Source organism: Elioraea sp. Yellowstone, assembly GCF_006704265.1.
Classification (GTDB): Bacteria; Pseudomonadota; Alphaproteobacteria; order Acetobacterales; family Acetobacteraceae; genus Elioraea.
On the sequence record NZ_VIKA01000001.1, the window covers coordinates 1 to 102,200 of the forward strand.

Annotated in this window: 92 protein-coding genes and 3 tRNA genes; 60 read left to right on the forward strand and 35 right to left on the reverse strand. The window is 70.4% G+C overall.

Annotated elements, in window-relative coordinates:
* From FK498_RS00005 to FK498_RS00030, 6 genes are all read right to left on the reverse strand, one after another.
* The coding region (locus tag FK498_RS00005) for a hypothetical protein (protein ID WP_141850768.1) at window positions 1-1,761 on the reverse strand (1,761 nt) is incomplete at its 3' end.
* A gap of 67 nt (window positions 1,762-1,828) precedes the next feature.
* Window positions 1,829-3,118: an adenylosuccinate synthase gene (locus FK498_RS00010; RefSeq protein WP_141850769.1), complete on the reverse strand. Its 1,290-nt coding sequence runs from the start codon at window positions 3,116-3,118 to the stop codon at window positions 1,829-1,831.
* A 4-nt stretch (window positions 3,119-3,122) separates the two neighbouring features.
* Window positions 3,123-4,262, reverse strand: a complete 1,140-nt coding sequence (locus FK498_RS00015; protein WP_141850770.1) for an ATP phosphoribosyltransferase regulatory subunit — start codon at window positions 4,260-4,262, stop codon at window positions 3,123-3,125.
* Between the two features lie 225 nt (window positions 4,263-4,487).
* Window positions 4,488-6,002: a DHA2 family efflux MFS transporter permease subunit gene (locus FK498_RS00020; RefSeq protein ID WP_141850771.1), complete on the reverse strand. Its 1,515-nt coding sequence runs from the start codon at window positions 6,000-6,002 to the stop codon at window positions 4,488-4,490.
* Between the two features lie 99 nt (window positions 6,003-6,101).
* Window positions 6,102-7,286, reverse strand: a complete 1,185-nt coding sequence (locus FK498_RS00025; RefSeq protein WP_141850772.1) for an HlyD family secretion protein — start codon at window positions 7,284-7,286, stop codon at window positions 6,102-6,104.
* Complete coding sequence (locus tag FK498_RS00030; RefSeq protein ID WP_141850773.1) at window positions 7,279-7,746, reverse strand: MarR family winged helix-turn-helix transcriptional regulator; 468 nt, start codon at window positions 7,744-7,746, stop codon at window positions 7,279-7,281. Before FK498_RS00030 ends, FK498_RS00025 begins: the two co-directional genes overlap by 8 nt.
* Window positions 7,747-7,887: 141 nt before the next feature.
* Between FK498_RS00030 and rpe the strand changes: the two genes are divergently transcribed.
* Window positions 7,888-8,541 (forward strand): ribulose-phosphate 3-epimerase, encoded by a 654-nt coding sequence (rpe, locus tag FK498_RS00035; RefSeq protein ID WP_141850774.1) that lies wholly within the window; start codon window positions 7,888-7,890, stop codon window positions 8,539-8,541.
* Here the strand turns inward: rpe and gph are convergent.
* Complete coding sequence (gene gph / locus FK498_RS00040; RefSeq protein WP_141850775.1) at window positions 8,531-9,196, reverse strand: phosphoglycolate phosphatase; 666 nt, start codon at window positions 9,194-9,196, stop codon at window positions 8,531-8,533. The two genes, rpe and gph, sit on opposite strands and share 11 nt — an antisense overlap.
* Window positions 9,197-9,319: 123 nt before the next feature.
* Between gph and FK498_RS00045 the strand changes: the two genes are divergently transcribed.
* The 10 genes from FK498_RS00045 to FK498_RS00090 all read left to right on the forward strand — a co-directional run bounded on the left by FK498_RS00045 (window position 9,320) and on the right by FK498_RS00090 (window position 16,802).
* Window positions 9,320-9,772, forward strand: coding sequence for an SUF system Fe-S cluster assembly regulator (locus FK498_RS00045; RefSeq protein WP_141850776.1), 453 nt, complete (start codon window positions 9,320-9,322; stop codon window positions 9,770-9,772).
* A 19-nt stretch (window positions 9,773-9,791) separates the two neighbouring features.
* A complete protein-coding gene (gene sufB / locus FK498_RS00050) occupies window positions 9,792-11,249 on the forward strand; it encodes a Fe-S cluster assembly protein SufB (RefSeq protein ID WP_141850777.1) in 1,458 nt (485 codons plus the stop codon).
* 16 nt (window positions 11,250-11,265) lie between these two features.
* On the forward strand, window positions 11,266-12,012 hold the full coding sequence (gene sufC / locus FK498_RS00055; RefSeq protein ID WP_141850778.1) for a Fe-S cluster assembly ATPase SufC: 747 nt from the start codon (window positions 11,266-11,268) through the stop codon (window positions 12,010-12,012).
* Between the two features lie 7 nt (window positions 12,013-12,019).
* Window positions 12,020-13,357, forward strand: coding sequence for a Fe-S cluster assembly protein SufD (sufD, locus tag FK498_RS00060; RefSeq protein ID WP_237560781.1), 1,338 nt, complete (start codon window positions 12,020-12,022; stop codon window positions 13,355-13,357).
* A complete protein-coding gene (locus FK498_RS00065) occupies window positions 13,354-14,601 on the forward strand; it encodes an aminotransferase class V-fold PLP-dependent enzyme (protein WP_141850780.1) in 1,248 nt (415 codons plus the stop codon). The genes sufD and FK498_RS00065 overlap by 4 nt, the downstream gene beginning before the upstream one ends.
* Window positions 14,598-15,068, forward strand: coding sequence for a Fe-S cluster assembly sulfur transfer protein SufU (gene sufU, locus FK498_RS00070; RefSeq protein WP_141850781.1), 471 nt, complete (start codon window positions 14,598-14,600; stop codon window positions 15,066-15,068). The genes FK498_RS00065 and sufU overlap by 4 nt, the downstream gene beginning before the upstream one ends.
* A complete protein-coding gene (locus FK498_RS00075; protein ID WP_141850782.1) occupies window positions 15,065-15,436 on the forward strand; it encodes an SUF system Fe-S cluster assembly protein in 372 nt (123 codons plus the stop codon). Before sufU ends, FK498_RS00075 begins: the two co-directional genes overlap by 4 nt.
* Window positions 15,437-15,453: 17 nt before the next feature.
* Window positions 15,454-15,822, forward strand: coding sequence for an iron-sulfur cluster assembly accessory protein (locus FK498_RS00080; protein ID WP_141850783.1), 369 nt, complete (start codon window positions 15,454-15,456; stop codon window positions 15,820-15,822).
* A 76-nt stretch (window positions 15,823-15,898) separates the two neighbouring features.
* The gene (locus FK498_RS00085; protein WP_141850784.1) at window positions 15,899-16,543 is read left to right on the forward strand and encodes a Crp/Fnr family transcriptional regulator; all 645 of its coding nucleotides are present in this window, start codon (window positions 15,899-15,901) and stop codon (window positions 16,541-16,543) included.
* Between the two features lie 67 nt (window positions 16,544-16,610).
* Entirely contained in the window at window positions 16,611-16,802 is a 192-nt protein-coding gene (locus tag FK498_RS00090) for a DUF2892 domain-containing protein (protein ID WP_141850785.1), read from the forward strand.
* A 36-nt stretch (window positions 16,803-16,838) separates the two neighbouring features.
* Here the strand turns inward: FK498_RS00090 and FK498_RS00095 are convergent, their stop codons facing one another.
* Window positions 16,839-18,395 carry an ABC transporter substrate-binding protein gene (locus tag FK498_RS00095; protein ID WP_161988257.1) on the reverse strand — a complete coding sequence of 519 codons (1,557 nt, stop codon included), beginning with the start codon at window positions 18,393-18,395 and terminating at the stop codon, window positions 16,839-16,841.
* A gap of 85 nt (window positions 18,396-18,480) precedes the next feature.
* On the opposite strand from FK498_RS00095, the gene FK498_RS00100 reads away from it, so the two are divergent.
* Window positions 18,481-20,010, forward strand: a complete 1,530-nt coding sequence (locus tag FK498_RS00100) for a M81 family metallopeptidase (protein ID WP_141850787.1) — start codon at window positions 18,481-18,483, stop codon at window positions 20,008-20,010.
* A complete protein-coding gene (locus FK498_RS00105; protein ID WP_141850788.1) occupies window positions 20,003-22,372 on the forward strand; it encodes a xanthine dehydrogenase family protein molybdopterin-binding subunit in 2,370 nt (789 codons plus the stop codon). The genes FK498_RS00100 and FK498_RS00105 overlap by 8 nt, the downstream gene beginning before the upstream one ends.
* Window position 22,373: 1 nt before the next feature.
* On the opposite strand, the gene FK498_RS00110 is transcribed toward FK498_RS00105, so the two are convergent.
* Window positions 22,374-23,336 carry a tripartite tricarboxylate transporter substrate binding protein gene (locus FK498_RS00110; protein WP_141850789.1) on the reverse strand — a complete coding sequence of 321 codons (963 nt, stop codon included), beginning with the start codon at window positions 23,334-23,336 and terminating at the stop codon, window positions 22,374-22,376.
* A 134-nt stretch (window positions 23,337-23,470) separates the two neighbouring features.
* Between FK498_RS00110 and FK498_RS00115 the strand changes: the two genes are divergently transcribed.
* From FK498_RS00115 to FK498_RS00125, 3 genes are read left to right on the forward strand one after another with little or no spacing between them, the layout of a single operon-like run.
* Window positions 23,471-25,537, forward strand: a complete 2,067-nt coding sequence (locus FK498_RS00115) for a 3-hydroxyacyl-CoA dehydrogenase NAD-binding domain-containing protein (RefSeq protein ID WP_141850790.1) — start codon at window positions 23,471-23,473, stop codon at window positions 25,535-25,537.
* A 15-nt stretch (window positions 25,538-25,552) separates the two neighbouring features.
* Window positions 25,553-26,761 (forward strand): acyl-CoA dehydrogenase family protein, encoded by a 1,209-nt coding sequence (locus FK498_RS00120; RefSeq protein WP_141850791.1) that lies wholly within the window; start codon window positions 25,553-25,555, stop codon window positions 26,759-26,761.
* Window positions 26,762-26,771: 10 nt separating this feature from the next.
* On the forward strand, window positions 26,772-27,920 hold the full coding sequence (locus FK498_RS00125) for an acyl-CoA dehydrogenase family protein (protein ID WP_141850792.1): 1,149 nt from the start codon (window positions 26,772-26,774) through the stop codon (window positions 27,918-27,920).
* Between the two features lie 96 nt (window positions 27,921-28,016).
* Here FK498_RS00125 and FK498_RS00130 read toward each other — a convergent pair whose 3' ends face one another.
* Window positions 28,017-29,012, reverse strand: coding sequence for a succinylglutamate desuccinylase/aspartoacylase family protein (locus FK498_RS00130; RefSeq protein ID WP_141850793.1), 996 nt, complete (start codon window positions 29,010-29,012; stop codon window positions 28,017-28,019).
* A gap of 128 nt (window positions 29,013-29,140) precedes the next feature.
* Between FK498_RS00130 and FK498_RS00135 the strand changes: the two genes are divergently transcribed.
* From FK498_RS00135 to FK498_RS00165, 7 genes are all read left to right on the forward strand, one after another.
* A complete protein-coding gene (locus FK498_RS00135; RefSeq protein ID WP_141850794.1) occupies window positions 29,141-30,610 on the forward strand; it encodes a M81 family metallopeptidase in 1,470 nt (489 codons plus the stop codon).
* Between the two features lie 29 nt (window positions 30,611-30,639).
* Window positions 30,640-32,244 (forward strand): ABC transporter substrate-binding protein, encoded by a 1,605-nt coding sequence (locus FK498_RS00140; protein ID WP_141850795.1) that lies wholly within the window; start codon window positions 30,640-30,642, stop codon window positions 32,242-32,244.
* A gap of 169 nt (window positions 32,245-32,413) precedes the next feature.
* Window positions 32,414-33,355: an ABC transporter permease gene (locus tag FK498_RS00145; protein WP_141850796.1), complete on the forward strand. Its 942-nt coding sequence runs from the start codon at window positions 32,414-32,416 to the stop codon at window positions 33,353-33,355.
* Complete coding sequence (locus FK498_RS00150) at window positions 33,355-34,251, forward strand: ABC transporter permease (protein WP_141850797.1); 897 nt, start codon at window positions 33,355-33,357, stop codon at window positions 34,249-34,251. Before FK498_RS00145 ends, FK498_RS00150 begins: the two co-directional genes overlap by 1 nt.
* Complete coding sequence (locus tag FK498_RS00155; RefSeq protein WP_141850798.1) at window positions 34,252-35,235, forward strand: ABC transporter ATP-binding protein; 984 nt, start codon at window positions 34,252-34,254, stop codon at window positions 35,233-35,235. It abuts the gene before it with no gap.
* A complete protein-coding gene (locus FK498_RS00160) occupies window positions 35,232-36,200 on the forward strand; it encodes an ABC transporter ATP-binding protein (protein ID WP_141850799.1) in 969 nt (322 codons plus the stop codon). Before FK498_RS00155 ends, FK498_RS00160 begins: the two co-directional genes overlap by 4 nt.
* Window positions 36,200-37,360: an aminotransferase class V-fold PLP-dependent enzyme gene (locus FK498_RS00165; protein WP_141850800.1), complete on the forward strand. Its 1,161-nt coding sequence runs from the start codon at window positions 36,200-36,202 to the stop codon at window positions 37,358-37,360. The genes FK498_RS00160 and FK498_RS00165 overlap by 1 nt, the downstream gene beginning before the upstream one ends.
* Here FK498_RS00165 and FK498_RS00170 read toward each other — a convergent pair.
* The 4 genes from FK498_RS00170 to FK498_RS00185 are packed head-to-tail and all read right to left on the reverse strand — an operon-like array spanning window position 37,357 to window position 40,761.
* On the reverse strand, window positions 37,357-38,646 hold the full coding sequence (locus tag FK498_RS00170; RefSeq protein WP_141850801.1) for an ArgE/DapE family deacylase: 1,290 nt from the start codon (window positions 38,644-38,646) through the stop codon (window positions 37,357-37,359). The two genes, FK498_RS00165 and FK498_RS00170, sit on opposite strands and share 4 nt — an antisense overlap.
* 31 nt (window positions 38,647-38,677) lie before the next feature.
* Window positions 38,678-39,013 (reverse strand): multidrug efflux SMR transporter, encoded by a 336-nt coding sequence (locus FK498_RS00175; RefSeq protein WP_141850802.1) that lies wholly within the window; start codon window positions 39,011-39,013, stop codon window positions 38,678-38,680.
* Window positions 39,010-39,993, reverse strand: a complete 984-nt coding sequence (locus FK498_RS00180; protein ID WP_141850803.1) for a glycosyltransferase family 2 protein — start codon at window positions 39,991-39,993, stop codon at window positions 39,010-39,012. Before FK498_RS00180 ends, FK498_RS00175 begins: the two co-directional genes overlap by 4 nt.
* A 24-nt stretch (window positions 39,994-40,017) precedes the next feature.
* Window positions 40,018-40,761 carry a class I SAM-dependent methyltransferase gene (locus FK498_RS00185; RefSeq protein WP_141850804.1) on the reverse strand — a complete coding sequence of 248 codons (744 nt, stop codon included), beginning with the start codon at window positions 40,759-40,761 and terminating at the stop codon, window positions 40,018-40,020.
* Window positions 40,762-40,839: 78 nt separating this feature from the next.
* Here FK498_RS00185 and FK498_RS00190 point away from each other — a divergent pair, with 78 nt between their 5' ends.
* The 3 genes from FK498_RS00190 (at window position 40,840) to FK498_RS00200 (ending at window position 44,588) form a co-directional block, all read left to right on the forward strand.
* Window positions 40,840-41,685 carry a MaoC family dehydratase N-terminal domain-containing protein gene (locus tag FK498_RS00190; RefSeq protein ID WP_141850805.1) on the forward strand — a complete coding sequence of 282 codons (846 nt, stop codon included), beginning with the start codon at window positions 40,840-40,842 and terminating at the stop codon, window positions 41,683-41,685.
* A 76-nt stretch (window positions 41,686-41,761) separates the two neighbouring features.
* Window positions 41,762-42,703: a TAXI family TRAP transporter solute-binding subunit gene (locus tag FK498_RS00195; protein WP_141850806.1), complete on the forward strand. Its 942-nt coding sequence runs from the start codon at window positions 41,762-41,764 to the stop codon at window positions 42,701-42,703.
* Window positions 42,704-42,719: 16 nt separating this feature from the next.
* A complete protein-coding gene (locus FK498_RS00200; RefSeq protein WP_237560782.1) occupies window positions 42,720-44,588 on the forward strand; it encodes a TRAP transporter permease in 1,869 nt (622 codons plus the stop codon).
* 36 nt (window positions 44,589-44,624) lie between these two features.
* On the opposite strand, the gene FK498_RS00205 is transcribed toward FK498_RS00200, so the two are convergent.
* On the reverse strand, window positions 44,625-45,056 hold the full coding sequence (locus FK498_RS00205; protein WP_141850807.1) for a glyoxalase/bleomycin resistance/extradiol dioxygenase family protein: 432 nt from the start codon (window positions 45,054-45,056) through the stop codon (window positions 44,625-44,627).
* 261 nt (window positions 45,057-45,317) lie between these two features.
* Between FK498_RS00205 and FK498_RS00210 the strand changes: the two genes are divergently transcribed.
* From FK498_RS00210 to FK498_RS00220, 3 genes are all read left to right on the forward strand, one after another.
* On the forward strand, window positions 45,318-45,764 hold the full coding sequence (locus tag FK498_RS00210; RefSeq protein ID WP_141850808.1) for a MarR family winged helix-turn-helix transcriptional regulator: 447 nt from the start codon (window positions 45,318-45,320) through the stop codon (window positions 45,762-45,764).
* A gap of 385 nt (window positions 45,765-46,149) precedes the next feature.
* Window positions 46,150-46,626: a preprotein translocase subunit YajC gene (yajC, locus tag FK498_RS20160; RefSeq protein ID WP_141850809.1), complete on the forward strand. Its 477-nt coding sequence runs from the start codon at window positions 46,150-46,152 to the stop codon at window positions 46,624-46,626.
* Between the two features lie 4 nt (window positions 46,627-46,630).
* On the forward strand, window positions 46,631-46,981 hold the full coding sequence (locus tag FK498_RS00220) for an Mth938-like domain-containing protein (protein ID WP_141850810.1): 351 nt from the start codon (window positions 46,631-46,633) through the stop codon (window positions 46,979-46,981).
* A gap of 146 nt (window positions 46,982-47,127) precedes the next feature.
* Here FK498_RS00220 and FK498_RS00225 read toward each other — a convergent pair whose 3' ends face one another.
* Window positions 47,128-47,598, reverse strand: coding sequence for a copper chaperone PCu(A)C (locus FK498_RS00225; protein ID WP_141850811.1), 471 nt, complete (start codon window positions 47,596-47,598; stop codon window positions 47,128-47,130).
* Window positions 47,599-47,646: 48 nt separating this feature from the next.
* Window positions 47,647-48,258 carry a superoxide dismutase gene (locus FK498_RS00230; RefSeq protein ID WP_141850812.1) on the reverse strand — a complete coding sequence of 204 codons (612 nt, stop codon included), beginning with the start codon at window positions 48,256-48,258 and terminating at the stop codon, window positions 47,647-47,649.
* A gap of 149 nt (window positions 48,259-48,407) precedes the next feature.
* Between FK498_RS00230 and FK498_RS00235 the strand changes: the two genes are divergently transcribed.
* The gene (locus tag FK498_RS00235; RefSeq protein ID WP_161988258.1) at window positions 48,408-49,217 is read left to right on the forward strand and encodes a squalene/phytoene synthase family protein; all 810 of its coding nucleotides are present in this window, start codon (window positions 48,408-48,410) and stop codon (window positions 49,215-49,217) included.
* Between the two features lie 384 nt (window positions 49,218-49,601).
* Here the strand turns inward: FK498_RS00235 and FK498_RS00240 are convergent, their stop codons facing one another.
* Window positions 49,602-50,537 carry a RimK family alpha-L-glutamate ligase gene (locus FK498_RS00240; RefSeq protein WP_141850814.1) on the reverse strand — a complete coding sequence of 312 codons (936 nt, stop codon included), beginning with the start codon at window positions 50,535-50,537 and terminating at the stop codon, window positions 49,602-49,604.
* 296 nt (window positions 50,538-50,833) lie between these two features.
* On the opposite strand from FK498_RS00240, the gene FK498_RS00245 reads away from it, so the two are divergent.
* Window positions 50,834-51,307, forward strand: coding sequence for an Lrp/AsnC family transcriptional regulator (locus FK498_RS00245; RefSeq protein ID WP_141850815.1), 474 nt, complete (start codon window positions 50,834-50,836; stop codon window positions 51,305-51,307).
* Window positions 51,308-51,343: 36 nt separating this feature from the next.
* Here FK498_RS00245 and FK498_RS00250 read toward each other — a convergent pair whose 3' ends face one another.
* From FK498_RS00250 to FK498_RS00265, 4 genes are all read right to left on the reverse strand, one after another.
* Complete coding sequence (locus tag FK498_RS00250) at window positions 51,344-53,062, reverse strand: tetratricopeptide repeat protein (RefSeq protein ID WP_141850816.1); 1,719 nt, start codon at window positions 53,060-53,062, stop codon at window positions 51,344-51,346.
* 41 nt (window positions 53,063-53,103) lie between these two features.
* Entirely contained in the window at window positions 53,104-53,928 is an 825-nt protein-coding gene (locus FK498_RS00255; protein WP_141850817.1) for an alpha/beta fold hydrolase, read from the reverse strand.
* Window positions 53,929-53,995: 67 nt separating this feature from the next.
* A complete protein-coding gene (locus FK498_RS00260) occupies window positions 53,996-54,412 on the reverse strand; it encodes a DsrE family protein (RefSeq protein ID WP_141850818.1) in 417 nt (138 codons plus the stop codon).
* 10 nt (window positions 54,413-54,422) lie between these two features.
* The gene (locus tag FK498_RS00265) at window positions 54,423-55,751 is read right to left on the reverse strand and encodes a tetratricopeptide repeat protein (protein ID WP_141850819.1); all 1,329 of its coding nucleotides are present in this window, start codon (window positions 55,749-55,751) and stop codon (window positions 54,423-54,425) included.
* A 172-nt stretch (window positions 55,752-55,923) separates the two neighbouring features.
* Between FK498_RS00265 and FK498_RS00270 the strand changes: the two genes are divergently transcribed.
* Window positions 55,924-57,771 carry a hypothetical protein gene (locus FK498_RS00270; RefSeq protein ID WP_141850820.1) on the forward strand — a complete coding sequence of 616 codons (1,848 nt, stop codon included), beginning with the start codon at window positions 55,924-55,926 and terminating at the stop codon, window positions 57,769-57,771.
* Between the two features lie 67 nt (window positions 57,772-57,838).
* On the opposite strand, the gene FK498_RS00275 is transcribed toward FK498_RS00270, so the two are convergent.
* Genes FK498_RS00275 through FK498_RS00315 form a run of 9 tightly spaced genes read right to left on the reverse strand, consistent with a single transcriptional unit; the run spans window position 57,839 to window position 70,068 of the window.
* Entirely contained in the window at window positions 57,839-59,044 is a 1,206-nt protein-coding gene (locus tag FK498_RS00275) for an NnrS family protein (protein ID WP_161988259.1), read from the reverse strand.
* The gene (locus FK498_RS00280; protein ID WP_141850822.1) at window positions 59,031-59,726 is read right to left on the reverse strand and encodes a carbonic anhydrase; all 696 of its coding nucleotides are present in this window, start codon (window positions 59,724-59,726) and stop codon (window positions 59,031-59,033) included. Before FK498_RS00280 ends, FK498_RS00275 begins: the two co-directional genes overlap by 14 nt.
* Window positions 59,723-60,499, reverse strand: a complete 777-nt coding sequence (locus FK498_RS00285; RefSeq protein WP_141850823.1) for a peptidylprolyl isomerase — start codon at window positions 60,497-60,499, stop codon at window positions 59,723-59,725. The genes FK498_RS00280 and FK498_RS00285 overlap by 4 nt, the downstream gene beginning before the upstream one ends.
* A gap of 5 nt (window positions 60,500-60,504) precedes the next feature.
* Window positions 60,505-61,257: a respiratory nitrate reductase subunit gamma gene (narI, locus tag FK498_RS00290; protein ID WP_141850824.1), complete on the reverse strand. Its 753-nt coding sequence runs from the start codon at window positions 61,255-61,257 to the stop codon at window positions 60,505-60,507.
* Window positions 61,258-61,273: 16 nt separating this feature from the next.
* The gene (gene narJ, locus FK498_RS00295) at window positions 61,274-61,963 is read right to left on the reverse strand and encodes a nitrate reductase molybdenum cofactor assembly chaperone (protein WP_141850825.1); all 690 of its coding nucleotides are present in this window, start codon (window positions 61,961-61,963) and stop codon (window positions 61,274-61,276) included.
* Window positions 61,960-63,516 (reverse strand): nitrate reductase subunit beta, encoded by a 1,557-nt coding sequence (narH, locus tag FK498_RS00300; protein ID WP_141850826.1) that lies wholly within the window; start codon window positions 63,514-63,516, stop codon window positions 61,960-61,962. Before narH ends, narJ begins: the two co-directional genes overlap by 4 nt.
* A 23-nt stretch (window positions 63,517-63,539) precedes the next feature.
* Window positions 63,540-67,286, reverse strand: a complete 3,747-nt coding sequence (locus FK498_RS00305) for a nitrate reductase subunit alpha (RefSeq protein WP_141850827.1) — start codon at window positions 67,284-67,286, stop codon at window positions 63,540-63,542.
* Window positions 67,287-67,311: 25 nt separating this feature from the next.
* On the reverse strand, window positions 67,312-68,670 hold the full coding sequence (locus FK498_RS00310; RefSeq protein WP_141850828.1) for a nitrate/nitrite transporter: 1,359 nt from the start codon (window positions 68,668-68,670) through the stop codon (window positions 67,312-67,314).
* 30 nt (window positions 68,671-68,700) lie between these two features.
* Window positions 68,701-70,068, reverse strand: coding sequence for a nitrate/nitrite transporter (locus FK498_RS00315; protein WP_141850829.1), 1,368 nt, complete (start codon window positions 70,066-70,068; stop codon window positions 68,701-68,703).
* Between the two features lie 188 nt (window positions 70,069-70,256).
* Here FK498_RS00315 and FK498_RS00320 point away from each other — a divergent pair, with 188 nt between their 5' ends.
* Window positions 70,257-70,952, forward strand: a complete 696-nt coding sequence (locus FK498_RS00320) for a helix-turn-helix domain-containing protein (protein ID WP_141850830.1) — start codon at window positions 70,257-70,259, stop codon at window positions 70,950-70,952.
* 3 nt (window positions 70,953-70,955) lie between these two features.
* Window positions 70,956-71,204 carry a transglutaminase family protein gene (locus FK498_RS00325; protein ID WP_255581432.1) on the forward strand — a complete coding sequence of 83 codons (249 nt, stop codon included), beginning with the start codon at window positions 70,956-70,958 and terminating at the stop codon, window positions 71,202-71,204.
* Between the two features lie 61 nt (window positions 71,205-71,265).
* On the opposite strand, the gene FK498_RS00330 is transcribed toward FK498_RS00325, so the two are convergent.
* From FK498_RS00330 to FK498_RS00345, 4 genes are read right to left on the reverse strand one after another with little or no spacing between them, the layout of a single operon-like run.
* Entirely contained in the window at window positions 71,266-72,156 is an 891-nt protein-coding gene (locus FK498_RS00330) for a pyridoxamine 5'-phosphate oxidase family protein (RefSeq protein WP_237560783.1), read from the reverse strand.
* Window positions 72,157-72,166: 10 nt separating this feature from the next.
* A complete protein-coding gene (locus FK498_RS00335; protein WP_141850832.1) occupies window positions 72,167-73,561 on the reverse strand; it encodes an NAD(P)(+) transhydrogenase (Re/Si-specific) subunit beta in 1,395 nt (464 codons plus the stop codon).
* Between the two features lie 5 nt (window positions 73,562-73,566).
* Window positions 73,567-73,968, reverse strand: a complete 402-nt coding sequence (locus FK498_RS00340) for a proton-translocating transhydrogenase family protein (RefSeq protein ID WP_141850833.1) — start codon at window positions 73,966-73,968, stop codon at window positions 73,567-73,569.
* Between the two features lie 16 nt (window positions 73,969-73,984).
* Window positions 73,985-75,154 (reverse strand): Re/Si-specific NAD(P)(+) transhydrogenase subunit alpha, encoded by a 1,170-nt coding sequence (locus FK498_RS00345; RefSeq protein ID WP_141850834.1) that lies wholly within the window; start codon window positions 75,152-75,154, stop codon window positions 73,985-73,987.
* A gap of 160 nt (window positions 75,155-75,314) precedes the next feature.
* Between FK498_RS00345 and FK498_RS00350 the strand changes: the two genes are divergently transcribed.
* From FK498_RS00350 to FK498_RS00475, 26 genes are all read left to right on the forward strand, one after another.
* Window positions 75,315-77,477, forward strand: a complete 2,163-nt coding sequence (locus tag FK498_RS00350) for a malate synthase G (protein WP_141850835.1) — start codon at window positions 75,315-75,317, stop codon at window positions 77,475-77,477.
* Between the two features lie 109 nt (window positions 77,478-77,586).
* Window positions 77,587-77,671 (forward strand) — tRNA-Leu (locus FK498_RS00355).
* Between the two features lie 46 nt (window positions 77,672-77,717).
* Window positions 77,718-79,046 (forward strand): trigger factor, encoded by a 1,329-nt coding sequence (gene tig / locus FK498_RS00360; RefSeq protein ID WP_141850836.1) that lies wholly within the window; start codon window positions 77,718-77,720, stop codon window positions 79,044-79,046.
* A 137-nt stretch (window positions 79,047-79,183) separates the two neighbouring features.
* Window positions 79,184-79,816 carry an ATP-dependent Clp endopeptidase proteolytic subunit ClpP gene (gene clpP / locus FK498_RS00365; RefSeq protein ID WP_141850837.1) on the forward strand — a complete coding sequence of 211 codons (633 nt, stop codon included), beginning with the start codon at window positions 79,184-79,186 and terminating at the stop codon, window positions 79,814-79,816.
* Window positions 79,817-80,087: 271 nt separating this feature from the next.
* Complete coding sequence (gene clpX / locus FK498_RS00370; RefSeq protein WP_141850838.1) at window positions 80,088-81,344, forward strand: ATP-dependent Clp protease ATP-binding subunit ClpX; 1,257 nt, start codon at window positions 80,088-80,090, stop codon at window positions 81,342-81,344.
* Between the two features lie 154 nt (window positions 81,345-81,498).
* Window positions 81,499-83,925: an endopeptidase La gene (gene lon, locus FK498_RS00375; RefSeq protein ID WP_237560784.1), complete on the forward strand. Its 2,427-nt coding sequence runs from the start codon at window positions 81,499-81,501 to the stop codon at window positions 83,923-83,925.
* A gap of 274 nt (window positions 83,926-84,199) precedes the next feature.
* Window positions 84,200-84,472: an HU family DNA-binding protein gene (locus FK498_RS00380; RefSeq protein ID WP_141850839.1), complete on the forward strand. Its 273-nt coding sequence runs from the start codon at window positions 84,200-84,202 to the stop codon at window positions 84,470-84,472.
* Window positions 84,473-84,581: 109 nt separating this feature from the next.
* Window positions 84,582-84,656, forward strand: a tRNA-Val gene (locus tag FK498_RS00385).
* A 63-nt stretch (window positions 84,657-84,719) separates the two neighbouring features.
* Window positions 84,720-84,796, forward strand: a tRNA-Asp gene (locus FK498_RS00390).
* Window positions 84,797-84,939: 143 nt separating this feature from the next.
* The gene (locus FK498_RS00395) at window positions 84,940-85,305 is read left to right on the forward strand and encodes an NADH-quinone oxidoreductase subunit A (RefSeq protein ID WP_141850840.1); all 366 of its coding nucleotides are present in this window, start codon (window positions 84,940-84,942) and stop codon (window positions 85,303-85,305) included.
* Window positions 85,306-85,327: 22 nt separating this feature from the next.
* Window positions 85,328-85,876 (forward strand): NADH-quinone oxidoreductase subunit B family protein, encoded by a 549-nt coding sequence (locus FK498_RS00400; protein ID WP_141850841.1) that lies wholly within the window; start codon window positions 85,328-85,330, stop codon window positions 85,874-85,876.
* 13 nt (window positions 85,877-85,889) lie between these two features.
* Window positions 85,890-86,492 carry an NADH-quinone oxidoreductase subunit C gene (locus FK498_RS00405; RefSeq protein ID WP_141850842.1) on the forward strand — a complete coding sequence of 201 codons (603 nt, stop codon included), beginning with the start codon at window positions 85,890-85,892 and terminating at the stop codon, window positions 86,490-86,492.
* 34 nt (window positions 86,493-86,526) lie between these two features.
* On the forward strand, window positions 86,527-87,675 hold the full coding sequence (locus tag FK498_RS00410; RefSeq protein ID WP_237560785.1) for an NADH-quinone oxidoreductase subunit D: 1,149 nt from the start codon (window positions 86,527-86,529) through the stop codon (window positions 87,673-87,675).
* Window positions 87,672-88,337 (forward strand): NAD(P)H-dependent oxidoreductase subunit E, encoded by a 666-nt coding sequence (locus FK498_RS00415; protein ID WP_141850843.1) that lies wholly within the window; start codon window positions 87,672-87,674, stop codon window positions 88,335-88,337. The genes FK498_RS00410 and FK498_RS00415 overlap by 4 nt, the downstream gene beginning before the upstream one ends.
* A 5-nt stretch (window positions 88,338-88,342) precedes the next feature.
* The gene (gene nuoF, locus FK498_RS00420; protein WP_141850844.1) at window positions 88,343-89,644 is read left to right on the forward strand and encodes an NADH-quinone oxidoreductase subunit NuoF; all 1,302 of its coding nucleotides are present in this window, start codon (window positions 88,343-88,345) and stop codon (window positions 89,642-89,644) included.
* A gap of 4 nt (window positions 89,645-89,648) precedes the next feature.
* A complete protein-coding gene (gene nuoG, locus FK498_RS00425; RefSeq protein WP_141850845.1) occupies window positions 89,649-91,700 on the forward strand; it encodes an NADH-quinone oxidoreductase subunit NuoG in 2,052 nt (683 codons plus the stop codon).
* Window positions 91,701-91,705: 5 nt separating this feature from the next.
* Complete coding sequence (gene nuoH, locus FK498_RS00430) at window positions 91,706-92,725, forward strand: NADH-quinone oxidoreductase subunit NuoH (protein ID WP_141850846.1); 1,020 nt, start codon at window positions 91,706-91,708, stop codon at window positions 92,723-92,725.
* A 95-nt stretch (window positions 92,726-92,820) separates the two neighbouring features.
* The gene (gene nuoI, locus FK498_RS00435) at window positions 92,821-93,309 is read left to right on the forward strand and encodes an NADH-quinone oxidoreductase subunit NuoI (protein ID WP_141850847.1); all 489 of its coding nucleotides are present in this window, start codon (window positions 92,821-92,823) and stop codon (window positions 93,307-93,309) included.
* Between the two features lie 11 nt (window positions 93,310-93,320).
* On the forward strand, window positions 93,321-94,007 hold the full coding sequence (locus FK498_RS00440; RefSeq protein ID WP_141850848.1) for an NADH-quinone oxidoreductase subunit J: 687 nt from the start codon (window positions 93,321-93,323) through the stop codon (window positions 94,005-94,007).
* A 3-nt stretch (window positions 94,008-94,010) separates the two neighbouring features.
* Window positions 94,011-94,319 carry an NADH-quinone oxidoreductase subunit NuoK gene (nuoK, locus tag FK498_RS00445; RefSeq protein WP_141850849.1) on the forward strand — a complete coding sequence of 103 codons (309 nt, stop codon included), beginning with the start codon at window positions 94,011-94,013 and terminating at the stop codon, window positions 94,317-94,319.
* 7 nt (window positions 94,320-94,326) lie between these two features.
* A complete protein-coding gene (gene nuoL / locus FK498_RS00450) occupies window positions 94,327-96,258 on the forward strand; it encodes an NADH-quinone oxidoreductase subunit L (RefSeq protein WP_141850850.1) in 1,932 nt (643 codons plus the stop codon).
* 1 nt (window position 96,259) lies between these two features.
* Window positions 96,260-97,774 (forward strand): NADH-quinone oxidoreductase subunit M, encoded by a 1,515-nt coding sequence (locus FK498_RS00455; RefSeq protein ID WP_141850851.1) that lies wholly within the window; start codon window positions 96,260-96,262, stop codon window positions 97,772-97,774.
* 5 nt (window positions 97,775-97,779) lie between these two features.
* Entirely contained in the window at window positions 97,780-99,216 is a 1,437-nt protein-coding gene (nuoN, locus tag FK498_RS00460; protein ID WP_141850852.1) for an NADH-quinone oxidoreductase subunit NuoN, read from the forward strand.
* Entirely contained in the window at window positions 99,213-99,947 is a 735-nt protein-coding gene (locus tag FK498_RS00465; RefSeq protein ID WP_141850853.1) for a biotin--[acetyl-CoA-carboxylase] ligase, read from the forward strand. Before nuoN ends, FK498_RS00465 begins: the two co-directional genes overlap by 4 nt.
* Window positions 99,948-99,951: 4 nt before the next feature.
* Window positions 99,952-100,728 (forward strand): type III pantothenate kinase, encoded by a 777-nt coding sequence (locus FK498_RS00470; RefSeq protein ID WP_141850854.1) that lies wholly within the window; start codon window positions 99,952-99,954, stop codon window positions 100,726-100,728.
* Window positions 100,725-102,200, forward strand: a 1,476-nt coding sequence (locus FK498_RS00475; protein ID WP_141850855.1) for a ribonuclease J, incomplete at its 3' end; no start/stop codon positions are given. The genes FK498_RS00470 and FK498_RS00475, both read left to right, overlap by 4 nt.

Consider the following 102,200-nt stretch of genomic DNA (forward strand, 5'->3'; position numbering starts at 1 on the left):
GTCGCCCGCCGCCGCCACGCGCGAGAGCTCCGCGACGGCGCGCTCGCGCCGCGCCTTCTCGCGCCAGCTGCGCGCCGCTGGTGCGGCGAGATCGCCGAGCACCCGCCCGAGCGCAGGCATGGCCTCGCCGCGGTGCATCCGTTGCAGCGCCGCATAGACCGCGATCGTCGCGACCGCGGCGTCGGCGGGACTGGCCGCCTCGCCCACCGCGGCGAGTTCGCTGTCGAGCCGACCATCCACCTGCACCGCGATGAAGGCGGCGATGTGCCGGTCGAAGGGCAGGATCCCGGCCGGCAGGCTGCCCGCCGCGGCCTCGAGCGCACGCAGGAGTGCCGGCAGCGTCGAGACATGGCGCTGGCCGAGCAGCGGCGAGAGGCAGGGCAGGGCCGGGTTCAACTGGTAGAGCAGCCGCTCCGTGCCCGCCCCCATCGCCGTCGAGCGGCGGATCAGCCGGTACTGGCGCGCCTTCCGCTCGAGCGCGACCGGATCGGCATGGCGGTCGCCGCAGGCGGCCGCCCAGCGGGCGATCGCCAAGCTGTCCACCAGGTCCTCGAGCGCTCCGACATCGAGCGCATGCGGTCCGGGCCCCAGAGCGGCCTCCGCCAGCACCGGTCCGAGCGCGTCCGGCATCAGCGCGGCACCACGCCAGAACAGCGGCGCGCGTGGATCGATCAGCGCGATCGTGCGGCAGAGCATGGTATCGAGCACCAAGGGATCGACCGCGCTCGCGTCGTCCTCGGTCGCCTCGCGCAGCCGGGCGGCGAGCTGCCCATCGCCCAGCGCGCGCTCGGTCCAGACCGCGATCGCGCCGGTGCGCGCGGCCGCGATGCCCTCGTTCCAGTGCGTGCCAAGCGTGGCGGCCAGGCTGCGGGTGTCGCGCGGCTGGGCCGGGCCGATCGCCAGCGGTCGCGTCGCCTTGCGGATCGGCCGCGCGCTGATGGAACGGGCACGCGCGGAGCCCGGCCAGCCGGCGAGCTCGCCGGGACCCGGGCGATGGTCGGGATCCTCGGCGAGCAGGCCGCGCACCAGGGTGACAAGCCCGCCCGGCAGGCGATGTTCGCCCAGCACCGCGATCAGGCTGCCGCGCTCGAGCTTCGCCCGTGTCGCTGCGGCGTCATCGAGCCCGGCCATAGGCCACTGTCCCGTGGCAAGAGCGACGAGCGTCACCCCCAGCGCATAGAGATCGTCCGCGATCGTGCCCTCGCCGCGCCCGGCCGGCAGACAGAGGGCGGAGGGGGCCGGCTCCACCACCGCGGGCTGGGCGAAGCCGGCCGGCAGGGCGAACCCCTCCCCCAGCATGGCCGGTCCGCCGGCGGGCGGGCGGAACAGGTTGTCCGGCCGGATCCCGCGATGGGGGATGCCGAGATCGGCGAGCGCCAGCAGCACCAGCCCGACCGGGCGGACGATGTTCTGGATCAGGTCGCCCTCGCGCAGCGGCGCGCGCTTCTCGCCGCGTGGCAGGAGCGCCGGGCCGGGCGGCTGGGGATACACGATCAGGCGCGCCTCGCGCCCCTCCCACGGCACCACGTCGTGGGCGAGCGGGCGCATCAGATGGGGGATGTCCTCCTCCATCGTGAGGCGCTCGATCGCGCGCAGGCGCGCCGGATGATGGGTGCGGCAGACCACGGCCAAGCCGGGCGGCGCGGCGGCCGCGAGCGGCCGGGCGGCGAAGGCCGGGAGCCCACCGCCGATCACGCCCCGGACGGGGCTCAGCGGATCGACGACGTGATCGCCGATCCGCGTCTGCCCTCCGCTCGCCATGTCGCCCTCCATCCGCGCCGGCCCACACACTGGCGCATGAGGGGTTGAGAGGCGGTTAAGTCCCGATTCAGTCCGCGTAAGGATCGCGCATCACGATCGTGTCGTCCCGCTCCGGGCTGGTGGAGAGCAGCATCACCGGCGCCTCGACCAGCTCCTCGATGCGGCGCACGTACTTGATCGCCGCCGCCGGCAGTTCGGCCCAGGAGCGCGCGCCGCGGGTCGAGCCGGACCAGCCCTCGAGGGTCTCGTAGACCGGCCGTACCGCCGCCTGCGCGGCCGGCGCAGCCGGCAGGCGGGCGAGCCGCTGGCCATCCAGGGTATAGCCGACGCCGATCTTGAGCTCCGGCAGTCCGTCCAGCACGTCGAGCTTGGTCAGAACCAGCGCCTCGATGCCGCCGACCTTCACCGCCTGGCGCACCAGGGCTGCGTCGAACCAGCCGCAGCGGCGACGCCGTCCGGTGACGGTGCCGAACTCGTGGCCGCGATCGCCGAGGAGCCGCCCGGTCTCGTCGCTGAGTTCGGTCGGGAAGGGGCCGGAGCCGACCCGCGTGGTGTAGGCCTTGGCGATGCCGAGCACGCGGCCGATCGCGCCCGGTCCGATCCCGGCGCCGCCGGCGGCGCTCCCCGCCACCGTGTTGGACGACGTCACAAACGGGTAGGTGCCGTGATCGACGTCCAGCATCACCGCCTGCGCGCCCTCGAACAGGATGCGCCTGCCCTCGGCACGGGCGCGATCAAGCCGTTCCCAGACAGGCTCGGCGAAGGGCAGGAGGCGGGGCGCGAGGGCAAGCAGATCCGCGAGCAGCGCATCCTTCGCGAACGTTTCCGCCCCGAGGCCCTGCAGCAGGGTGTTGTGGTGCAGGAGGAGGTCATCGAGCTTCGCCGACAAAGTCTCCGGCTCGGCCAGGTCGCAGAGCCGGATGGCGCGCCGTCCGACCTTGTCCTCGTAGGCGGGCCCGATCCCGCGCCCCGTCGTGCCGATCTTCGCTGCGCCGCGGGCGGCCTCGCGCGCGCGGTCGAGCGCGGGGTGCAGGGGCAGGATCAGCGGCACGGTCTCGGCGATGCGCAGGTTGGCCGGGGTCACGGACAGCCCCTGTGCCGCCACCTTGGCGATCTCCTCCAGGAGCGCATGCGGATCGAGCACGACGCCGTTGCCGATCACGCCGAGCTTGCCGCGCACGATGCCAGAGGGAAGAAGGGAGAGCTTGTAGGTCTGGTTGCCGACCACCAGCGTGTGACCGGCGTTGTGCCCGCCCTGGAAGCGGACGACGATGTCGGCGCGGCTGGCGAGCCAGTCGACGACCTTGCCCTTGCCCTCGTCGCCCCACTGGGCGCCGATCACCGTGACATTCGCCATCAGCTCAACCTTCCAGAGGGATCGCCTCGCCGTCCCGGGCGAGATGGGTGCAGCCGAGCCGGCGCGCCTCGGCGAGCGGATCGTCCACCGCGGCGAGCGCGGCAACGGTGGCGAAGCCCGCCTCGCGCAGCCGCGCCGCCTGGCGGGCCGGCGTGCCGGCGGGCACGAAGACGCGCGGCCGGGGCGGGCGCGGTCGGGCCACGGTGAGGGCGGCATCCGGGTAGAGGGTGACCCCGGTGGCGTACTCCTCGCCGGCGCGATAGCCGCCGCCGCGACCGAGCTCGTCGGCGAGCGAGGCGGAGAAGATCGTGAAGGCGACGCCGCGGTGGTAGCGCAGACCGCGGAACTCCAGGGGATCCGCCGTAAGCCGGATCGCCGGGTCGCGCGCGCGCACCGCCGCCACGGTCGCCGCGAGCCGGCAGGCCAAGTCGCGCGCGGGTGGCGGCAGCGTGGCGGCGGCGAGCGCCTCGAGAGCGCGGTCGGCCGCCCCCGCGGCGTGCAGGAGCTCGTCCAGCGTGTCCGCGATCGGTCCGGCCAGCGCCGCCACCTCGGCCGCATCCTTGCGGTCGAGGGCGTGGCGCAGGCTGGCCTCGCGCTCGGGCGGCAGGGCGAGGGGGGCGAGCAGCTCGTCCGCGAGCGTCGGCAGCGTCAGGTCGAAGCTCACCCCCGGCACGCCGAGCGCGGCGAGCGCCTCGGCTGCGACCGCGATCACCTCGGCATCCGCCTCGGCGCAGTCGGCGCCGATCAGCTCGATCCCCGCCTGGGCGAACTGGCGTGCCGCGCGCAGCTCGGAGCCGCGCACGCGCAGCACCTGGCCCGCGTAGGAGAGGCGCAGCGGCCGCGGCGACCGGCCGAGCCGCACCGCGGCGATGCGCGCCACCTGAGGCGTGATGTCGGCGCGCAGCCCCATCATGCGCTGGCTCACCGGGTCCATCAGCCGGAAGGTGACCTCGGCGGTCGCGGCACCCATGCCGCCCAGCAGCCCCTCCTCGAACTCGAGCAGCGGCGGCTTGACCCGCTCGTAGCCGTGTGCGGCGAACACCGCGCCCATGGCCTCGATGGCGGCGGCCTCGGTCTCGGCCTCGGGCGGCAGGAGGTCGCGCAGGCCCGGCGGCAGCAGCGCGATGGCGGCGGGTTCGGTCATCGGCGCCGCCTCTAGCAGGGTTTGGCGCCGCTGGTGAGGGGGCAGGCTGCGGCGGCGCTGGTGCTCGTCGTGCATCCGCGGCGGCACGGGCTGGCGGTCAAGCTGATCCGGCGCCCTCAGGTGGTCGTGATCGGCGGGTCCTGCACCGCGGCCTCCCACACGCCCGCCCTCTGGGCGATGACGCAGGCTCCGATCGCCGCAGCGGCCGCACCGGCCAGCGGTGCGTCAGGCCGGCGCCGGGGTGCGCGGGGCCGGCCGGCGGAGCAGCAGGGTGCACGGCATGGCGAGGAGCGCGAGCCAGGCGAGCCGGCTGAAGTCGTGCATGTAGGCGATCGCGCGCGCCTCGCGGAACACCATCTCGGCCAGCGCGAGCCGGCCGGCCGGCGTCTCGAGGCTCCAGAGTTCGGCCACGCCCGGCATCCTGAGCGCCGGGTTGAAGGCCGTGACGTGCCGCATCAACCCGGCATGGATCGCCTGCGTGTCGCGCACCAGCAGGAAGATCACCACGGCGATGCCGATCGAGGCGCCGAGATTGCGCATCAGGCTGTAGATCGCCGTTCCCTGGTTGCGCAGCTCCGGCGGCAGCGTCGAGAAGGTCATGGTCGTCAGCGGCACGAACAGGAAGCCGAGACCGAAGCCCTGGACCATCCCCGTGCGGATCAGTGCCGCCTGCGATACCTGGGGCGTGAAGCCCGACATCTCCCAGAGCGAGACCGCGGCGCAGCCGAAGCCGAAGGAGAGCAGCAGCCGCGGATCGATGCGCGTGATCAGCCGCCCGACCAGAAGCATCGCCGCCATCGTGCCGAGGCCGCGCGGCGAGGTGATCAGCCCCGCCGCGAGCACGGGGTAGCCGAGCATGGTCTGCAGGAAGGGCGAGAGCAGGGCGACGGTCGCGAGCAGCAGGATGCCGACGACGAAGATGAAGCAGATGCCGACGGCGAAGTTCCTGTCCCGGAACAGGCGCGGGTCGATGAACGGACGCCTCGCCGTCGCGGTGTGCACAACGAACAGGTAGAGACCGAGCGCGGCCGCCGCGGCGAGACCGATGATCAGGGAGGAGTCGAACCAGTCCAGCCGCTCGCCGCGGTCGAGCATGAGTTGGAACGCGCCGACGGCGAGCGCGAGCGTCGCGAAGCCGAACCAGTCGAATCCGACCCGCACCGGTGCGGCGCGCGGCATCATGATCGAAAGCCCGATGAAGGCGACGATGCCGACCGGCACATTGATGGTGAACACCCAGCGCCAGTGCAGGTACTCGGTCAGGACGCCCCCGAGCGTCGGCCCGAGCACCGGCCCCACCATCACGCCGACACCGAACAGCGCCATCGCCTGGCCGTGCTGCTCGCGCGGATAGGTGTCGAGCATGGTCGCCTGCGCGAGCGGCACGAGAGGCGCGCCGAAGGCGCCCTGCATCAGCCGGAACACCACCATCTGCTCGATCGAGACGGCCATGCCCGAGAGCATGGAGGCGGTGGTGAAGCCGATGATCGTGACCATGTAGACGGTGCGCCGGCCGAACCGGTTGGCGAACCAGCCGCTGAGCGGGGTCGAGATCGCGGCGGCGACGATGTAGGAGGTCAGCACCCAGTTGACCTCCTCGAGCGTCGCCGAGAGCGAGCCCATCATGTAGGGCAGCGCGATCGTCGCCATGGTCGTGTCGAGGATCTGCATGATCACGCCGAGCATCACGCAGAGGGACAGGACCCCGCGCCGCCGCCGCTCCAGCGCCGCCTGCGTCATCGCCGGCCGGGCAGGCCGCCCGCTTCGGGAAGCGGCCGTGATCGCGACGCGGCGCGCAAGGCGTGTCCGGAGCGGCTGCCGCCCATCCGGGGACGGCTCCTAGAGCCCGGCCCAGCGCCGCAGATCGGCGAGCAGGCCACCGAGGCTGCGCCGCCGGCCGGTGTCGATCTCGACCGTCGCGCTCATCCCCGCGCGCAAGGCCGGCGCATCCTCCGGCAGGTCGAGCGCGAGCCGGACGGGGATGCGCTGCACCACCTTGACCCAGTTGCCGGAGGCGTTCTGCGGCGGCAGTACCGCGAACTCCGCCCCCGCGGCGGGTGCGATGCTGGCCACGCGGCCGCGGAACACCCGGCCGGGATAGGCGTCGACGCGGATCGTCGCCGGATCGCCGACCTTGACGTGGGTGAGGTCGGTCTCCTTCGGATTGGCCTCGACCCAGACAGGTCGCGTGGCGACCAGCGCGAAGGCTGCCCGCCCGGCGGGCAGGTAGGCCCCGAGCGGCAGATGATCCAGGTTCGTCACGACCCCGGCGAGCGGGGCATGCACGCGCGTGCGCCGCAGATCGCGCTCGGCGCGATCGACGGAAGCGCGCGCCTCCTGGAAGCGCGCATGCGTCTCGGGAGCCGCGTCCGGCGTGCCGCCGAGGGCGGCGAGTGTCGCCTCGGCCTGGCGCTCGGTGATGACCAGGCGGGCGCGCGCCGCGTCGAGGTCGCGGCGGGCCTGATCGAACGCCGCCTGGGCGGCGACCCCGCGCGCGGCGAGGTCCTGCTGGCGGCGGAACTGGGCCTGGTGGAAGGCGAGGTCGGTGCGCGCCTGGTCGAGCTCGGCGAGCTTCTCGCGATAGGTCGCCCGGAGCGTGGTGAGCTCGTTGCGCACCCCCTCGAGCCGGGCGAGTGCCGCGGCGAGCGCGATCCGGTAGGGCTCGTCGTCGAGCCGGAACAGGATCTGTCCGCGCTCGACCCGCTGGTTCTCCTCCACCATCACCTCGGCGACGAAGCCCGCGACGTCGGTCGTGATCTCGATCTTGTCCGCGCGCACATAGGCGTTGTCGGTCGAGACGTAGCGGCCACCGGCGAGATAGAGCGCGAGTGCCAGCCCGAGCAGGGCAAGCGGCCCGAGGGCGAGCAGCAACGCGCGGCGGCGCCGGCGCTCGGCAACGGTCGGGCGTGGCGGCGGGGCAGCCTCGCGCGAAGGCGCCTCGGCCTCGCGCAGCCGCGCCACCGTCTGGTCGGTGCGCGCCTCCGCCTCCTCGGGCAGCCGGCCGCGTGCGCGGGCGTCAGCCATGATGTGCGAGCCGCTCGCCGTTGGAGCCCGAAGCGGCGGCGATCAGGTTCTCCTTCATGGTCGTCAGGATGCGGATGAGCTGCTCGCGCTCGGCCTCGGGCACACCGGCGAGCGCCTCCGCGCGCGTCGCCGCGCCGATCGCGCGCATCCGGTCCAGCACCGGGTGCGCCTTCGGGCGCAGGAACAGCAGCCAGACGCGCCGGTCCTTCGGATGCGGCCGGCGCTCGACCAGGCCGGCCGCCTGCAGCCGGTCGAGGATGCGCCCCAGGGAGATGGGTTCGAGCTCCAGGATCTCGGCGAGCCCGCCCTGGTGGATGCCCTCGTTGCGCGCGAGATGCGCCAGCACCTGCCACTGGGCCCGCGTCAGGCCGAGCTCGCGCGCATTCTGATCGAAGCGCTTGCGCAGCAGCCTCGCGACGTCGTGCAGCAGGAAGCCGAGGGTGCGTTCGGGGGCGTCCACCTGTGCCGTCCCGTGCGGGGGCGGGACAATAAGCACGGCTATGATAGATGCGATCAGGGACTTGTCGAGACCCCGACCGGCCGCTTGCGCCGGCGCGGCCGGCGGGCCAGAACGGCGCCGCTCTCACGGAGGGACCGGCCGATGACCGATGTGCTGATCGCGCCCTCGATCCTCGCCGCCGACTTCGCGCGGCTCGGCGAGGAGGTGCGCGCGGTCGACGCGGCCGGCGCGGACTGGATCCATCTCGACGTGATGGACGGGCATTTCGTGCCGAACATCAGCTTCGGCCCTGCGGTGGTGAAGGCACTCCGGGCGCATTCGGCGAAGTGCTTCGATGTGCATCTGATGATCGAACCGGTCGATCCGTATCTCGAGGCCTTCGCCTGGGCGGGCGCTGACCGGATCATCGTGCATGTCGAGGCCACGAGGCATCTCGACCGCACGCTCCAGGCGATCGCGGGACTGGGCAAGAAGGCGGGGGTGTCGCTCAACCCGGCGACTCCCGCCTGCATGGTCGCGCATGTGCTCGATCGGGTCGATCTCGTGCTGGCGATGACGGTGAACCCGGGCTTCGGCGGCCAGCGCTTCCTGCCTTCCCAGCTTGCGAAGATCCGCGAGCTCCGGCGCATGATCGGCGACCGGCCGATCCGCATCGAGGTGGACGGCGGCATCACGCCCGAAACCGCACCGGCCGTGATCGAGGCCGGTGCCTCCGTGCTGGTCGCGGGCTCGGCGGTGTTCGGTGCGGCGGACTACGCCGCGGCGATCGCCGCGCTGCGCCCCGTCACGCCGTAGCCGGCGCGGCGAGCAGGCGCCCGCAGAGCACGGGCACCTCCCCGGGGTGCACCGCGACCGCGGCGGCGCCTTCGGCCATCGCGGCGGTGCCGTAGCCCCAGGCGGCGAAGATGCAGGGGATGCCGGCGCCGACGGCCGCGACCACGTCGTTGCGGTGGTCGCCGATCATCACCGCGCGCGCGGCCTCGCCCCCTGCGGCTTCGAGGGTCGCGCGCAGATGCGCCGGATCGGGCTTGCGGACGGGGAAGGTGTCGCCCGCGCCGATCGCGGCGAAGCGGTCGGCAAGCCCGATCGCGGCGAGCAGGGCCCGCGTCGCGCCTTCGGGCTTGTTGGTGCAGATCGCGAGCCGCCAGCCGGAGGCGGCGAGCGCATCGAGAGCGGCCGGGATGCCGGGGAAGGGGGCGGTCTCGACGGCCGCGTTGGCGGCGTAGTCGGCGAGGAATGCCTGGTATGCCATCTCGTCGAAGGCCCGGCCGCGCGCCACCAATGCCCGCTCGACCAGGGCACGCACGCCGTCGCCGATCATGCCGACGATCTCGGCGCGGGCATAGCGGCGCAGCCCGAGCCTGGCCGCCATGCGGTCGGCCGCGGCATGGATGTCGGGCGCGCTGTCCACCAGCGTGCCGTCGAGGTCGAACAGGGCTGTCGGAGGCATCCGCCGTGCTGTACGGAAGCGCCGCGCCGCGCGCAACTCCCAGCCCTCCCGCCTTGACATCCGCGACTCGTGGGCGCATCTCGCAATCAGGACCGGAGGCGTCCTGATTGTGCGGAGAACGCCGTGTTCAGGCTGTCCAAGCTCAGCGACTACGCCGTGGTGCTGCTCAGCGAGCTCGGCCGCGCCAACGAGGGCGCGGTGCGCAACGCCTCGGGCCTCGCGGCCGCCACCGGCATCGCCGAACCCACCGTCGCCAAGGTGCTCAAGCTGCTGGCCGGCGGGGGCTTGGTCACCAGCCAGCGCGGCGCGCATGGCGGCTATCGCCTGGCGCGGCCACTGGCGGCGATCCCCATCGCCGACGTGATCGCCGCGATCGAGGGGCCGATCGCGCTCACCGCCTGCGTTGACGGACACGTCGGCGCCTGCGAGGTCGAGTGCTCCTGTCCGGTGCGCGGACGGTGGGACCCGGTGAACGCCGCGATCCGCCACGCGCTCTCCGAGATCACGCTCGCCGACATGGCCTGCCCGGCCTGGACGCTGACCGGGGCGGCGCGCCTCGCCGAGCCGGTCGTTTGACACAGAGGGAATACGAACCATGCCTGCGGTAGCCGAGACGCTGGAGACGGTCCGCGACGTCACCCAGGGCACCTACAAGTGGGGCTTCGAGACCGAGATCGAGCAGGAGGTCATCCCCAAGGGCCTGGACGAGGACGTGGTCCGGCTGATCAGCGCGAAGAAGCGCGAGCCGGAGTGGCTGCTGGAGTGGCGGCTGAAGGCGTTCCGCGCCTGGCAGTCCATGCAGGAGCCCACCTGGGCGGCGGTGAGGTATCCGCCGATCGACTACCAGGATGCGCACTACTACGCCGCACCGAAGGCGAAGGCCGATGGGCCGAAGTCGCTCGAGGAGGTCGATCCCGAACTGCTCCGCACCTACGAGAAGCTCGGCATCCCGCTGAAGGAGCAGGAGCGGCTCGCCGGCGTGGCGGTGGACGCGGTGTTCGACTCCGTCTCGGTCGCGACCACCTTCAAGGAGAAGCTCGCCGAGGTCGGCGTGATCTTCTGCTCGTTCTCGGAAGCCGTGCGCGAGCACCCCGACCTCGTGCGGCGCTGGCTCGGCACCGTGGTGCCCTACGGCGACAACTTCTTCGCCGCGCTCAACTCGGCGGTCTTCTCGGACGGCAGCTTCGTCTACATCCCCAAGGGCGTGCGCTGCCCGATGGAGCTCTCGACCTATTTCCGCATCAACGCGAAGAACACCGGCCAGTTCGAGCGCACGCTGATCGTCGCCGAGGAAGGCTCCTACGTGTCCTATCTCGAGGGCTGCACCGCGCCGATGCGCGACGAGAACCAGCTCCATGCCGCGGTGGTGGAGCTGATCGCGTTGGACGAGGCGCAGATCAAGTACTCGACCGTGCAGAACTGGTACCCGGGCGACGCCGAGGGGAGGGGCGGGATCTACAACTTCGTCACCAAGCGCGGCGCCTGCCGCGGTCGCAACAGCAAGATCTCCTGGACCCAGGTCGAGACCGGCAGCGCGATCACCTGGAAGTACCCCTCCTGCATCCTCCAGGGCGAGGGCTCGGTCGGCGAGTTCTACTCGGTCGCGATCACCAACAACTTCCAGCAGGCCGATACCGGCACGAAGATGATCCATCTCGCGCCGAACACGCGCTCGACGATCGTCTCCAAGGGGATCAGCGCCGGCCACGGCCAGAACACCTATCGCGGCCTGGTGCGGATCATGCCGCGGGCGAGGAACGCGCGGAACTTCACCCAGTGCGACTCCCTGCTGATCGGCGATCGCTGCGGGGCGCACACCGTGCCCTATATCGAGAGCCGCAACCCGACAGCGAAGGTCGAGCACGAGGCGACGACGAGCCGCATCGCCGAGGACCAGCTCTTCTATTGCCGCCAGCGTGGGCTTTCGGAGGAGGAGGCGGTCGGGCTGATCGTCAACGGCTTCGCCCGCGAGGTGCTGAAGGAGCTGCCGATGGAGTTCGCGGTCGAGGCGCAGAAGCTGCTCGCGATCAGCCTCGAAGGCAGCGTGGGTTGAGGACGGGATACGAGCGATGCTGAAGATCGAAGGGCTGACCGCATCCGTCGAGGGCAAGGAGGTGCTGAAGGGCATCGACCTCGAGGTGCCGGCCGGCGAGGTGCACGCCATCATGGGCCCGAACGGGTCGGGCAAGTCCACGCTCGGCTACGTGCTCGCCGGGCGCGAGGGCTACGAGGTCACGGGCGGAACCGTGACCTTCCGCGGCGAGGACCTGCTCGGCAAGGAGCCCGAGGAGCGCGCGATCGCCGGGCTGTTCCTCGCCTTCCAGTACCCGGTGGAACTGCCCGGCGTCGGCAACGCCAACTTCCTGCGCCAGGCGCTGAACAGCGTCCGCCGCGCGCGCGGCGAGCCCGAGGTGGACGCGATGCAGTTCCTCAAGCTGGTGCGCGCCAAGGTGAAGGCGCTCGGCATGAGCGACGAGATGCTGAAGCGCTATGTCAATGTCGGCTTCTCGGGCGGCGAGAAGAAGCGCAACGAGATCCTGCAGATGGCGGTGCTGGAGCCCGCGTTCTGCATCCTCGACGAGACCGACAGCGGGCTCGACATCGATGCGCTGCGCATCGTCGCCGACGGGGTGAACGCGCTGCGGTCACCCGAGCGTGGCATGCTGGTGATCACGCACTACCAGCGCCTGCTCGACTACATCGTGCCGGACCGCGTCCACGTCCTGCTGAACGGACGGATCGTCCGCTCCGGCGGTCCGGACCTTGCCCTGGAGCTCGAGGAGAAGGGCTATGGCGAGTTCCAGGAAGCGGCCTGAGGCGCCGATGAACGCCCCCGTCGTCGTGCCGGCGGTCGCGCCGGCAGTGGCTGCGCTGCTCGACCGCCACGCCGGGCTGAAGGACCGGCTGCCCGGCGCGCGCGTGGCGTGGGTGGAAGCGTGGCGGCACCGCGGGGCGGAGGCGTTCCGCGCCGGCGGGTTCCCGACGAAGCGCGTCGAGGCGTGGAAGTACACCGACCTCTCCCCCTTGCGCGAGACGCGCTTCGAGGAGGCGCTGGTCGCGACCGACGCGCATCCGGCCCTGCCCGCGGAGGCGGGCGGCGAGGAGGCGCGCATCGTGCTGCTGGACGGCCGCTTCCGCGCCGACCTGTCGCAGCTCGACACGCTGCCCGACGGCGTGCGGATCGACAGCCTCGCGGCGCTGCTCGGCGTCGGGGACGCCGCGCTGCGTGACATTCTGGGGGCGATCGCGCCGGCCGACCTGCCGCTCGCCGGGTTGAACGCGGCGCTCGCCGAGGACGGGGTGGTCATCCGCGTCGCCCCGGGCGTGGCGGCCGGGCGCGTCCGCATCGTCTCGCTCGGCACTGCGCCTGACGGCCATGCGGTCGCCTTCCATCCGCGCAACCTCGTCGTGCTCGGCGCCGGCGCGTCGCTGACCCTGCTCGACGGCGCGCATGGCGCGGGCAAGGGTGTCTACTGGCACAATGCGGTCACCGAGATCGCACTCGGCGAAGGGGCGCGGCTGACGCATGTGCGCCTGCAGGACGAGGCGCGGGATGCGTTCCACACCGCGCTGGTCGCCGTGCGCGTCGCGGCGAAGGCCGAGTACGACAGCTTCACCCTGGTGCGCGGCGCCCGCCTCGCGCGCAACGAGGTGCATGCGGTGCTGGCCGGGCCGAAGGCGGCGCTGCACCTCAACGGCGCGCAGCTCGTCGACGGCGACCGCCATGCCGACACGACCACGGTGATCGACCATGCCGCCCCCGAGTGCGAGAGCAACCAGACGGTCAAGACCGTGCTGGCGGGGCGCGCGCGAGGCGTGTTCCAGGGCAAGATCCACGTCCGGCAGGTGGCGCAGAAGACCGACGGCTACCAGATGAACCAGGCGCTGCTGCTGAGCCCGGAGGCGGAGATCAACGCCAAGCCGCAGCTCGAGATCTATGCCGACGACGTGAAGTGCAGCCACGGCGCCACCGTCGGCGAGCTGGACCACGACCAGCTCTTCTACCTCCGCAGCCGCGGCATCCCCGAGGTCGAGGCCAAGTCGATGCTGGTGCAGGCGTTCCTGACCGACGCCGTCTCTCTCGTCTCCGATGAGGCGCTGCGCGAGACCCTGCTCGCCGCGACGGACGCATGGTGGGATGGGGTGGAGCATCCCGCATGAACGACGCGCCGCCCGTCACCGCCGCCTTCGACGTCCAGGCGATCCGTGCCCAGTTCCCGATCCTGACCGAGACGGTGCGCGGCAGACCGCTGGTGTTCCTGGACAGCGCGGCATCCGCGCAGAAGCCGCGCGCGGTGATCGAGGCGATGGTGCACGCGATGGAGCGCCAGTACGCGAATGTCCATCGCGGCCTGCACTGGATGAGCGAGCGCACCACCGAGGCCTACGAGGCCTGCCGCGACGCGGCCGCGCGGTTCCTGAATGCGGGCTCGCGCGACGAGATCGTTCTGACGCGCAACTCCACCGAGGGGATCAATCTGGTCGCGCACAGCTACGGCCGCGGCGTGATGCGCGCCGGGCAGGCGGTGCTGATCAGCGAGATGGAGCACCACAGCAACATCGTGCCCTGGCAGATGCTGCGCGACGCGCACGGGGTCGAACTGCGCGTGGCCAGGGTGACGGAGGCGGGCGAGCTCGACATGGACTCCGTCGCCGCGCACCTCGCCGACGGCAAGGTCGGGCTGGTCGCGATCACGCACATGTCCAACGTGCTCGGCAGCTACACGCCGGCGGAGCGGATCGTGCGGCTCGCGCACGAGGCCGGGGCGAGGGTGCTGCTCGACGGCAGCCAGGCCGCCGTGCACCGCAAGGTGGACGTGCAGGCATTGGATGCCGATTTCTACGTCTTCACCGGCCACAAGCTCTACGGCCCGACCGGCATCGGTGTGCTCTACGGCAAGGCGGAACTCCTCGACCGCATGCCGCCCTTCCTGGGCGGTGGCGACATGATCTCGACCGTGTCGTTCGAGAGGTCCGAGTGGGCGCGCGTGCCGCACAAGTTCGAGGCCGGCACGCCGCCCATCCTGGAGGGAATCGGCCTCAAGGCCGCGATCGAGTGGGTCGAGCGGATCGGTTTCCCGGCGATGGAGGCGCATGAGCGCGCGCTGACCGACCACGCGCTCGCGCGGCTTTCGGCGATCGAAGGTGTGACGGTGATCGGCCGGGCGCAGGATCGCGGTGGCGTGATCTCCTTCACGCTCGATCGGGCGCATGCGCACGATGTCGCCACCCTGCTCGACCGGCAGGGGATCGCGGTGCGCGCCGGGCATCACTGCGCCGAGCCGCTGATGCGCCGCTTCGGCCTCGACAGCACTGCGCGCGCCTCGTTCGCCGCATACACCACCAGGACCGAGATCGACGCGCTGGCCGAGGCGCTGACGCGCGTCAGGACCTTCTTCGCATGAGCGAAGCGTTCGAGGAGCTGCGCGACCTCTACCAGGAGGTGATCCTGGACCACGGCCGGCATCCGCGGAACTTCCGCCGGCTGGACGGGGCCTTGCACGCGAAGGGCGAGAATCCGATGTGCGGCGACAAGGTGGAGGTCTGGCTGAAGCTCGGCGCCGGCGAGCGGATCGAGGATGCCGCGTTCCAGGGTCGCGGCTGCGCGATCTCGATCGCTTCGGCCTCGCTGATGACCGAGGTGCTGCGCGGCAAGACGAGGGATCAGGCGCGCAGCCTCGCGGATGCCTTCCGCACCCTCGCGCGCACCGGCGCCTGCCCGGTCTGCGACGCGGTGCACGAGGAGGACATCGAGCGCTTGCAGCCGCTCGCCGGCGTGGCGGAGTATCCGTCGCGCGTGAAATGCGCGACACTCGCGTGGCATGCGATGGAGGCGGCGCTGAAGGGCGAAGGGAGCGCGACGACGGAATGAACGAACGGGCGCATGTTCCGGCGGGCACCGTCTGGACGCCCGAGGGCGAGGTGCCGGCCGCGCCGGGTGTCAGCGAACAGGCGGTGATCGACGCGGTCTCGACGGTCTATGACCCTGAGATCCCGGTGAACATCTACGAGCTGGGCCTGATCTACGCGATCGACATCGAGGACGACGGCGCGATCAAGGTGGAGATGACACTGACCGCGCCCGGCTGCCCCTCGGCGCAGGAACTACCCGAGCAGGTGCGCCAGGCGATCCTGTCGGTGCCGGGGGTGACGCGCTGCGATGTCGAGGTGGTGTGGGATCCCCCCTGGGATCCGAGTCGGATGAGCGAGGAAGCCCGGCTCGCGGTCAACATGTTCTGACCTGCTGGGGTGATGCGATGGGCACGGCAAGCACTGGAACGACGCAAGCGCGCAGTCTGCCGCCGCTGATGCGTCTGACGGATGCGGCGGCCGAGCGGGTGCGCGCGCTCTATGCCCGCCCGGGGGCGAAGAGGTACCTGCGCATCGGCGTGAGGACGAAGGGCTGCTCCGGCTTGTCCTACGAGATGAGCTACGTGGACGAGCCGGGCCCGACCGACGAGGTGGTCACGGACCACGGCCTGACGATCCTGGTGGATCGGCGTGCGTCGCTGTTCCTGATCGGCACGGTGATGGACTACCAGACCAACGCGCTCTCCTCGGGCTTCACCTTCGTGAATCCCAACGAGAAGGGTCGCTGCGGTTGCGGCGAGAGCTTCCACGTCTGACGCCGTCCCCGGGAGTGGGGGTGTGGGGGGGAGGGCCTTGTGGCCCTCTCCCCCAGTCTTTCTTCGTGTGATCTGAATGGATCCGCTCGCCCCGCTCGACCCGCCGGCCCGCGAGGCGGTGCGCGCGGCCTCGCGGCGCGTGCGCCTGCCGGCCGGCTCGGCCGCCTTCCGCCCAGGCGAGTCCTGTGCGCACTGGCTGATCGTCTGCGCCGGCCAGGTTCGGGTCTCGCGCGTGTCGGAGGACGGGCGCGAGATCGTCCTCTACCGCGTCCGTCCCGGCGAGAGCTGCGTGTTGACCACCGCGGGCCTCCTCGAGGGCGCGGCCTACGACGCCGAGGCGATCTGCGAGACGGAGGTCGAGGCGCTGCTGCTGCCGGCGGCCGCGTTCCTGAGCCTGGTGGCCGAGCAGCCGTCGTTCCGCCGCTTCGCCTTCGCGGCCTATGCGGCGCGGATCGCGGCGCTGATGGAGCTCGCGGAGGAACTCGCCTTCGACGAGGTCGGCACGCGGCTCGCACGCCGGCTTCTGGCCCTGCGCGCGCCCGACGGCACGGTGCCGGCGACGCACGAGGCGCTGGCGGCCGAGCTCGGCACGGCGCGCGAGGTGGTGAGCCGCCGGCTCAAGGCGTTCGAGCGCGCGGGGCATGTCGCGCTCGCGCGCGGGCGGATCGTGCTCGCCGATCCCGAGGGGCTCGCGGCGGCCGTCCGCGGCTCGGTGACCTAGGTCACGGACGTCGCGGCGGGTCATCGGCTCCGCTGTGCTCGAAACCACAGGCAACGGAGTGCGGACGATGACGAGGAACATGGGCATGGTGGATCGCGCGCTGCGTGCGGTGGTCGGCGTGGCGCTGGTCGCGCTGGCCGCGACGGGCACGATCGGCGCATGGGGCTGGATCGGCGTCGTGCCGCTGGCCACCGCGGCGATCGGCTGGTGCCCGGCCTACGCGCCCTTCGGCATCAGCACCTGCCCGTCCAGGGCGTGAGGCGAGGGGGCCGGTCGGGCGCCGGCCCCGTGCCCGTCACCCTGCCGGGCGGATCATCAGCGCGTTGAAGCGCCGTTCCGGCCGCGGGGTGATCGTCAGCGTGCGCCGCGAGGCGTAGTCCCAGGTCGGGTGGAAGACCGGGATCAGCGCCTGGTCCTCCATTGCCGCCTCGATCGCGGCGGCGACCTTGGCGATGCGCTTCTCGGGGTCCATCTCGCCCAGCGCATCGACGATCAGCGCATCGACGCGCGGGTTCGAGTAGCGCACGCGGTTCGCCGCGCCGAGCCCGCGCTGCGCGTCGTTGGTGTGCAGGACGGCGCGCGGACCCTCGGAGGCCTCGATCGTGCCGTACTGGGCGATGAAGGCCGAGAACTCCTGCCGCGTCGCCGCGCCGAAGAACACCTGGCCCGGCACGCCCTCGACCGACACCTGCAGCCCGAGCCGCGTCCACATCTGGCCGATCGCCTGGGCGATCTGGCTGTCCTTCGGGTAGCGGTCGGTGGTGGTGTGGAGCGCGAGGCGGAAGCCGTTCGGCACCCCCGCCTCGGCGAGCAGCGCGCGCGCCCGGTTGAGGTCGAGCGGGTCGGGCTGCAGTCGCTGGCTGGTGCCGGGGAACGACGGCGGCAGCATCTGCGAGGCCGGCGTGCAGCTTCCCTCCATCAGTCGCTCGCAGATCGCGGTGCGGTCGATCGCGAGCGACAGCGCCCGGCGCACGCGCGCATCCATCAGCGGGTTGCGCGCGAGCGGCGGCTGGCCGTCCTTGGCGCCGACATGCGGACTCTGCTCGCGTGCCGAATCGAGCGCGATGTAGTGCACCACCGCGGCCGGTCCGCTGGACAGGGCGAACCTCGGGTCCTGGCGGATACGCGCCTTGTCGCCGACCGGTACGAGATCGATCGCGTCCACCTCGCCGGCGAGCAGCGCGGCGACGCGCGAGGGGTCGCGTGTGATCACGCGCTCGGTCACGCGCTCCCACGCGGCGGGGCCGCGCCAGTGCCTCTCGAAGCGCTGGAGCACCAGCCGATCCGCATTCACCCACTCGACGTGGCGATAGGGACCGGTGCCGTTCACCTTGCCGGCGTTGAACTCGCTCGTACTCTGTCCGGCATCGGCGGCGCGGATGATGAAGACGCGGCTGAGGTCGAGCGGCAGCAGCGGGTTCGGCGTGGAGGTGCGGATGCGGATCGTGTGGTCGTCGATCCTGTCGATCGCGGCGATCGCGCGCGTGAACACGGTGAACAGGGCCGGGCTGTTCGGCACGTTCGGCAGGCGCGCATAGGTCGCGATCACGTCGTCGGCGGTGAAGGGGGACCCGTCATGGAACACCACGCCCCGGCGCAGCGTGAACTCCCAGGTCAAATCGTCGATCAGGCGCCAGGATTCGGCCAGCGCCGGCTCGATCTCCTGACGGTCGTTCTGCCAGGTCAGCGCATCGAAGATCTGGCTGTGGCTCGAGGCCTGCGGGAAGCCGTTGAAGAAGTGCGGATCGAGCGTGTTGAGCTCGAGCTTGGTGCCGAGCGTCAGGGTCTGCGCCGAGGCTCCCCCGGTCACGAGCGCGATCGCGGCGACGGCCGCGCACAGGATACGTCGCATCCAACCCTCCCTGTCTCTTCCCCCCGCCATGATGGCGCGCCGGGGGCGTTGTGCAAAGCGGGCAACCGTCGCAGTCTCCGCGCCCATGACGCGCACGCCCCCCCGCATCGCCCTCGGCGGCTTCATGCTCGAGAGCAACGGCCACGCGCCACCGGCACCGAAGGCCGAGTTCGAGGCGACGTATTGGCTGGAGGGCGAGCCGCTGCTCGTGGATCTGCGCTCGCCGGCGCCGCGCGCCTCGGCCTGCCTGAGCGGGTTCCTCGCTGGCATGGACCAGGGAGACGAATGGACGGCGATCCCGCTCCTCGCGACGGGTGCGGGCGCCTCCGGTCCGGTCGAGCAGCCCGTGTTCGACGAGGTGGTGGCGCGCATCACCGCAGGGCTGCGGGCAGCCCCGCCGGTGGACGGCGTGTTCCTCGCCCTGCACGGCGCGGCCACGGCGACCGGGGAGCCCGATCCGGACGGCGTGCTGCTTGCCGCCGTGCGCGCGGTGGTCGGGCCGGAGGTGCCGGTGATCGCGACACTCGACCTGCACGCGAACGTCTCGCAGAGGATGGTGGACGAGGCTGACGTGCTGATCGCCTACCGGACCAATCCCCATGTGGACATGATCGCCCGCGGCATGGACGCGGCCTTCGCCATGCGGGCGATGCTCGGCGGCATGCGGCCGAAGGCCGCGTTCGTGAAGCTGCCGATGATCACGCCGGCCGTGGCGATGAACACCGACCGGGGCCCCTATGCCGACATCATCGCCTACGGCCAGTCGCTGATCGACCACACCATCCTCGACGTCTCGGTGGTGGCGAATTTCTCGCTCGGGGATACGCCGAAGAACGGGCTCTCGGTGATCGTCACCGCGAAGGGGGATCGCGTACGCGCGGAAGCGGTGGCAGGCGACGTCGCGCGGCGCCTGTGGGAGATGCGCGAGCGCTTCCGCATCACGCTCACGCCGCTGGAGACGGCGGTGGCGATGGCCAGGCAGGCCGGCGCCGATCCGTCCCGCCCGGCGCTGCTGTTCGCCGACGTCGCCGACAACCCGGGCGGGGGCGGGCGCGGCAACACGACCTACATCCTGCGCGCGTTCCACGCGGCCGGGGTGGAGGGCGCGCTGTTTGGCATCCACAACGACCCGCCGCTCGCGGCCGAGGCGCATGGCTTGGGCGTGGACGCACGCTTCACCGCGCGCTTCAACCGCGCCGAGCCGCACCCGATGAGCGAGTCCTTCGAGGCCGAGGCGGTGGTGGAGGCGCTGTCCGACGGCGAGTTCATCGGCCGGCGCGGCATCTATGCCGGGCGGCGCGTCTCGCTCGGGCCGACGGCGCTGCTGCGCCTGGGCGGCATCCGCGTGATCGTGGTGACGCACCGCCGCCAGTTCGCCGACCCCGCGATGGCCGAGCATCTCGGCGTCGACCTGCGCTCGGTCCGCGCGCTGGTGGTGAAGTCGCGCGGGCACTTCCGCGCTGGCTTCGACGACATCTTCCCGCGCGAGGCGATCGTCGAGGTCGATGTGCCGGGACTGACCTCGGTGGTGCTGGAGCGCGTGCCCTACCGCAACATCCCGCGCCCGATCTGGCCGCTCGACCCCGATACCGCCTGGTCGCCGCCGCATGCCTGACGATCTTCGCCCCGTCGAGACGGGTGGCATCGGGAAGCCGGTGCGCCGCGTCGAGGATCTCCGGCTGCTGCGCGGCCTCGGCCGGTACACCGACGACCTCGCGATCCCCGGCGTCGCGCACATGGCGATCGTGCGCAGCCCGCATGCGCACGCCGCGATCCGCGCGATCGACACGGCGGCGGCGCATGCTGCACCCGGCGTGCTGGCCGTGCTGACCGGAGCGGACGCGGAGGCCGATGGCCTCGGCACGCTCCAGACCATCGTGCAGCGCCACCGCCCCGACGGCAGCCCTATGCCGCGCCCGCCCTACCGCGTGCTCGCGACCGGAGCGGCGAAGTTCGTGGGCGACCCGGTCGTGGTGGTGGTGGCGGAGACGCGCAATGCGGCGAAGGACGCTGCCGAGCTGGTGACGATCGACTGGGAGCCGCTGCCCGCGGTCACGGACGCCGCCGCCGCACTCGCGCCTGGCGCGCCCGCCGTGTGGCCGGGCCTCTGCGACGACAATCTCTGCTTCCTGTTCACGCTCGGCGATGCCGCCGCGGTGGAGGCGGCGTTCGCGCGCGCAGCCCACGTCGTGGCGCTCGACTTCCGCATCAGTCGCGTCTCGGCCAATCCGCTCGAGCCGCGCGCCGCGATCGGGGTCTGGGACGCGGCGGACGGCCGCTACACGCTCTATTCCGGCGTGCAGATCCCGCATCGCATCCGCCAGGAGCTCGCCGAGACCGTGCTCGGCGTGCCGCATCACGCACTGCGGCTCGTCTCGCCAGACATGGGCGGCGCCTTCGGCATGCGCGGCTCGCCCACCCAGGAGCACGCGCTGGTGCTGTGGGCGGCACGCCGCACCGGCCGGCCGGTGAAGTGGGTCGCCGACCGCACCGAGTCCTTCCTCTCCGACTTCCACGCGCGCGACAATGTCTCGACCGTCGAGCTCGCGCTCGACGGCGAGGGAACCTTCCTGGCCTTGCGCATCCGCACCATCGCCGGGCTCGGCGCCTATCTCGCGTTCAACACGCCCCACTCGCCGACCAACAACCTCGGCGGGCTCGCCGGCGTCTACCGCACGCCCGCGATCCGCGCCGAGGTGCGCGGTGCCTTCACCAACACCCAGCCGACCGCCCCCTATCGCGGCGCCGGCAGGCCCGAGGCGACCTACGCGGTCGAACGGGTGATCGATGTCGCTGCCGATCATCTTGGTGTCGATCCGGTCGAACTGCGTCGGCGCAACCTGATCGGCCCGGATCAGATGCCGTTCCGCACCGGGCTCGTGTTCATCTATGACAGCGGCGACTTCGCCGAAGGGATGCGCAGGGCGATGGAGGCCGCCGACTGGGACGGGTTCGAGGCCCGCCGTGCCGCCTCGCAGGCGCGCGGGATGCTGCGGGGCAGGGGTATCGCGAACGCGATCGAGATCGCCGCCGGACCGCAGCGGATGCCGAACGAGGAGGCAGTGGAGATCCGCTTCGACCCGGGCGGCGACGCGACGCTGCTGGTCGGTACGCACAACCACGGCCAGGGCCATGAGACCGCGTTCCGCCAGATGGCGATGACCATGCTCGGCCTGCCCTTCGAGCGCGTGCGCGTGCTGGCCGGCGACACGGACACGGTGCCGCATGGCCGCGGCACCTTCGGCAGCCGCTCGGCCACCGCGGGCGGGGTGGCGTTGCGCCGGGCGGCCGATGCGATCATCGCCCGCGGCCGGCGGATCGCGGCGCATCTGCTGGAGGCGGCGGAGGGCGATATCGAGTTCGATGCCGGGTCGTTCCGGGTGGCCGGCACCGACCGCGCGCTCAGGATCGAGGAGGTGGCGCGCGCCTCCTACCGGCTCGGCGCGCTGCCGAAGGGCGAGCCGATGGGGCTTGCGGCCCTCGCGGTCACCACCGCCGACGAGGCGACCTTCCCCAACGGCTGCCATGTCTGCGAGGTCGAGGTCGATCCCGAGACGGGCGCGGTGCGGATCGACCGCTACACGGTCTGCGACGATGTCGGCGCGGTGGTGAACCCGCTGCTGCTGAAGGGCCAGATCCATGGCGGCATCGCCCAGGGTGCGGGCCAGGCGCTCGGCGAGACGATCGCCTATGACGAGACCGGGCAGATCGTCACGGCGAGCTTCATGGACTACCCGATGCCGCGTGCCGACGACCTGCCGCCATTCGAGGTGGTCGGCAACCACGTGCCGACGCCGAACAACCCGTTCGGCATCAAGGGCGCGGGCGAGGCCGGGACGGTGGGCGCGCTGCCGGTGGTGATCAATGCGATCGTCGATGCGCTCCGGCCGTTCGGCGTGACGCATCTCGACATGCCGGCGACGCCCGAGCGCGTGTGGCGCGCGATCCGCGCCGCGCGCGAAGGCGCGGTCCGGTAGTTCAAGCGGCGCGGATGTTGGCCGCGCGGATCACCTCGGCCTGGTCCTGGATGTCCTTCTCGAGGAAGGCGCGGAACTCGGCAGGCGACATCGGCATCGGTTCGACCGCCTGGCGTGCCCAGAGGGTGCGCGTCTCCTCGGCGGTGACCACCCGGGTCACGGCCGCGTTCAGCCGCTGCGCCACGGTCTCCGGCGTGCCGGCGGGCGCCATGATGCCGAGCCAGATCGAGGCGGTGTAGCCGGTCACGCCCGCTTCCGAGACGGTCGGCAGCTCGGGCAGGAGCGGGCTGCGCCGCGTACCGCTGGTCGCCAATCCCTTCACCTTGCCGCTGCGGATGTTCTCGATCTGCGTCGTGATGCTGTCGAACATCCAGTCGACCGTGCCGCCGATGATGGCCGTGCGCGCCTCGCCGGAGCCGCGGAAGGGGATGTGCTCCACCTGGATCCCGGCCATGTGGCAGAACTTCGCGCCGGCGATGTGGTACGGCGTGCCGGGGCCGGAGGAGGCGTAGTTCAGCGCCCCGGGGCGCGCCTTCGCCAGCGCGATCAGCTCGCCGACCGAGGCGACCGCGAGGTCCGGCCGCGCGATCAGCGCGTGGTTGGCGATGTTGACCGGAACCACCGGCACGAAGTCGCGCAGCAGCACATAGGGCCGGTTCGGCAGCAGCGTCTCGTTCGCCGTATGGGTGTTCGACATCATCAGCAGCGTGTGGCCATCGGGCTCCGCCCTGGCCACGGCATCGGTGCCGATCACCGCACCGCCGCCGGGGCGGTTCTCGACCACGAAGGGCTGGCCGAGCTCGGGCCCGAGCTTGTCGCCGAGCTGGCGGGCGTAGATGTCGGCCGGCCCGCCCGCGGCGAAGGGGACGATGATGCGCACGGGCCGCGAGGGCCAGGCCTGCGCCCGTGACGGGCATGCGAGCGCCAGGGCCGGGACCGAGGCGAGCAGGGTGCGTCGACGCATGGGGCGTTCCTCCCGATCTCGTTCTTCGACGGCGGACGATAGTGGGACCGGGCCGTCCTGCGAAGGGCCGGCCGGCGCGACTTGCGTCGCGCCGCGCGAGCGATCACCCTGCCGCAGTCTTCGCGGGAGGATCCATGGCGGAACAGGCATTCGTCCGGCACGAACGGCTCGGCGAGGTGCATGTGCTGCGTCTCGCGAACCCGCCGGTGAACACGCTGCGCCACGCGTTGCGCCAGGAGCTCGTGGCCGCGCTCGACGACGCGGCGGCTGCGGGCGCGAAGGCGGTGGTGCTGATCGGCGAGGGGCGCATGTTCTCGGCCGGCGCCGAGATGACCGAGTTCGGCGGGCTGCGGCTCGAGCCGACGCTCACGCAGGTGATCGACGCGCTCGACGCCTTTCCCGGCCTGACGGTCGCGGCGATCCATGGCCACGCGCTCGGCGGCGGGTTGGAGCTGGCGCTCGGCTGCCGCGCGCGCGTCGCGGCGCCCTCGGCGCAGGTCGGCCTGCCGGAGGTGAAGCGCGGCATCCTGCCGGGAGCGGGCGGCACCCAGCGCCTGCCGCGGCTGATCGGCGCCGAGCCTGCGCTCGCGCTGATCGCGACGGGCGATTCGGTGCCCGCGCCGCGCGCGAAGGAGCTCGGCATCATCGACGCGATCATCGAGGGCGATCTGGCTGAGGGGGCGGTCGCCTTCGCGCGCGCGGCGCTGGCGGCGGGGCGCGAGTATGCGCGGGTGCGCGACCGCGTGGCTGCCGGCGAACTCGCCGCCTTCGACGCCGCCGCCGCCGCGGTGGCGAAGCGCGCGCGCGGCATGGAGGCGCCGCCCGCCACCGCCGAGGCGGTGCGTGCGGCGCTGACCGAGCCCTTCGAGCACGGGCTCGCGACCGAACGGCGGCTCTTCGAGCGGCTGGTGAGGAGCGAGCAGAGCCAGGCGCTCCGCCATGCCTTCTTCGCCGAGCGCGAGGCGCAGAAGGTCGCGGGGCTCGCGGGGATCGAGCCGCGTCCGGTCGCCCGCGCGGCGGTGGTCGGCGCCGGCACGATGGGCGGCGGCATCGCGATGTCCTTCGCCGCGGCGGGGATCCCTGTCACGGTCGTCGAAACGACCGCGGAGGCGCTGGCGCGCGGGCTCGCCCGCGTGGAGTCGAACTGGCGCCGCAGCGTCAAGAGCGGACGGATGACGGACGAGGACGTCTCGCGCCTGCTCGGGCTGATCCGCGGCACGACCGATCTTGCCGAGGTGCGCGACGCCGACGTGATCATCGAGGCCGTGTTCGAGGACATGGAGGTGAAGCAGGGCGTCTTCCGTGAGCTCGACCGGCTGGCCAAGCCGGGCGCGGTGCTCGCGACCAACACCTCCTATCTCGATGTCGATGCGATCGCGGGCGCCACATCCCGTCCGGGGGACGTGCTGGGGATGCACTTCTTCAGCCCGGCCAACGTGATGCGGCTGCTCGAGATCGTGCGTGGCAAGGCGACCACCGCCGCCGCTCTGGCGACGGCGGTCGCGGTCGGGCGGCGCATCGCCAAGGTGCCGGTCGTGGTCGGGAACTGCTTCGGCTTCGTCGGCAACCGCATGTCGTTCCAGCGCGGCCGGCAGGGCGAGCTGATGCTGCAGGAGGGCGCGCTGCCCTGGGAGGTCGACAGGGTGATGACCGGCTTCGGCCTCGCGATGGGGCCGTTCGCGGTGGCCGACCTTGCCGGGCTCGACATCGGCGGGATGGTGCGCAAGGCCTTCGGCATCCCGTTCCCGATCGCGGATGCGATGGTGGCGGCGGGCAGGCTCGGCCAGAAGACCGGCAGGGGCTGGTACCGCTATGCCGACGGCAGCCGCACGCCCGAGCCGGACCCGGAGACGGAACGGATGATCCTCGAGATCTCCGCCTCGCTGGGCAGGACGCGGCGGACGATTCCGCCCGAGGAGATCGTCGATCGCATGACGCTCAGCCTGGTGAACGAGGGGGCGAAGATCCTGGAGGAGGGGATCGCCGCGCGCGCCTCCGACATCGACGTGATCTTCGTCAACGGCTATGGCTGGCCGGCTTGGCGCGGCGGGCCGATGTGGCACGCAGACCGGATCGGGCTCGCCAAGGTGCGCGACCGGCTGGCCGAACTCGCCGCCCTCACCGGCGACGACGGGCTCAAGCCCGCCCCGCTGATCGAGCGTCTTGCCGCCTCGGGCGGCAGCTTCGCGAAGCCTGGCTGAGGGAGGAGGGCGAGGATGGATCTGCGCTTCACCGAGGAGGAGCGTGCCTTCCGCAGGATGGTGCGCGACTTCATCGATCGCACCCTGCCGGACGAGACCCGCGAACGGATGGCCTCGGGCCGCACGCCGACCAAGGCGCAGTGGGGCTGGTGGCACGGCAAGCTGCATGAGCAGGGCTGGTCGGTGCCGGACTGGGCGCAGGAGCATGGCGGCCCGGGCTGGACTCCCGTGCAGCGCTACATCTTCCGCGAGGAGCTGCAGCAGGCGCCCGCGCCGCAGCCGCAGCAGTTCGGCACCATGATGGTCGGCCCCGTGATCATCGCCTTCGGCTCGGAGGCGCAGAAGAGCCGCTTCCTGCCCGGCATCCGCAGCGGCAAGGACTGGTGGTGCCAGGGCTTCAGCGAGCCCGGCGCCGGCTCGGATCTGGCCTCGCTCAAGACCTCTGCCAGGCGGGTGGGTGAGCACTACATCGTCAACGGCCAGAAGACCTGGACCACGCTCGCGCACTGGGCCGACTGGATCTTCACGCTCGTGCGCACCGATCCGAACGCGAAGAGGAAGCAGGAGGGGATCGGCTTCCTGCTGATCGACATGAAGAGCCCCGGAATCACCGTGCGACCGATCGTCACGATCGACGGCGAGCACGAGATCAACGAGGTGTTCTTCGACGACGTGAAGGTGCCTGTCGAGAACATGGTGGGCGACGAGACCCGCGGCTGGGACTGCGCGAAGTTCCTGCTCTCGAACGAACGCACCGGCCAGGCGCGCGTGGGGATGTCGAAGGAGCGCATCCGCCGGCTGAAGCGGATCGCCGCCGAGGCGCCCTCGGGAGGCCGGCCGCTGATCGAGGACATCCGCTTCCGCGAGCGCCTCGCCGCGGTGGAGGTGGAGCTGAAGGCGCTCGAGATCACCACCATGCGCGTGGTGGCGGCCGAGCAGAAGGCGCTGGGCGAACGGAAGCCCGATCCCGCCTCGTCGCTCCTGAAGGTGAAGGGCTCGGAGATCCTCCAGTCAATCAGCGCGCTGATGGTCGAGGCGGCCGGCCCCTACGGGCTTGCCGCGCCGATGGCGGCAGCGCCGGAGGGCGCGAACGAGCCCGAGATCGTGCCCGACTGGGCGGCGATGGCGCAGCCGATCTGGATGAACTGGCGCAAGCTCTCGATCTACGGCGGCACCAACGAGATCCAGCGCAACATCATGGCCAAGGCGTTCCTCGGCCTCTGAGGAGAGAGACGTGGATTTCGATCTGAGCGAGGAACAGCGGCTTCTCCGCGAGAGCCTGACGCGCCTGCTCGCCGACCGCTACGGCTTCGAGGCGCGCAAGGGATACGCGCGCGAGCCCGAGGGCTGGAGCCGGGCGATGTGGGCCGCCTATGCCGAGCTCGGCCTGCTCGGCCTGCCCTTCGCCGAGGCCGAGGGCGGCTATGGCGGCGGCGCGGTCGAGACCATGCTGGTCGCGGAGGCGCTGGGCGAGGCGCTGACGCTCGAACCGTGGCTCGCGACCGTGGTGCTGGGCGGCGGGTTCCTGCGCCACGGCGCAAGGGCGGAACGGCGTGCGGCGCTCGTGCCGGCGATCGCGCGGGGCTCGCTCCTGCTCGCCTTCGCCTCGACCGAGGCGCAGTCGCGCTGGGACCTGCACGACGTCGCCACGACCGCGAAGCGCGACGGCGACGGGTGGGTGCTGGAGGGGCGCAAGCTCGTCGTGCTGCACGGCGACGTCGCGGACAGGCTGGTCGTCACCGCGCGCAGCGGCGGCGGCCGGCGCGATCGTGCGGGCATCGGCGTGTTCCTGGTCGATGCGAAGGCGCCCGGCCTCACCCGGCGCGGGCATCGGACCAATGACGGGCGGCGCGCCGCCGAGGTGACGCTCGCCGGCGTGCGCGTGGCCGCCGAGGACGTGCTCGGCGATCCCGCGGACGGGCTGCCGTTGATCGAGCGCGTGGTGGACGAGGCGATCGCCGCGCTCGCCGCCGAGGCGGTCGGCGTGATGGTCGCAGCGCAGAAGCTCACGCTCGACTACCTGAAGATGCGCAAGCAGTTCGGCGTGCCGATCGGCAGTTTCCAGGTCCTCCAGCACAAGGCTGCGGACGTGATGATGGCGATCGAGCAGTCGCGCAGCATGGCGATGTACGCGGCGATGTCGCTCGAGGAGCCCGACCCTCTTGAGCGAGGCCGGGCGATGTCCGCGGTGAAGGCGCAGATCGGCCGGGCGGCAAAGTTCGTCGCCGAGGAGACGGTGCAGATGCATGGCGGCATCGGCATCACCATGGAGTATGCGGTGGCGCACTGCATGGCGCGGCTCGGCGCGATCGAGGCGATGTTCGGCAACGCCGAGTTCCATCTGCGCCGCTTGGCGGAGACCGGCGGGCTGATCCCGGCCTAGTACCCTCACCCTGGCCCTCTTCCGCAGGCGGGCGAGGGAACGCAACGGCGCCCCCGGTCTCCTCTCCCGCGCGCGTGGGAGAAGGTCAAGAGGGTGCTACCGCACCTCAACGGCCGTGTGCGCCACGCAGTCGCCGCGCTCCACGCGCGCGGGGTGTCGCTGGCAGACGACGATGCCGCCATGGCCGAAGCGCACCTCCGCGGGCGGGCGTGCGGGATCGTCGACGAAGTGCACGCGCCCGCAGAGATCGCCGTCCGCAACGACGTCGCCGAGATCCGTCGCCGGTTCGAACACGCCCGGGTGCGGTGCGTAGACGAAGCAGTGGCGCGAGGGCACCTCGAGCATCCGCGTCGGCGGCGCCTCGATGGCGCCCGGCAGGATGCCGAGCGCGCGCAGATGGCGCTCGATCCCCGCCTCGACCATGGCGAGCCCGATGCGGCTGAGCGAACCGCCGCCGCCGAACTCGCCGCCGAGAGCGACCACGCCGCGCCGCATCGCCGCCGCCGGCGAGTAGCGCGGATCAGCGCCATGCCGCCAGACGAGCGAGGTCGGCGCGCCGAAGGCGCGCAGCGCGGCGATTCCCCTCTCGTTCAGGGCCGGATCGGGGCCGTGATGGGTCGATGCGAAGGGGAGATAGGCAAGCGAACTGCCGCCGGAGTGGAAGTCATGGAACAGGTCGGCGCGCGTGAAAAGTTCGCTATCGATATAGAAGGCGATCTGCCGCGTCACCGACCCGTCCGGGTCGCCGGGGAAGCTGCGATTGAGGTTGCCCTCGTCGATCGGGCTGACGCGCGTGCCGGCCATCGCGGCAGGCAGGTTGGCCGCGGGCAGGATGATGATGCGCCCCCTGATGCGCTCGGGTTTCATCTCGCGAACCAGGTTGCACAGGGCGACCTGACCCTCGTACTCGTCGCCGTGGTTGCCGGCCATGAAGAGGGCGGTCGGTCCGGTGCCGTTGCGGATCACCGCGATCGGGATCGCGATCGCACCATAGGCGCTGCGCGTGACGGAATGGGGTAGGTAGAGATAGTCGACCTGCTTCCCGTCCCGGTCGTAGTCGACATTGGTGAAGATCCGCGTCTGCCGGTCCATCCTACCCTCGCCCGTTTCGTTACCGAAGGAAGCATCCGTCGGCGGCGATCGCGCCGCAAGTCCCGCAAACCGTCTTTGCGGCGGCGTGCGACCGTGCTTCACTGGGGCCAACGAACCGGAGGAACAACGTGCGTCTCTTCGCCGCGACACTGGCCACCGAGACCAACACCTTCTCGCCCCTGCCGACCAGCCTCGCGGCCTACCGGGAGGGCGTGTTCCTCCGCCCGGGCGAGCATCCGGACGACACCCCTCTGATGTGCACCGCACCACTGTTCGTGGCACGAAAACGCGCCGCCGCAGAGGGGTTCACCTTGATCGAGGGCTCGTGCTTCGCCGCCTCGCCGGCCGGCACCACCAACCGCGCCGACTACGAGTTCATGCGCGACGAGATCCTCGGCCAGGTGAAGGCGGCGCTGCCGCTCGACGGGGTGCTGCTCGGCCTGCACGGGGCGATGGTGGCGCACGGCTATGACGACGTCGAAGGTGACATCATCGAGCGCGTGCGCGCGATCGTGGGCCCGGACTGCGTGATCGGCGTGGAGCTCGACCCGCATTGCCATCTGACCAGGAAGCGCGTCGCGGCGGCCGACATCATCATCCTCTACAAGGAGTTCCCGCACACCGACGTGGTCGAGCGCGCCGAGGAGGTGCTGACGCTGGTGCTGCGCACGATCCGCAAGGAGATCAGGCCGGTGATGTCGCTCTACGACTGCCGGCAGATCGGCAGCTACCCGACCACCGAGCCGCTGATGCGGGCCTTCGTCGACAAGGTGAGCGCGCTGGAGGGCACGGACGGCATCCTCTCGATCTCGATCGGGCACTGCTTCCCCTATGCCGACGTTCCGGAGCTGACCGGCCGCGTGCTGGTGATCGCCGACGGTGACAAGGCGAAGTCCGACCGGGTCGCGACCGCGATCGGCGAGGAGTTCGTCTCGATGCGCGGCAGGACCGCACCGCCCTACCTGTCCGTCGAGGAGGGGATCACGTTCGCGGTCGAGTTCAACGGCGCACCCGTGGTGATGGCCGATCCGGCCGACAATGCCGGCGGCGGCGCGCCCTCCGACAACACCACCATCCTGCGCGCGATGATCGCGCGCGGCGTGAAGGATGCCGCCCTCGGGCCGATCTGGGACCCGATCGCCGTGCGGCTCTGCATGGATGCGGGGGAGGGGGCGCGCATCCCGCTGCGCTTCGGCGGCAAGATCGGCCCGGCCTCGGGCCCGCCGGTCGATGCGGTGGTGGAGGTGACGAAGCTCGCGCGGGACTGCTGGCAGAGCTTCGGCCCGACCAGGGTCCCGCTCGGCGACACGGCGGCGATCCGCGTCGGCGGCATCGACGTGGTGCTGATCAGCAACCGTACCCAGGCGCTCGGCCTCGAACTGTTCCGCAATGTCGGCATCGAGCCGACCGCCCGCAAGCTCGTTGTGGTGAAGTCCACCAACCATTTCCGCGCCGCCTTCGGCCCGATCGCGGCCAGGGTGATCTATGTGGACAGCGACGGGCCGCTGGCGCGAGACTACCGCAAAATACCCTATACGCGGATCGAGCGGCCGATCTGGCCGCTGGACGAGCGGACCACGCCCGGCCTGATCCTCTAGGCCGGCACGAACAGGCAGGGAGACGGAGCATGAGGACGACACGACGCAGTGTTCTGGGCGCCGGCGTGGCCGGCACGGCGATTCTGGCCGCTCCGGCCGTCTGGCCGGCGCGCGCGCAGCCCTCGGCCAAGGGCACGGTGCGCGCGGTGATGCACGGCGACGTGCCGACCTTCGACCCGATCTGGACCACGGCCAACATGGCCGCCTACCACGGCAACATGGTCTACGACACGCTCTTCGGCATCGATGACCAGGTGCGGCCGCAACCGCAGATGGTCGGCCGGCATGGGCTGTCCGACGACCAGCTCACGTTCACCATGGAGCTGCGCGACGGGCTGAAGTGGTCTGACGGTACGGACGTGACGGCGCGCGACTGTGTGGCCTCGCTCCGCCGCTGGGCCGCGCGGGACGGCGCCGGTCAGCACATGATGGAGCGGGTGGCCGACATCTCCGCACGCGATGCCCGGACGATCGTGATCAAGCTGAAGGAGCCCTACGGCCTGATCACCGACGCGATGGCCAAGACCTCCACCCCCATCTGCTTCATGATGCGCGAGAAGGAAGCGATGACGGACCCGATGCAGAAGATCGAGACGATCGTCGGCTCGGGACCGTTCCTGTTCAATGAGCGCGAGACGAGGCCGGGCAGCCAGTACGTCTACGACCGCAACCCGAACTATCGGCCGCGCAGCGAGCCGCCGTCCTGGATTGCCGGCGGCAAGGTGGTGCATGTCGAGCGCGTGATCTTCCAGAACATGCCCGACGTCCAGACCGCGATCGCCGCCCTGCAGGCCGGCGAGGTCGACTATGTCGAACAGCCGCCGATCGACACCGTTCCGGCGCTGGAGGCTGATCCCGACATCGCGTTGCAGGATCGCAACCCGCTCGGGAATGTCGGGTGGATCCGCCTGAACTTCCTCCATCCGCCGTTCAACAACGTCAAGGCGCGGCAGGCCGTGCTGTGGGCCGTGGACCAGGAGGCCCACCTGAAGGCGACCTTCGTCGATCGCCGCTTCTACCAGCCCTGCGGATCGTTCCTGACCTGCGGCACGCCGTACGAAAGCGATGCCAACACGGAGTGGTTCAAGCGGGGGCCGGACCGCGCGAAGGCACGCCAGCTCCTGCAGGAGAGCGGCTACAAGGGCGAGCCGGTCACGCTGCTGCAGGCGACCAACATCCTCTACATGACGAACGCCGCGCAGATCCTCGCCCAGGAGCTGCGCGCGATCGGCATGAACATCCAGATGGTGCCGATGGACTGGTCGGGCGTGGTGCAGCGCCGTGCGGTGAAGGCGCCGCCCGATCAGGGCGGGTGGAACATCTTCATCACCTCGGCCGACGGGCTCTCCTCGTCGAACCCGATCTGGGCGGCCGCGCACGCGGCGACCGGCGAGCGCGGCTGGTTCGGCTGGCCGTCGGACGAACTGCACGAGCGGCTGCGTGACGAGTGGGTGAAGGCGCCCGACCTGGAGACGCGGCAGAAGGTCACGCACAGGCTGCAGGAGAACGCGTGGAACTTCGTGCCGCATGTCTACTACGGCCAGTGGAGGACACCGGTCGCGCACCGCAAGAATGTCACGGGGTGGATCAACTCTCCGGGCGTGGTGCCGTTCTGGAACGTGAAGAAGGCGTGAGGCGACGCGGTCCCGGGAGGCTGGCGCGCATGCTGTCCCTCTCCCCCTCGCGGGGGAGAGGGAAGCTTCTGCCCTCACGCCTCTGCTCGCGCGCCAGGTGGAGAGGACGGGGGTGCTCCCGTCGCGGCTCCCGCGTCGGCGGCGGTGAAGGCGACAGCATGGCCACATCATGATCGCCTACATCATCCGCCGTCTCCTCGCGACCATCCCGGTGATGCTCCTGGTCGCGGTGATCGTGTTCCTGCTGGTGCATCTCGCACCCGGCGACCCGGCTTCCGTGATCGCGGGCGACAACGCCACCTCCGACCAGATCGCCGCGATCCGCGCCACGCTCGGCCTCGATCGGCCGCTCTGGGAACAGTTCGCGATCTGGATCTGGCGCGTGCTGCAGGGCGATCTCGGACAGTCCCTGTTCTGGAATCGCGGTGTGGCGGAACTGATCCTCCAGCGCGCAGAACCGACCGTCTCGCTTGCCATCACCACGCTCATCTTCGCGGTCTCGATCGCGATCGGGCTCGGCGTGCTGGCGGCGTGGAAGGCCGGCTCGGGGATCGACCGCTCGGTGATGGGGCTGGCGGTGGCCGGTTTCTCGGTACCGGTGTTCGTGGTCGGCTACCTGCTGGTGTACCTCTTCGCGATCGAGCTCCGCTGGCTGCCGGTGCAGGGCTATCGCCCGATCGCGCAAGGGTTCTGGCCCTGGCTCGAGCGCCTCATCCTGCCCTCGGTGGCGCTCGGCCTCGCCTATCTGGCGCTGATCGCGCGCATCACCCGCACCACCATGCTCGAGATCCTGTCGGAGGACTACATCCGCACCGCGCAGGCGAAGGGGGTGGCGACGCGGCCGATGCTGTTCAGGCATGCGCTGAAGAACGCCGCCGTGCCGATCGTCACCGTGGTCGGCATCGGTGTCGCGCTCCTGATCAGCGGCGTGGTGATCACGGAGACCGTGTTCAACATCCCCGGCATCGGCCGGCTGGTGGTCGATGCGATCACGCGTCGCGACTACCCGATCATCCAGGGGGTGATGCTGGTCTTCTCGGCGATCTATGTGCTGGTGAACCTCGCCGTCGACCTCTCCTACACGCTGTTCGATCCGCGCGTGCGCTACTGATGACGACCGCAGCCGCCATCGCCCAGCCGCCGGTTCCCATCCGCGGGGGCCTCGCCCGCTTCGCCCGGCGCAACCCGACCATCGTGATCGGCGGCGCGATGCTGCTGCTGATGGTCTGCATCGCGGTGCTCGCGCCCTGGATCTCGGGCGATCCGTTCACCGTCTCGCCGGCCGACCGGCTGAGACCGCCCTCGTTCAGCGACTTCTTCGCGTCCGGCAAGATCGACCGCTTCGGGACCGACAATCTGGGGCGCGACATCTTCGCGCGTACCGTGCACGGCACGCGCATCTCGCTGATGGTCGGCATATCGGTGGCGCTTCTCGCGACCCTGATCGGCCTGGGCATCGGCCTGGTCGCGGGCTATTTCCGCCTGGTCGATGCGATCGTCATGCGCGTGATGGATGCGCTGATGGCGATCCCCTCGATCCTGCTCGCGATCGCCCTGGTCGCGCTGACCGGCGGCGGCATCGCCATCGTCATCGCCGCGATCACCGTGCCCGATATCCCTCGCGTGGTGCGCCTGGTGCGCTCGGTGGTGCTCACCGTGCGCGAACGACCATACATCGATGCCGCGGTCTCGGTCGGCAGTCCGTCGCGGAAGATCATCCTGCGCCACATCCTGCCCTCCACGATCGGCCCCCTGATCGTGCAGGCGACCTATATCTGCGCCTCGGCGATCCTGGTGGAGGCGGGGCTGTCGTTCCTCGGCGCGGGTGTGCCGCCCGAGATCCCGACCTGGGGCAACATGATCGCGCAGTCGCGGCTGTTCCTCGCCCGCGCGCCCTGGACGATCTTCGCGCCGGGCATCTGCCTCGCCCTCGTCGTGCTGTCGATCAACCTGCTGGGCGACGGATTGCGCGACCGGCTCGATCCCAGACTTGCCCGCCGGATGTAGATGACCGAGACCGCGCCGATCCTGGAGGTCCTGGACCTCCGTACGCATTTCTTCACCCAGGACGGCGTGACGCGCGCGGTGGATGGCGTGTCGTTCTCGCTGGCGCCGGGCGAGACGCTCGGCATCGTCGGCGAGTCCGGCTGCGGCAAGTCGGTCACGGCGCTCTCGATCCTGCGCCTGCTGCCGCCCAAGCTGTCCCGCATCGTCGGCGGCAGGGTGGTCTTCGAGGGCACCGATCTTCTGACGCTCCACGAGCCTGCGATGCGCGAGATTCGCGGCAACCGCATCGCGATGATCTTCCAGGAGCCGATGACCAGCCTGAACCCGGTGCTGACCATCGGCGAGCAGATCGCCGAGGCCGTGCGCATCCACCAGGGCGCCAGCCGGAAGGAGGCGCTTGCCCGCGCCGTCGAGATGCTGAAGCTGGTGCGCATCCCCGATGCGGAACGGCGCGTGGGCGACTACCCGCACCAGTTCTCGGGCGGGATGCGCCAGCGCGTGATGATCGCGATGGCGCTGTCCTGCAACCCGAAGCTTCTGCTGGCCGACGAGCCGACGACCGCGCTCGACGTCACCGTACAGAAGCAGATCCTGCGCCTCATGCTGGAGCTGAAGGAACGCATCGGCTCGGCGGTGATCCTGATCACGCACGATCTCGGGGTGATCGCCGAGACCGCCAAGCGCGTGGTGGTGATGTATGCCGGCCGCGTCGTCGAGCAGGCGGAGGTCACGGCGCTGTTCGACGCGCCGCTGCATCCCTACACGCGCGGGCTGATGGCATCGATCCCGCGGCTCAAGCACAACAGGACAAGGCGCCTTGCCGAGATCCCGGGCATCGTGCCGGACCTGCGCACGCCCATTCCCGGCTGCGCCTTCGCGCCGCGCTGCCCGCTCGCCACCGATCGCTGCCGCGAGGCCGCGCCCTCGCTCGACGACCATGGCGGCGGCCACTTCGCCGCCTGCTGGGAGGCAGGGCGCGCATGACGCCGGTGCTCGAGGTCGATCGCCTGGTGAAGCATTTTCCGATCCTGCGCGGTATCCTGCGTCGGCCGGTGGCGTGGGTGCGCGCGGTGGACGGTGTGTCCTTTGCGATCGCGCCCGGCGAGACGCTCTGTCTCGTGGGCGAGTCCGGCTGCGGCAAGTCCACGGTCGCGCGGCTGGTGCTGCGCCTCGACGAGCCGACCGGCGGGGCGATCCGGCTCGACGGCACGGATGTGACGGGGCTCGACGAACGCGAATTCGCGCCGTTCCGCCGGCGCGTCCAGATGGTGTTCCAGGATCCCTACGCCTCGCTCAATCCGCGACTGAAGGTGGGGCAGATCGTCGGCGAACCGCTCGAGAACTACGAGGGGCTCCGGGGCAAGGCGCTCGAGGAGCGGGTGGCCGGGCTTCTGGCGAAGGTGGGGCTGCGGCCCGAGGGGGTCGGGCGCTACCCGTTCGAGTTCTCGGGCGGACAGCGCCAGCGCATCGGCCTTGCGCGCGCGCTCGCGCTGAACCCGAAGCTGATCGTCGCCGACGAGCCGGTCTCCGCGCTCGATGTCTCGGTGCAGGCACAGGTGCTGAACCTGATGATGGACCTGCAGGAGGAGTTCGGTCTCGCCTACCTCTTCGTCAGCCACGACCTCGCGGTGGTGGAGCATATCGGCCATCGCATCGCGGTGATGTATCTCGGCGAGATCGTCGAGATCGGGCCGAAGCAGGTGGTGCTGGACGAGCCGAAGCATCCCTACACGCGCGCCCTCGTCGCCGCCGCGCCGATCCCGGATCCGCGCGCGAAGCGCGACACGCTGGTGCTGGAGGGCGACGTGCCGAGCCCTCTCAACCCGCCCGCGGGCTGCCGCTTCCACACGCGCTGCCCCTTCGTGATGGACCGCTGCCGGGAGGAGACGCCACGCCTGAGGGAGGTCTCGCCGGGACGGCAGGCGGCCTGCCACCTCCTGGAGGCGTGATGGGCGGCGCGCTCGCCGAACTGGGGCTCGCGCGGGTGATCAACGCCGCCGGCACGCTGACCCGTCTCGGCGGTGCACCGATGGCGTCCGAGGTGGTGGCGGCGATGGCCGAAGCGGCGGGTGCCTCGCTCGACATGGCGGCGCTGCAGGAACGGGCCTCGGCGGAGATCGCTGCCGCCACGGGCGCCGAGGCGGGTCTGGTCACAACTGGGGCCGCCGCGGGACTGACGCTTGCCGCGGCGGCCGTGCTCGCCGGGCTCGACCCCGCGCGCATGGCGCAGCTCCCGCGCATCGAGGACGGGCGCAGCGAGATCCTGGTGCACCGGACGCATCGCAGCGCCTACACGCGCGCGCTCGCGGTCGCCGGTGCGCGCCTGGTCGATTTCGGCCACAACGACCGCGGCACCGGGGCGGGCATCCGCGGCATCGAGGCGTGGGAGATCGAGGCGGCGATCGGGGCGCGCACCGCAGCGATCTTCTTCGCCGCCACGCCGTGGAGTGTCCCTGACCTGCCCCTGGTCGCGCGCGCGGCGCATGCGCACGACCTGCCCGTGATCGTCGATGCGGCAGCGCAACTCCCCCCGGCCGCCAATCTGCGCCGGTTCATCGCGGCCGGGGCCGATCTCGTCGTCTTCTCCGGCGGCAAGGCGATCGGCGGGCCGCAATCCTCCGGCATCCTCGCCGGCCGGCGCACGCTGATCGCCTCGGCGCTGATGCAGATGCTCGACATGGACGTGCCGGTGGCGAGCTGGCGGGCGCCGCTCGGCGTGCAGGTCGCAGGCGTGCCGCATCACGGGCTCGGCCGCGGCTTCAAGGCGGGCAAGGAGGAGATCGTCGGGCTTCTGGTGGCGCTGCGCCGCTTCCTCGCGCGCGACGAGGCGGCGGAGCAGGCGGCGCAGACCGCGCGACTGCGCGCGATCGCCGATGCGCTGCCGGTGCGGAGCACGCTGCTCGATGCGGCGACGACCGGGCGCGCGCCGCAGCTCGCGCTGCGTGTTGAGGATGCACCGGGGCTCGCCGCGCGGCTGCGCGCAGGCGATCCGCCGGTGCATCTCGGCGAGCGGCATGCGGGCGAGGGGGTGCTGCTCGTGGATCCTCAGGCGTTGCGTCCCGAGGACGACGCGGCGCTGATCGCCGCGGTCCGCGCTGCTCTTGCTTAGCCCGCGCGCGGCTTGAGCCCGCACCAGTCGGCGATGAAGGCGGCGATCGTCAGCGTGCAGCGGCGCAGATCCTCGATCGAGGTGCGCTCGTCGAAGGCATGCGCGCCCTCGCCCTTCGGGCCGTAGCAGAGCGCGGGGATGCCGAAATAGAGCCCGTAGAAGCGCGTGTCGTTCACCGCGGTCGAGCGGCGCTCGGGCATCGCCCCGCCATGCACCTGCGCATGCGCGGCCGCGAGCACGGCCTCGGCCTCGCTGCCCGGCTCCAGCACGTAGCCGTCGGCCTGGAACCCGTGCCAGACGATCTCGGGCGGGTTGTTGGCGAGGAACGCATCGCCGCGAGCGGCCTCCCGCACCGCCCGCTCGACGCCCGCCATCGCCTCGGCGACCTCGGTGCCCGGCAGCAGGCCGATGCGGCAATCCACCTCGCACCAGGCCGGGGTGGACGAGGCCCAGTCGCCGCCGCGGATGATGCCCGGGTTGAACTTGATCGGGTCCGGCACGGATGCGTACCAGGGATGCGCCTTCGCCGCGGCGTTCAGCGCGCGCGTGTGCGCATGGAGCGCGTCCACCAGACGCATCGCCGACAAGATCGCGTTCGAGCCGTCCTGCGCCACCGCGACATGCACCGGCACGCCGCGCACCTTGAGCCGGAACCAGAGCGTGCCCGTATGCGCGCGCGTGATCGCGTGCCCGGTCGGCTCGGGGATCAGCGCCGCGTCCGCACGGTAGCCGCGCAGGAGCGTCGCGAGCGCGCCGTTGCCGGTGCTCTCCTCCTCCGTGACGGTCTGGAGATAGACGTCCGCTGCTGGTGCGAATCCGGCCGCTCGGATCGCGTCCATCGCGAACACCATGCAGGAAACACCCGCCTTCATGTCGTGGGCGCCGCGGCCATACATCCAGCCGTCGCGGATCACCGCGGCGTAGGGCGGATGGGTCCACATCTCGGACGGACCTTCCGGCACGACGTCGATATGGCCCTGCAGGATCAGGCTGCGCCCGGTCGGCGCCTCGGCGCGATGCGCAGCCACCACCTGCACCGAGCCCGCGGGGTCCACGTCAACCATCGGGCTCGCCTTCGGGTGCGCAGCGAGCGGAACCTCGGCGAGGGTGAAGCGATCCACCGCATAGCCGCGCGCGGCGAAGGCGCGGGCAAGCCAGTCCTGCAGGGGGGCTTCCGCTCCGCGCAGACTGGGGAAGCGGACGATGTCGGCGAGGAACGCGACCTCGCGGTCGAAGTTGGCGTCCACCGCCGCAGCGAGGCGGGCGAGGATGGTGGCGTCGGGCATGCGCGCACGCTCGCCCGCACGGCGCGGCCGGTCAAGCCGTCGCGAGCAGCAGGACGCCGACCACGATCAGGGCGAGCCCGCCGATCTGCTGCAGGCCAGCCGGCTCGCCATAGACGAACCATCCCACCATGGCGACGATCACGTATTGCGTCGCTGCGGCGGGAAAGGCGACCGAGACCGGGATGCCGCGCAGCGCGACGATGTAGAGCATCGCCGCCAGTCCGTAGAAGCCGAGGCCGAGGATCGTCGTCGGGCGCATGAGCTGGGCGAACACGTCGCCCGGGCCCATCGCGCCCGCCTTCAGCAGGAGCTGCCCGACCACGCCGGCGACCAGCGCCGCGCCGAGCGACGCCCAGTGCAGCGTCACCGCGCGTGGTCCGGCACGGTCGCGCGCACGACCGCGCGCACGATCCCCTGCGGCTTGCGGTTGCCGGTCTGGAACGTCCGGCCGAGATACTCGCCGACGATGCCGAGGATCACGAACTGTGCGGCCGAGAGCAGCAGCACCACGACCATGGTGCTGGCCCATCCCTCGGGCGGCTGGCCGAACAGGGCGTGGGCGATCACGTAGAGCGCGCCGATGCCGCCGATGGCACCCATCGCGAGGCCGAGGAACACGGCGAGCCGCAGGGGCAGCAGCGAGAAGTTGAAGGCGAGATTGAGCCAGAGCCGCACCAGGCGGCGCAGGGTATAGTTCGACCGCCCCTGGGCGCGCGGCAGGTGGCGCACCTCGAGCGTGCCGATCCGCTGCGTCACCTGCATGATCAGCCCGTCCACATAGGGGAACGGGCCCTCGTAGCGGGTCACCCCGTCGATCACCAGCCGGCTCATGCAGCGGAACGAGGACAGGTAGAGTCCCTTCGGCTTGTCGATCAGCAGGTCGGCGACGCGGTTGGCGAAGCGGCTGCCGAGATTGCGCCAGGCGGCGTGCTGCTTCTCGGCGTAGGAGGTGTAGACCACGTCGTAGCCGCCGTCGCGGCAGTGCAGGAACAGCCTGACCACCTCCTCGGGCGGGTTCTGCAGGTCGTCGTCCATGGTGATCGCGTACTCGCCGCGCGCGTGCCTGAGCCCGGTCATCACCGCGTTGTGCTCGCCGTAATTGCGCGCGTGCTCGACATAGGTCACCGGCACGGCAGCGGTGGCCGCGAGCCGTCGGCAGACCGCGTCGCTGTCGTCCGGACTGCCGTCGTTCACCAGCACGATCTCGATCCCGCCCGGGATGTCGAGCCCGGCGAGCGCGGCGACCAGCTCGCCGATCGTGGCCGCGCCGTTGTAGACGGGAATGACGATGGACAGGGCCGGCGTGGTCTCGTGGGGCAGCGGCCCCGAGGACGTGATCTGCAGCATGCTCTGGCGGTCCCGGTGGTCTCCTCACGGACGACGGGCGATCGCGAGCAGCGACCCGCCGGCAGGAAAGCGCACGCCCAGCCGGGCGAGCGCCGCTTCTGTCTCCGTAACGGCGCGGAAGATCGCATCGATCGGTGGCGAAAAGGGGGCGACGTCCGATGCCTCGGCGCCGCGGAAGCGCCCCAGCACCTTCCGCTGCACCACCATCAGCGGCAGCAGCAGGCTGTTCCAGTAGCCGAGCGCGATCGGCCGGAACCCCGCGCCCTCGAGCAGCCCGCGCAGCCCCGCGCGGTCGTAGCGCCGTGCGTTGTGCACGCGCCGGTCATGGGCGGAGAGCAGCCAGCGATGCGCGGGCAGGTTGAGCACCAGGACGCCGCCGGGCGCCAGCACGCGGCGCAGCTCCGCCAGTGCGGCCGCCTCCTCCACCAGCCGGTGGCAGAGCACGTCGCAGGAAACCGCCGCGCCGAAGCGTCCGTCCCCGAAGGGCAGGGCGTCGATCGAGCCGACCGCCACCGCCGCGCCCGGCACCTTCCGCCTCGCCCGGCGTGCCGCTTCGGCGGCGACATCCACGCCGACCAGCTGCCGCGTCGGGAAGGCGTCCGCGAGCCGGCGCAGCAGCCCGCCCGTGCCGCAGCCGGCGTCCAGCAGCGGCAGGCCGGGATCGCCCGGGTTCCGGCGCAGCGCCGCGAGCACGCGGTGATGGAGCGCGCGATACCACCACATCGCGTCCTCCACCCTGTCCATCCGCTCGTACTCGTCGGGTTCCATCCGGCTGCCCCGCCTTCCCCCCTGGCCGAAGCGGCGTTGTCGCGCTACCCGCTCGGGACTGGCAAGGGAGCGAGGAGCATGGGCGAGGACCTGCAGGCCTGGGTCGGGCGGAGCGAGGCGGCGGAGGACTGCATCGACAGGCTCCGGCTCGCGGGCTTCGCGGCCACGCTGGACCGGCCGCTCGAGGAGGTCGCGCCGGGCGGGCGGCTGCCGCCGCTCTGGCACTGGATGTACTTCCAGCACTGGGTGCCCCGCTCGGGGCTCGGCGAGGACGGACACCCCAGGCGCGGCGGGTTCCTGCCGCCGGTGCACCACCTGCCGCGCCGGATGTGGGCGGGCGGGCGCGTGACGTTCCACGACGACCTCCTCGCCGGCGAGCGGATCGGGCGCGTCAGCACCATCACCGCGATCCGCGAGACGTCCGGTTCGACCGGGCCGCTCGTGTTCGTCACCGTGCGCCACGTCGTCTCCGGACCGCGCGGCGTGGCGATCGAGGAGGAGCAGGACATCGTCTATCGCGGCCTTGCGGGGGCGGCCGTGAAGCCGGGAACACCCGCCCCGCCGCTGCCCGATGGCGCCTTCACGGAGACCGTCATCCCCGACCCGGTGATGCTGTTCCGCTACTCGGCACTCACCGGCAACGGGCACCGCATCCACTACGACCGGCGCTACGTCACCGAGGTCGAGGGCTATCCCGGGCTGATCGTGCACGGACCATTGCAGGCGACGCTGATGGCCGGGCTGCTGCTGCGCGCCCGGCCGGGGCGGCGCCTGGCACGGATCGCCTATCGTGGCGTCCGGCCGCTGTTCGACCTCGCGCCGTTCACCGTCGCCGGTGCCGAAGCGGGCGGGACGGCCCAGCTCTGGGTGCACGACGCCGAGGGGTGCGTCACGATGCAGGCGGAGGCGAGCCTCGCCGCTTGACCCCGAAGCAGCGCGCCCGTTGAATGGCTGGCAGTGGCCGCAGGCCGCCGGTCAAGCCGCGTTCAGGGAGGAAATGATGAGGCTCGGACTGAAGACGACCGCACTTGCCGTCGTGCTGCTGACGGCGCCGCTGACAGGGGCCGATGCGCAGACGATGCGCTTCATGACCGGCCCGCAGGGCGGCGTCTGGGTGCCGCTGGGCGGTGCGCTCAAGAACATGTGGGAACAGGCGATTCCGGGCATCTCCGTCACCGCGATGCCGGGCGCGGGGGTCGCCAACATCCGTGGCGTGGACGAGGGGCGCGCGCAGATCGGCTTCGGCAACTCGATCACCACCGTGGACGGGCTGAACGGCGCGCCGCCCTTCCCGCGCAAGGTCACCAAGGTCTGCAATCTGGCGACGCTCTACCCGCAGTACTTCCAGATGATCGCGCTGGCGACTGCCGGCGTGAACCGCGTGGAGGATCTGCGCGGCAAGCAGGTGGTGATCCAGCCGCGCGGCAACACCGCCGAGGTGGTGACGGCGCAGATCCTGCAGGTCGCGGGGCTGACCTACAACGACATCCGTCCCAACTTCCAGGCCTCCTACACCGACGCGGTCGGGCTTCTGCGCGACGGCAATGCGGATGCCTTCACGCTCGGCACCGCGATCCCGGCGAGTTCGGTGATGGACCTCGCCTCGGCGCGCGACATCAAGGTGGTCGACCTCGCCCCCTACATCGAGGGGCTGCGCAAGCTCAATCCCGGTTTCGTCGGTGTGCCGATCCCGGCCGGGACCTATCCGAAGCAGACCCAGACCGTGACGGTGCCGGGCTATTTCACCCATGTCGTGGTGTCGTGCGACCTGCCGGAGGCGATGGTGCATGACATGGTGAAGACGATGGCGTCCAATGTCGATGCGATGGCGGCAGTGTTCGGCGGCATCCGCGGCCTGACACCGAAGCAGATGGCGATGGACATCGGCGTGCCGCTGCACCCGGGCGCGGAGCGCTTCTACAAGCAGGCCGGCGCGCTCTGACCCGGAGGCGTGCCGCGTGGCCACGACATATGCCCGGGGCGTCGGCCTGCTCACGGCCGTCGTCGCGGTCGCGATGTCGCTCTATCACATGTGGACCACCGCCTTCGGCCCTCCGGAGGCGGTGTTCTTCCGCGGCACGCATCTGATCTTCGCCTTCGCGCTGGTCTTCCTGACCCAGCCGCTCAGGCAGCGCAGGACGCCGGGGATCGAGGACTGGATCCTGCTCCTGCTGGCCATCGGCAGCGTCGGCTGGCTGTTCTTCGACTACCAGCGCATCGTCTTCCGCATCATCTACATCGACGCGCCCGAGCCGGCCGACTGGTTCTGGGGCTGGACCTGCGTGCTCCTGGTCATGGAGGCGACGCGGCGGGTGATCGGCTGGGCCCTGCCGGCGACCGCGCTGGTCTTCCTGGTGCTGGCGCTGACGGTGCTGGATGTCGAGCTGCCGGTGCTGCTCGACCAGCTCTATCTGACGACCGAAGGCATCTTCGGCTCCACGCTCGGCGTCTCGGCCGGTTTCGTGGTGGTGTTCGTGCTGTTCGGCGCCTTCATGGAACGCTCGGGCGTCGGCCGTCTGTTCATGGACTTCGCGCTGGCGCTGACCGGGCGGTCGGTCGGCGGGCCCGGCAAGGTCGCGGTGATCTCGTCCTCGCTGTTCGGCTCGGTCTCCGGCTCGGCGGTGGCGAACGTCATGGTGACGGGCCAGGTCACCATCCCGCTGATGAAGCGCACAGGCTTCCGGCCGCAATTCGCCGCCGCGGTGGAGGCCGTAGCCTCCACGGGCGGGCAGATCATGCCGCCGATCATGGGCGCTGCGGCCTTCGTGATGGCCGAGTTCCTGCAGGTCCAGTATCTCGAGGTCATCACCTGGGCGCTCCTGCCGGCGCTGCTGTTCTACGTCGCGGCATTCGGCGCGGTGCATTTCGAGGCGAAGCGCACGGGGCTGCGCGGCCTCTCGGGCGAGGATGTGCCGAAGCTCAGCCGGGTGCTCGGCGCGAGCGGGCATCTCTTCATCCCCATCTTCATCATCCTCGCCGGTCTGTTCCTCGGCTACTCCGCGCCGCTCTCGGCGCTCGCGGGCACGCTCGCCTGCTTCCCGGTCGCCGCGCTCAGCGCCAACTCGCGCGAGACGGTGACGCTGCACAACGTCTGGGCGGCGTTGGTCGAGGGGGCGAGGGGAGCGCTCGGTGTCGCGATGGCCTGTGCCTGCGCAGGGATCGTGATCGGCGTGATCACGATCTCCGGCCTCGGCATCATCTTCACCCAGTTCGTGCTGGCGGCGGCGCAGAACAGCCTGATCCTCGCGCTGGTGCTGACGATGGTGGCGGGGATCATCCTCGGCATGGGGATGCCGACCACGCCGGCCTACATCGTCATGGTGGCCCTGCTGGTGCCGGCGGTGATCAAGCTCGGTGTGGTGGAGCCGGCCGCGCATCTCTTCGCCTTCTACTTCGCGATCCTCTCCGCGATCACACCGCCAGTGGCACTCGCCGTCTTCGCCGCGGCGGGGCTTGCCAAGTCCGACCTGTGGCAGTCGGGCTTGGCGGCAGTGAAGATGGGCGCGGCGGGGTTCATCGTGCCGTTCATGTTCGTCTACTCGCCGTCGCTGCTGCTGATCGGCGACTGGATCGATATCCTGCACGCGTCGTTGACCGCGACCGCCGGCTGCCTGCTGCTGGCGGCAGGGCTGCACGGCTATCTGATCGCGCGGGCGACCTGGCTCGAGCGCGCGCTGTCGATCGCCGCTGCGTTGACCCTGATCAAGCCGGGCTGGCTGACCGACATGATCGGCATCGGTCTTGCGGCTCTGGTGGTGGCGATGCAGTTCGCGACACGCCGGCGCAAGGCGGCAGCCGCCGCGCCGTCGCGATTGCCGCTTCCGTAGCGAGGGGCGCCGGAGGGCGGCGCCCCGCTTGGTGTCTCAGGCGGCGGGTTCGTCGATCGCCCAGGCGAGGCCGAAGGGGTCGCGCAGCACGCCCCAGCGGTCGCCCCAGAACTGGCGCTCGAAGGGCACCGTCACCGTGCAGCCGGCGGCGACGGCGCGTGACCACCAGGCATCGCCGTCGGCGACGACGAGCTGGAGGTGGAAGCCCTGCGGCTCGACCGCGGGCGCCTCCGCGCAGCCGCCGTGGTCGGTCATCATCAGGCAGCCGCCGTTGACCTCAATCTGCACGTGCAGGAAGCGGCCGGGATTCTGCTGATCCGGGAAGCGGCCGAGATCGCGCGCACCGAAGGCGCGGGCGTAGAACGCGGCCGCCTCGCCGGCGCGGCCATTCATGGCGAGATAGGGAATGACGCCGTTCATCACGCCGGCATCGGGGCGGGCGGCGGCCTGGATGGTATCCTCGGGCATCGTGGGTGTCCTTTGTCGTGGAAGAATCGGATCGCGGCGCGCGTCACGCCGCAAGCGCGCGGCGGCGAGCGCGGTCAGTGCCGCCGCTCCTGCCGCAATGATGCGGCGGCGCATCGTACGGGACGCTCTGCCTCGTGCGCGCGCCGCGCTCCGGCTCGTCTTGCCATCCTCGTCCCTTTCGCGCCCGTTCCGCCGTGGCATGATGGTGCTGGACGCAACCATCAGCCTTGACAGAAGGCTTGATATCAACATATCTGGGCCATGTCAAACCCCGCAGACGTGCCGCGCGAGACGGCGCTGCATGTGCGTGATCAGTGTCTGTGCCTGCACGCGCAGCGGGCGGCACGGACGCTCGCGCGGCGCTTCGACGAGGCGTTCCGCCCGCTCGGCCTGACGAACGGGCAATTCTCGCTGATGATGGCGCTGAGTGGGCCGGAACCGCCGCCGATGGGGCGCATCGCCAGATTCCTGGCGATGGACCGCACGACCCTGACGGCGGCGCTGAAGCCTCTCGAGCGGCGCGGCCTCGTCGAGGTGCGGCCGCATCCGACGGACCGGCGCAGCCGCGTGCTGCTGCTGACGCGCGCGGGGCGGGCGCTGCTCGCACGCGCGGTGCCGATCTGGTGCGAGACGCATCGCGAGGTCGAGAGCGTGCTCGCGCAGGGCGAGGCCGACAGGCTGCGTGCCGCGCTCCAACTGCTGTCCTAGAAGCCCGTTCAGACCGTTCGGAGCCTTCGGTCCAAGGTCTGCCGACCTTCCGCGTGCTCTGCGCGTGACGGGCCCGTCGGCGCCTCGTCCGGCATCCGCGATCCGAGCGTCGGTGCCAGGTGACGGATGTGCGGTCTGGCGGACGTGCTGCGCGCAGTCTGCCTCGATGCGGGGACGCGCGGGCGGTCGCAGGGCGCATGACGGCCGTCCGCCTCGCCTCCCGCGAATGAGCCGGGGGCATGATCCCGGCCCGGACAGTCGCCCGCAGGGCGGCCTTCGCCCCTCGCGCGCGCGGCGGCGTGAGCCGCGCCGGTCCGGGGTATGAAGGGCGGGGGCGCGCTGCTATGGTCCGCGCCCTTTCCCGACCCAGACGCACGAGCGACCGATGCTGATTTCCCCCGCCTACGCGCAGGCAGGCGATCCCACCGGCGGGCTGATGAGCCTGGCGCCGCTGGTCCTGATCTTCGTCGTCTTCTACTTCATCCTGATCCGGCCGCAGCAGCGCAAGGCCAGGGAGCATCGCGAGATGCTGGCCCAGCTCAAGCGCGGCGACCGCGTGGTGACCGGCGGGGGCGTGCTCGCGACCGTCATCCGCGTGACCCCGGAGAGCGACGAGGTGGTGGTCGAGATCTCGAAGAACCCGCAGGTTCGGGTGACGGTGGCGAAGAACACGATCGCCTCGGTGCTGCGCGAGGAGACGGAGGCGAAGCCGGCCGAGGAGACGGCGGAGGCGAAGTCCGACCGGAAGCCCCGGAAGAAGGAACGCGCCGAGGCCGAACCCGCCGCGGAGGCACAGCCCGCGGCCGAGACTCCGGCCGAGCCGCCGCCCGCCAACGACCAGCCGCCGCCCCGCCAAGGCTAGCGTGATGGCCCTGCCCGCGCTGCAGGGCTACGGCCCGGACGGATTCCGGATCGCGGGAGAAATCGTCGCGGGCTCGGTGATCCTGCTGCCCGACCGGGTCCTGCCCTGGACGGCGTCCTGCCTCGCCGAGGCAACCCCGGAGAGCCTCGCCCCGGTGATCGAGGCCAGCGCGGCGCTCGACCTGCTGGTGCTCGGCACCGGACGGCGCTTCGCGCTCGTCCCGCCGGGGCTGGCCAAGGCGCTGCGCGCGGTCGGCATCGCGGTCGAGGCGATGGACACCACGGCGGCCTGCCGCACCTTTCCCACCCTTGCCGCCGAGGGCAGGCGCGTCGCCGCGGCGCTGATCGCGCTGTAGCTCATACCAGTACCAGCCCGCCGAAGGTTCGGCCCTCGGCGGGCCTGCACTGGCGTCGCCTGGCGCGCCGCGGCCGCCCCGCCAGCCCCGCGCGCGATACCCTCCGCACGAAGGTCAAGCCCGTGGGCTCCGGGTAGTCCGGGTAGTCAGTGCGTGTGTCGGCCGTGCGCTCCCGGCCCCCGGGCGCCGGCCGCCAGCACCGGCAGCTCGACCTCGACCGAGCCCGCCTTCTCGAAGCGGAGCGTGAGGCGGATGGTCTCGCCGCGCTTCAGGTCGCGCCTGAGCCCGATCAGCATGATGTGCAGCCCGCCCGGCGCCAGCACCACGGGCTCGCCCGGAGGGATCTCGATCGCGGTCACGGGGCGCATGCGCATCACGCCGCCCTCGTGCAGATGCGCGTGCAGCTCGACCGTTTCGGCCGCGTCGCTGGCCGCCGCGATCAGGCGGTCGGTCGTGTCGGTCGGATTGACCAGCGTCATGTAGGCTGCGCCGGTTCGGCCGGCGAGCGCGGCACGTGCCCAGGGCTCGACCACCTCGATGCGGTGGTCGTGGTGCGCGGCCGCTGGGGCGGCGGCAGCGGCGAGCGCAAGCGCGAATGCCGCACGACGGGTGATCATGGTCCCTCTCCGTACAGCGAAGGGGCGGCCCGCGGCCGCCCCGGTGGCTCAGGCCTTGGCGAGCAGGCTCTCGACGTACTCCCAGTTCACCAGCTTCTCGAGGAAGTTGGTCAGGTAGTCCGGGCGACGGTTGCGGAAGTCGAGGTAGTAGCTGTGCTCCCACACGTCGCAGCCGAGGATCGCCGTGCCCGTGCCCTCGGCCAGGGGGTTCGAGCCGTTCGGCGTCTTCGTGCAGGCGAGCTTGCCGTCCTTGCCGACCACGAGCCAGGCCCAGCCCGAGCCGAACTGCGTTGCGCCTGCCTGCTTGAACGCGTCCTTGAATGCATCGACCGAGCCGAAATCCGAGACGATCTTCGCCTCGAGCTTCCCGGGCAGCTTGCCGCCGCCGTTCGGCTTCATGCAGGGCCAGAACAGGGTATGGTTCCAGTGCTGGCCTGCGTTGTTGAAAACGCCCGCCATCTCGGCCTTGCCGTAGGACAGCTTGACGATCTCCTCGAGCGACTTGCCCTGGAGGGTCGCGTCCTTCTCGACGAAGCCGTTCAGCGCCGTGACATAGGCCTGGTGGTGCTTGCCGTGATGCAGCTCGAGCGTCTCCTGGCACATGCCCGAGGCGGCGAGAGCGTCGTGCGCATAGGGCAGCGACGGCAGGGTGAAGGCCATGGCGTCTGTCTCCGGTTCCGTGGGGAGGGGTGTGCCCCCGCGTGTGAAGGCAGAGGGCAGGTAAGGCCCCTTGTGGGGGATCGTCAACCGGGCCGCGCCGTGCCACCTGGGGCGTGATGTCGCCCCCGCTCTCTCCCTGTGGCGCGATCGTGCGCCGTGACGACCCGGACCGGTTCCTCTGCGCTCTGTTCGCGCCCGAAGCCGCGCGCGAGGCGCTGTTCACGCTCTACGCATTCAATGCGGCCCTCGCGAGCGTGCGCGACGCGGTGACCGAGCCGGCGCTCGGGCTGATCCGGCTGCAGTGGTGGCGCGAGACGGTGGAGGAGGCGTCGCACGGACGCTTCCGCCGCCACGAGGTCGCCGAGCCCCTCGGCCGGCTGATCGTGCAGAAGGAGCTTGATCCGGCGCTGCTCGATGCGGTGATCACGGCACGCGAGGCGGAGTTCGCCGAGGAGGGCATCCCCGACCCGCCAGCGCTCGAGGCCTATGCGGCAGGGACTGCCGGTGGACTGATGCGCCTCGCGCTCGCGGTGCTGGGCGCGGAGACGCCGGCCGCGGTGGCGGCGGCTCGGTATGCGGGAACGGTCTACGGGCTGGCCGGCATCCTGCGGGCGGCCCCCGTGGCGGCAGCGCGCGGACGGACGCTGCTGCCGCGCGTGCTCTTGCGCCGGGAGGGGGTGCGGGTGGCGGATCTCGCGCGCCGTCCGGTCGGGGAGGGGGCACGGCGGGTTGTGCGCGCGATCGTCGAGCTCGCCGACAGCCATGCGGCCACGCTGCGCGGGCTGCTGCCCGAGGTGCCGCGGGCGGCTGTGCCGGCGCTGCTGCCGGCGGCGCTGGGCGTGCGGACGCTCGGGCGACTGCGCGGGGCAGGGTTCGATCCGGGGGATGCGCGCGTGGCAGGGCCGCGACTGGGGGCGCAATGGGCGGTTGCGCGCATGGCGTGGACGGGGCGGGTGTGAGGGCGCGGCATGAGGCCGGGATACCCCACCTCGCAGCGCGCCGGTTTTGCAGGAGGCCGTCTGTGAGGGGCTGCGCCCCATGGCGGCATTCTCGCGCTCGGGATCGTTGACCTGCCTGGCTTCTTCGGACCACGGGCAGCACGCGACTGTCACTCCTGCTGCCGGCTTCGGATGTCGCCAGCAGGACGGCAGGGGCAGGTCGGTCCTTCCCGTCTCATCGACCACGTCGCCAATGATCGTCCTGCGATGGGTGCGCGCCCTCCGCGCCACCAGCCCCGCCGGTCCCGTCCGTCGTCGGCCACACCCTTCCCGCGGATACCCTCCGCTTGCGGAGGACTCCATCAACCAGGAGGGGGCGCGAGAACTCCCGCTTCCCGCCAGTCCCTAGGCCGCGCGCTTCCGCTCGGCCGCAGCCAGCGCCGCGAGGTGGCGCGCGATCGCCTCCATGCCGGAGACGCCGGCGGCCGCCTCGGCATCGGGGTTGTAGTTGGTGTTGGTGTTGACGTCGTAGGTCCAGGCGCGGCCGTCGCGATCGGTGATGAACTCTATCCCGGCGATGCCGATGTCGTTGGCTGCCAGGAACGCCTCCCAGCGCGGGATCAGGGGATGGCTGAACCCGTCGATGACGCGGAACTTCGGCCCCTTCGCCTCGGCCGGGCAGACCTTGCCCACGGCGCACTGGTCGGCCGGGCAGAGCTCGAACCCGTCGGAGGTGTCGACGCGCACCGCATAGAGGAACCTTCCGCCGACGAACTCGACACGCGTGATGAAGGGCTCGGGCGCGGCGATGTAGCGCTGCACCAGGGTGATGCCGTCGAGCGGCTCCTCGAACGCCTCCGAGCCGAGATGCTCGTCCAGCGCCGCGGCCGAGAGGAACAGCCGCACGCCCAGCCCCTTGCCGCCGCGGTTGTGCTTGAGGATCAGCGGGAAGCCCAGCCGCTGGGCGGCCTCGCCGATATGCTCGCGCCCGACCACGGCGATGGTCTCGGGCGTGTCGATGCCGAAAGCCGCGAGCGCCTCGTACTGCGCGACCTTGCTGATCTCGAGCGCGAGCGCGCGCGGCCCGTTGACCACGGTGCGGCCGTGCCGGCGCAGCCAGGCGAGGATCGCGCCGGTGTGCTCGGCCGCAAAACGGTGGCCGCGTGTGTGCGACGACGCGCTCATGCGGTTGTAGTAGACGCCCTCAGGGGGCGGCACCCGCAGATCGAGCGTGCCGCGATCGACAAACCACTCGCGGAACGGCGTGCCGATGCGCCCGAAGGCGGCGCGCAGCGGCGCCAGCCAGGCGTCGTTCTCGTGGATCACGTGGATGGTGGTCATCGACCTGGACTCTCCATCAGCGTGGGTCGGTGGTGCAGGTAGAGACTGCGTCCGGTTCGGACGCCGCGACCGGTCCGGTCTGCGCCATCCCCGCCGGCCTGAGGGTCGGGAGGCGACAGGGCGGCGGGCCTGCCCGCTGCGGCAACGGCGAGCCATACCCGATAGGGAGAGGGCGGGGCCGGCGAAGGCGGGGAGCTTCGGGGATTCATGGAAAGAATTTCCTTCATCTGGGATTGATTGAGTCAAGTAGAGTGTTATTTTCTGCATTTAGGCTCATATCAGGAAGGAAGCCCTCCATGCCACGATCCGCGGAGTTGGATGAGGTCGATCGTTCCATCCTCCGTCTATTGCAGCGCGACGCTTCGCTCTCGCTCGCTGCGATCGCCGAACAGGTGGGACTGACGCAGACGCCGTGCTGGAAGCGCATCCGCCGCATGGAGCAGGCGGGAATCCTGATCGGCCGCATCGCGCTGGTGGACCCGGCGAAGGTCGGGCTGCCGTTGACCGCCTTCGTCGCGATCGAGACGGGGGACCATTCCGGACCATGGCTGGAACGGTTCGCCAGCGTGCTCGCCGCCATGCCGGAGGTGATGGACGCCTGGCGCATGGCCGGCGATATCGACTACCTGCTGCGTGTGGTCGTGCCGAACATGACGGCCTATGACGCGTTCTACCGCCGCCTGATCGCGGCGATCCCGCTGAAGAACGTCTCCAGCCGCTTCGCGATGGAGCACATCAAGGCAGAGACGGTGCTGCCCCTTCCGGCGTGAGGGCGGGGGCGACCGGAACGGCCGCCGCCGCTCCGCTCACAGGCGATCGAGGCTGAGCAGGCGCTTCTCGCCGAGCCAGGCCTTGGCGAACGCCGCCTCTTCCGCGGTCGCGTCCTGCCCGGCCGCGCGTTTGGCCTGCACGAGGCCCCAGAGCGCCCAGCCGTTGCGCGGCATCTGCTCCAGCGCCGCCTCGAACGCGGCGACCGCCTCGCCGGCACGGCCGGCCTTGAGCAGCACCGCGCCGAGTGTCTGGCGCACCGGGTAGTACCAGTAGGGCGGCTCCATGTAGCCGGTGCCGGCCTCCGCCTCGATGGCGGCGTGCAGCAGCCGCTCCGCCTCTGCCCAGTCCTGCCGGGATGCGGCGATGCGCGCGCGCACGACGTCGCGCGCAATGCCGAGCACCAGGCGCGCGGGCAGGAATTGCGCCTCGAGCCCGGCGAGGTCCGCACCCTCGATGATCGCGCCGATCGCCTCGGCCTCCGTCTGCGCCGCAGCGAGGTTGCCGGCGTAGACCTGCGCCACCCCGCGCGCGTAGTGCCAGTACGCCTTCACGAACGGGAAGCGGTTGCCGGGATCGGGCAGCGCCAGGATGGTCGCCGGATCGCTGAACTGCGCGTGCGCGCTGTACGGCGCGGTCTTGATCGCCTGCACCCAGGCGAGCTTCTCCGACACCTCGTCCGAGGTGACGCGCACGAGCTTCTCGGCGGAGGCGATCACGTCCTGCGTCAGCCCCGCCATCTGCGCCGAGATCATCAGGAAGTGCACGTTGTGCGGGTAGTAGCCGTAGCGGTAGAGCGGGCTCGCCGCCTCGCCCATCTGCGCGAGCATCGCCTCGTCGGCGGCCACCGCGTCGCGGTTCACCGCGATCGAGTCCGCGTAGCGGCCGACGCGCACATAGATGTGCGCCGGCATGTGCACGAGATGGCCGGCCGCCGGTGCCGCACCGCGCAGCCGGTCGGCCGCGGCTTCCGCTCTCGACGGATCGGCCGAGGCCTCCACCGCGTGGATGGAGAGGTGCAGCGCCGCCGGATGGTTCGGCGCGACCGCGAGCGCGCGCTCGAGTGCCGCGACGATCTCGCCGCCATGGCCCTTCGGTGTCACGCGGTCGGCCTCCCAGTAGTCCCAGGGCTGCAGGTTCATCAGCGCATCGGCGAACACCACCTGCACGTCGGCATCGTCCGGATAGGCTGTTGCGACCTTCCGCATCGCATCCGCGAAGGCGCGGTCGAGCGCGGCACGCTCGGCCTTGGCATCGGCGCTGTAGCGATGCTGCAGCGCCTCGATCAGCGCGCGCTCCTTCGGCGTCGCCCGCGCAGCGAGGGCCTGCGCCCGGCGCGCGGCGGCAACGGCGGGGGCGACCGCCTCGGGCGCCATGGCGTCGTTGATGTTGGGGCCGAGCGCGAAGGCCTCGCCCCAGAAGCACATCGCGCAGCCCGGGTCGATCTCCTGCGCGGTGCGGAAGGAGCGGATCGCCTCGGCGTGGTTGAACGCCCAGACGAGCCGCAGGCCCTGGTCGAAATAGGCCTGGGCGAGCGGTTCGGCGGTGGTGACGCGGACGCTGATCTCGCCGAGTCCCTGGTAGAGCGGCGGACGCGCCAAGGTGGTCGCGCGCGCCTCGCCTGCGGCATGCGCGACGCCGGGCCGGTGGAGTTCGGCGCCGCGCTGGTGGTTGTCGTGCGCGAGCGCGGCGGGAGCGAGCGCGACCCCGGCGAGCAGAACGGCACGCAGTCCGGTGCGACGAAGCAAGGCGATCATGGTTCTCTCCTGTCCGGTTCGGGATGGGATCAGCGGCGGGGTCATGCCACCTGTTGCGTCTCGAGGCTCGCGACGAAGCCTGCGAGATCGCGTGCGAAACGCTCCGGCTCCTCCCAGTGCGGCGCGTGGCCCGCCTCGCGATAGGCGGCGAGGCGCGCGCCGGGGATCGCGAGCAGGGCGTCCTGGTCGGCGCGCCCGACGATCGCGTCGCGGGCACCCCAGAGCAGCAGCGTGGGCGCGGCGATGCGCGGAAGTTCGGCGCGGAGGTCGGTCGCGAGGAGCGCCGCGAAGGCCTCGCGCCAGACATGGGCCGGCACCTTCAAGCTCTCCTGCACCGCGGTCTCGAGCAGCCCGACGGGGACGGGCTGGGCGCAGGTGCCGCTCTGGAACTCCCACACGAAGCTCTCGTCCACCGGGTCTTGCAGGGCCGACACGGTGCCCTCCCACAGCGTCTCGATCTCCGGGTTGCCGCGCCCGCGGGGAAAAGCGCCGACCAGCACCAGCCCGGCGACGCGGTGGGGATGGTCGAGGGCCACGCGCTGCGCGACCACGCTGCCCATCGAATGGCCGAGCACGACCGCGCGCGCGATGCCGAGCGTGTCCATCAACGCGATCACGTCATCGGCGAAGTCGGCCATCGCGTAGCCCTCGCTCGGCTTGGAGGCATCGCCGTGACCGCGCAGCGTCACCGCGATCGCGCGGATCGCGCGCGGCAGGTGCAACAGGATCGGCTCGAAGGAGCGCCAGGAATCGGTGATGCCGTGCAGCATCAGGACAGGGGTGCCGACCGGGTCGCCGTGCTCGACGACCGGCAGGGCGAGGCCATTGGGAAGCCGGATCGTCGATATCCGGAAGCCTGCGAGCATGGTGAAGCTCCGTTGCCGGGTCCGCCGGAACAGGGCGCCTGCGCCGCCCCGGCAGGATGTTGCGGGGTCAGAAGTACTGCGTGTGGTCGGCCTTCATCGCCTTCTCGGCCAGGAACCAGCCGGGATCGACGATGCCGGCCGCCTCGGGCAGGAGGTCCGCCTCGGCCACGCCGAAGGTCGCGGCGGCGTAGCGGCAGCCGTGGAGCCCGACCCTCCCGGTGCGGCCGAGCATCCTCAGCCAGTCGGCGATCGCGGTCGGCTCGCCCTCGGCGGCAAGGCGGCCGCGCAGCCACTCCGCCTCGTCGGCGTGGCGCGGATCGACCTGGAGGGCCGCCGCGCCCCGGGCGGTGAGCGCACGCACCGCCCAGAGCACGAACAGCATGTCCACCTGCACGCCCAGCCGCGCCTGGGTCCAGGCGAAGGTGAGTGGCGTGAGCAGCCGGTCGTAGGCGTCGTCGCGCACGACGATGGCGAGGCGCTGCACGGCTTCCTCCTCAGGCGACGAGCCGGGGCGTTTCGGCGCGGTTCGCGAAGAGCCGCGCGAGCGGGCTCTCGGGCCGCGTGTCGAGCCGCTCCGCCGCCAGCGCCGCGGCCAACGCCGTGTTGCCCGAGCGGAACGCCGCCTCGATCAGCGTCAGGTCGAGCACGTCGCGCTGCGCATGGCTGCCGCCGAAGCGGTGCGCGATTGAGCGGATCGGGCGCAGCAGATTGACGGCGGTCGCATGGTCGCCGTCGCCGAAGGCGAGGACCGCGCGGCATGCATCGTGACCGACATCGCGCGTGAACATCGCGTTGTCGTCGTCGCGCGCCATCGCCTGCTTCTGCGCCGCGATCACCGCGACGGCCGCATCACGCCTGCCGGCGCCGACGAACGCCATCACGGCGTGCAGGTCGTTGAAGGCGTACGTGCCGGCAGTCGCGATCGGCGCCCAGTTGTCGGCCACCGCCTTCCAGCGATCGCCGACATCGACACCGCGCAGATGGAGCCGCCAGAGCAGCGCCGCGGCATCCACCATGTCGAGCACCACGCCCGACTTCGCGCCGTAGATCTCGGTATCGAACAGGTGCAGCACCGCGTCGATGTCGCCCTGGTCGAAGTGGTAGAGGGCGAGATGCCACCAGTTGTGCACCTTGAAGAAGGAGTCGCCCGCCCAGCCATCTGGATTGGCGGTCATCCAGGCGATGCCGTCGCTGGTGCGGTTCTGCATCTCCAGCACATGCGCGACCGCGTGCTGGGACCAGCCGTCGCGTGGCTCGAGCTCGACGCCGCGGCGCCCTGCGGCCTCGGCGCGCGCGTAGTCGCCGGTCTCCTCGAGACCGAAGGCATGCATGCCGAGGATCGAGTGGTAGCCGGGCATGGTGCTATCCCAGGCCGGCAGTGCGCGCGCGATGCGGTCGCGCAGCATCCGCGAATGGCCGGTGAAGAAGTCGATCTGGTGGCCGGCGAGCAGGGCGAGCGCATCGCGCGGCGCCTCGACCGTGACATCCTCCAGCACACGGCTTGCCTGGTGCCAGCGCCCCTCGATCAGGTGCCCGATCGCCTCGACATGGCCACGTTCGCGCAGCGTCCCGGCGGTCGCGGCCGCGGCCCGGTGGGACTCGCGCGCGACCGGGATGCCGGCGGGCTCGGTGCCGAGCAGATGCAGCCAGGCACGCAGCGCATGCGCCATCGCGAAGCCAGAGGCCGCGGCGATCGCCCTGTCGACGCTCGCGACCGGATCGGCGCGGTAGCATTGCAGTTCGGCCAGCGCCTGCTCGAAGTGGTCGAGGCTTTCCGCAGTGGCCCCCGTGACGGCGAGACCGCGACGATCGATCGTGCTCATGTTGCAGCTCCGTTTCCGTTGTTTCCGCCGGGAACGATCGCGGCGTCCCGCCGCGTCGTCCTGAATCGAAGGGCGTGAGGTCGGGCCTCACGACGTAAGGCGCGCTTCCCTCACGTGGCCGGTTCGACTATTCCACGCCGGCGGTGGAACCTCGGATGGCGAAAGGCTCGACATGACCACCACGCGAGGAGAGAGCCATCGCAGCCCGCTGCTGGCGGTGCTGCCCTTCGCCGCGCCCGGGGTGAGCGGGACGGATGCGCTGATCGCCCAGGGGCTGCACGAGGATGTCTGCGGCGAGCTCTCGCGGTTCCGCGCCTTCGCCGTGATCTCGCCGACCTCGGCCGCTTCGGTCGCCGACCGTGCAGATACCGAGATCGGCGCCGCACTCGGTGCGACGCATGTGCTGCGCGGCCGGCTGCGGCGTGCCGGGGAGTTGCTGGAGGTCTCGGCGAGCCTCAGCGACTGCGCGGACGCGCGGCACCTCTGGACGGAGCGGCTCGCCGCGCCGGCGGAGGCGTTCTTCGCGCTGCAGGAGGGCATCGTGGCCCGGATCGCCGCCACCCTGGCCGCGCAGCTGGAGGAGACCGTTCTGGCCGAGGCGCGCCGGCGCCCGACCGAGAGCCTCGCCGCCTATGCGCTGACCGTGCGCGGGCTCGCCAAGCTGCGCGAGGCCACGCTCGCGGCCGACGGGGAGGCGCGCGGCCTGTTCACGCGTGCGCTCGAGCTCGACCCCACCTATGCGCGTGCGCATGGCGGCATGGCGCTGTCCTACTTCAATGAATGGAGCTGTGCCTTCTGGACGCGGTTCTACGACAATGCATGCTTGGCCTATGCCCACGCGCATCGCGCGCTCGGCCTTGATGATCGCGATGCGATGCTGCACCTCGTGATCGCCAAGGTGCAGCTGTTCCGGCGCGAATACGAGCAGGCGTCATGGTATCTCGACCGGGCCCTTGCGCTCTCCCCGAACGATGCGGATCTGCTGGTCCAGATCGCGAACGCCGAGACCTTCCTCGGGCGGCCGGAGGCGGCGGTCGCGCACATCGCGAAGGCGATGCGACTCAATCCCTACCATCCGAACATCTACTACATCCATGCCGCGATGGCGCATCTGTTCGCGGGCGACGTCGCGACCGCGCTCGCGTTCGGTGCTCGGAACGACGGCCTGCCCTTCGTCGATGCACCGGCGTTCCTGGCGATCGCCTATGCCCATGCCGGGCGGATGGAGGAGGGGCTGCGCGCGCTCGCCGAGTACCGCGCGGCGTTCCGTGAGCGCATCACCTTCGACCGCGAGCCGGCGCCGGGCGAGCCCGCGCGCTGGATGCTGGAGATCAACCCGTTCCGGCGCGCGCAGGACGTCGCGCTGCTGCGCGAGGGGTTCCGACTGCTCGGCGAGCCGATCGACGCGCCCGGGCCCGTGGTGTTGCCGGTGCTGGCCGATGCGCCGGACCTGTCCGGCCCGGTGGCCGAGCCGCTGCTCGCGCGTGCGGGCGAGGGCTGGATCGCGGACTACGAAGGGCGGCGCGCGGTGCTGCCCGATCTCAAGGGCCTGCACGACATCCGCCGCTTGCTCGATCGGCCGGGGGAGGAGATCCACTGCCTCGATCTCGCTGGCCGCGAGGATGACGCGTTCCGAGGCGAGGCCGTGCTGGACGATGCTGCGCGCCAGTCACTCAAGGAGCGCATCCGAGACCTGCAGCAGGAGATCGCTGAGGCGGAGGACATGAACGATCCTGGCCGGGCGGAGCGGGCGCGCGCGGAACTCGAGCGGTTGATCGAGATGCTGTCCAAGGCGCTGGGTCTGGGCGGGCGCGGACGGCTTCTCGGCGACGCGGCCGAGCGCGCGCGCACCGCCGTCACTTGGCGCATCCGCCACGCGGTGCGGCGGATCGAGGCGGCGCACCCGGACCTGGGACGCCATCTCGCCAACAGCCTGCGCACCGGGCTGTTCTGCGTCTATCGGCCGGAACGGGCGCTGCGCTGGCGCTTCGAGGAGCACACGACGGCGTCGCCCGCCTGACGCGCGCTCGGCAGGCTGAGCGATCGTGAAAGAGCCGGGAGAGCAACGAGGCCCCGGCGCGGACGGCCTACCCGGGCTTGCCGTCCGGCCGCGGCGTGAGCAGCATCGGCGCGAAGGCGACGAGATAGAGCGCAAACGCCGCGATCCAGGCCGCGCCGGCGACCGCGAGCGCGGCCGCGTAAGGCATGAGCTCTCCCCCGAAGGCGCGCGCGAGTGCGGCGATCGGGATCAGCACGTAGGCCGCGACCGCGAGCGGCGGCGCGACGAGATCGCGCCCGGTGTGGCCGAGCGTGGCCCGCGTCATCACCGCCATGATCATCAGTGCGATCCCGCCCGCCGCCTGCAGATGCAGCCAGGCAGCCGCCCAGGACATGCCGGCAAGCAGGAACGCGGCCTTGGTGGCGAGCGCTGCCGGCACCAGAAGATAGGCCAGATGCAGCACCCAGAGGATCGGCTGGCCGAGTGTGGCGAGGCCATGCCAGCGTGCGAGGCGCGCGAGCGTGGCGACGGCGGCGAGTGCGGCGATCACGCCGGCGGCAGGCGAGCCCGGCGTCACCAGGTCCCCCAGAACGACGGCGCCGAGCGCGATCATCCCCGCGCGATCGATCCAGGGAAAGGGGGGCGAGTCCAGCGCAAGGCCGGCGCGCCGCAGAGCGTTCAGCGTGAACGAGGGAACGATCCGCCCCCCGATCAGCCCGACCAGGGCGAGGGCGATGTTGAGCGACAGGAGCTGACCCGTGGCGAAGGTGTCGTCGGTCCAGCCTGCCACTTCGGCGAGCATCAGCACGTCGCCGCCCCAGAACACCAGGATCAGCGCCGGCGGGCCATAGAGCCGCGGCGCGCCGGCCTTTACCAGCGCCGGAAGCACGGTGAGCAGCAGGGCGGGCAGCGGCAGGAGCGCGATCGCGGCGGCCGTCGGCACCGGCACGGGCGAACCCGGCAGCAGCACGAGCCGCGCGGCCAGGAACAGCGTCACCAGCAGGACGAGCGGTCCGCCGGCATAGCCGCGCCGGCCGGTCCAGTTCGGCACGGCCGTGAGCACGAAGCCCGAGATCGCCGCGCCGACGAAGCCCGCGATCATCTCGTGCGCGTGCCAGCGCGCGATCGGCAGCGGGCCATCGGGCAGCACCGCGCCGTGCAGCGCGGCGATCCAGACCAGCATCGCGATCACCGCCCAGACCCCGGCGAACAGGAAGAAGGGGCGGAAGCCGTGGCGGAACAGGGCGATGCTCGGCCCGGCGTCGCGACGACGGAGTTGCTCAACGGCGATCATGGCATCCCCCCACCGCTGCGCGGGGCAGCCCGGCCGCGTCGATCTGGCGGAACGGTCCATGCGGGCTCTCGGCGGCCATCAGCACACCCCAAGTGAAGTCGAAGTACCAGCCGTGCAGCGCGAGCCGGTCGGCCGCAACCCGCTCGGCGATCCAGGGATAGGTCATCAGGTTGCGGAGGGAGACGAGCACCGAGGCCCGCTCAGCGTAGCGGGCGAGCAGTGCGGGCTCGGCTTCCGTCACCAGGCTGCGCACCTCCTCGCGTGCCTCGGCCAGCAGCCCGACCCAACGCCCCATGAACTCGAAGCGCGGGTCGGCATCGCCATACTCCATGAGGCTGCGAACGCCGCCGCACATCGCATGGCCCAGCACGACGATATGGCCGACCTCGAGTCCCTTGACGCCGAACTCGAGCGCCGCCGAGACGCCGGCGAGCCGCCCATCCGGCATGTAGGGCGGCACGAGCGCGGCGACGTTGCGGATCACAAACAGATCGCCCGGTCCCGAGTCGGTAATCATGTGCGGGTCGGCACGGCTGTCACAGCAGCCGACCACCATCACCTGCGGTCGCTGGCCCTCCCAGACGAGCTGATCGAACAGCGAGTGGTCGGTCTCGAAATAGGCGGCGCGAAAGCGCTCGAAGCCCTGCACCAGGCGGGTGAGCGCGGCATCGGGCGTGGTCACTGCACCAAAGGCGTGGCAGCCCCTTCGAGTTCGATCCCCTCGATCCGCGCGCGGCCCGCGAGCACGGCGATGAACTGGTGCACCGCACGGCGCCAGGAGGCATCGTGCAGGTAGCGCGCGACGGTGTCGCGCACGGCCTCGAAGGGCAGCTCGCACGGCTCGGCACGCTCGTGCAGCCAGAGGATGTGCATGCCGTAGCGGCTCTTCACCACCACCGGGCAGATCTGTCCGGGTGCGAGCGCGGCGAGGAAGGTCTCCACCTCCGGCACCAGGCTGCCGCGCGTCACCTGGCCGAGCCGGCCCCCGTCCTTGCCTGAGGGGCAGGCGGAATGTGCCTCAGCGAGCGGCGCGAAAAGCTCGCGGTCGGCCAGCACCTGCGCGAGCAGCTCCTGCGCGCGCGCCTCGGCCGCCGCGCGCGCCTCCGTGTCCCCGGGATCGGCCGCGATCAGGATGTGGCTCGCCTCCCAGATCTCCCTGGTGCGGAAGCGGCTGCGGTTGGCCTCGTACCAGCGGCGCAGCGTCGCCTCGTCGGCCTCGGGCACCGTGATCGCCTGCTCGAGCAGCGCCTCGATCATCGCCTCCTCGGGCAGGAGATCGCCGTCGGGCCCGGCCACGATGCCGCGCGCCTCGGCCTCGTCGAGCAGCAGCCGGCGGACGACCAGCGCGCGCGCCGCCTCCTGCCACGCTGCTTCCACGGAGGGCGCGGGATGGTGTTGCATCTCGGCGGCGATCTCGTGCTCGCCGATCACGGTGTCGTTGACACGGACGATCATCGCGCTCACTCGGCCGCGGCAGGCCGCGGCGGCGGAACTGGGCCGGGGCGCCGCGTCGCGCCGCCACGCCGCCGTACGATCTGCCAGGAGCGGAACAGATACCAGATCGGCGCCGAGAAGATGTGCACGAGCCGCGAGAAGGGTGTGAGCAGGAACAGCGTCATGCCCATCACCAGATGGAGCTGGAACGGCCAGTCGGCGCCGCGCACGTAGTCGGCCGCGCCGGCCCGGAAGGTGACGATGTGCTGCGCCCAGGTGGAGAGCTGGACCATCATCGAGCCGTCGCGGTGGCCGAGCGAGAACGGCAGGGTGATGAGACCGAGGCAGAGCTGCGTCCAGAGCAGGACCAGGATCGCGATGTCGACGCCTGCGCTTGTCCGCCGGATGCGCGGGTCGTAGAGCCGGCGATGCAGCAGCAGCGTCAGGCCGATGAAGCAGATGGTGCCGAACACGCCGCCCAGCACGATCGCGATCATCTGCTTCTGCTGCACGGTGATCACGTGCTCGTAGAGCCAGTGCGGGGTGAGCAGGCCGAACAGGTGGCCGAAGAAGATCGCCAGGATGCCGATGTGGAACATGTTCGAGCCCCAGCGGAGCTGGCGCGCGCGCAGCAGCTGGCTCGAGCCCGACCGCCAGGTGTACTGGTCGCGGTCGAAACGGATCAGGCTGCCGACGAGGAACACGCCGGCGCAGAGATAGGGGTAGATGCCGAACAGGAAGTCGTGCAGGTAGTCGGTGAAGACATCCCATGCGCCCATGGCGCGATCCTCCGTCTCAGCCCTTCGCCGCCGCGCGCGTGGCACGCAGCCGCTTGATCATTGCTGCCACCCTGGCCCGCGCGCTCTCGCGGTCAGGATCGTTCCCGGGACCGAAGGTGACCGGCACATCCTCCCACTCCCGGTCCATCTGCTCAGGGTCGTCGTCCTCGGGGTCGGCCTTCGCCTGCGGCGTCGCGCCGGCTTCCGCCATCGCCGCGGCGATCACCGCGGCATAGGCGCGCGCATCCGCCGTACCGCGCCCGGCGAGCCGCGCATGCAGCCGGTCGAGGATCGGCAGCGCCTGGCCGAGCAGCTCGCACGCAAGCGCAGGCGGGGCGATCGCGAGGAACTCGAGGAACAGCGGCAGGTAGTCGGGCAGCTCGTTGGTATCGGGCACGTAGCCCGCCGACTGATAGGCCTCGATCAGCGCCACCATGGCGGGGCCACGATTGCGCGCATCGCCATGCACGTGCTCGAACAGGTGGAGCGAGCAGGACCGGCCGCGGTCGAACAGCGCCGAGTACGCCTCCTGCCGGTCGAGCAGGTCACCCATCCCGAGGCGTCGGCAGAGCCTTGCGAGGGCGGCGGCATGGCGCGGCGCGAAGCCCTCCGTGCCGAGCGCGGCCGTGATCTCCGGCAAGGCGCCGCGCAGCGCCTCGTCGGGGTAGTGCAGCAGCGCCGAGAGGATGCGGAAGCGTCGGTTCATCGCGGCTGGTCCTGCTGCTCCACCGCCTCCTCGACCGGCGGCGGCGCCATCCGCCCCGCCGAGGGGCCGAGCGCCGAGAACAGGTTGCCGACCGTGCGGCCGTCGTAGCAGCCCTGACCGAAGCTGAAGCCGCAGGCTGATTTCAGGTCGAAGGCGTTCTCGGCGTATTCGCGGTGCGTCGAGGGGATGACGTAGCGATCCTCGTAGTTGGCGATCGCGAGCGTGCGGTACATGTCATCCACCTGCGCCTGGGATAGGCCGACCGCGTCCAGCACCGCGGTATTGCACCGGCCCTCCACCGTGCGGTCGCGCATGTGGATCCGCATCGCGAACATCCGCTGCAGCGCGTGGACGATCGGTGCTTCCGCCCCCGCGGTCAGCAGGTTGGCAAGATAGCGCACGGGGATGCGCAAACTGGCGATGTCCGGCAGCCCGTCCTTCCAGCCGACATGCCCGGCCTCGATCGCCGACTGCACGGGGCTCAGCGGCGGCACGTACCAGACCATCGGCAGGGTGCGATACTCCGGGTGCAGCGGGAACGCGATCCTCCAGTCGATGCACATCTTGTAGGTCGGGCTGCGGCGCGCCGCCTCCAGCCACGCCTCCGGCACGCCATCGGCGCGCGCCTGCGCGATCACCGCCGGATCGTGCGGGTCGAGGAAGATGTCGAGCTGGGCGCGGTAGAGATGCTGCTCGTTCTCGACCGATGCCGCCTCCGCGATCCGGTCGGCGTCGTAGAGCAGCACGCCGAGATAGCGGATGCGGCCCACGCAGGTCTCGGAGCAGACCGTGGGTTCGCCCGCCTCGATGCGCGGGTAGCAGAAGATGCACTTCTCGGCCTTTCCCGACTGCCAGTTGTAGTAGATCTTCTTGTACGGGCAGCCCGAGACGCACATGCGCCAGCCGCGGCACTTCTCCTGGTCGATCAGGACGATGCCGTCCTCCTCGCGCTTGTAGATCGAGCCCGAGGGGCAGGAGGCGACGCAGGACGGGTTGAGGCAGTGCTCGCAGAGCCGGGGGAGGTAGAACATGAAGGTGTTCTCGAACTGCCCGTAGATCTCCTTCTGCACCCCCTCGAAGTTGTAGTCCTGTGAGCGCTTGCGGAACTCCGTGCCCAGGATCTCCTCCCAGTTCGGGCCCCATTTGATCTCCATGCGCTCGCCGGTGATCAGGCTGACAGGACGCGCGACCGGCATCGCCTCGCTCTCCGGTGCGGTCTGCAGGTGCGTGTAGTCGAAGGTGAAGGGCTCGTAGTAATCGTCGATCTCCGGCATCGCGGGGTTGGCGAAGATGTTCGCCAGGATCCGCCACTTGCCGCCCTGGCGCGGCACGATCCTGCCGTTCGCCTTGCGCTTCCAGCCGCCCTTCCAGCGGTTCTGGTTCTCCCAATCCTTCGGGTAGCCGATGCCGGGCTTGGTCTCGACGTTGTTGAACCAGGCGTATTCGACTCCCTCGCGGCTGGTCCAGACCTGCTTGCAGGTGACCGAGCAGGTGTGGCAGCCGATGCACTTGTCGAGGTTCAGCACCATCGCGATCTGGGCGCGGACCTTCATGGCTGTTCTCCCTCTCGCCCGCTCTACTCGGCCGCCTTCAGGTCGGCCGCCTGGTGCGTCACGCGCGGCCCGTCCAGCCAGGCGACCTTCGCCATCTTGCGCACGATCACGAACTCGTCGCGGTTGGTGCCGATCGTGCCATAGTAGTTGAAGCCCCAGGCCTGTTGCGCATAGCCGCCGATCATGTGGGTCGGCTTGACCACCGTACGGGTGACGCTGTTGTGGATGCCGCCGCGCGCACGCGTGATCTCGCTGCCCGGCACGTTCACGATCTTTTCCTGCGCGTGGTACATCATGATCATGCCCTTGGGCACGCGCTGGGAAACCACCGCGCGGGCGCAGAGCGCGCCGTTCAGGTTGAAGGCCTCGACCCAGTCGTTGTCCTCGATCCCGGCCTCCTTCGCGTCCACCTCCGAGATCCAGACGATCGGTCCGCCGCGCGAGAGCGTCAGCATGATCAGGTTGTCGGTGTAGACCGAGTGGATACCCCATTTCTGGTGCGGGGTGATGAAGTTGAGCGCGATCTCCCTGTGGCCGTTCGGTACGCGTCCGACCATCGCCTGGTGCGCCTTCAGGTCCACCGGCGGACGGTAGACGCAGAGCGCCTCGCCGAAGGCGAGCATCCACGGATGGTCCTGGTAGAGCTGCTGGCGGCCCGAGAGTGTGCGCCAGGGGATCAGCTCGTGCACGTTCGTGTAACCGGCGTTGTAGCAGACCTCCTCGCTCTCGAGGCCGGACCAGATCGGCGAGGAGATGATCTTGCGTGGCTGCGCGGCGATGTCGCGGAAGCGGATCGCCTCGTGCTCCTTGGGTTTGGCGAGATGCGTGTGGTCGCGCCCGGTGTTCCTGCCGAGCGCCTCCCAGGCCTTCACCGCGACATGGCCGTTCGTCTCGGGAGCGAGATGCATGATCACCTCGCAGGCATCGATGTCGCTTTCGATGCGCGCGAGCGGACGATCCACGCCCGGCACCTCGACCGTGCCGTTCAGGCTGCGCAGGAACGCGACCTCGTCCTCGGTCTTCCAGGCGAGCCCCTTACCGTTGTTGCCCACCTTTTCCATCAGCGGGCCAAGCGAGGTGAAGCGCACATGGACGTTCGGATAGTCGCGCTCGATCACGGTCACGCCCGGCATGGTCTTGCCGGGGATCGGCTCGACCTCGCCCTTGCGCCATTCCTTCACGACATGCGTCTGGCCGAGCTCCGCCGGGCTGTCGTGCATCAGGGGTGTGAGGACCACGTCCCTCTCGACGCCGAGATGGCCCTTGGCGAGCGCGCTGAACGTCCTCGCGATGCCCTTGAAGATCTGCCAGTCGCTGCGGCTCTCCCAGGCCGGATCCACCGCCGCGGTGAAGGGGTGGATGAAGGGATGCATGTCGGAGGTGTTGAGATCGTGCTTCTCGTACCAGGTGGCGGTCGGCAGCACGACGTCGGAGTACATGCAGGTCGTGCTCATCCGGAAATCGAGCGTGACCAGGAGATCGAGCTTGCCGCGCGGCGCCTCGTGATGCCAAGCGACCTCCTCCGGCTTCGCGCGTCCCTCCTCGCCAAGATCCTTGCCCTGGACGCCGTGCTGCGCGCCGAGCAGGTGCTTGAGGAAGTACTCGTGGCCCTTGCCCGAGGAGCCGAGCAGGTTGGAGCGCCAGACGAACAGGTTGCGGGGCCAGTTCTGCGGATGATCAGGGTCTTCGCAGGCCATGGTGATGCGGCCGTCCTTCAGCCGCTCGACCAGATAGGCTGTCACCTCCTTGCCTTCCGTGGCGGCGGCGGCGGCGATCGTCAGCGGATTGACGGCGAGCTGCGGTGCCGAGGGCAGCCAGCCCATCCGTTCCGCGCGCACGTTGAAGTCGATCAGCGCGCCGGAGAGCTTCCGCGGCGCGGTGGGCGAGAGGATCTCGTCCACCGTCACCGTCTCGTAGCGCCACTGGTCGGTATGCGCGTACCAGAACGAGGTTGAGTTCTGCTGGCGCGGCGGGCGGTACCAATCGGTCGCGAAGGCGAGCGGTATCCAGCCCGACTGCGGGCGCAGCTTCTCCTGGCCGACGTAGTGCGCCCAGCCGCCGCCCGATTGGCCGACGCAGCCGCACATCACCAGAAGGTTGATGATGCTCCGATAGTTCATGTCGGCGTGGTACCAGTGGTTCAGGGCCGCGCCGAGGATGACCATGGACTTGCCCTTGGTCTTCTCGGCGTTCTCGGCGAACTCGCGCGCGACCGTGATGATGCGGTCGGCCGGGACACCGCACACCGCCGCCGCCCAGGCCGGCGTGTAGGGCGCATTCTCCTCGTAGCGTGCCGCGCCGTCGCCGAAGCCGCGCTCGACGCCGTAATTGGCGAGGAACAGGTCGTAGACGGTTGCGACCTTGGCCTCGTGCCCGTCGGCGAGCCGCTGCGTCGCCACCGGCACGGTGCGCGTCACCGTCTCGCCGAGGCTGGTCGGATTGAAGAATGGTTGCGCATGGTCGCCGAAATAGGGGAACGTCACCTGTGCGGTTGCGCCGCCCTCGATCAGCGACAGCCGCGGCGTGACGACTTCGAGGGTGCGCGCATCGCGCCCCTCCAGATTCCATTTGCCCTGCTCGCCCCAGCGGAAGCCGATCGAGCCGGTTGGGATGTAGGGCTGGCCGGTCGCGTCGTCGATCGCGACGGTCTTCCAGTCGGGGTTGTTCGACTGTCCCGCGTTCTCCGGCAGGTCAGAGGCGCGGAGCTGCCGGTCGGGCACCAGCCGGCCATCGCGCTCGGCCAGCAGCACCAGCATCGGCATGTCGGTATAGCGGCGACAGTAGTCGAGGAAGTAGTCGCCGCGGCCCTTCGCGTGCCACTCGGTGAGGATCACGTGGCCCATCGCGAGTGCGAGTGCCGCGTCCGTGCCCTGCTTCGGATGCAGCCAGAGATCGGCGAACTTCGAGGCCTCGGAGTAGTCGGGCGTGACGGTGACGACCTTGGTGCCGCGGTAGCGGGCTTCCGCCATGAAGTGCGCATCGGGCGTGCGCGTCTGCGGCACGTTCGAGCCCCACATCATGATGAAGCCTGCGTTGTACCAGTCCGCGCTCTCGGGCACGTCGGTCTGCTCGCCCCAGGTCTGCGGGCTGGAGGGCGGCAGGTCGCAGTACCAGTCGTAGAACGACATGCAGACGCCACCGATCAGCGAGAGATAGCGGCTGCCGGCGGCGTAGCTGACCATGCTCATCGCCGGGATCGGCGAGAAGCCGATCACGCGGTCGGGGCCCCAGGTCTTGACGGTATGCACATTGGCGGCGGCGATGATCTCCTCCGCCTCGTCCCAACTGACGCGCACGAAGCCGCCGAGCCCGCGCGCCGACTGGTACTCGCGCCGCTGCGCCGGGTCGTCCTGGATCGACTTCCAGGCCAGCACCGGATCGGTGTGCTTTGCCTTGGCCGCGCGCCAGAGCTTGACCAGCCGCTTGCGCGCCATCGGGTACTTCAGCCGGTTGGCGCTGTAGAGGTACCAGGAGTAGGAGGCGCCGCGCGAGCAGCCGCGCGGCTCGTGGTTCGGCAGGTCGGGGCGCGTGCGCGGATAGTCGGTGTGCTGCGTCTCCCAGGTGACGATGCCGCCCTTGACGTAGATCTTCCACGAGCACGAGCCGGTGCAGTTGGCGCCGTGCGTGGAGCGGACGACCTTCTCGGTCGCCCAGCGCGAGCGGTAGGCGTCCTCCCAGGCGCGGCTCTCGGTCGTCACCTCGCCGTGGCCGCCCGAGAACGTACCGGCATATTTCCTGAAGAAGGTCAGGCGGTCGAGGAAGTGGCTCATCGATCTCGCTCCGTCATGATCCGGATCAGCAGGGGTGGGGCGCGCCGCGGCGGGCGTAGAGCCACCAGTTCAACACGACGTTGAGCGCGAAGAACGCGGCCAGGCCGTAGAACACCGCGTTCGGGCTCCGCGTCGCGCCGAAGCTCCAGCCGAACAGTAGCCCGAACAGCAGCGGTCCGTAGGCGGCGATCGCGGCGGTGAAGCCGATCACGCCGCCCGCCTGACGCGGCGGGAACAGCATGGGCATCTGCTTGAAGGTCGAGGCGTTGCCGATGCCCGCGAAGAAGAAGAGACCGAGCATCAGCGCCACGAAGATCGGGAAGTTCGCCATGTCGCGGCTGGTGAAGAAGGTCACCCCGATGGCGCAGGCGGTCATGCCGATGCCTGCGACATGCGTCACGATCGCACCGCCGTACTTGTCGGTCACCGGCCCGGCGAGCACGCGGACCACCGATCCGACCAGCGGACCGTAGAATGCCCAGGCGAGCGGATCAGGCCCGCCGGGCAGGCCGCTGAAGATGGTGCGGATCAGCAGCGGGAAGGTCGCCGAAAGTCCGCTGAACCCGCCGAAGGTCATGATGTAGAGGCTGGTCATCGTCCAGGTGTGCGGCGAGCCGAAGATGTCCAGCTGCTCGCGGAAATTGGCGCGCACCGGCACGCTGCGGAGCATCACCAGCGACAGGATCCCGAACAGGGCGACGAACGGCACGTAGATCGCGGTGGCGTTCTGCAGCCAGATCGGACTGGTTTCGCCATTCGGGCGGGTGAAGGTCAGCGGATCGCCGCCGAGCGTGCCCAGGAGCGCGAAGCCGATGATCCAGGGGGTGACGAACTGCACGACCGACACGCCGAAATTGCCCACACCGGCCTGGATCGCGAGCGCCGTGCCCTGAAGCCGCTTCGGGAAGAACAGGCTGGTCGATGGCATGAAGGAGGAGAAGTTGCCTCCACCCAGCCCGGCGAGAAACGCGAGCAGCATCAGCAGCCAGAACGGCGTGGCGGGGTTCTGCACCGCGAAGAACCAGCCGACCAGCGGGACGAGCAGGCTGAGGGTGGACCAGCCGACGACCGCTCGCGTGCCCCAGATCGGGGTGAGGAACATGTGCACGAGGCGAAGCGAGCCGCCGGCAAGTCCGGGCATGGCGGCAAGCCAGAAGAGCTGGCCCGTCGTCAACTGGAAGCCCACCGCGGGCAGGCGCACCACCAGCGCCGAGACGACGAACCAGGTGATGAAGGCCATGATCAGGCTGGCGGTCGTGAGTGTCAGCGTGCGCCAGGCGAGACGCTTGCCGGTCTCTTCCCAGAACGTCTCGTTCTCCGGCTCCCAGCGGGCGAGCCAGCCGGAGCCGGCCCTCGGCGCGGCGACGTCCTGCGGGATGGCCATGGCGGGCTCCTTGGGGTGCGATGCCATCGGTCAGGCCCTCGCCGGCTCGGCGGCGCGCGGCGGGTGCTGCGCCCGCAGCCGCTCGACCTCCGCCCGCAGCGCCTCAAGCTCAGGCAGGTCCTGCGGCCCGCGCAGCGCGGGGAACTTGCGCCGCTCCATCAGCCGGATCGCGCCGTGCATCCACATCAGGCTGACCGCGACGATCGCGAACAGCAGCATGAAGCAGGAGGTCCATACGCCCACGAGGTCGTTCATCGCCCCGAACATGATCGGCAGGATGAAGCCGCCGAGGCCGCCGATCAGCCCGACCACGCCGCCAACGCTGCCGACGTGGTGGGGGTAGTAGACGGGGATGTGCTTGTAGACCGCCGCCTTGCCCAAGCTCATGAAGAAGCCCAGGGCGAAGGTCAGCACGGTGAACGGGATGAAGCCGATGGCGAGGGTGAACTCGATCGGCCCCTCGATGCCGTAGACCGTGTAGGTGGTCGCCGGATAGCTCAGGAAGAAGGTGCAGATCACCGAGCCGATGAAGGTCCAGTACATCACCGCGCGGGCGCCGTACTTGTCCGACAACGTGCCGCCGAGGATGCGAAAGATCGAGCCGGGCACGGAATAGGCGGCGCCGAGCAGACCGGCGGTGACGATGTCGAGCCCGTAGACGCCGACGTAGTAGCGCGGCAGCCACAGCGCGAGGGCCACGAACCCGCCGAACACGAAGAAGTAGTAGAGGCTGAAGCGCCAGACCTGGAGCTTCTTCAGGGGCTTGAGCATCGCCGAGAGCGGCTCGGGCTTGATGCCCGCGGCACGCCGCGCGGCGAGCTGCGGGTCGTCCTTGGTGGTGAACCAGAACACCGCCGCCGTCACCAGGAGCCCGAGCGCCCAGAGCTGCGCCACCATCTTCCAGCCGAACGCCACCATCACCACAGGGGCGAGGAACTTGGTCACCGCCGCGCCGACATTGCCGGCCCCGAAGATCCCGAGCGCCGTACCCTGCTTCTCCTTCGGGAACCATTTCGACACATACGCGATGCCGACCGCGAAGGAGCCGCCGGCCACACCCACGCCCAGCGCGGCAATGAGGAAAGTGGGGTAGTCGTAGGCGAAGGTGAGCAGGAAAGTTGCGATCGCCGCGGCGACCATCACGCCGACATAGACGATCCGCCCGCCGTACTGGTCGGTCCAGATGCCGAGGATCAGCCGTACGAGGCTGCCGGTCAGGATCGGCGTGCCGACCAGCAGGCCGAACTGGGTGTCGTTCAGGCCGAGGTCGCGTTTGATCTGCACGCCGATGATGGAGAAGATCGTCCAGACCGCGAAACACACCGTGAAGGCGAAGGTGCTCATCCACAGCGCGATCTGGGCGTCGCGTGGCTGCGCCTGGGTGGTCGTCTCGGTCATCGCTCGGCTCCATCGCCCCGGGATCACTCCCATCGCGGGGTCTCGAGCAGGCTGAGGGGATCGGACGGCGCTGCCGTTGCTCTAGGTCAAGGCTCGGCCGGGCGGCGCGGCTTTCTTTCGTGCTGCATCGCACCGCTCAAGTCTGGACTTGACGCTTGTCAAGTGTCTTGATCGATGGCGGGGGAACCATGGCGATCAATCGCACACTGGCCCTGGTGCACGAGACCGAGCTCGCCCGTGCGGTCGGCGAGCGGGTCATGGCGCGGCTGATGAAGGGCAGCGTGGCGCAGCTCCTCCCGCCGCGCGCCGTGCTGTTCGAGGAGGGAACCGAGCCGGAGATGGTGCACCTCGTTCTGTCCGGTCGCGTCGGCCTCGTGGCCTCCGGCGGCACCGACCACGAGGCGGTGATCGAGACTTTCGGCGCGGGCTCGCTGCTCGTCGTGCCGGCCGTGATCCTGTCCCTGCCCTATCTCGTCTCCGGCGTAGTGCTCACGGAGGCGCGCATCATGATGATCCCGGCCGCATCGTTCCGTCGTGCGCTGGACGACGAGCCTGCGCTCGCGCGCGCCGTGGTGGACATGCAGGCCCGGCACTGGCGCCTCCTGATCGAGCAGATCAAGGACCTGAAGCTGCGCGCCGCCCCCCAGCGCCTGGCGCAGTGGCTGCTGCGCGAGCTCGGGGCAGGTCCGGGCACGGTGCTCCAGCTCGGCGAGCCGAAGCGCATCATCGCCCGCCGTCTCGGCATGAGCCCGGAGAGCCTCTCGCGCGCGATTGCGGCGCTGGAGGAGGCTGGCGCGATCCATGTCGAGGGGCGCGCGATCACCGTCGTCGGGCGCCGCGCGCTCGAGATGGCCGCTGGCGGCATGACGAACACCCGAGGCTGAGGCATTCTCCGCCGGCGCGGTCGGGTCGCGGCGCCCAGGGCGGCAGCCGGGGCCGACGCGCGCGACCTCGCTCTCCTCATGATGGAGGCCTGCCGCAGCCTCGGCTTCGCGGCCCGCTTCGTCTCCGGCCATCTCTGCGACGCGGCGATGGTCGATGCCGACCGCCCGATGATCGGCGGCGGCGCGACCCATGCGTGGTGCCAGGTCTGTCTGCCCGCCGCCGGCTGGTGGACCGGCGATCTGGCGGCCTAGCGGGGCATGGAGGTTGGCGTCGAGGCCGAAGCCGGGGCGGCGGTGCCGGCCTGACGCGGGATCAGTAGAGCCGGTCGCGGTAGCCGACCAGCGTGTCGGCCTCGGCTGCGTCGGCGTCGATGCCGCCGAGCTGCTCGGCGATGATCCGCCCGATCGGCGGGATCGTGCCGCGAGGCACATGCCGGTCGGGGTTCCAGAGCTCGCTTCGGATCAGCGCCTTGCCGCAATGGAAGAACACCTCCTCGACCGCGACGACGAGCGCCGAGGATGGCAGCTTGCCCTGGGCAGGCATCTCGGCGAGCAGCGCGGGCTCGGTGCTGATGCGCGCCCGGCCGTTGACGCGCAGCGTCTCGCGCACGCCGGGAACCAGGAACAGCAGGCCGACCCGCGGGTTCTCCACCACGTTCAGCAGCGTATCGACGCGGTTGTTGCCGCGCCGGTCGGGGATCACCAGGGTGGCGTCGTCGAGCACGCGCACGAAGCCCGGAGCGTCGCCGCGCGGGGTCGCATCGCACCAGCCGCGCGCATCCGCCGAGGCGACGACGCAGAACGGCGAGAGCGCGATGTAGCGGCGCGCCCAGGCGTCGAGCCGATCGATGCACTTGGCGGCGGCGAGCCTGCGCACCTCGCCGTAATGGCGGCGCACCTCCCGCGGGGTGGCGAGTCCGGCGGCTGGCCGGCCCACCTCATCATGCGCGCCACGCGGAACGATCTCCATGCGTCTGATCGTCACCGGCCCTGCGCGCAGCAGGTTCATCGCCGAGACGATCATCTCGGCGAGCCGTTCCGGCGTGACGGTCTCGCCCGGGATATCGAGCAGGACGTCCCTCGCCTCGACATGGCCGCCATCGGTCAAGTCGACCCGGGCGTCGAACCTCACCCTGAACCGGCTGGACGGGTCCGGCCGGTAGGGCGGGGCATCGGCCGCAGGCGTCAGGGTGACCGCCAGCATCGCGATCCTCTCAGTGCCCCAGCGCCTGCACGATCTCCTCGGTCATCTTCTTCGCATCCCCGAACAGCATCATGGTGTTCGGACGGAAGAACAGCTCGTTGTCCACGCCCGCATAGCCCGAGCCCATCGAGCGCTTCACGAACAGCACGGTCTTGGCCTTGTCGACCTCGAGGATCGGCATGCCGTAGATCGGGCTTTTCGGGTCGGTCTTGGCCGCGGGGTTCGTCACGTCGTTGGCGCCGATCACGTAGGCGACATCGGCGGTGGCGAACTCGGTGTTGATCTCCTCGAGCTCGAACACCTCGTCATAGGGCACGTTCGCCTCGGCGAGCAGCACGTTCATGTGTCCGGGCATGCGGCCGGCGACGGGGTGGATCGCGTACTTCACCTCGACCCCTTCCTTCTTCAGGAGATCCGCCATCTCGCGCAGCGTGTGCTGCGCCTGCGCCACCGCCATGCCGTAACCCGGCACGATGATCACCTTGGAGGCGTTCTTCATGATGAAGGCGGCATCCTCGGCGGCACCGGCGCGCACGCTGCGCTCGCCGCCGGCCGCCGCGGCCGCGCCCGCGGTCTCGCCGCCGAAGCCGCCGAGCAGCACGTTGACGATGCTGCGGTTCATCCCCTTGCACATGATGTAGGAGAGGATCGCGCCGGCTGCGCCGACCAGGGCGCCCGCGATGATCAGCATGAGGTTGCCGACCGTGAAGCCGATGCCCGCCGCCGCCCAGCCCGAGTAGCTGTTCAGCATCGAGATCACCACCGGCATGTCCGCGCCGCCGATCGGGATGATGATCAGGAAGCCGATCGCGAAGGCGAGGATGGCGAGCAGCCAGAACAGCGCGTGGCTCTCGGTCGCGACGAAGATCACCGTCAGCACCAGGATCACGAGCGCCAGCACCAGGTTCAGGAGGTGCTGCTGCGGGAAGGTGATCGGCGCGCCCGACATGATGCCCTGGAGCTTGGCGAAGGCGATCACCGAGCCCGAGAAGGTGATCGCGCCGATCACGAGCCCGAGGCTCATCTCGATCAAGCTGGCGGTCTTGATCGCGCCCACCGTGCCGATGCCGAAGGATTGCGGCGAGTAGAGTGCGGCGGCTGCGACGAACACGGCCGCCATGCCGACCAGTGAGTGGAAAGCCGCGACGAGCTGCGGCAGCGCCGTCATCTGGATGCGCCGGGCGATGACCGTGCCGATCGCGCCGCCGATCGCGATCGCGATCAGGATCCAGAGATGGCCGCCCATCCCCGGCCGGGCGAGGGTGGCGAGGATCGCGAGCGCCATCCCTGCCATGCCGTAGACCACGCCGGCGCGCGACGTCTCGGGATGGGACAGTCCCCGCAGGGCCAGGATGAAGCAGACGGACGCGACAAGGTAGGCGAGCGTCGTCACGGTGGCACCCATGGCGCTCAGCTTCCCTTCTTGCGGAACATCGACAGCATCCGGTGCGTCACCAGGAAGCCGCCGAAGATGTTCACCGAGGCAAGCAGCACGGCGAGGAAGCCGAACACCCGCGCGACCGTGTCCTCGGCGAGCCCGACCGCGAGCAGGCCGCCCACCACGATCACCGAGGAGATGGCGTTGGTCACGCCCATCAGCGGCGAATGCAGCGCCGGGGTGACGTTCCAGACGACGTAGTAGCCGACGAAGCAGGCGAGCAGGAAGATCGTCAGCAGGAACAGGAAGGGCTCGGCCGCCGCCGCGGCAGGCTGCACCGCGGCCGCTGCCTCGGCCGCAAGCGCCTGGGCGCGCTCGGCGAGCGCGGCGGCCTCGCGGGCGATCTCGCCCGCCCTCTGGGCAATGTCGCTCATGCTGGGGTTCCCTCGGTCACGCCGCCGCGGCCGTCTTGTCGGCGAATTGCGGGTGCACCACCGCGCCGCCGCGGGTCAGTGCCACGCCCTGGACGATCTCGTCCTCGGGCTTCAGGTTCGGCCGCTTCGCCTCCTTGTCCCAGAAGGCGGTGAGGAAGGTGAGAAGGTTGCGCGCATAGAGCGCCGAGGCCGCGACGGGAATGCGCCCGGGCCAGTTGCGCCAGCCGAGGATGCTCACGCCGTTCGGCGTCACCACCCGCTCGCCCGGCTTCGTCAGCGCGCAGTTGCCGCCGGCATCCGCGGCGATGTCGACGATCACGCTGCCGGGTTTCATCGCGGCGACCATCTCGGCCGAGATGATCTTCGGCGCCGTCCGGCCCATGGTCAGCGCGGTACAGATCAGGATGTCCTGCTTCTTCACCGTTTCGGCCATCAGCTCGGCTTGGCGGCGGCGGAACTCCTCGCTCATCTCCTTGGCGTAGCCGCCCGCGGTTTGCGCGGTCCTGGTCTCCTCGGTCTCGACGCCGACGAAGGTGGCGCCGAGCGAGCGGATCTCCTCCTTCGCCGCCGGGCGGACGTCGGTCGCGGAGACGCGCGCGCCGAGTCGCCGCGCCGTGGCGATCGCCTGCAGCCCGGCGACGCCTGCGCCGATGACGAACACGCTCGCCGGCGCGACCGTGCCGGCCGCCGTCATCATCATCGGGAAGGAGCGGCCATACTCCATCGCCGCCTCGATCACCGCGCGATAGCCGGCGAGGTTGGCCTGCGAGGACAGCACGTCCATGCTCTGGGCGCGGGTGATGCGCGGCAGGAGTTCCATCGCGCAGGCGTCGATGCCGCGCTCGGCGTACGCCTTCACCCGGCCCGGGTCCTCCCAGACGTTCAGCGTGCCGACCAGCAGCGCGCCGTGCGGGATGGCGGAGAGCTGATCGACATCGCCCTCGCCGGGGCCGAGCGGGGCGCGGACACAGAACACGATCCCCGCACCGGCGAGGGCGGCGGCCGGGTCGGGGGCGATCTCGGCGCCCGCCGCGGCGAACTCGGCATCGGGTATCGAGGCTCCCTCGCCCGCGCCGGTCTCGACCGCCACGGTCAGCCCGAGCCCGGTCAGCTTCTTCACCGTCTCCGGCGTGACCGCCACCCTGGCCTCGCCCGGCCGGCGTTCCTTCAGCACCGCAAGGCGCATTCCCGACCCCTGTCCTGCTGGCGCGGGGCCAGGGCGGCCCCGCGAGGAAAGCGGATGGGAACCTGCCCGATCGCAACCGGGTCCGGCAAGAGCAGCCGCATACTCGACAAGGGGGCGCGGATGCGAAATACCCCGGGCCGAAGGATGAGGAGGAGCGGGAATGGAGCGGATCGAGCTCGGCGGGCTGAAGGTTGCGAAGGAGCTGGCGGCGTTCGTCGCCGCGGAGGCCACCCCCGGCACCGGCATCGATCCGGCCATGTTCTGGAGCGGGTTCGCGGCCATCCTGCGTGAGCTCGGTCCCCGCAACGCAGCCCTGCTCGCCAAGCGCGACGCGCTCCAGGCGCGGATCGACGCCTGGCACGCGGGGCGACGGGGCCAGCCGCACGATCCGGCGGCCTACGAGGCGTTCCTGCGCGAGATCGGCTATCTCCTGCCGCCGCCGCCGCCGTTCAAGGTGCGCACGGCGCAGGTGGACGACGAGATCGCGCGGATCGCCGGGCCGCAGCTCGTCGTGCCGGTGTCGAACGCCCGCTACGCGCTCAATGCGGCGAACGCGCGCTGGGGCAGCCTCTACGATGCGCTCTACGGCACGGATGCGCTCGCGCCGCCGGACCCGAAGGCCAGGGGCTACGATCCGGCGCGCGGGGCGAAGGTCATCGCCAGGGCGCGCGCGGTGCTCGATCAGGCGGCCCCGCTCGCCCAGGGCAGCCACGCGGACGCGACGGCCTATGCGATCGCGGACGGCGCGCTCGCGGTGACGCTCAGGGACGGGGCGAGGACGGGGCTGCGCGATCCCTCGCAGTGCGTCGGCTACGCGGGCGATGCGGCTGCGCCGTCCTCGGTGCTGCTGCGGCATCACGGGCTGCACATCGAGATCGTGATCGACCGCGGCCACATGATCGGCAGGGACGATCCGGCCGGTGTGGCGGACGTCATGCTCGAGAGCGCGGTGACGACGATCCAGGACTGCGAGGACTCGGTCGCGGCCGTGGACGCCGCCGACAAGGTCGAGGTGTACCGCAACTGGCTCGGGCTGATGACCGGGCGGCTGGTCGCGACGTTCGAGAAGGGGGGACGAAGGGTCGAGCGTCGGCTGAACCCCGACCGGACGTGGACAGCGCCTTCCGGCGGCACCGTGACGCTGCCCGGGCGCAGCCTGATGCTGGTGCGCAATGTCGGCCACCACATGATGACGGACGCGGTGCTGGATGCCGCCGGTGCCGAGATCCCCGAGACCTTCCTCGACTGCGCCGTGACCAGCCTGATCGCGCTGCACGACCTCAAGGGGCTGGGCAGCGTGCGCAACAGCCGCGCGGGCTCGGTCTACATCGTCAAGCCGAAGATGCACGGGCCGGAGGAGGTGGCGCTCGCCGACGCGCTGTTCGCGCGCGTCGAGGACCTGCTCGGGCTCGCCCGCTACACGCTGAAGATGGGGATCATGGACGAGGAGCGGCGCACCACGCTCAACCTCGCTGCTTGCATCGCCGAAGCGCGCGACCGGGTGGTGTTCATCAACACCGGCTTCCTCGATCGCACCGGCGACGAGATCCACACCTCGATCGAGGCGGGCGCGATGATCCGCAAGAACGACATGAAGTCGACGCCCTGGATCGCCGCCTACGAGGACAACAACGTCGATGTCGGGCTCGCCTGCGGGCTGCCGGGCCATGCGCAGATCGGCAAGGGGATGTGGGCGATGCCGGACCGGATGGCGGACATGCTGGCGCAGAAGATCGCCCATCCGCGCGCGGGGGCGAGCACGGCCTGGGTGCCCTCGCCCACGGCGGCGACCCTGCATGCGCTGCACTACCATGAGGTGGACGTGGCCGCCCGCCAGGCGGAGCTCGCGCGAGGCGGGCCGCGTGCGAAGCTCGCCGACCTGCTGACGATCCCTCTGGCGGACCGGCCGAACTGGAACCCCGCCGATCTCCAGGCCGAGCTCGACAACAACTGCCAGGGTATCCTGGGCTACGTGGTGCGCTGGATCGACCAGGGGGTCGGGTGCTCGAAGGTGCCGGACATCAACGATGTCGGGCTGATGGAGGATCGGGCGACCTTGCGCATCTCGAGCCAGCACGTGGCGAACTGGCTGCTGCATGGGGTGGTCAGCGAGGCGCAGGTGCTGGAGACGCTGAAGCGCATGGCCGCGGTGGTCGACCGGCAGAACGAGGGCGATCCGGCGTACCGGCCGATGGCCCCCGGCTTCGACGGCCCGGCCTTCCGCGCCGCGTGCGATCTGGTGTTCAAGGGCCGGATGCAGCCGAACGGCTACACCGAGTTCCTGCTGACGCGGTGGCGCCGGGAGGCGAAGCGGTCGGCATGACCGGCCGGTCCTCCCGCCGCAGCTGGCGGCGGGTCAGGCGGTGCGTCCTCCCTTGCCCGGTCCCGCCCGCTGCGCTACACGCGGCGCCTCTTGGGCGGGCGCCCGCCCGGCGGGCGTGGCGGAACTGGCAGACGCGCCGGATTTAGGTTCCGGTGACGCAAGTCGTGGGGGTTCAAGTCCCTCCGCCCGCACCATCGTTGCGGCCAGCTCGCCGGGCTGGGGGATCGGGATCGGATTGCCATGCAGGTGACGGAAAAGAGCTCGGAGGGACTGAAGCGCGCCTTCGCGGTGGTGCTTCCGGCAGCCGATCTGGCCGCGCGGCGCGAGGCGCGGCTCGCCGAGATCGGGCGCGAGCTCCGCCTGCCCGGGTTCCGCCCCGGCAAGGTTCCGCCGAAGATCGTCGCGCAGCGCTATGGTCAGGCGGTGATGGGCGAGGTGCTCGAGCGCTCGCTGGACGACGCCGCGCGCCGCATCGTGACGGATCGCGGCCTGCGTCCGGCGGCGCAGCCCAAGGTCGAGATCGTCAACTGGTCCGAGGGGGCGGATCTCGAGTTCAACCTCGATGTCGAGCTCCTGCCGGAGATCACGGTTCCCGATCTCGCCGCGATCGAGGTCGAGAAGCTGACCGCGGCACCGTCCGAGGAGGAGGTGACGAAGCGGCTCGAGGAGATCGCGCGGCGCCACCGCAACAGCGAGCCGGTGGAGGAGACGCGTCCGGCGGCCGCGGGCGACCTGCTGGTGGTGGACTTCACGGGGCGGATCGACGGCCGCGCCTTCCGCGGCGGCTCGGCGACCGACATGGAGGTCGAGGTCGCCGGCGCCGGCTTCGTGCCGGGCTTCACCGAGGGGCTGGTCGGGCTTGCGCCCGGCGAGACGCGCGAGGTCAGTGTCACCTTCCCCGAGGGCTACCCGGCCGAGGATCTCGCGGGCAAGACGGCCGTGTTCACCGTGACCGCGAAGGCGCTACGCCGGGCCCTGCCGCCCTCGATCGACGACGCGCTCGCGACCAAGCATGGCTTTGCCGACCTCAACGCCATGCGCGAGGCGATCCGAGGCGCGATCCAGCGCGAATACGACCAGCTCGCGCGGCTCAGGCTGAAGCGCGCGCTGCTCGACCGGCTTGCCGAGCAGGCGGCCTTCCCCGCACCCGAGAGCATGGTCGAGGCCGAGTTCGGCGCGATCTGGCAGCGCATCGAGCAGGACATGAAGGCGGGCCGGCTGGACGAGGCCGACAGGGACAAGGACGAGGCGACGCTGAAGGCCGAGTACCGGGCGATCGCCGAACGGCGGGTGCGGCTCGGCTTGCTCCTCTCCGAGATCGGCCGGGCGAACAACCTGACGGTGTCGCAGGAGGAACTCCGCCGCGCGATCATCGCCGAGGCGCAGCGCTACCCTGGCCAGGAACGCAAGGTGCTGGAATTCTACCAGCAGAACCCGCAGGCGGTGGAGCGGTTCCGCGCCCCGATCTTCGAGGAGAAGGTGATCGACTACGTGCTGGCGCTCGCCAAGGTGAGCGAGAGGCTGGTCAGCCCGGAGGAACTCGCGCGCGATCCCGACGCGGCGTCCTGAGCCCGCGCCGCCCGGCGGGTGAGCCGCCCCGGGGAGGGGGGTGACTGGCGCCGCCGGCCGGGCGGCCTATATTCCTGAGCGGGCGTCGGGCCGGACTCGGCCGGCCCTCCCACCAGAGACGAGGTTCGACGGCGACGATGCGCGAGCGCGATCCTTTTGAGGTCTACGGCAACACGCTGGTGCCGATGGTGATCGAGCAGACCGCGCGCGGGGAGCGGGCGTTCGACATCTACTCGCGCCTGCTCAAGGAGCGGATCATCTTCCTCACCGGGCCGGTATTCGACCAGGTGGCGAGCCTGCTCTGCGCGCAGCTCCTGTTCCTGGAGAGCGAGAACCCGAACAAGGACATCGCCTTCTACATCAACTCCCCCGGCGGGGTGGTGACGGCCGGGCTCGCGATCTACGACACGATGCAGTACATCCGCAGCCCGGTCTCGACGGTCTGCATCGGGCAGGCCGCGTCGATGGGCTCGCTCCTGCTCGCCGCCGGCGCCCCGGGCAAGCGCTATGCCCTGCCGAACAGCCGGATCATGGTGCACCAGCCCTCGGGCGGGGCCCAGGGCCAGGCGACCGACATCGAGATCCAGGCGCGCGAGATCCTGGCGGTGCGCGCGCGTCTGAACCAGATCTATGTCAAGCACACCGGCCAGGACCTGGAGACCGTGGAACGGACGCTGGAGCGCGACCGCTTCATGTCGGGCGAGGAGGCCAAGGCCTTCGGCATCGTCGACCAGGTGGTCGAGAACCGGCCGGCGCCGGAGACGAAGTAGCCGTCCCGGCGGCACGCCGGACCCGCCGCTGCGGCCCGGCGCCGGACAGGCGCCGCCAGGGTTGGTGCTGCCGGCGGGCTGGCGGGGTTGCCGCCATCGCCGGAGGTTCTCCCCCATTTCCCCAGCCTGCTCCGTCTCCCCGCAGGCGGGGGAGGGGCACGAGAAGCCGGCAGGTGCGACGGCCCCGTGCGCGGGCCCCTCTTCCTTGTGTGGCGGGGGGGCGGAGACTAACATCGACGGGCGGAGGGACGCCCCAGAGTCGGGAGCGAGCATGAGCAAGTCGGGCGACTCGAAGAACACCTTGTACTGCTCGTTCTGCGGCAAGTCGCAGCACGAGGTCCGCAAGCTCATCGCGGGACCGACCGTGTTCATCTGCGATGAATGTGTCGAACTCTGCATGGATATCATTCGCGAGGAGCACAAGACGCACCTCGTGAAGACGCGCGACGGCATCCCAACCCCGCGCGAGATCTGCAAGGTTCTGGACGACTACGTGATCGGCCAGGACCATGCCAAGCGTGTGCTGAGCGTGGCGGTCCACAACCATTACAAGAGGCTGGCCCACGGCCAGAAGAACAACGACGTCGAGATCGCCAAGTCGAACATCCTGCTGGTCGGGCCCACCGGGTCCGGCAAGACCCTGCTCGCGCAGACGCTCGCGCGCATCCTCGACGTGCCCTTCACCATGGCGGATGCGACCACGCTGACCGAGGCGGGCTACGTGGGCGAGGATGTCGAGAACATCATCCTGAAGCTGCTCCAGGCCGCCGACTACAACGTCGAGCGGGCGCAGCGCGGCATCGTCTACATCGACGAGGTCGACAAGATCAGCCGCAAGTCCGACAACCCCTCGATCACGCGCGACGTCTCGGGGGAGGGGGTGCAGCAGGCGCTGCTGAAGATCATGGAGGGCACGATCGCCTCCGTCCCGCCCCAGGGCGGGCGCAAGCACCCCCAGCAGGAGTTCCTCCAGGTCGACACGTCGAACATCCTGTTCATCTGCGGCGGCGCCTTCTCGGGGCTGGAGAAGATCATCGCCGCGCGCGGCCGCGGCACCTCGATCGGCTTCGGCGCCGATGTGCGTGCCCCGGACGAGCGCCGCACCGGCGCGCTGCTGCGCGAGGTGGAGCCGGAGGACCTGCTGAAGTTCGGCCTGATCCCGGAGTTCATCGGGCGACTGCCGGTGGTCGCGACGTTGGACGACCTCGACGAGCAGGCGCTGGTCGACATCCTCACCAAGCCGAAGAATGCGCTCGTCAAGCAGTACGCCCGGCTGTTCGAGATGGAGGGGGTCAAGCTGACCTTCACCGAGGACGCCCTGCGCGCGGTCGCGACGCGCGCGATCGCGCGCAAGACCGGCGCGCGCGGCCTGCGCTCGATCATGGAGAGCATCCTGCTCTCCACCATGTTCGACCTGCCCGGGCTCGACGGGGTGGAGGAGACCGTGATCAACCGCGAGGTGGCCGAGGGCAGGGCCAACCCGCTGTTCATCTACGCGGAACGGCGCGGCGAGAGCACGACTGCGTGACCTGACGGCCGCCTGCGCGCCCTGCGCAGCGGCCATCCGCGCCGAGGGGGTGTTCGGGGACCCGGGCGGCCCATATTTCCCCGAGATGGCCGGGGCCCGGCCGGCGAGGCGCAAGGCGCGCCGACCGGGCTGCCTGAGGAGAAAGCCGAAGACGATGACAGACACACCAGGGATGCCCGCGCCGACCGGACCCGTCGCAGCGGATACGCTGCCGGTGCTCCCGCTGCGCGACATCGTCGTGTTCCCGCACATGATCGTCCCGCTCTTCGTCGGGCGCGACAAGTCCGTCCGCGCCCTTGAGGCGGTGATGAAGGACGACAAGCAGATCCTGCTCGTCACGCAGAAGAACGCCGCCCAGGACGATCCGGGGGTCGACGACATCTACCACGTGGGCACGGTCTCGACCGTGCTGCAGCTGCTCAAGCTGCCCGACGGCACGGTGAAGGTGCTGGTCGAGGGCGGCAAGCGCGCCCGCATCGCCGCGTTCAAGGAGACGGAGACCTTCTTCGAGGCCTTCGTCGAGCCGGTCGAGGAGCAGGCGGCCGATGCGCGCGAACTCGAGGCGCTGGCGCGCACCGTGGTCGGCCAGTTCGAGCAGTACATCAAGCTCAACAAGAAGATCCCGCCCGAGGTGCTGGTCTCGATCAACCAGATCGAGGATCCGTCGAAGCTTGCCGATACGGTCGCTTCGCATCTCTCGCTGAAGATCCCCGAGAAGCAGGAACTGCTCGAGACCGCCTCGATCGCCGAGCGGTTGGAGCGCGTCTTCGCGCACATGGAGAGCGAGATCGGCGTCCTTCAGGTCGAGAAGCGCATCCGCAACCGCGTGAAGCGCCAGATGGAGAAGACCCAGCGCGAGTACTATCTGAACGAGCAGCTCAAGGCGATCCAGAAGGAGCTGGGGGAGGGCGAGGAGGGGCGCGACGAGGCCGCCGAGCTCGAGGAGAAGATCAAGAAGACGCGCCTGTCCAAGGAGGCGCGCGAGAAGGCCATGGCGGAACTCAAGAAGCTCCGCACCATGAGCCCGATGAGCGCCGAGGCGACGGTGGTGCGCAACTACCTCGACTGGATGCTCTCGATCCCTTGGAAGAAGAAGACCAAGGTCAAGACGGATCTGGTCGCGGCGGAGAAGATCCTGAACGACGACCACTACGGCCTGGAGAAGGTGAAGGAGCGGATCCTCGAATACCTCGCCGTGCAGGCGAGGAGCCCGAAGATTCGTGGCCCCATCCTCTGTCTGGTCGGTCCGCCGGGTGTCGGCAAGACCTCGCTCGGCAAGTCGATCGCCAAGGCGACGGGGCGCAACTTCGTGCGCATGTCGCTCGGCGGCGTGCGCGACGAGGCCGAGATCCGGGGCCACCGGCGCACCTATATCGGCTCGATGCCGGGCAAGATCATCCAGGGAATGAAGAAGGCGAAGTCCTCGAATCCCCTGTTCCTGCTCGACGAGATCGACAAGCTCGGCGCGGACTGGCGGGGCGATCCGTCCTCGGCCCTGCTCGAGGTGCTCGACCCCGAGCAGAACAGCACCTTCCAGGACCACTACCTGGAGGTGGACTACGATCTCTCGGATGTGATGTTCGTTACCACTGCGAACTCGCTGCGCATGCCGCAGCCGCTGCTCGACCGGATGGAGATCATCCGCATCCCCGGCTACACCGAGGACGAGAAGGTCGAGATCGCCAAGCGCCACCTGATCCCGAAGGTGTCGGAGGCGAACGGACTGAAGCCCGACGAATGGTCGATCTCCGACGACGCGCTCAGGGACCTGATCCGCTACTACACGCGCGAGGCCGGGGTGCGGAACCTCGAGCGCGAGCTCGCCGGGCTCGCGCGGAAAGCCGTGCGCGAGATCGTGCAGAAGAAGCAGGGCAAGGTCGCCTTCACCCGCAAGAACCTCGAGAAGTTCGCCGGCGTGCGCAAGTTCCGCTACGGCGAGGCCGAGCTCGAGGACATGGTGGGTGTCGTCACCGGGCTGGCCTGGACCGAGGTGGGCGGCGAGCTTCTCTCGATCGAGGCCGTGCTGATGCCCGGCAAGGGCAACGTGAAGCACACTGGCAAGCTCGGCGACGTGATGCAGGAGAGCGTCCAGGCGGCGATGAGCTATGTGCGTTCGCGTGCGCTCTCCTTCGGGATCACGCCCCCGACCTTCGAGAAGCGCGACATCCACGTGCACGTGCCGGAGGGTGCGACGCCGAAGGACGGCCCCTCAGCGGGTGTGGCGATGGCGACCGCGATCGTCTCCGCGCTGACCGGCATTCCCGTGCGGCGCGAGATCGCCATGACCGGCGAGATCACCCTGCGCGGCCGCGTGCTGCCGATCGGCGGGCTGAAGGAGAAGCTGCTCGCCGCGCTGCGCGGCGGGCTGACCACGGTGCTGATCCCGAAGGAGAACGAGAAGGATCTCGCCGAGATCCCCGAGAACGTGAAGAAGGGGCTGAAGATCGTCCCGGTCGCCTCGGTCGACGAGGTGATGCGCGAGGCGCTGGTTCGGCTGCCCCAGCCGATCGACTGGGAGGAGCCGGCCGAGCCTGCGGCCGCGAAGCAGGAGACGGTCGCCGAGACGCGACTCGCGCACTGAGCCGGCCCGAGTCGCTGGACCGTTCGACGGGCGGCGCGGCGATGCGCCGCCCGTTTTGCGTCGCCGGCCGCGGAGTCGCGGCTTGGCGTGGCATGCGGACCCGCGGCCGGCGCGCATGAATGCCGAAAAACCGCGGTTTTCTGCGCCTTTCGAGCCGTGTTCGCATTGACGGCGAGGAAATCCGCTGCCTAGAGTGGATCACGGCGCCGGACTCGTGACCCGGTCCTGTGCCCGTCCGTTCCCGTCCCCCCACACGTGCAAGAGGGCAGCACTCGTGAACAAGAACGACCTCGTGGCGCATGTCGCCGACAAGACCGACCTCTCCAAGGCCAAGGCCGCCGAGGTGCTCGATGCGATCTTCGCCGCGATCGAGAGCGCGCTGAAGAAGAAGCAGGAAGTCCGCCTGGTCGGCTTCGGCACCTTCTCGACCAGCAAGCGCAAGGCGGGCAAGGGTCGCAATCCCCGCACGGGCGAGGAGATCAAGATCCCGGCCTCGGTCAGTGTCCGCTTCAAGGCCGGCAAGGGTCTCAAGGACGCGGTGAACTGACCCAGGCGGCGCAGGCTGTCGGCAGGGGGGCCGGTCCGCGGCGACGCGACCGGCCCTCTCGTCATCCGGCCCCTTGTCCGCCGTTCGGCCGCCCGCCTAGAACCTCGTCGGGCGGTTAGCTCAGCGGCAGAGCGCCTGCCTTACACGCAGGATGTCGGCGGTTCGATCCCGTCACCGCCCACCATCGCCGCAGCCACCTCGGCCCGCTTGACTTCACGCCCGGCCGCTCTTAATCCCGGCCCATCGCGCGGGTGTAGCTCAGTCGGTTAGAGCGCCGGCCTGTCACGCCGGAGGTCGCGGGTTCGAGCCCCGTCACTCGCGCCACTGGGCGTCGCGGCGCTGCCGCTGTCACGGTCCGCTTTCCCTCGCGCCAATGTCTGGAAAGCCGCGCCGGGCGCGGCTAATGTCGCAGCGCAGCGAAACCCGGCGGGTGCGGAGCACGCCCGCCGACGAGGACGGGCCACCCGATGGACGCGCTTCTCGCCGAGTATTTCCCGATCCTGGTCTTCATCGGGATCGCCGCCGCCATCGCCGTGGCGATGGTCGGCGCGAGCTTGGTGCTCGCGCGCCAGAACCCCGATCCGGAGAAGCTCTCCGCCTACGAATGCGGCTTCAGCCCCTTCGACGACGCGCGGCGCAAGTTCGACGTGCGCTTCTACCTGGTCGCGATCCTGTTCATCATCTTCGATCTCGAGGTGGCGTTCCTGTTTCCCTGGGCGGTGGCGCTGGCGGAGATCGGCTGGTTCGGCTTCGCCTCGATGATGGCCTTTCTCGGCGTCCTGACGGTCGGGTTCATCTACGAGTGGAAGAAGGGCGCGCTGGAATGGGAGTGAGCCGCGCACGGGAGGTCTTGCGATGAACACCGCGATCGCCTGGAACAGGGAGGCGCTGGCCCGCGGCCCCGCGCAGGATGCGGTGCTGAAGCAGGTCACCGACCACATGGCCGAGAAGGGCTTCGTGGTCGCGCAGCTCGACAGGCTGGTGAACTGGGCCCGCACCGGCAGCCTCTGGCCGATGACCTTCGGGCTCGCCTGCTGCGCGGTCGAGATGATCCACGCCTATATGAGCCGCTACGACCTCGACCGTTTCGGTATCATCCCGCGTGCCTCGCCGCGCCAGTCCGACGTGATGATCGTCGCCGGCACGCTGACCAACAAGATGGCGCCGGCGCTCCGCAAGGTCTACGACCAGATGCCCGAGCCGCGCTGGGTGATCAGCATGGGCAGCTGCGCCAATGGCGGCGGCTACTACCACTACAGCTACAGCGTGGTGCGCGGCTGCGACCGCGTGGTGCCGGTCGATGTCTACGTGCCGGGCTGCCCGCCGACGGCCGAGGCGCTCGTCTACGGCATCATGCAGCTGCAGAAGAAGATCCGCCGCACCGGCACCGTGCTGCGGCGCTGAAGGATCGTCGATCGTGTCTGATCCGCTCGAGGCCCTCGGGGCCCAGATCGCAGCCGCCTGCCCCGATGCCGTGATCGGCAGCGCGGTGACGCATGGCGAGCTTCGTCTCGAGGCGCGTCGCGAGATGCTGCTGCCGCTGATGCGCCGGCTTCGCGACGATCCGCGCTTTGCCTTCGTCCAGCTCATGGATCTCTGCGGGGTGGATTGGCCCGAACGGCCCGAGCGCTTCGACGTCGTCTACAACCTGCTCGCGCCGGTGCCGAACCGGCGCCTGCGCGTCGTCGTCGCCACCGACGAGGCGACGCCGGTGCCGTCGGTGGTGGAGATCTGGCCTGCCGCCGGCTGGTTCGAGCGCGAGGCCTGGGACCTCTTCGGCATCCTGTTCGAGGGCAACCCGGATCTGCGCCGTATCCTCACCGACTACGGCTTCGAGGGGCACCCCCTGCGCAAGGACTTCCCGCTCACGGGGCACGTGGAGGTGCGCTACGACGAGGAGCAGAAGCGCGTCGTCTATGAGCCGGTGCGCCTGACGCAGGAGTTCCGGAACTTCGACTTCCTCTCCCCCTGGGAGGGCATGACGACGCTGCCTGGCGACGAGAAGGTGCACCGTGGCTGACACGCCCGCGGGTGTGGAGATCCGCACCCACACGATGAATTTCGGGCCCCAGCATCCGGCCGCGCACGGCGTGCTGCGGCTGGTGCTCGAGATGGACGGCGAGGTGGTCGAACGCGCCGATCCGCATATCGGTCTGCTCCACCGCGGCACCGAGAAGCTGATCGAGTACAAGACCTACATGCAGGCGGTGCCGTATTTCGACCGGCTCGACTACGTCTCGCCGATGGCGCAGGAGCACGCCTTCGCGCTCGCGACGGAGAAGCTCCTCGGCATCGAGGTGCCGAAGCGGGGCCAGTACATCCGCGTGCTGTTCGCCGAGATCAGCCGCATCCTGAACCACCTTCTGAACCTCACCACCTACGCGATCGATGTCGGCGCGATCACGCCCGCGCTCTGGGGCTTCGAGGAGCGCGAGAAGCTCATGGAGTTCCACGAGGCGGCGTCGGGGGCCCGGCTGCACGCCAACTACTTCCGCCCGGGCGGCGTGGCGAAGGACCTGCCCGCGGGGCTGACCGACCGGATCGCCGAGTGGGCGGCGCGCTTCCCGCAGTTCATCGACGATCTCGAGACGCTCCTGACCGAGAACCGGATCTGGAAGCAGCGCACGGTCGATATCGGCGTGATGCCGCTCGAGGATGCCCTCGCCTGGGGCTGGTCGGGCCCCTGCCTGCGCGCCTCGGGCGCGGCGTGGGATCTGCGCAAGGCGCAGCCCTACGACACCTATGCCGAGCTCGACTTCGACATTCCCGTCGGGCGCAACGGCGATTGCTACGACCGCTACCTCGTCCGCGTCGCCGAGATGCGCGAGAGCCTGAAGATCATCGACCAGTGCCTCACACGCATGCCGGACGGGCCGGTCAAGGTGCAGGACAACAAGATCGTGCCCCCTTCGCGCAGCGAGATGAAGCGCTCGATGGAGGCGCTGATCCACCACTTCAAGCTCTACACCGAGGGCTATCACGTGCCGGCGGGCGAGACCTACACCGTGGTGGAGGCGCCGAAGGGCGAGTTCGGCGTCTATCTCGTGGCGGACGGCACGAACCGGCCGTACCGCTGCAAGATCAGGGCGCCGGGCTTCGCGCATCTGCAGGCGATGGACCGGCTGTCGAAGGGGCACATGCTGGCCGACGCGGTGGCGATCATCGGCTCGCTCGACATCGTCTTCGGGGAGATCGACCGATGAGCGGCCCCGCGCGCTGGAGCCCCGCGCGGCCCTATCCGGGCGGTCCGGAGACCTTCGCCTTCACCCCCGCCTATCGCGAGCAGGCGGAGAAGCACATCAGGAAGTATCCGCCCGGTCGCCAGGCGAGTGCGGTGAAGGCGCTGCTCGACCTCGCGATGCGCCAGATGGAGGAGGAGACCGGCGCACGCTGGCTGCCGCGCGCGGCGATGGAGCACGTGGCTGACATCCTCGAGATGCCGCGCATCCGCGTCTACGAGGTCGCGTCCTTCTACACGATGTTCAAGACGCGGCCCGTCGGCCGCCATCATCTGCAGGTCTGCACGACGACACCGTGCTGGCTGCGCGGCTCCGACGCGGTGCTTGCGGCGTGCCGCAAGGCCGCCGGCAACGTGCCGGACGGGGAGATCTCGGCGGACGGGATGTTCTCGGTCGAGGAGGTCGAGTGCCTGGGCGCCTGCGTCAACGCGCCGGTGCTGTGGGTGGGCGACGGTTTCTACGAGGACCTGGACGGGCCGGCAACGGAACGGATCCTCGAGGCGCTGAGGCGCGGCGAACGCCCACCCTACGGCTCGGCGATCGGCCGCATGGGCTCGGCCCCCGAGGGCGGGCCGACCACGCTGACCGACCTCCCGACGCCGCCCGAGAAGACCCCGGCGGAGTGAGCGCGATGCTTGCGGACAAGGACCGCATCTTCACCAATCTCTACGGCCAGCATGACTGGCGGCTCGCCGGCGCGCGCGCGCGGGGCGACTGGGACGGCACGAAGGAGCTGATCGCCAAGGGGCGCGACTGGATCGTCGAGGCGGTGAAGGATTCGGGCCTGCGCGGCCGCGGCGGCGCGGGCTTCCCGACGGGTCTCAAGTGGTCGTTCATGCCCAAGCAGCAGGGCGAGCGGCCGCACTACCTGGTCGTCAACGCCGACGAGTCCGAGCCGGGCACCTGCAAGGACCGCGACATCATGCGCTTCGATCCGCACAAGCTGATCGAAGGCTGCCTGCTCGCCGGCGTCGGCATGGGCGCGCATGTCGGCTACATCTACATCCGCGGCGAGTTCTACCAGGAGTACAAGCACCTCCAGCACGCGATCGACGAGGCCTACGAGGCCGGGCTGATCGGCAGGAACGCATGCGGGTCGGGGTTCGACTTCGACCTCTACGTCACGCGCGGCGCCGGCGCCTATATCTGCGGCGAGGAGACGGCGCTCATCGAAAGCCTCGAGGGCAAGAAGGGCATGCCGCGGCTGAAGCCGCCGTTTCCCGCGGCCGTCGGCCTCTACGGCTGCCCGACCACGGTGAACAACGTCGAGTCGATCGCGGTGGTGCCGACGATCCTGCGCCGGGGGCCGGCCTGGTTCGCCTCGATCGGAAGGCCGAAGAACACCGGCACCAAGGTGTTCTGCATCTCGGGCCACGTGAACAAGCCGTGCAATGTCGAGGAGGCGCTCGGCATCCCGATGCGCGAACTGATCGAGCGCTACGCCGGCGGCGTGCGCGGCGGCTGGGACAACCTCCTCGCGGTGATCCCGGGCGGCTCCTCGGTGCCGCTCCTGCCGAAGGAGATCTGCGACACGGTGCTGATGGATTTCGACTCGCTGCGCGAGGTGAAGTCCGGCCTCGGCACCGCCGCGGTGATCGTGATGGACAAGTCCACCGACGTGATCGCCGCGATCGCGCGGCTGGCGAAGTTCTACAAGGTCGAGTCCTGCGGGCAGTGCACGCCGTGCCGCGAAGGCACGGGGTGGATGTGGCGCGTGATGGAGCGGATGGTGCGGGGCCGTGCGGAGATCGAGGAGATCGATGTGCTGGAGCAGGTGACGCGCCAGGTCGAGGGCCACACGATCTGCGCGCTCGGCGACGCGGCGGCCTGGCCGATCCAGGGCCTGATCCGACACTTCCGCCCGCTGATGGAGGAGCGCATCCGCGCCGCCAAGGCGGGGCGTGCGCGGCCGATGCCGATGGCGGCGGAGTAGAGCGATGCCCAAGCTCACGATCGACGGCCTCGAGGTCGAGGTCCCGCACGGCGCCACCGTCCTGCAAGCCTGCGAGCTCGCCGGCAAGGAGATCCCGCGCTTCTGCTACCACGAGCGCCTCTCGATCGCCGGCAATTGCCGCATGTGCCTGGTCGAGCTCGAGAAGGCCCCGAAGCCGATCGCCTCCTGTGCCTACCCCGCCGCGGACAACATGGTGATCCGCACCGACTCGCCGATGGTGAAGGCCGCACGGCGCGGCGTGATGGAGTTCCTGCTGATCAACCATCCGCTCGACTGTCCGATCTGCGACCAGGGCGGCGAGTGCGACCTGCAGGACCAGGCCGTGGCCTACGGGTTCGACCGCAGTCGCTACGCCGAGAACAAGCGGGCGGTGCCGGACAAGAACCTGGGTCCGCTCATCAAGACCATCATGACGCGCTGCATCCACTGCACGCGTTGCATCCGCTTCGCCGCCGAAGTGGCCGGCGTGCCAGAGCTCGGCGCGACCGGGCGCGGCGAGGCGATGGAGGTCGGCACCTATGTCGAGCGGGCGCTCTCCTCCGAGCTCTCCGGCAACATGATCGATCTCTGCCCGGTGGGCGCTCTCACCTCGAAGCCCTATGCCTTCGTCGCGCGGCCCTGGGAGCTCAGGAAGACCGACAGCATCGACGTCACCGACGCGCTCGGCTCCTGGATCCGCGTGGACAGCCGCGGGCCGCAGGTGCTGCGGATCCTGCCGCGACTGAACGACGACATCAACGAGGAGTGGATCAGCGACAAGGCGCGCTTCTCCTGCGACGGGCTTGCGCGCCGGCGCATCGACCGGCCTTGGGTGCGGCGCGACGGCAGGCTCGTCGAGACGGGCTGGGCCGAGGCCTTCGATGCGATCGCCGCGCGGCTGAGGGGACTCGCCGGCGAGCGCATCGCCGCGATCGCGGGCGACCAGGCCGATCTCGAGTCGATGGCTGCGGTCAAGGACCTCTTCGCCGCGCTCGGCAGCGCGAATCTCGACTGCCGCCAGGACGGCGCGCGGCTCGATGCCGCGCGGCGCGACTTCTACCTCTTCAACTCGACGATCGCGGGCATCGATCGTGCCGGGGCGGCACTGCTGATCGGCACCAACCCGCGCTGGGAGGCTGCGGTGCTGAACGCGCGGCTGCGCCGGCGCTGGCTTGGCGGGAAGTTCGCGGTCGGGCTGATCGGCGAGGCGCGCGACCTGACCTACCGCTACGACCACCTCGGCACCGACCCGTCCGCGCTGCACGCGCTGCTCGGTGGCGGCGGGTTCGCCGAGATCCTGCGCGCGGCCGAGCGGCCGATGATCATCCTCGGCCAGGGCGCGCTCGCGCGGCCCGACGGCGCGGCCGTGCTTGCCGCCGCCTGGACGCTCGCGCGCAATGTCGGCGCGCTCACCGCCGACTGGCACGGCTTCAACGTGCTGCACACGGCCGCGGCGCGCGTGGGCGGGCTCGACATCGGCTTCCTGCCGGGGCCGGAGGGCCGCGACCTCCACGGCATCCTCGACGGCGCGCGCTCGGGCGAGGTCGAGGTCGTGCTCTCGCTCGGCGCCGACGAGCTCGACCCGGCCGATCTGGGGCGCGCCTTCGTCGTCCACATCGGCACGCATGGGGGCCCGATGGCCGCGCGCGCGGACGTATTGCTGCCGGGCGCGGCCTATACCGAGAAGGACGCGACCTACGTCAGCACCGAAGGCCGCGTGCAGCGGACCGAGCGCGCGGTATTCCCGCCGGGCGAGGGGCGCGAGGACTGGGCGATCATCCGCGCGCTCTCCGAGGTGCTCGGCCGGACGCTGCCCTACGACACGCTTGACGAACTGCGCGCCCGGCTGGCGCGCGAAGAGCGTCTCGCGCATCCCCTCGGCGGCGGCTGCGTCGACCTCGCCGGGCCCTCGGGCGATCCGGCGGCGATGGGCGAGGCGCCCTTCGCCTCGCCGATCCGCGACTTCTGGCGCACCGATCCGATCGGCCGCGCCTCGCCGACCATGGCCGAGTGCAGCGCGCTGTTCGGCCGGCCCCAGGCGATGGCGGCGGAGTGACGACGATGATCGCCGACTTTCTCGCCACGCCGGTCGGACAGTTCGTCTTCATCGTCGCCGCGATCCTCGCGATCATGATCCCGGTGCTGATCGGGGTCGCCTATCTGACCTATGCCGAGCGCAAGGTGCTGGCGGCGATGCAGCTGCGGAAGGGGCCGAACGTGGTCGGGCCTTTCGGCCTGTTCCAGCCCTTCGCGGACGCGATCAAGCTGATGATGAAGGAGACGGTGATCCCGTCGGGATCGAACCGTCTGCTGTTCCTCATGGCGCCGATGCTCACCTTCGGGCTCGCGCTGATCGCCTGGGCGGTGATCCCGTTCGGGCCCGGGCTGGTGCTGGCCGATATCAATGTCGGTGTGCTCTACCTGTTCGCGATCTCGTCGCTCGGTGTCTACGGAATCATCATCGCCGGCTGGGCGTCGAACTCGAAATACGCTTTCCTCGGCGCGCTGCGCTCGGCCGCGCAGATGGTCTCCTACGAGGTCTCGATCGGCTTCGTGATCATCACCGTGCTGCTCTGCGTGGGCAGCCTGAACCTCAGCCGGGTGGTCGAGGCGCAGCGGGACCTCTGGTTCTTAATCCCGCTCTTTCCGATGTTCGTCGTGTTCTTCATCTCGGCACTCGCCGAGACGAATCGCGCGCCGTTCGACCTACCGGAGGGCGAGAGCGAGATCGTCGCCGGGTTCTTCGTCGAGTACTCCTCGATGTCGTTCGCGCTCTTCTTCCTCGGCGAATACGCGAACATGATCCTGATGAGCGCGATGACGACGATCCTGTTCCTGGGAGGCTGGCTGCCGCCCTTCGACGTCGCGCCGCTCAACTGGGTCCCCGGGCCGATCTGGTTCGCGCTCAAGATCGCGCTCTGCCTGTTCGTCTTCCTCTGGGTGCGCGCGACCTTCCCGCGCTACCGCTACGACCAGCTCATGCGGCTCGGCTGGAAGGTGTTCCTGCCGCTCAGCCTGCTCTGGGTGGCGCTGACCTCGGGCGCCTTGATGCTGTTCGGCTGGCTGCCGAGCCCGGCGTGATGACGGAGGAGCGATCGTGACGACGACCGGTTGCCGTGCGCGGCCGCGGGGTCTAGGAACCGAGCCGCGCCGCGCATTGCCAACGGAGGCGTGACATGGGCTTCATGGACCGCACCGCACGCTCGCTGCTGCTCTCCGAGCTCGTCTCGGGCATGGCGCTCACGCTGCGCTACTTCTTCAGGCCCAAGGTCACAATCAACTACCCCTACGAGAAGGGCCCGCTGAGCCCGCGCTTCAAGGGCGAACATGCGCTGCGCCGCTACCCGAACGGCGAGGAGCGCTGCATCGCCTGCAAGCTCTGCGAGGCGATCTGCCCGGCCCAGGCGATCACCATCGAGGCGGAGCCGCGCGAAGACGGGTCGCGCCGCACGACCCGATACGACATCGACATGACGAAGTGCATCTACTGCGGCCTCTGTGAGGAGGCCTGCCCGGTGGATGCGATCGTCGAGGGGCCGAACTTCGAGTTCTCGGCCGAGACGCGCGAGGAGCTGATGTACAACAAGGAGAAGCTGCTCGCGAACGGCGACCGCTGGGAGGCCGAGATCGCCGCGCGCCTCCAGGCCGACGCGCCCTATCGCTGAGGCGACCGGCCGTGATCGCCACGCTCGCCTTCTACCTGTTCGCCGCGGTCCTGCTCGCCTCGGCCACCATGGTCGTGGTGGCGCGCAACCCCGTGCACGCGGTGCTGTTCCTGATCCTCGCCTTCTTCAACGCCTCGGCGCTGTTCCTGCTCGCAGGCGCCGAGTTCCTCGCGCTGATCCTGGTAATCGTCTATGTCGGGGCGGTCGCGGTGCTGTTCCTGTTCGTCGTCATGATGCTGGACGTGAACTTCGCCGAACTGCGCGAGGGCTTCGTGCGCTACCTGCCGATCGGCGGCGTCATCGGCGGCATCCTGCTGGTCGAGCTCCTGCTGGTCGGCACGGCCTGGACGATCTCGCCGCAGGCGCCGCTGCTGCTCGCCGAGCCGGTGCCGGAGGCGGTGACCAACACCAGGGCGCTCGGGCGCCTGCTCTACACCGACTACGTCTACCTGTTCCAGGCGGCCGGCTTGGTGCTGCTGGTGGCGATGGTCGGCGCGATCGTGCTGACGCTGCGCGACCGGCCGGGCGTGCGGCGCCAGAATGTCGGTGCGCAGCTTGCCCGCGCGCGTGATGCGACGCTTGCGGTGGTGAAGGTCGCGCCCGGCGCCGGGCTGACGGTGGTGCCGAAGCCCGAGCCGAAGCCCGACCCGGAACCTGTCGAGCACGGCCATGGCGGCCATCACGGGGGAGGGCATTGAGCCATGGTCGTCGGGCTCGATCACTACCTCGCGGTCGCCGCGATCCTGTTCACCCTCGGCATCTTCGGCATCTTCCTGAACCGGAAGAACGTGATCGTCATCCTGATGTCTGTCGAGCTGATGCTGCTGGCTGTGAACATCAACCTGGTCGCCTTCTCGGCCGCGCTCGGCGACCTGACGGGGCAGATCTTCACCATGCTGGTCTTGACCGTCGCGGCGGCCGAAGCCGCGATCGGTCTCGCGATCGTGGTGGTCTATTTCCGCAACCGCGGCTCGATCGCGGTCGAGGACATCCGCGTGATGAAGGGCTGAGGGGGCGATGATCGAGGCCGGCTCCGTCTTCTTCCCCCTGCTCGGCGCATTGGTCGCCGGGTTCCTCGGTCGCGCGATCGGCGACCGCGGTGCGCAGGTCGCGACCGTCGGCTGCATGACGCTCGCTTCGCTCTGCGGGGTCTGGCTGTTCTTCGACGTCGCCTTCGCGGGCAATGCGCGCACCGTGGAGCTCGGCACCTGGATCGCCTCGGGCACGCTCGAGGCGTCCTGGGCGCTCAGGTTCGACACGCTGTCGGCGGTGATGGTCGGAATGGTGACGGTGATTTCGACCCTGATCCATCTGTACAGCGTCGGCTACATGAGCCATGACCGCTCGATCCCGCGCTTCATGGCGTATCTCTCGCTGTTCACCTTCGCCATGCTGATGCTGGTGACGGCCGACAACCTCGTTCAGCTGTTCTTCGGCTGGGAAGGGGTCGGGCTGTGCTCCTACCTGCTGATCGGCTTCTGGTACGACCGCGAGAGCGCCAACGCCGCGGCGATCAAGGCGTTCCTGGTCAACCGCGTGGGCGACATCGGCTTCGCGCTCGGCATCGCCGGGGTCTACATGCTGACCGACAGCGTGGCGTTCGATGCGATCTTCGCCGCCGTGCCCGCGCTGACCGGGCGCACGATCGACGTCGCCGGCATCTCCGTCAACGCCGTCGAGCTCTGCGGCGTGCTGCTGTTCATCGGCGCGATGGGCAAGTCGGCGCAGCTCTTCCTGCACACCTGGCTGCCCGACGCGATGGAGGGCCCGACCCCGGTCTCGGCGCTGATCCATGCCGCGACCATGGTGACGGCCGGCGTGTTCCTGGTCGCACGGATGAGCCCGCTCTTCGAGCTCGCGCCCTTCGCGCTCTCGGTCGTCACCGTGATCGGCGCCTCCACCGCGCTGTTCGCCGCCACCGTCGGCTGCGTGCAGAACGACATCAAGCGCGTGATCGCCTACTCGACCTGCTCGCAGCTCGGCTACATGTTCTTCGCCGCCGGGGTCTCGGCCTATCCGGCGGCGATCTTCCACCTGTTCACCCATGCCTTCTTCAAGGCGCTCCTGTTCCTCGGCGCGGGCAGCGTGATCCACGCCATGGGCGACGAGCAGGACATCCGCAGGATGGGCGGGATCTGGCGCAAGGTGCCGATCACCTATGCCGTGATGTGGATCGGTTCGCTCGCACTCGCCGGCGTGCCGTTCTTCGCCGGCTACTACTCGAAGGACATGGTGCTCGAGGTCGCCTGGGCGGCCGGTACCGGTGTCGGCCGCTACGCTTTCGTCTGCGGCATCCTCGCCGCCTTCCTGACCGCGTTCTACTCCTGGCGTCTGCTCATCCTGACCTTCCACGGTGCACCGCGCGCGGATGCGCACACCATGGAGCACGTGCACGAGAGCCCGCCCGTGATGACGGTGCCGTTGATCCTGCTCGCGCTCGGCGCCGTGGTGGCGGGCGCGGTCTTCTACGACCCCTTCGTCGGCCACCACTTCGGCGAATTCTGGCGCGAGGCGATCCGGATCGCACCCGGCAACCACGCCATGGAGGCGGCCCACGATGTCGCCCTCTGGGTGAAGCTGCTGCCGGTGCTGATGGGCGTCTCGGGCATCGCCACCGCCTATCTGCTCTACATGGTGTTCCCGACCGTGCCGGCGCTGCTCGCCGAGCGGTTCCGCGGCCTCTACCTGTTCCTGCTGAACAAGTGGTACTTCGACGAGCTTTACGACCGGCTGTTCGTCCGCCCGGCGATGCGCCTCGGCGTGGCCCTCTGGAAGGGCGGCGACGGCGGGATCATCGACCGCTTCGGTCCCGACGGATTGGCCGCCGCGACGGTGCGCGCCACCCGCGCGATCGTGCGCGTGCAGACCGGGCTCGTCTACCACTACGCCTTCGCGATGCTGATCGGCATCGTCGTTCTGGTGACGCTGTTCGCGACGGGACGGCTCTGAGATGAATGCGCTTGGCTTCCCGCTCCTGTCGCTGATCACCTTCCTGCCGCTCGCGGGGGCGGCGATCATCGCCTCGGTGCGCGGCGACGAGGAGACGGTCGCGCGCAACGCGCGCTGGACCGCGCTCTGGACCTCCGGGATCGTGCTCCTGCTCTCGCTGATCCTGTGGTTCCGCTTCGACCGCACCACCGCCGAGTTCCAGTTCGTCGAGCGTGCCGTGTGGCTCGGCGAGTGGGGCATCGGCTACCACATGGGCGTGGACGGGCTCTCGGTGCTGTTCGTCCTGCTCTCCACCGCCCTGACGCCGATCTGCGTGGTCGCCTCCTGGGAGTCGATCACGGCGCGGGTGCGTGAATACATGATCGCCTTCCTGGTGCTCGAGACCATGATGGTCGGGATGTTCTGCGCGCTCGACTTCGTGGTGTTCTACGTGTTCTTCGAGGGCGTTCTGATCCCGATGTTCCTGATCATCGGGGTGTGGGGCGGGCCGCGGCGCGTCTATGCCGCGTTCAAGTTCTTCCTCTACACGCTGCTTGGTTCGGTGCTGATGCTGCTCGCGCTGATCTGGCTCTATCTCGACGCAGGCACCACCGACATCCCGACCCTGATCGCGCACCGTGTGGCGCCGGCCGCGCAGGTCTGGCTGTTCCTCGCCTTCTTCGCCTCCTTCGCGGTAAAGGTGCCGATGTGGCCGCTGCACACCTGGCTGCCGGATGCGCATGTGGAAGCGCCGACGGCGGGCAGCGTGATCCTGGCAGGGGTGCTGCTGAAGATGGGCGGGTACGGGTTCCTGCGCTTCTCGCTGCCGATGCTGCCCGATGCCTCCGCCGAGCTCGCGCCCTTCGTCTTCGCGCTCTCGATCGTGGCGATCATCTACACCTCGCTGGTGGCGCTCGCGCAGACCGACGTGAAGAAGCTGATCGCCTATTCCTCGGTCGCGCATATGGGGCTCGTCACGCTCGGGCTCTTCACCTTCAACACCCAGGGGATCGAGGGCGCGATCTTCCAGATGCTGAGCCACGGCATCGTCTCGGGCGCGCTCTTCCTTGTGGTCGGCGTGATCTACGACCGGATGCACACGCGCGAGATCGCCGCCTATGGCGGGCTCGTGCACCGGATGCCGCGCTACGCCCTGTTCTTCATGCTGTTCACGATGGCTTCGGTCGGGCTGCCCGGCACCTCGGGCTTCGTCGGCGAGTTCCTGGCGATTGTCGGTGCCTGGCAGGTGAACCGGCTGCTTGCGCTGCTGGCGGCGACGGGGATGGTGCTGGGTGCTGCCTACATGCTCTGGCTCTACCGGCGCGTGATCTTCGGCCTGCTGACCAAGAACGAGCTCAAGCACCTGCTCGACCTCTCGCCGCGCGAGGTGGCGGTGTTCGCCCCGCTTGCGGTTCTCACGCTGTGGATGGGGATCTACCCGTCCTCGTTCAGCAGTTTCTATGCCGCCTCGGTCGCCAATCTGATCGCCCAGCACCAGGCGGCGATCCAGGCGACGCGGCAGCTCGCGGGGCTGTGACACCGATGGAGAGCGCCCTGAACTGGCACGCCGCGATCCCCGAACTCGCGCTCGCCTGCCTCGGCATGGCGGCGTTGATGCTCGGCGTCTTCATGCGCCGCGGCGCAACGCTCGCCGTGACGATGTTCACTCTCGCGTCGCTGCTGCTGGTTGCCATGCTCGTGCTCGCCGCCGATGCGCCGGTCGTCGCCTTCGACGGGCTGTTCGTGCTCGATGCCTTCGCCGTCTTCACCAAGGTGCTGGTGCTTCTTTCTGCCGCGCTCGCACTCGTCCTCGCGCTCGACTGGAACGAGAAGGAGGGGATCGATCGCTTCGAGTATCCGGTCCTGGTGCTGCTTGCGACCGTCGGTATGATGGCGATGGTCTCGGCCAACGACCTGATGAGCCTCTATCTCGGGCTCGAACTCTCCTCGCTCTCGCTCTATGTGCTCGCCGCGATCCACCGCGACGACCTGCGCGCGACCGAGGCGGGGCTGAAGTACTTCGTGCTCGGCGCGGTCGCCTCGGGGATGCTGCTCTACGGCAGCTCGCTGGTCTACGGCTTCTCGGGCTCCACCCGCTTCGCCGGCATTGCCGCCGCGATCGAGGCAGGGCCCGCTTCGCTCGGGCTGATCACCGGCCTCTGCTTCGTCGCCGCCGGGCTCGCCTTCAAGGTCTCGGCCGTGCCGTTCCACATGTGGACGCCCGACGTGTATGAGGGCGCGCCGACGCCTGTGACCGCGTTCTTCTCGATCGCGCCCAAGCTCGCCGCGGTCGGGCTGTTCCTGCGTGTCATGACCGGACCGTTCGGCGAGGCGGCGGGGCAGTGGACGCAGATCATCGTGCTGATCGCGATCGCCTCGATGCTGCTCGGCGCCTTCGCCGCGATCGGGCAGAGCAACATCAAGCGGCTGATGGCCTATTCCTCGATCGGCCATATCGGCTACGCGCTGATCGGGCTCGCGGCCGGCACCGAGGAGGGCATCCGCGGCGTGCTCGTCTACATGGCGATCTACATCGTCATGAACGCCGGCACCTTCGGCTGCATCGTCGCCATGCGGCGCGAGGGCCGGGCCTCGGAGCGGATCGAGGATCTCGCGGGGCTCGGCGCAACCGCGCCCGGCCTCGCCTTCGCCCTCACCGTCTTCATGTTCTCGATGGCGGGCATCCCGCCGCTAGCCGGATTCTTCGGCAAGTTCTACGTGTTCATGGCGGCGGTGCAGGCGGGGCTCTGGCCGCTTGCGGTGATCGGCGTGCTTGCCTCGGTGGTCTCGGCCTTCTACTACCTGCGCATCGTCAAGGTGATGTATTTCGACCCGGCGCAACCCGCATTCGATCCGCGCCCCGCCACGGTCGGCGTGGTGGTCGCCGGGACGACGCTGTTCACCGCATTGTTCGCGCTGGCGCCCGCCCCGCTCGTCGCGGCGGCCGGCACTGCGGCGCGCGCGCTCGTCGGGGGATGACGGCAACGCGCGCGCGGATCGAGCGCCACGCGAGCCTCCCCTCGACCAGCGACCGCGCGATGGCGCTCGCCGAGGCGGGCGAGGGAGCCTGGACCGCCGTGCTCGCGGATGAGCAGACGGCGGGGCGCGGGCGCCACGGCCGGCGCTGGCTCTCGCCGCGCGGCAATCTGCATCTCTCCGTCGTGCTCGATGCGGGGGCGGCGGCGCCGGGCGGGCTCGGCCTGCTCGCCGGACTGGCAGCCGGCGAGGCGATCGCGCCGCTGCTTCCCGATGATGCCGCGTTCCGGCTGAAATGGCCGAACGACCTGATGGTCGCCGGGCGCAAGCTCGGTGGCGTCCTGGTCGAGGCGGGCAGGCGGCGCGACGGCGCCCCGTGGGCGGTTGCCGGGATCGGCGTCAACCTAGTCGCCCATCCTGACGAGGCCGACCGGCCGGCGATCTCGCTCGCAGCACTTGGCATCGTCCCGCCCGCGCCACAGACGCTCGCCGCGGCGATCATCGACCGGCTGATCGCGTGGAGCGCGCGCGCCCGCTCCGACGGGTTCGCTGCCATCGTCGCTGCCTGGCAGCGCCACGCCCAGGCACCCGGAACCCCCGTCTCCGTGCGGCTGCCGACCGGCCCGATCGCCGGCCGCTATGCCGGGCTCGACAACGACGGCGCGCTGCTCGTCGCGCTGGAGGACGGCCGCACCCGGCGGGTCGTCACCGGCGAGGTCTTCGCGGGAGGCTGATCCGATGCTGCTCGCCATCGATGCCGGCAACACGAACGTTGTGTTCGCGGTCTGGGACGGCACGTCGTGGCGCGGCCGCTGGCGCATCGCCACAGTGGCCGACCGCACGGCGGACGAGTACGCGGTCTGGCTGCTTCAATTGATGGCCTGGCAGGGGCTGGTGCCGGCCGACATCCACGCCGCCGCGATCGCCTGCGTGGTGCCGAACGCACTCTACAACCTGCGCCGGCTCTGCCGAGACCGTTTCGGGGTCGAGGCGATGGTGACGCGTGCGGATCTCGACTGGGGCTTCGCGATCCGCACCGACAACCCGCGCGAGGTCGGCGCCGACCGGCTGGTGAATGCGCTCGCCGCGCGCGCCCGCTACCCGCGCCCGCTCGTGGTGATCGATTTCGGCACCGCGACCACCTTCGACGTCGTCGATGCTGCGGGCGACTACATCGGCGGCGTGATAGCACCGGGCATCAATCTCTCGCTCGACGCGCTGCATCGCGCCGCCGCCGCGCTGCCGCGCATCAGCATCGGCCGGCCGCAGGCCGTGGTCGGCCGCTCGACCGTGCCGGCGATGCAGTCGGGTGTCTACTGGGGCTATGTCGGGCTGATCGAGGGCATCACACGGCGGATCGAGGCCGAGCTCGAACAGAAGGTCACGGTGATCGCGACCGGCGGGCTCGCGCCCTTGTTCATGGACGGCACCGCGGCCATCCAGCATCTCGATCCCGATCTCACCCTCGACGGGCTCGTTTTGCTCGCCGAGCGCAACATGAAGGCTGAAGCGTGACCTTGGCCCACGACGATCTCGCCTTCCTGCCGCTCGGCGGGACCGGCGAGATCGGCATGAACCTGAACCTCTACCACGCCGACGGCGCCTGGCTCGCGATCGACTGCGGCATCGGCTTCGGCGACGCGGACCGTCCTGACATCGAGATCATGGTGCCGGATGCGGGCTTCCTCGCCGAGCGCAGGCGCACCCTGCGCGCGCTCGTCATCACGCACGCGCACGAGGATCATCTCGGTGCCGTCGCCTGGCTCTGGCCCGCGCTGGAATGCCCGGTCTACGCGACGCCCTTCGCCGCGGCGGTGCTTCGGCGCAAGCTCGCCGAGCGCCAGCTGCTCGGCCGCGTTCCGCTCGCCACCATCGAGCCAGGGGGCAGGCTCGCGCTCGCACCCTTCGATCTCCGCTTCATCCGCATGGCGCACTCCATCCCGGAGGCGCAGGCGGTGGCGATCCGCACGCGCCACGGCCTCATCCTGCACACGGGCGACTGGAAGCTCGACCCCAACCCCCTGGTGGGTCCGCCCACCGACGAGGCCGCACTCGCCGCACTCGGCGAGGAGGGGGTGGACGTGATGGTGTGCGACAGCACGAACGCGATGGTGGAGGGCCATTCGGGCAGCGAGGCGGAGGTGCGACGCAACCTCACCGCCCTGATCCGGCGCCTGAAGGGGCGCGTCGCCGTGACCTGCTTCGCCACGAATGTCGCGCGCATCGAATCGATCGCGCTCGCCGCGCGGAGCGCCGGGCGCAGCGTGGCGATCGTCGGCCGCGCGTTCCGCAACATCGTCGCCGCCGCGCGCGAGACGGGCTATCTCGCGTCGCTGCCGGAGTTCGTGGAGGAGGACGAGGCCGGCTACCTGCCGGACGACTCCGTGCTGTTCCTGGTCGCCGGCAGCCAGGGCGAGCCGCGCTCGGCGCTCTCGCGCATCGCCGCGGACACGCACCCGAACGTCTCTCTGGGCGAGGGCGACACGGTGATCTATTCCTCGCGCGTGATCCCGGGGAACGAGCGCGCGATCCTGCGCGTGCAGGACCAGTTCGTGCGCCGCGGTGTCACGGTGATGACCGAGCGCGACCACATGGTGCACGTCTCCGGCCATCCGGCGCGCGACGAGCTGCGCCGGCTCTACGCCCTCGTGCGGCCGAAGCACGTCGTGCCGGTGCACGGCGAGTGGCGCCACATGAGCGAGCACGCCGCGCTCGCACGCGAACTGGGCGCGATCCCGCACGTGATCGAGGATGGCGACATCCTGCGCCTCGCGCCCGGGCCGGTCACGGTGATCGACAGCGCGCCCGCCGGCAAGCTCGCGGTGGACGGCGACCGGCTGCTGCCGATCGGCGGCGAGGTGCTGGCGGCGCGGCGGCGGATGCTCGAACACGGTCTGGTGGTCGCCTCGCTCGCGCTGGACGGGGCGGGGCGGCTGGTCGGCCGGCCGCGCCTCTCGGGGCCTGGCGTGTTCGAGGCGGGCGCGAAC

Excerpts from the sequence above, each read along its gene's own strand:
- FK498_RS00010 (WP_141850769.1), bottom strand. The coding sequence starts at position 3,118 with ATGGCGAATGTCACGGTGATCGGCGCCCAGTGGGGCGACGAGGGCAAG.
- FK498_RS00015 (WP_141850770.1), bottom strand. The coding sequence starts at position 4,262 with ATGACCGAACCCGCCGCCATCGCGCTGCTGCCGCCGGGCCTGCGCGAC.
- FK498_RS00020 (WP_141850771.1), bottom strand. The coding sequence starts at position 6,002 with ATGACGCAGGCGGCGCTGGAGCGGCGGCGGCGCGGGGTCCTGTCCCTC.
- FK498_RS00025 (WP_141850772.1), bottom strand. The coding sequence starts at position 7,286 with ATGGCTGACGCCCGCGCACGCGGCCGGCTGCCCGAGGAGGCGGAGGCG.
- rpe (WP_141850774.1), top strand. The coding sequence starts at position 7,888 with ATGACCGATGTGCTGATCGCGCCCTCGATCCTCGCCGCCGACTTCGCG.
- gph (WP_141850775.1), bottom strand. The coding sequence starts at position 9,196 with ATGCCTCCGACAGCCCTGTTCGACCTCGACGGCACGCTGGTGGACAGC.
- sufB (WP_141850777.1), top strand. The coding sequence starts at position 9,792 with ATGCCTGCGGTAGCCGAGACGCTGGAGACGGTCCGCGACGTCACCCAG.
- sufC (WP_141850778.1), top strand. The coding sequence starts at position 11,266 with ATGCTGAAGATCGAAGGGCTGACCGCATCCGTCGAGGGCAAGGAGGTG.
- sufD (WP_237560781.1), top strand. The coding sequence starts at position 12,020 with ATGAACGCCCCCGTCGTCGTGCCGGCGGTCGCGCCGGCAGTGGCTGCG.
- FK498_RS00065 (WP_141850780.1), top strand. The coding sequence starts at position 13,354 with ATGAACGACGCGCCGCCCGTCACCGCCGCCTTCGACGTCCAGGCGATC.
- sufU (WP_141850781.1), top strand. The coding sequence starts at position 14,598 with ATGAGCGAAGCGTTCGAGGAGCTGCGCGACCTCTACCAGGAGGTGATC.
- FK498_RS00075 (WP_141850782.1), top strand. The coding sequence starts at position 15,065 with ATGAACGAACGGGCGCATGTTCCGGCGGGCACCGTCTGGACGCCCGAG.
- FK498_RS00080 (WP_141850783.1), top strand. The coding sequence starts at position 15,454 with ATGGGCACGGCAAGCACTGGAACGACGCAAGCGCGCAGTCTGCCGCCG.
- FK498_RS00085 (WP_141850784.1), top strand. The coding sequence starts at position 15,899 with ATGGATCCGCTCGCCCCGCTCGACCCGCCGGCCCGCGAGGCGGTGCGC.
- FK498_RS00090 (WP_141850785.1), top strand. The coding sequence starts at position 16,611 with ATGACGAGGAACATGGGCATGGTGGATCGCGCGCTGCGTGCGGTGGTC.
- FK498_RS00095 (WP_161988257.1), bottom strand. The coding sequence starts at position 18,395 with ATGCGACGTATCCTGTGCGCGGCCGTCGCCGCGATCGCGCTCGTGACC.
- FK498_RS00100 (WP_141850787.1), top strand. The coding sequence starts at position 18,481 with ATGACGCGCACGCCCCCCCGCATCGCCCTCGGCGGCTTCATGCTCGAG.
- FK498_RS00105 (WP_141850788.1), top strand. The coding sequence starts at position 20,003 with ATGCCTGACGATCTTCGCCCCGTCGAGACGGGTGGCATCGGGAAGCCG.
- FK498_RS00110 (WP_141850789.1), bottom strand. The coding sequence starts at position 23,336 with ATGCGTCGACGCACCCTGCTCGCCTCGGTCCCGGCCCTGGCGCTCGCA.
- FK498_RS00115 (WP_141850790.1), top strand. The coding sequence starts at position 23,471 with ATGGCGGAACAGGCATTCGTCCGGCACGAACGGCTCGGCGAGGTGCAT.
- FK498_RS00120 (WP_141850791.1), top strand. The coding sequence starts at position 25,553 with ATGGATCTGCGCTTCACCGAGGAGGAGCGTGCCTTCCGCAGGATGGTG.
- FK498_RS00130 (WP_141850793.1), bottom strand. The coding sequence starts at position 29,012 with ATGGACCGGCAGACGCGGATCTTCACCAATGTCGACTACGACCGGGAC.
- FK498_RS00140 (WP_141850795.1), top strand. The coding sequence starts at position 30,640 with ATGAGGACGACACGACGCAGTGTTCTGGGCGCCGGCGTGGCCGGCACG.
- FK498_RS00145 (WP_141850796.1), top strand. The coding sequence starts at position 32,414 with ATGATCGCCTACATCATCCGCCGTCTCCTCGCGACCATCCCGGTGATG.
- FK498_RS00150 (WP_141850797.1), top strand. The coding sequence starts at position 33,355 with ATGACGACCGCAGCCGCCATCGCCCAGCCGCCGGTTCCCATCCGCGGG.
- FK498_RS00155 (WP_141850798.1), top strand. The coding sequence starts at position 34,252 with ATGACCGAGACCGCGCCGATCCTGGAGGTCCTGGACCTCCGTACGCAT.
- FK498_RS00160 (WP_141850799.1), top strand. The coding sequence starts at position 35,232 with ATGACGCCGGTGCTCGAGGTCGATCGCCTGGTGAAGCATTTTCCGATC.
- FK498_RS00165 (WP_141850800.1), top strand. The coding sequence starts at position 36,200 with ATGGGCGGCGCGCTCGCCGAACTGGGGCTCGCGCGGGTGATCAACGCC.
- FK498_RS00170 (WP_141850801.1), bottom strand. The coding sequence starts at position 38,646 with ATGCCCGACGCCACCATCCTCGCCCGCCTCGCTGCGGCGGTGGACGCC.
- FK498_RS00180 (WP_141850803.1), bottom strand. The coding sequence starts at position 39,993 with ATGCTGCAGATCACGTCCTCGGGGCCGCTGCCCCACGAGACCACGCCG.
- FK498_RS00185 (WP_141850804.1), bottom strand. The coding sequence starts at position 40,761 with ATGGAACCCGACGAGTACGAGCGGATGGACAGGGTGGAGGACGCGATG.
- FK498_RS00190 (WP_141850805.1), top strand. The coding sequence starts at position 40,840 with ATGGGCGAGGACCTGCAGGCCTGGGTCGGGCGGAGCGAGGCGGCGGAG.
- FK498_RS00195 (WP_141850806.1), top strand. The coding sequence starts at position 41,762 with ATGAGGCTCGGACTGAAGACGACCGCACTTGCCGTCGTGCTGCTGACG.
- FK498_RS00205 (WP_141850807.1), bottom strand. The coding sequence starts at position 45,056 with ATGCCCGAGGATACCATCCAGGCCGCCGCCCGCCCCGATGCCGGCGTG.
- FK498_RS00210 (WP_141850808.1), top strand. The coding sequence starts at position 45,318 with ATGTCAAACCCCGCAGACGTGCCGCGCGAGACGGCGCTGCATGTGCGT.
- yajC (WP_141850809.1), top strand. The coding sequence starts at position 46,150 with ATGCTGATTTCCCCCGCCTACGCGCAGGCAGGCGATCCCACCGGCGGG.
- FK498_RS00220 (WP_141850810.1), top strand. The coding sequence starts at position 46,631 with ATGGCCCTGCCCGCGCTGCAGGGCTACGGCCCGGACGGATTCCGGATC.
- FK498_RS00225 (WP_141850811.1), bottom strand. The coding sequence starts at position 47,598 with ATGATCACCCGTCGTGCGGCATTCGCGCTTGCGCTCGCCGCTGCCGCC.
- FK498_RS00230 (WP_141850812.1), bottom strand. The coding sequence starts at position 48,258 with ATGGCCTTCACCCTGCCGTCGCTGCCCTATGCGCACGACGCTCTCGCC.
- FK498_RS00240 (WP_141850814.1), bottom strand. The coding sequence starts at position 50,537 with ATGACCACCATCCACGTGATCCACGAGAACGACGCCTGGCTGGCGCCG.
- FK498_RS00245 (WP_141850815.1), top strand. The coding sequence starts at position 50,834 with ATGCCACGATCCGCGGAGTTGGATGAGGTCGATCGTTCCATCCTCCGT.
- FK498_RS00250 (WP_141850816.1), bottom strand. The coding sequence starts at position 53,062 with ATGATCGCCTTGCTTCGTCGCACCGGACTGCGTGCCGTTCTGCTCGCC.
- FK498_RS00255 (WP_141850817.1), bottom strand. The coding sequence starts at position 53,928 with ATGCTCGCAGGCTTCCGGATATCGACGATCCGGCTTCCCAATGGCCTC.
- FK498_RS00265 (WP_141850819.1), bottom strand. The coding sequence starts at position 55,751 with ATGAGCACGATCGATCGTCGCGGTCTCGCCGTCACGGGGGCCACTGCG.
- FK498_RS00270 (WP_141850820.1), top strand. The coding sequence starts at position 55,924 with ATGACCACCACGCGAGGAGAGAGCCATCGCAGCCCGCTGCTGGCGGTG.
- FK498_RS00275 (WP_161988259.1), bottom strand. The coding sequence starts at position 59,044 with ATGATCGCCGTTGAGCAACTCCGTCGTCGCGACGCCGGGCCGAGCATC.
- FK498_RS00285 (WP_141850823.1), bottom strand. The coding sequence starts at position 60,499 with ATGATCGTCCGTGTCAACGACACCGTGATCGGCGAGCACGAGATCGCC.
- narI (WP_141850824.1), bottom strand. The coding sequence starts at position 61,257 with ATGGGCGCATGGGATGTCTTCACCGACTACCTGCACGACTTCCTGTTC.
- narJ (WP_141850825.1), bottom strand. The coding sequence starts at position 61,963 with ATGAACCGACGCTTCCGCATCCTCTCGGCGCTGCTGCACTACCCCGAC.
- narH (WP_141850826.1), bottom strand. The coding sequence starts at position 63,516 with ATGAAGGTCCGCGCCCAGATCGCGATGGTGCTGAACCTCGACAAGTGC.
- FK498_RS00305 (WP_141850827.1), bottom strand. The coding sequence starts at position 67,286 with ATGAGCCACTTCCTCGACCGCCTGACCTTCTTCAGGAAATATGCCGGT.
- FK498_RS00310 (WP_141850828.1), bottom strand. The coding sequence starts at position 68,670 with ATGGCCATCCCGCAGGACGTCGCCGCGCCGAGGGCCGGCTCCGGCTGG.
- FK498_RS00315 (WP_141850829.1), bottom strand. The coding sequence starts at position 70,068 with ATGACCGAGACGACCACCCAGGCGCAGCCACGCGACGCCCAGATCGCG.
- FK498_RS00320 (WP_141850830.1), top strand. The coding sequence starts at position 70,257 with ATGGCGATCAATCGCACACTGGCCCTGGTGCACGAGACCGAGCTCGCC.
- FK498_RS00330 (WP_237560783.1), bottom strand. The coding sequence starts at position 72,156 with ATGCTGGCGGTCACCCTGACGCCTGCGGCCGATGCCCCGCCCTACCGG.
- FK498_RS00335 (WP_141850832.1), bottom strand. The coding sequence starts at position 73,561 with ATGGGTGCCACCGTGACGACGCTCGCCTACCTTGTCGCGTCCGTCTGC.
- FK498_RS00340 (WP_141850833.1), bottom strand. The coding sequence starts at position 73,968 with ATGAGCGACATTGCCCAGAGGGCGGGCGAGATCGCCCGCGAGGCCGCC.
- FK498_RS00345 (WP_141850834.1), bottom strand. The coding sequence starts at position 75,154 with ATGCGCCTTGCGGTGCTGAAGGAACGCCGGCCGGGCGAGGCCAGGGTG.
- FK498_RS00350 (WP_141850835.1), top strand. The coding sequence starts at position 75,315 with ATGGAGCGGATCGAGCTCGGCGGGCTGAAGGTTGCGAAGGAGCTGGCG.
- tig (WP_141850836.1), top strand. The coding sequence starts at position 77,718 with ATGCAGGTGACGGAAAAGAGCTCGGAGGGACTGAAGCGCGCCTTCGCG.
- clpP (WP_141850837.1), top strand. The coding sequence starts at position 79,184 with ATGCGCGAGCGCGATCCTTTTGAGGTCTACGGCAACACGCTGGTGCCG.
- clpX (WP_141850838.1), top strand. The coding sequence starts at position 80,088 with ATGAGCAAGTCGGGCGACTCGAAGAACACCTTGTACTGCTCGTTCTGC.
- lon (WP_237560784.1), top strand. The coding sequence starts at position 81,499 with ATGACAGACACACCAGGGATGCCCGCGCCGACCGGACCCGTCGCAGCG.
- FK498_RS00395 (WP_141850840.1), top strand. The coding sequence starts at position 84,940 with ATGGACGCGCTTCTCGCCGAGTATTTCCCGATCCTGGTCTTCATCGGG.
- FK498_RS00400 (WP_141850841.1), top strand. The coding sequence starts at position 85,328 with ATGAACACCGCGATCGCCTGGAACAGGGAGGCGCTGGCCCGCGGCCCC.
- FK498_RS00410 (WP_237560785.1), top strand. The coding sequence starts at position 86,527 with ATGAATTTCGGGCCCCAGCATCCGGCCGCGCACGGCGTGCTGCGGCTG.
- FK498_RS00415 (WP_141850843.1), top strand. The coding sequence starts at position 87,672 with ATGAGCGGCCCCGCGCGCTGGAGCCCCGCGCGGCCCTATCCGGGCGGT.
- nuoF (WP_141850844.1), top strand. The coding sequence starts at position 88,343 with ATGCTTGCGGACAAGGACCGCATCTTCACCAATCTCTACGGCCAGCAT.
- nuoG (WP_141850845.1), top strand. The coding sequence starts at position 89,649 with ATGCCCAAGCTCACGATCGACGGCCTCGAGGTCGAGGTCCCGCACGGC.
- nuoH (WP_141850846.1), top strand. The coding sequence starts at position 91,706 with ATGATCGCCGACTTTCTCGCCACGCCGGTCGGACAGTTCGTCTTCATC.
- nuoI (WP_141850847.1), top strand. The coding sequence starts at position 92,821 with ATGGGCTTCATGGACCGCACCGCACGCTCGCTGCTGCTCTCCGAGCTC.
- nuoK (WP_141850849.1), top strand. The coding sequence starts at position 94,011 with ATGGTCGTCGGGCTCGATCACTACCTCGCGGTCGCCGCGATCCTGTTC.
- nuoL (WP_141850850.1), top strand. The coding sequence starts at position 94,327 with ATGATCGAGGCCGGCTCCGTCTTCTTCCCCCTGCTCGGCGCATTGGTC.
- FK498_RS00455 (WP_141850851.1), top strand. The coding sequence starts at position 96,260 with ATGAATGCGCTTGGCTTCCCGCTCCTGTCGCTGATCACCTTCCTGCCG.
- nuoN (WP_141850852.1), top strand. The coding sequence starts at position 97,780 with ATGGAGAGCGCCCTGAACTGGCACGCCGCGATCCCCGAACTCGCGCTC.
- FK498_RS00465 (WP_141850853.1), top strand. The coding sequence starts at position 99,213 with ATGACGGCAACGCGCGCGCGGATCGAGCGCCACGCGAGCCTCCCCTCG.
- FK498_RS00470 (WP_141850854.1), top strand. The coding sequence starts at position 99,952 with ATGCTGCTCGCCATCGATGCCGGCAACACGAACGTTGTGTTCGCGGTC.